The sequence below is a fragment of the Microbacterium sp. NPDC077663 genome (assembly GCF_044542795.1).
Classification (GTDB): Bacteria; Actinomycetota; Actinomycetes; order Actinomycetales; family Microbacteriaceae; genus Microbacterium.
Genome location: NZ_JBITVE010000003.1, coordinates 223492 through 338834, shown reverse-complemented (window position 1 = coordinate 338834; position 115343 = coordinate 223492). Strand labels below are relative to the sequence as shown.

Here is a 115343-nt window from a genome sequence, read left to right as displayed (position 1 = left end):
TGCTCACCCACTTGACCAGCGACGCGGGCAAGCCCGAGCTGAAGACGCTCGGCGGGCTGTCGTCGGCGACGGCCGGGGTCATCCTCCGAGAGCTGATCACCTTCGCCGACGGCGGCGCCGACGTCTTCTTCGGTGAGCCGGAGTTCGACGTCCGCGACTTCCTGCGCACCGCGCCCGACGGACGCGGGATCATCTCGCTCCTCGAAGTTCCGGGCATCGCAGACAAGCCCGAGCTGTTCTCGACCTTCCTCATGTACCTGCTCGCGGAGCTGTTCGAGATCCTTCCCGAGGTGGGGGATGCCGACAAGCCGAAGCTCGTGTTCTTCTTCGACGAGGCGCACCTGCTTTTCCGCGACGCGTCGAAGGCGTTCACCGCGGCGATCGTCCAGACGGTCCGCCTCATCCGCTCCAAGGGGGTCGGTGTCTTCTTCGTCACGCAGACGCCGAAGGACGTACCGGGCGACGTGCTCGGCCAGCTCGGCTCCCGCATTCAGCACGCCCTGCGCGCCTTCACCCCGGACGATGCGAAGGCCCTGCGCGCGACGGTCGGCACGTATCCGACGTCGGGCTACGACCTCGAGCGGGTGTTGCAGGAGCTCGGCACCGGCGAGGCGATCGTCACCGTCATGAACGAGAAGGGTGCGCCGACCCCCGTCGCGTGGACACGCCTGCGCGCGCCGCAGGGGCTCATGTCCCCGACACCGGCCGCCGCCGTGCAGGCCGCCGTCGCGGCGTCACCGCTGTTGGCGACTTACGGCACGCCGGTCGACCGCGAGTCCGCGCGTGAGATCCTCGCCGCCAAGATGGCGGCAGCCGATGCCGAAGCAGATGCCGCCAAGGCCGCCGCCGACAAGGCGAAGGCCGACGCGGAGTACGCGAAGCAGAAGGCCGCGGCGGACAAGGCGCAGCAGAAGGCAGAACGCGATGCGCAGCGGGAGTACGAGCGGATCCTGCGGACGACGGGGGGCCGCACCCGGACCTCGCGTCGCGCCGAGTCGTCCCCGATCGAGCAGATCCTCGGCTCGAAGGCGACGCAGTCGATCATCGGCAGCGTCATCCGCGGCGTGTTCGGGAACGGTCGGCGATGAGCGCGACATCCCGCATCCGGCCGTTCCGTCCCGGCGACGAGCCTGCGCTCGCCGAGATCTGCCTGCGTACCGCGGATGCCGGGGGCGACGCGACCGGGATCTTCGAGGACGACGCGATCTGGGCCCACATCTGGGTGCTGCCCTACGTCGAGCGGCACCCGGACCTGGCCTTCGTCGTCGAGGAAGAGGACGGCGCCGTGTCGGGGTACGTGGTCGCCACCCCCGACACCGACGCGTTCGAGCGGTGGTTCCACGACGACTGGTGGCCGCGCCACATGCACCGGTGGCCGAAGCCCGAGCGCGAGGTGACGAGGCAGGACGGCACCCTGCTCTACGCCTACAGCCGGGGGGAGAAGCCCGAGCGATACGCCGGGGAGTTCCCGGCGCACCTGCACATCGACCTGCTGCCGCGCGCTCAGGGCAAGGGCGCGGGGCGCCGCCTCGTTGCGACCCTCTTCGACGCGCTGCGCGAGCGAGGCGTTCCGGGGCTGCACCTCGTGGCATCGGCGGGGAACACCGGTGCGATGGCGTTCTACACCCGGCTCGGGCTCGCACCGCTGCCGTCGTCGCCCGGGTCCCGGGCGTATGGCGTGACGCTATGAGCGGTGCAGGGGGATCGGCATGGTCGACGTGTCGATGAGCGGGTCGTCGTCCTGACGCTCGACGACCTCGATCGCCTCTTCCCGCGTCTCGACGGTGGGCACCGAGCCCAGAAGCGGCCGCTTCGCGGTCTCCTTCATCGACAGCAGCGCGATGCCGCCGAGCAGGGCGAAGAACATGATGTAGAACGCCGGCATGTAGGTGTTGCCGGTCGCGGTGATGAGCGCCTGGCTGAACAGCGGTGTCGTCCCACCGAAGAGGGACACCGACACGTTGTACGCGATCGCCATCGCGCCGAACCGCGAGGCGGTCGGGAACAGCGCGGGCAGGGTCGAGGCGGACACGGCGACGTAGAAGGCGACCGGGATCGCGACCATGCCGAGCGCCACGAACACGGCCCACTCCTGACCGATCTGCATGATCGCGAAGGCCGGAACCATGAGGACGATCGTGGACCCGGCGGCGATCATGTACACCGGACGGCGCCCGATCCGGTCGCTCAGCTTGCCGATCAACGGCAGGCAGGCCGACATCACGATCAGCACCGGAACCGTCGCGACGGCGGCGGCGAGATTGGACACACCCACCTCCGTCTCGAGGTACGTGGGCATGTAGCTCGTGAGCGCGTACCCCGCGGTGTTGGTCGCGGCGACGATCGCGATACCGATGAGGACCTCGCGCCAGTGGTGGCGCAGGATGCCGCCGATGCCGTGACGGGCGAGGGGGTCGTCGCGGTCGACATCGGCGTCGTGCTCCGCCGCGTTCTCGTAGGCGGGCGTCTCGGGGATCTTGAGGCGGAACCAGATGGCGACGATGCCGAGCGGGATGGCGATGAGGAACGGGATGCGCCAGCCGAAGTCGAGCATCGCCGTCTCGCCCCAGATCGATTCGGTGACGACGGTCGTGAGAGCGACCACGGACGCTCCTGCCGCGAATCCCAGGTAGGAGCCGAGGTCGAGCCACGACGACCAGAACCCGCGCCGCTTGTCGGGGGAGAACTCGGCCACGTACGTCGTGGCGCCGGCGTACTCGCCGCCGGTCGAGAACCCCTGGATCATCTTCAGGACGTACAGGGGCAGGATCGCCCACAGTCCGATCTGCGCGCTCGTGGGCAGGACGCCGATGAGTGCGGTCGCCGCGGCCATCATCGCCATCGTCAGGAACAGCACCTTCTGGCGTCCGATGCGGTCGCCCAGGGGGCCCAGGACGAGGCCGCCGATGGGGCGGACCAGGAACGAGATCGCGAAACCCAGGAGGGTGACGAGCAGGCCCCACGGGTCGGGAACGTCCTCGGCGAACACGACGGTGAGGGTCACGGCGAGGTAGCCGTAGATGCCGAAGTCGAACCACTCCATGAAATTGCCGACGACGGTCCCGCCGATCGCGGTGCGGACGCGCTTCGTGTCGACGACGATCACGTCGTCGACGTCCAGCCGCGGCGGCGGGGACGGGCGGGTGGTGGACGGGGGTACCGGATGACGGGATGACCTGGCCATCTCTCCACGGTACGCAGATGATCGGATGCCCGCATCCGAGGGTGCGTCCCTTGACAAAACCCGTCCGCTGGGCTGGGGCCGCGCCCTCCCGCAGCCGGTCTATCGTGGCGACATGAGCGAGCTCTCCGCCCCCACCGGCCGCGAATCCGTCCTCGTCGCGCAGCCCCGACCCGACGGGACGGCGCCCCGCGCGCTCGTTCTGGGAGCCACCGGATACCTCGGCGGCCGGCTCGTGCCGCGACTGCTGTCGGCCGGGTATCGCGTGCGCGTCCTCGCGCGCACGCCCGCCCGGCTGGCGGCCTTCGTGTGGGGCAGTGAGGTCGAGGTCGTCGAGGGTGCGGCCGAAAACGCGGATGCCGTGGCCCGGGCGGTCGCCGACGTCGATGTGCTTTACTACCTCGTCCACTCGATGGGCGGCGGCGGCGATTTCGAGACGAAGGACCTGCGCGCGGCGGAGACGGTGGCGGATGCGGCGGCCGAGGCATCCGTCGGTCGGATCGTCTATCTGGGAGGTCTGCACCCGACCGGCGTGGAGCTGAGCCCCCATCTGCGCTCGCGTGTCGAGGTGGGCGAGGTGTTGCTGCACAGCGGCGCGCCCACGCTCGTCCTGCAGGCGGGCGTCGTGATCGGATCGGGGTCCGCCTCGTTCGAGATGGTCCGGCACCTCACCGACGTGCTCCCGTACATGCCGGCACCGAAGTGGGTGCGCAACCGCATCCAGCCGATCGCGGTCCGCGACGTGCTGCACTACCTGCTCGCGGCGGCGCGCGTCGCCCCCGACGTGAACCGTGCCGTCGACATCGGCGGACCCGACGTGCTCCGCTACGGACAGATGATGAACGGGTACGCGGTCGAGGCGGGCCTGCGGCAGCGGGCGATCGCCGCGCTCCCCGTCCTCACCCCGGGTCTCGCCTCGCACTGGGTGAATCTGGTCACGCCCGTTCCGCGGGCGATCGCACGGCCGCTGATCGCCTCGCTGCAGAACGAATGCGTCATGGACGATCACACGGTCGACGACCTGCTGCCCCGCCCCGAGGGCGGGCTCACGCCCTACCGCGAGGCGGTCCGACTGGCGTTGCGCAAGGTCGAGGCTGACGCGGTCGAGACGAGCTGGCAGGACGCCGAGATCTCGTCGGTGCCGAGCGATCCGCTTCCGAGCGACCCGGACTGGGCAGGGCGGCTGGTGTTCACCGACACGCAGAGCGCCTCGACCTCGGCCAGCCCCGATCAGCTCTGGCGCGTGATCGTCGGCATCGGAGGCGAGAACGGCTGGTACTCGTCGCCGTTCCTCTGGGCCGTCCGCGGCTGGATGGACCGACTCGTCGGCGGTGTCGGTCTGCAGCGCGGGCGTCGCAGCCGCGGCAAGGTCGCCGCCGGCGACGCGATCGACTTCTGGCGCGTCGAGGCCGTCGAGGAGGGGCGCCTGCTGCGCCTGCGCGCGGAGATGAAGGTGCCGGGACTCGCCTGGCTCGAGCTGCGCGCGAGTCCGCAGGGGTCGGGATCGCGATACGACCAGCGTGCCGTCTTCTTCCCCACGGGACTCGCGGGGCGCCTGTACTGGTTCGCGGTCCTGCCCTTCCACGGCTTCATCTTCAAAGGCATGGCGAACCGCATCGCCGCCGCCGCCGAGCGCGAAGCGCCGACCGGCTGAGGCGCACCTAGGCGGCCGTGAGGCGCCCGCCCTCGATCCGGACGGTCCGATCGATGAGGGATGCCGGCACGTCGGCGTGCGAGATGAGCACCACCGCCTGCGAGGGACCGACGGCGCCCAGGAGATCGGTGAGCAGTGCGTCGGCGGCCGACGGGTCGACCCCGGCGGTCGGCTCGTCGAGGACGAGCACGGGAAAGCCGCGCAGCAGGGCGCGCGCGAGCGAGATGCGCTGCGCCTGCCCTCCCGAGACGAGCGACCCGCGCTCGCCGACCCGCGCGCCCAGTCCGCCGCGAGCGCGCAGCCACTCGCCGAGACCGACCCGGTCGAGGACGGCGAAGAGCTCGTCGTCGGTCGCGGAGTCGCGGGCGAAGAGGAGGTTCTGGCGGATGTCCTCGTCGAAGAGCATCGGATGCTGCTCGCACAGCCCCACGGTCATCCGCAGGTCGTCGGGGGCGATGGCCTCGACGGCGCGACCGCCGATCGAGTAGTCGCCCCTGACCGACAGGAACCGGACGAGCGCATGCGCGAGGGTCGACTTGCCCGCTCCGCTCGGCCCGACGACGTGGATGCGCTCGCCGGGACGCACGTCGAGGTCGATGTCCGAGAGGGCATCGCGGTCGGCGCCCGGCCATCGGACGGTCGCACCGCGCAGCCGGATGCCGTCGCCGAGCCCCGGCGCCTGCCCCGTCGGCGCCCCCGCGACGGGGATCTCCGGCGGCACCGCGGCGGGGACGACGCCCGCCACGCGCGCCGCCGACGCCCGCACCTGCCGCCACGCCGAGGCGGCGAGCGGGACGGCGGTGAACACCTCGAACACCGCCATCGGCACGAGGACGGCGACCGCGAGGCCGGGCCCGGCGAGGAGGCCGTCGGCGGCGGCCGGAGCCGACGCGAGGAGGGCGAGGACCGTCGCCGCGCCCGCCGCGAGCGAGACGACGGCAGCGGTGCCGGCCTGCGCGGTCGTGCGCCGCAGCAGCGCACGACGCAGCGCCGCGTCGGCCTCGTACACGGCCGCCCGGGAGGTCTGCTCCGCGCCGAAGGCGATCAGCACGTCGAGGCGCGAGAGATGGTCGAGGACGGTGTCGCGGAGCCTGGCGCGCAGCGGTGCGATGGCGCGCTCGGCACGCGCCCCGGCCACCCACCCCCACGCCGTCGCCGCGGTCCCGGCGCCGATCAGGCAGAGGGCGAGGGTCACGGCAGCCGGCCACCACACCACCGCGACGAGCACGACCGCTCCCACAGCGACCGTCGCCGAGGAGGTGAGCGGCAGGATCACGCGCAACGGGAGGTTCTGCAGTTCGTCGACGTCGTCGACGAGGGCGGCGGACGTGTCGCCGCGCCCCGTCGAGGCCAGTCCCGCGGGGGCGTGGGGGAGTAGACGCCGCACCAGGTCGGTGCGTGTGCGGGCGAGCTGACGCAGGACGGCGTCGTGGCCGGCGAGACGCTCGGTGTAGCGGAAGGCGGCTCGCGACAGGGCGAAGGCGCGCACGCCGACGACCGCGGTCGTGATGTAGAGGACGAGCGGTTGCTCGGACGCGCGCACGATGAGCCAGGCGCTCACGGCGAGCAGCGCGACCGCCGAGGCCTCCGACAGGAAGCCCGAGGCGAGCGCCGGCCAGAACCGGCGCGGGGGCGGGACGGCCTCCCGCAGCACCTCCCGGGTCGTGGTCACACCGACACCTCCCTGCCCGTCAGTCGCACGACCCGGTCGGCGATCGTGCGGGCGCTCTCGCGGTGCGAGACGAGAAGGATCAGCGCCCCGGCATCCGCGATCGTGCGCAGCGACCGCCACAGGTGCTGCTCGGTGGCGGCGTCCAACGCCGCCGACGGCTCGTCGAGGGCGAGGACGGGGGCGTGTCCGCGTAGGCGGCGGGCGAGGGCGCGGGCGACGGCGACGCGCTGGGCCTGCCCGCCCGAGAGGCCCGCCCCCTGCACGCCGAGCACCTCGTCCGGATCGACGTCGGCGAGGCCCGCGAGGGCCAGCGCCTCGGAGATCGTCGCGGCCGGCATGACGGCATCGCCGAGGGCGATGTTCGAGGCGACGGTGCCGGCGGCGAGTCCGGGTCGCTGGCCCGCCCAGGCGAGCCACGTCGAGGGCGCGAGTGTGCGGACGTCGATGCCGTCGAGCTCGATCCGGCCGGTGGATGCGGCGGTGCCGAGGAGCGCGTGGAGCAGGCTGGACTTGCCCGCACCGCTCGGTCCCTCGATGAGGACGATCTCCCCCGAGCGGGCGTCGAGGTCGACCGGCGGCAGGTCACGCACGCGGACGCCCTCCATCCGCAGCTCGTGCGACGCGTCCTGGAGCGGCGCGGCCGAGGTGACGGCCGGCGAGGCCGCAGCGGCCTCGTCGAGGACCGCGAAGACGTCGCGCGTGGCGGCGACACCCTCGCTCGACGCGTGGAACTGGATGCCGACCTGGCGGAGGGGAAGGAACGTCTCGGGGGCGAGGAGGAGGACGAAGAGACCGACCCCGAGGGCGAGCGACCCGTCGAGCAGGCGGAACCCGATCGTGACCGCGACGATCGCGACCGAGATCGAGGCGAGGAACTCCAGAGCGAACCCCGACAGGAACGACACCCGCAGCACCGTCATCGTCTCGCGGCGGTAGTCGTCGGTGACACGGTCGATCGCGTCGGCCGCGCGGTGCTGTCGCCCGAAGACGGTGAGTGTCGAGAGCCCCTGCACGGTCTCCGAGAATCGGGTGGCGAGACGGCTGAGCGTGTCCCACTGGCGCCGCTGGACGCTGCGGGTCGCGAGACCGATCAGCACCATGAAGATCGGGATGAGCGGCAGCGTGAGGAGCACCGTGAGCCCCGACACCGCGTCGGCGCTCCACATCACGGCGAGCAGCAGCGGGGTGGCGATCACGGTCTGCACGAGCTGCGGCAGATAGCGACCCACGTACGGCTCGAGGGCGTCGAGGCCGCGTCCGGCGACGAGCGCGAGCTGCGCCGTGCTGCGTGTCGCCGTCCATCCGGGGCCGAGTCGGGTGATGCCGTCGAGGACGGCCGTCCGCAGCTGGGACTCCACCCGCGCCGAGGCGCGTGCGGCGACGGCTTCTCGCGCGAAGGAGGTCACCGATCGGAGGAGGACGACGGCCGCCAGCGCGAGGAGCGTCCCCGACAGATCACTCCCCGCGATCGCGTCGACGATCGCCCGCGTCGTGAGGAACGCGAAGCCGATCATCGTCGCCGTCTGCGCCACAGCGAGCACGGCGAGGACGACGAAGAACGACCGGGACGCCGTCGCATACCGCCACAGGCGCGGGTCCACCGGCGGCTGCCGCGGTTCGACCTCGGGTGCCATGGGAAGATCCTCCTCCGATCGCTCAGTGAGCGACCGCGGCATCCGCCTTCTCGATGTGCGTCCGCGAGATGCGCTTGCGGAACACCCAGTAGGTCCAGGCCTGGTAGGCGAGGATGCCGGGCAGGAAGATCACCGCCGCCCACGTCATGACACCGAGGGTGTAGTCGCTGCTCGAGGCGTTCTCGATCGTGAGCGAGAACGCCGGATCGGTCGAGGACGGCATGACGAACGGGAACAGCGCGAACCAGAGCGCGAGGACGGCGGTGACGATCGTGAAGGCCCCCAGACCGAAGGCCCAGCCGTCCCGCCGACGCAGGTTCGCGACCGCGGAGCCCACGAGCGCGAAGGCGGCAGCCGCGCCGCATCCGATCACGGCCCACAGCGCCGGGGCGCCGCGATCCATCGCGATGGCCGCGGTCCAGACGACCGTGCCGGCGGCGAACATGATCGTGGGGATCGCGACGCGACGGGCGAGCGCGTGCGCGTCGTCACGGACGCGGCCGTCAGCCTTGAGCGCGACGAAGTACACGCCGTGCAGGAAGAACAGAAGCAGCGTCGTGACCCCGACCCAGAGGCCGTAGGGGTTGAGGAGGGTGAGGAGCGACCCCGTGAACTCCTTGTCGACGTCGATCGGCACGCCCTGCACGATGTTCCCGAAGGCGACACCCCAGAGCAGGGCGGGGACGACCGACCCGATGACGATCATCCGGTCGAAGCCGCGCTTCCACGCGAGCCCCTCGCGCTGATGGCGGTACTCGAACGAGACACCGCGCAGGATGAGCGCGAGCAGGATCAACAGGAGCGGCAGGTAGAAGCCGCTGAAGAGGGTCGCGTACCACTCCGGGAACGCGGCGAACAGACAGGCTCCGGCGACGATGACCCACGTCTCGTTCAGATCCCAGACCGGACCGATGGTGTTGATGACCTGGCGTCGCGAGACCTCGTCGCGGCCGAGGAAGGGCAGGCTCATCCCGACGCCGAAGTCGAAGCCGTCGAGGACGAAGTAGCCGACGAAGAAGACACCGACGATGAAGAACCAGAGGTAGGCGAGATCCATGGCGTGCTCCTAGTAGACCGTCGAGGGTGTCTGGTCGACCGGCAGGTCCCGGGGGTCGGGATCGTCCGGCCCGGGAAGGGGGTCCGGCCCCTTCTGCGCGGCCTTCAGGATGAGGCGGAACTCGACGACGGCGAGCGACGCGTAGATGGCCGTGAACGCGATGAGGGAGATCAGCACCGTCCAGCCGGGGACGCTGGGTGAGACGCCGTCCTCGGTCAGCATGAGGCTGAACACGATCCAGGGCTGGCGGCCCATCTCGGTGAACACCCAGCCCACGAGGCTGCCCAGCAGGGGGAGCGGTGCGGACCAGATCGCGACGCGCCACATCCAGCCCGCGACGGGACGCGTCGCCTTCTTCCGCGTGACCCAGAGCCCTGCGACGGAAATGAGCGTGGCGAGCCCGCCGAAGCCCATCATCCAGCGGAACGACCAGTAGGTGACCCAGATCTCCGGGCGGTAGTCGACGCCCGCACCGAACTTCTGGGTGTAGAGGTCCTGCAGGTCGTTGAGGCCTTCGACGCAGCCGTCGAGCGTGTGGGTGGACAGGAAGGAGAGCAGGTACGGCACGCGCAGCGACCAGATCTCCTGCGAGCCGTCGGGGGTGCCGATGGAGAAGATCGAGAAGGATGCGTCGGCGCCGCACGCGTTCTCGTACAGCGCCTCGGCGGCGGCCATCTTCATCGGCTGCGTCTGGACCATGACGAGCCCGAGCTGGTCGCCGCTGATGGCCGTGCCGGCGAACGAGAGGATCATGAACCACATGCCGTAGCGCAGGGCCGGCCGCATCGTCTCGACGTGCTGTCCGCGCCGCAGGTGGTAGGCGGCGACGGCGATGATGACCGCCGCGGCGAACATGAATGCCGAGAAGATCGTGTGGGGGAAGGCGGCGAGGGCGACGGGGTTCGTGAGCAGCTCGAAGAAGTTCGTCAGCTCGGCACGGCCCGTTTCGGGGTTGAGCGTGTAGCCGACCGGGTTCTGCATGAACGCGTTCGCGGTGAGGATGAAGTAGGCCGAGAGGATCGACCCGAACGCCGTCGCCCAGATGGTGAGCAGATGGATGCGGCGCGGCAGTTTGTCCCACCCGAAGATCCACAGCCCGATGAAGGTCGCCTCGAAGAAGAAGGCCATGAGCCCCTCGAAGGCGAGCGGCGCGCCGAAGACGTCGCCGACGAACCGCGAGTAGGCGGACCAGTTCATGCCGAACTGGAACTCCTGCACGATGCCGGTCACGACGCCCATCGCGAAGTTGATCAGGAAGATCTTGCCGAACAGACGCGTGAGATGCAGCCACTTCACGTCGCCGGTGCGATGCCAGATCGTCTGGAAGACCGCCACGGTAAGCGCCATGCCGAGCGTCAACGGCACGAAGAGGTAGTGGTAGAGCGTCGTCAGTCCGAACTGCAGACGAGCCAGGATGAGCGGGTCCAGAAAGTCCACGGGCTTGGTCCTTCCACGGTGATGATCCGACGGTACGACGCCGCGTCGACCGCGGTTCCCGAGAGGGCCGTGCAAAATACCCGGATGCCGCCCCGCCGCGCACCCCCGTGGTGAGAGCGGTCTGCGGCGCCTACGGTGGGCACATGACTCGCGGTGATTCGTCCCCGGTCCGTGCGACGGTGCGACGGACCACAGCCCTCACCGCAGCCTGGCTGACCGCGGTGCTCGTCCTGACCGCCGGGCCCGCCGTCGCCGGGACGACGCCGACGCCCGCGCCGTCGGGCTCACCGTCTCCGAGCGCCTCCGCCACCGCCACGCCCAGCCCGACGCCGACGGTGTCACCTGCACCGACCTCGACGCCCACCGCGACCCCCCGTCCGACGCCGACGCCCACCCCCGCGCCGACGCCCACCCCCACTCCGACGCCCACCCCCACGCCCACCCCCACTCCGACGCCGGACGCGAGAGCGCGACTCGCGGCACCGGCCGCCCCCAAGATGCCGTCGGGCAACCGCCTCAGCGCAGCGACGGCGGCGGACCAGACCATCGCGGTCAGTCGGGCGCTCTTCCCCGACGGGAGCGCCGAGGTGATCATCGCGGCGGCGAAGCGTCACGACGCGCAGATCGCCGCGGGGCTCGCCGGAGCCCGCCGGGCTCCGATGCTGTACGTCGCGCCCGATTCGATCCCCGCGGCGATCAAGGCGGAGATCGCCCGCCTGAAGCCGACGCGGATCCTCATCGTCGGCTCGACCGCCTCGGTAAGCAGTACCGTCGCGCGGGTGCTCGGTCAGACGGCGAAGGTCGAGCGGATCTCCGGCGGCGACACCTATGCCCTCTCGCGCGCGGTCCTGCGCTTCCAGGGCGAAGTCGACCGCGTGTACGTCGCTGATGGGCGCACGATGGACACCGCACCCATCGCGGCGGCGGTCGCTGCGGCCACGGGAGGCGGCTTCATGGCGGTCGACGGTCGCGGGACGGCCTCCGACGCCACCATGGCAGCGCTGAAGGCCGTCGGTGCGAAGGAGGTGGTCATGATGAACATCGCCTCGATGATGGGTCAGGGCTTCGTCGACCGCATCCGCTCTGCCGGGATCAGCGTGCGGCGCATGGCCGGCGGCACCAGTGAGGCCGTCGCGATCTCCACCGCCGCCGAGTATCCCAGCTCGACCACGCGGGGCGTCGTGGTCTCGGGCGTCGCGATCCCGAATCACGAGACGGGCACGGCGGCAGCCGTGGCCGGTGCGCTCCGGCAGCCCTTCCTCTACTCCCGCACCGAGTGCGTCTCGGATGCGACGGCTGCGCTTCTAGACACGCGCAAAGACAAAGTCCTCGCCGTCGGACCCACCAGCCGCCTGCAGGCGGCCGTGCTCACCGGCGACGGCTGCACCGTCGTCCGCACGGCGGCGGCCGACACCCTGCGTGACAAGATCACGGCGGCGATGAAGCGGCATCCGTCATCGTCGTACGCCGTCACCGTCCGTCAGATCGGCGGACTCGAGGTCCTGTCGGGCAAGACGGGTGCGACGCGGCGCGAACCGGCGAGCATGATGAAGCTGTTCGTCGCCTGGGCCGCGCTCGCCCGCGTGGAGAAGAAGCAGGCCTCGCTGTCGACGAAGCTCTCGTCCGGGCTGACCGTGAACGAGTGTCTGCGCGAGCTCATCTGGATGTCCGACAACTACTGCCACACCGACCTCGTGCACTGGATCGGCATCTCGAACCTCAACAAGCAGATCGCTGCAGCGGGCTACTCGCAGACGTCGTACGGGCGGGTGCTGAAGGGCCAGGACGTCCTCTACGCCGGCAACCGCACGACCTCGAACGATCTGAGTCTGCTCGTGGCGCGGCTCGAGAAGGGGCAGATCCTCAACAAGACCCACACGACCCTTCTCCGCGACCTCATGCACACGCAGTTGTTCCGCTCGCGCATCCCGAACGGCATCCCCGCGTCGGCGTACCAGGCGTCCAAGCCTGGATCGCTGTGGGTGAAGGGCGGACTGCTGCAGGCCGACACCGCCATCATCCGCGGCCCGAAGGCGACGTTCGTGCTCACGGTCATCGGCGATGCCGGCTCATCGAAGGCCGGCATCCGCGACATCGCGCGCACCGTCTACACCCACTTCAACGGCTCCTTCGGGGCGGCCGCGAACCACTCCGACCTGCACGTGCGGACGACGAAGAACGCCACGTGGCGCAAGACGGCGGGGGGAGCGGTCGGCGGCACGATCCCGAAGGGCACACCCCTGCAGGTCTCCGACTCCAAGCGGCACTGGTACAAGCTCCACTACCGGGGCGGCTACGCCTGGGTCTGGTACTCGTCCCTCCGCAGCAACCTCGCGTACTGAGACCGCGGGGTCAGGCCTCGGGCCGCCGCCGCAGCAGCTGGATGACGCACTGCTGCGGGTCGCAGGACGAGCGCACGCCGTCGACCGCCAGCGGTCCGCCGGCTTCGCGCAGCGCGCCCTGCATGAGTCCGAGGTGCACGTCGCACAGCGTCTCGCGGTTGTCGGCCTGATCGGCGGCGTGGGCGCAGGGGGTGAGGTCGATCGTGAGGTGGTCCTCGTCGATCTCGGGATCGAAGCCGCCGTCGAGGAGCTGCTCCACGAGGGCGTCCAGCTGATGCTGCTCCTCGCCGGTGAGGCTGCCCGCCGTCTCGGGCATGACGCGCCGCATGAGGTCGCCGCGCTCGGCCGCGGCCTGCACCTTGCGGCGGTGCTCGGGGCTCGACACGCTCACGCCGTCGACGGCGCGGTAGAACACCCGCGGCCGGCCGCGGGTCGTGCGCTTCTCGATCTCGGTCGCGACGAAGCCGCGGTCGATGAGGCGCTGCAGGTGCTCTCGCACGGTGTTCGGATGGAGTCCCGTGGCCGCGACGAGCTCGCCGACCGTCTGCTGCGGAGTCGTCTGCAGCAGATGCAGGATCTCCACGCGCGATGACGTGGAGATCGCGTTGTAGGCGGTCGGGCGCCGGGCCGTCATGTCTTCATTATCAGGGGAGGCAGGATGCTGCGGGGCGGCCCCGACGTATGATTCCGCCCCTAATCTGAGACCATGCGCCATCCCACCCCCGACCCTGTCGGACCGGGCCAGGAGAGCGTCTGGGACTATCCCCGGCCTCCTCGCGTCGAACCGGTCGCCGGTACCGTGACGATCACGCTCGGCGGTGAGCGCATCGCCACGACAGACCGTGCGCTGCGAGTGCTCGAGACGAGTCATCCGCCGGTCTACTATCTGCCCGTCGACGACTTCGCCGGCGGTGCGCTGACCCCCGGGCAGCGATCGTCGTTCTGCGAGTTCAAGGGCGCCGCCCGCTACCTCGACGTCCACGGCGGGGGAGTGACGCGCCCCGCGGCGGCGTGGAACTATCCGGATCCTTCGCCCGGCTACGAGGCGCTCGCGGACCGGGTGGCGGTGTACGCGCAGCAGATGGACGAGTGCACGGTCGCGGGTGAGGTCGCCACTGCGCAGCCGGGACGCTTCTACGGCGGCTGGGTCACCTCTCAGGTCGTCGGACCGTTCAAAGGGGTGCCCGGCTCGATGGGCTGGTGACGGCGGGGCCGTCAGAGGCCGAGCGCCGGCTGCACGTCCGGGGAGTCGCTCTCACTCGGCTCGGCGCGGACCAGGTCCGCGACGGAGCCCAGGATCTCGTCGGGACGGAACGGATACCGCTCGATCTCGGTCGCGTCGCTGATGCCGGTGAGCACGAGGACCGTGTGCAGACCCGCCTCGATGCCGGCGACGACATCCGTGTCCATGCGGTCGCCGATCATCCCGGTGTTCTCGGAGTGCGCGCCGATGCGGTTGAGGGCCGACCGGAACATCATCGGGTTGGGCTTGCCGACGACGTAGGGCTCCTTACCGGTCGCCTTCGTGATGAGTGCCGAGATCGCCCCGGTCGCCGGCAGCACGCCCTCAGTCGAGGGTCCGGTCGCATCGGGGTTGGTGGCGATGAAGCGCGATCCGGCACCGATGAAGCGGATCGCCTTCGTGATCGCCTCGAACGAGTAATTGCGCGTCTCGCCCACGACGACGTAGTCGGGCCGGGTCTCGGTCATGATGAAGCCCGCCTCGTGGAGGGCCGTCGTGAGACCGGCCTCACCGATGACGAAGGCGCTGCCGCCGGGCATCTGCGAGGCGAGGAAGTCCGCGGTCGCGAGCGCCGACGTCCAAATCGACTCCTCGGGCACGATGAGTCCCGAGGCCCGCAGACGGGCGCTCAGATCGCGCGGCGTGAAGATCGAGTTGTTCGTGAGCACCAGGAACGGGGTGCCCTCGTCGCGCCACTGCTCGAGGAGCTCCGCAGCCCCCGGGATCGGCGTGTTCTCGTGCACGAGGACGCCGTCCATGTCGGTCAGCCAGCACTCGATGTCCGCGCGGGTCCGCATGCGTACACCCTATGCCCGGCAGGGCGCCGGTCGCCGTTCAGACCCGGCGGCGGAAGGTCGTGTGGACGACCCCGCTCTCGGCGGCCTCCGACGTGACGGTGTAGTCCTTCTCCAGGCCGCGCAGGTCGTCCCAGAGCCGCACGCCGCGACCGAGCAGGATCGGCACGATCGCGACGTGGAGGTCGTCGACCAGCCCGTCACGCAGGAAGGCGCGCACCGTCTCGGCGCCGCCTCCGATCCGGATGTCCTGGTCGCCCGCGAGCTCGCGGGCGCGCGCCAGCGCCTCGCGCGGTGTCGCCGTCAGGAAGTGGAACTCGGTCCCATTCGCGAACGCGATGGGCGGCCGCGACGCGTGCGTGAGAACGAGGACCGGGAAACCGAAGGGCGGCTCGTCGCCCCACCATCCGCGCCAGTCGGGGTCGTCGGGGTTCGCGTGCAGACCGAACATGCCGGCGCCCATGATCTCCGCACCGAGCGCCGCGAAGTACCGCTCCGCGTAGGCGTCGTCGACGCCCGTCGTGCCCTGCCCCGAGGTGTCGTGCAGCACACGCTCCCGGAAGGTCCGGGTCGCCGTGTAGTCGCGCGTGAGTCGGCCCCAGTCGTCGCCGAACGGGTTCTCCGGCGTCTGATCCGTCGTCGTGGCGAAGCCGTCGAGGGAGATGTTGAGGTCGACGCGGACGCGTGTCATGGCGATCCTTCCGGAGGCGGCCGAAGGGGATCGGCGGCTCCAGTGTCCCGCATGTGCGGGTCCGCGTCGACGCTCTGGTTCAGGTCGTCGCGACCGCGTGCGTCGGCGTCCAGCCGAGCGACGGCGCGACGTACCGGGCGAACGACTCGACGAGACGCAGGTTGAACTCCACGCCGAGCTGGCTCGGGATGGTGAGCATGAGGGTGTCGGCCTCGCGGACGGCGGCGTCGTGCTGCAGCTGCTCGACGAGCTCGTCGGGGGTCCCCGCATAGGTCTTGCCGAAGGTCGACCGCATGCCGTCGATGATTCCGATCTGGTCACCGTCGTTGCGGCCGCCGAAGTACATGGCGTCCTCGGCCGTCGTGATCGGGAAGATGCTGCGGCTCACCGAGACGCGCGGCGTGCCCGCGTGTCCCACTTCGCGCCACGCGGCGCGGAACGCGTCGATCTGCTCTGCCTGCAGGATGTCGAACGGGCGACCGTCGGCGGAGGTCAGCAGGGTCGACGACATGAGGTTGACGCCCTTGCGTCCGGCCCACTCCGCGGAGTCGCGATTGCCGGCGCCCCACCAGATGCGGGAGCGGAGCCCGGGGGAGTGCGGTTCGATCCGCTGCAGACCCTGACCGCCGCCGAACGGGCTGTGGGGGTCGCGCTCGGCGAGCCCCTCGCCCTCGACGGCGCGCAGGAACAGATCGAAGTGCTCGCGGGCGAGGTCTGCGCCGCGCGGGTCGGTCGACCCCGTGTACCCGAAGGTCTCGTAGCCCCGGATGACGCTCTCGGGTGACCCGCGGCTCACGCCGAGCGCCAGTCGCCCGTCGCTGATGAGGTCGACGGCAGCCGCCTCCTCGGCGAGGTACAGCGGGTTCTCGTAGCGCATGTCGATCACCCCGGTCCCGACTTCGATCCGGGACGTGCGCGCCGCGATCGCGGCGAGCAGCGGCAGGGGCGAGGCCTGCTGGCGGGCGAAGTGATGCACGCGGAAGTAGGCGCCGTTCACCCCGAGCTCGTCCATGCCCTGGGCGAGGTCGATCGCCTGCAGCATGGAGTCGCCGGCGGTGAGCTCGCGGCCTCCACCGAGGGGGCCGTAGTGGCCGAAGGACAGCGTTCCGAAGCGTTGCATAACCGTCACAACAGCGCGGCCGCGGCATCCATTCCGATGAATATGGATGCCGCGGCCGCGGCCGCGCGGATGTGTCAGCTCGCCGGTGCCAGGGCCCGCAGGGCCTCGGTCCACGAGGTCGTCGGCCGCCCGATGAGGTCGGTCAGATCCGACGAGGCGACGTCGAGCACGCCGCGGGAGATGTCGGTGTCGAGCGTGACGACGAACCCGACGGTGCCCTCGTCGAGACCGAACGACGCAAGGCGTGCCGCGAGGTCGTCCGCTGTCACCGGGGTGTACACGACCTCGCGGCCGAGCACCTCTCCCATCGCGGCGGCGATGTCGCTGTAGGTGGCCCGGGGGCCGCCGAGCTCGTACGTCCGGCCGAGGTGCCCGTCCTCCAGGAGCACCACCGCCGCGGCCTCGGCGTAGTCCGCGCGAGCGGCCGCCGCCACGGCGCCGTCGCCCACGGCTGCCGAGAGCACCCCGGTCTGCGCGGCGGTGGCGAGGTCGCCCGCGTAGTTCTCGATGTACCAGTTGTTGCGGAGGATCACGGCGGGCAGGCCACTGGCGGTGATGGCCTCCTCGGTGGCCTTGTGGTCGGGCGCGAGGATCAGGTCGCTCGTGTCGGCGTGCGTCGCGCTCGTGTACACGAGCTTCGCGACGCCGGCCCGGGCTGCCGCGTCGATCACGTTCCGGTGGCCCTCGAGGCGGCCGCCCGGCTCGGAGCCCGAGACGAGCAGAACGGTGTCGACGCCCTCGAGGGCGGCGTCGATCGACTCGGGGACGGTGTAGTCGAGGGGGACGACACGGACGCCCTTGTCGGCGAGATCGGCCGCCTTCGAGACGGTGCGGGCGCCGGCGACGATCGTGTCGGGTGCGGCGCCGCGAGCCAGCAGTGCGTCGACGACGAGGTGTCCGAGGTGGCCGCCGGCGGCGGTGACGAGGATGGTCATGGCGAGTCCTTTCGATGATCACGCGGTGCGCGCGACAGCCGAGACAACCGCCGGATGGGCCTCATGCATTCCGCTGGGAGGGTACCCACTTTCAGGTAAGCTGCTGACATGTCGGTGAGTTTCGAGCAGATGCGGCAGGAGACGCCCGGGATCTTCAGCGAGGCCTGCCCGTCCCGCGTCGTCCTCGACCACGTCATGAGCAAGTGGGGGGTCCTCGTCCTCCTGGCACTGACCGACGGCACGCTGCGATGGGGGGAGCTCCGACGCAGCGTCGACGGCATCAGCGAGAAGATGCTGGCCACCACGCTCCGCACCCTCGCCGCCGACGGGATCGTCGAACGCACCTCGTACCCGGAGGTTCCGCCGCGCGTCGAGTACTCCCTGACGCCCCGCGGACTCGAGATGATGGAGCGGGTCATGCCCCTCATGACATGGATCCAGGCGAACGCCGACGAGATCGTCGCGCGCTGAGCCCCGGCATCCGGACCCGTGTCAGGATCGAGATCATGACTGTTCTCGGTTCCAGCGATCTGAACGTGTTCCCCCTGTCGCTCGGCGGCAACGTCTTCGGCTGGACGGCCGACCGCGATACGTCCTTCGCCGTCCTCGACGCCTTCACCGCCGCGGGTGGGGACTTCATCGACACCGCCGACGTCTACAGCGCGTGGGTCCCGGGCAACTCGGGAGGCGAGAGCGAGACCATCATCGGCGAGTGGATCGCCTCGCGCCGGCCCGAGGGTGTCGTCGTGGCGACCAAAGTCTCGAAGCACCCGGAGTTCCCCGGGCTGTCGAAGGCCAACATCCGCGCGGCCGCCGAGGCCTCGCTCGCGCGGCTGGGTGTCGACACGATCGACATCTACTACGCGCACGCCGAGGACGAGAAGACCCCGCTCGAAGAGACGGTCGCCGCCTTCGGCGAGCTCGTCGCCGAAGGACTCATCCGCTATCCCGCGGTCTCGAACTTCTCCGCCACGAGCACGCGTGAGTGGGTGCGTCTCGCACACGAGCAGGGCGTCGCCGCGCCCGTCGCGACGCAGCCGGCCTACAACCTCGTCGACCGCGCGGTCGAGCGCGAGGTGGTCCCGGCGGCGGACGAGCTCGGCCTCACCGTGGTTCCCTACTACGCCCTCGCGAGCGGATTCCTCACCGGCAAGTACCGCTCGGCCGACACGTCCGCGCAGTCCTCGCCCCGTGCCGGATCCGCGGCGAAGTACGCGACCCCCGACGGGCTCGCGGTGCTCACCGCCCTCGACGAGGTCGCGGCCGCGCACGGGGTCGCACCGGCATCCGCGGCCCTCGGTTGGCTGCGGGCGATGGGTGCCGTCCCGATCGCCTCCGCCTCGCGCGTCGAGCAGGTCGAAGGGCTGATCGCCGGCGCGACGCTCGAACTGACCGCCGACGAGGTGGCCGCGCTCGACGCCGCCTCGGCGCCGTTCGTCGGCTGACCGCCGAGGACGGATGCCGCCGGTCGCCTAGCCTGTACGGGTGGCATCCGTCCTGAACATCTCCGCCTACCTCTTCACGCCGATCGCCGACCCCGCGTCGCTGCGACCCGTGCTGCGGGAGCGGGCCGTCGCGCGGGGTCTGCGCGGCACGATCCTGCTGGCCGAGGAAGGCATCAACCTGTTCCTGGCGGGGGCGGCCGAGGAGGTCCGCGGTTTCGTCGACGAGCTGCGCACCGACGAACGGTTCGCGTCGCTGACGACGAAGGAGAGCTGGTCGACCGACCAGCCCTTCGGCAAGATGCTCGTCAAGCACAAACGCGAGATCATCCGGATGGACCGTCCCGCCATCCGTCCCGCGGCGGGCCGTGCGCCGGCCGTCGACCCGGTGACGCTTCGTCGGTGGCTCGACACCGGTCGCGACGACGACGGCCGAGAGGTCGTCCTGCTCGACACCCGCAACGCCTTCGAGGTCGATCACGGCACGTTCTCGGGGGCGCTCGATTGGCGCATCCAGAAGTTCACCGAGTTCCCCGATGCCGCCGCGGCGCACCGGGACGAGCTCGTCGGCAAGACCGTCGTCAGCTTCTGTACCGGCGGCATCCGCTGCGAGAAGGCGGCTCTCGTCCTGCGCGAGGACGGGATCGACGCGCGTCAGCTCGAGGGCGGCATCCTCGGTTACTTCGAGCACGTCGGCGGCGACGGGTTCGACGGGGAGTGCTTCGTCTTCGACGGACGACGCACGGTCGACGCAGGTCTGCAGCCCACCGGCTGACCCGCGTCGGAGGCGGGCGCTAGCCTCGAGCCATGCACCGGCTCACGAGAGACGAGGCGCGCCGCATCGCCGTGCGCGCGCAGCTGCTCGACGCGGACCGTCCCGGCGACGTCGTCGAGGTCGCCGAGCAGATCGCGGCGATCAAGATCGACCCGACGGCGGTCCTCGCCCCCAGCGAGCACGCCATCCCCTGGTCGCGCATCGGGTGGGCCTACGAGCCGGGGCAGCTGTCCAAGGCCGTGGAGGGCGACCGGCTGCTGTTCGAGTACGACGGGCACTTCCGGCCGGCATCCCTTCTGCCCGCTCTGCGGGCGATCATGCCCGGCCGCCGGCTCGGGGGGTCGACGCGCCAGTACCTCGAGGCGAATGCGGCGTTCCGCGCCGACATCCTGCGGCGCCTGGGCCGCGAGGGGCCGCTGCAGGCGTCTCAGATCCCCGACACCAGCGTCGTCCAGGCGAAGAACGAGAGCGGCTGGTACGGGGCGAACCAGGTGCCGCGCATGCTCGAGCTGATGTCGTACCTCGGCGATGTCGCCATCAGCGGGCGCGTCGGACGGCAGCGCGTGTGGGACCTTCCCGAGCGGGTCTACGGCGGGATGGCCGCCGAGATGGACCCGGCCGCCGCCGAAGAGGTGCTGGCGGCTCGGCGTCTGCAGGCGCTCGGCATCGCGCGCGAGAAGTCGTCGTGGTCGGGCGTCGGCACGGCCGGCGAGGCGGCCGAGGTCGAGGGCAGTTCGTGGCGCTGGCGGGTCGACCCCGACGCGGTGGCGGGGCTCAAGGACGACCCGGGCGGTCGTGCCGCGCTCCTCAACCCGTACGACCGCATGCTCTTCGACCGGCCGCGCCTGACCGAGCTGTTCGGGTTCACCTACGTCCTCGAGCAGTTCAAGCCGAAGAACCAGCGGGTATACGGCTACTTCGCGCATCCGATCCTCGTCGGCGACCGCTTCGTGGGGCTCCTCGACGCCGCGCTCGACAAGAAGAAGGAGAATCTCGTGGTCACCGCCGTCCACGAACTCGTCTCCTTCGACGACGACGAGCGCGAGATGGTGCACGCCGAGGTCCGGGACCTCGGCGAGTGGCTGGGGGTCCCGGTCCGCGGACTCGACTGAATCAGCGCGCCAGACGCAGCGTGACGAGCTGGAAGGGCGACAGGTCGAGTCGCACGGCGTCGCCGGCGGCCTCCTGCAGCGCCGTCGAGGCGATGGGGCGCTCGAGCAGGTCCGTCTGCACGACACCGCTCGTCGAGAAGCCCGGGGTGAGGTGCGCCGTCCGCGTAGATCCGAGCGCCTCGTACAGGCGGACGATGACGTCGCCGGATCCGTCGTCGGCGAGCTTCACGGCTTCGACGACGACACCGGGGTCGTCGAGCTCGAGGAGCGGGTCGACCTCGTGCGCACCCTGCAGGCGGACGGCGGGCAGGTTCAGGCGCAGCCCCTCGCCGATCGCCGCCGCGACGGTCGCGGCCGGCAGCACCGACAAGTGGAACTCGTGCGCGCCCTGGTCGGCTTCGGGGTCGGGGAACAGCGGTGCCCGCACGAGGGTCACCCGCGCCACCGTCCGCGCGCCGCCGTCGGCGCCGGGGGCGCGCTGGATGTCGTGCCCGTACATGGCATCGTTGGCGATCGCGACGCCGTACTCGCCCTCCGCGACGCGGATCCATCGGTGCGCGACGGTCTCGAACCGGGCGGCATCCCATGTCGTGTTCACGTGGACCGGCCGCGACACGTGACCGAACTGGATCTCGGACTCCGCGCGCTCGGCGCGCACCCGCAGGGGGAACGCGATCTTCAGCATCTTCTGCCGTTCCCGCCAGTCGAGCCGGAGCGACACCTCGAGCGCACCGGAGTGCGGGTCGACGCGGTACCGCTGCTCGGCATGAGATGACCCGAACCGGCGACGGACGACGAGGTCGGCACCGTCGATAGCGATCTCCTCGACTGTGTCGAGGAGGGTGCCGAGCGCACCGTCCTCGACGTCGATGTTCCACGCGTCCCAGTCGCGGGGGGTGTCGCGGAACAGGTGCAGCGCACCGCCCGGATGGGCGGGGTCGATGAGTTCGCGCCCCGTCGCGAGGTCGACCGCGCCGACGACGAGCCCGCGTGCGTCGATCGCCCAGTCGAACCGCGGGTGCCGGAACCGCCATCCTTCGCTCTCCCGTTCGGGCAGGACGGGCAGAGCGGATGCCGCGGCTCCGACTCCGAGCCCCGGCGCTCCCGCCATCGCGACCGGGGCGGCATTCGCCGCGAGCGCCTGGTCGCCGTCGCCGACGAGCGAGCGCAGCGCGGTGTCGATCAGCTCCTGCAGCTCACCCGCGACGCGCGCGTAGGTGGCTTCCGCCTCCTGGTGCACCCATGCGATCGAGGTGCCCGGCAGGATGTCGTGGAACTGGTGCAGCAGGACCGTCTGCCAGATCGCCCGCAGCCGCTCCGCAGGGTACGGCGCGCCGGTGCGGACGCTGTCGAGCGTCGCCCACAGCTCGGCCGCCCGCAGCAGGTGCTCGCTGCGCCGGTTGCCGCGCTTGGTCCGCGCCTGCGCGCTGTACGTGCCGCGGTGGTACTCGAGGTACAGCTCGCCCGACCACACCGGTGGGGTCGTGTACTCGGCCTCGGCGTCGCGGAAGAACTGCGCCGGCGAGCCCAGGCGAACCCTCGGCGACCCCTCGAGGTCGGCCGTGCGGCGCGCAGCTGCGATCATCTCGCGTGTCGGCCCGCCGCCGCCGTCGCCCCAGCCGAACGGGACGAGGGAGTGCGAGGCGTGCGCTTTCTCGGCGAACTGACGTTCGGCGCGAGCGAGCTCGGCCGCCGACAGGTCCGAGTTGTAGGTGTCGACCGGCGGGAAGTGCGTGAACACACGGGTGCCGTCGATGCCCTCCCAGAGGAAGGTGTGGTGCGGCATGCGATTGGTCTCGTTCCACGAGATCTTCTGCGTGAGGAACCAGCGGGAGCCCGCCGCGGTGATGATCTGGGGGAGCGCGGCGGAGTAGCCGAACGAGTCGGGCAGCCACACCTCGAGCGGCTCGATCCCGAACTCCTCGAGGAAGAAGCGCTTGCCCTCGATGAACTGGCGGGCGAGGGCCTCGGACCCCGGCATGTTCGTGTCGGATTCGACCCACATCCCCCCGACGGGGGCGAACCGGCCCTCGGCGACGGCCCGCCGCATCCGCTCGAACAGCTCGGGGTAGTGCTCCTTCATCCAGGCGTACTGCTGCGCCGACGAGGCGGCGAAGACGAAGTCGTCGTCGGTGCGCATGAGATCGAGCACGTTGGAGAAGGTGCGAGCGACCTTGCGGACGGTCTCGCGGACGGGCCACAGCCAGGCCGAGTCGATGTGCGCGTGACCGACGGCGGTGAGCTGGTGGGAAGAGGCGGATGCCGGTGCCGCGAGCACGGCACGCAGCTCGGCACGCCCCGCCGCGGCCGTCCCCGCCACGTCATCGGGGTCGACGGCGTCGACGGCGCGACCGAGGGCCGCCAGCACACGGACGTGGCGGGTGCGATCGGGGTCGAGCTGGTCGACGAGTCCGCGGAGCGTCCAGACGTCCTGCTGCAGCTCCCACACCGTCTCGTCGAGAAGACCGAGCTCGAGGCGGCGCAGCCGGTAGATCGCTTCGGTGCCCGCCGTCCGCTTGTCGCCGAGCGGTGTGGCGGTGTAGGTGAAGGCGCCCGCGACGCTGGGGTTTCCGGCGGCCTCGATCCACAGGTCGATCTCGTCGGCCTCCACGGGAACGGCGGTGTTGCGCGGCTCGACCGCTTTCACGATCGACCCGTCGGGACGGAAGACGAGGGCCTCCGCCTGGAAGCCCGGACCCGATCCGTCGAAACCGAGGTCGACGACGATCTCGGGGCGGGTGCCCGCCGTCTCGCGCCAGGTCGCCGGGACGCGACCCGTGACATGGAACCACACGGTGCCCCACGGCTTTCCCCACTCCCCGCCGACGGGGAACGGGGCATAGTCCTGACCGATCGCCTCGGCGAACGAAACCGGCTCGTCGGAGACCTCCCACGCCTCGATCGTCAGCGGCGCGGTCTCGCGGTAGACGGCGGGGGGCAGCCGGTCGCGCACGAGGCGGTCGATGCGCTGCAGGGCCAGGTGGTCGTTGCGGTGCATGCGGATTCCTTCGGGATGGGGGCGGCGGAGGTCTGCGGGTCAGCCTTTGACGGCGCCCGAGAGGGCGAACGTGCCCCCGAGGCCGCGCGTGACGAGGAGGTAGAGGCCGAGGACCGGGATCGAGTAGAGCAGGGAGTAGGCGGCGAGGCGGCCGTAGGCGACGGTGCCGTACTGCCCGAAGAAGGCGTAGATCGAGACGGCAGCAGGTTGCCAGTCGGGAGTGAGCAGGAGGACGAACGGGACGAAGAAGTTGCCCCACGCCTGCAGGAACACGAAGACGAACACGACGCTGAGAGCGGGGCGCATGAGCGGGACCACGATGGTCCAGAGGGCGCGCATGGCGCTCGCCCCGTCGACCCAGGCCGCCTCCTCGAGGCTCACGGGGACGGAGTCCATGAAGTTCTTGGTCATCCACAGCGCCATCGGCAGTGCGCTCGCCGCGAGGAAGAGGGCCACGGCCCACGGCTGGTTGATGAGCCGCACCTGCACGAACAGGCTGTAGACCGGCACCATGATCGCGGTGATCGGCAGGCAGCTCGCGAAGAGCACCGAGTAGAGGAACGGAGCGTGGAACCGCGACCGGTAGCGCGAAAGCGGATAGGCGGCGAGGACGGATGCGACGACCGTCACCGCAGCCGCCCCGGTGGACAGCAACAGACTGTTCGCGAGGGGGCGCAGCGTCAGTTCGGGCGTGAGGACGTCGGCGAAGTTGTCGAGGGTCGGACGCGTCGGCCACGCCACGCGATACGTCGCCGCGGAGTCGATCGAGGCGAGGACGACCCAGGCGAGCGGGGCCGCGAACAGGATGCCGATGACGATGAGGACGAGGTTCGCCCAGAATCGGGTCGCCCCGCGTCGCGGTGCGGCGACACTCGGCAGACGGAGGGAACGCTGCGCGTCGGTGGTCGTGGCGGCGCTCATCGGAGGCCGCCCCGACGTCGCAGTGACACGACGTACGCGATCGAGAAGGTGGCGCCGAGGGCGAGCATGACGATCGCGATCGCGTTGCCGTAGCCGATGTCCCCGAACGAGAAGGCCTCGCTGTAGGCGAGGACGGGAAGGGTCCGGGACAGGTCGCCGGGGCCGCCCTTGGTCATCACCCAGATGAGGGTGAACACCGAGAGGGTCTGCAGCGTCGTGAGCAGCAGATTGGTGAAGATCGTCCCCGAGATCATGGGGAGGGTGATGTACCGCAGCCGCTGCCACGTGCCGGCACCGTCGATCATGGCCGATTCGGTGACCTCGGGGTCGACGTCGTCGAGCGCCGCCCGGTAGATCATCATCGAGAACGCGGTGCCCCGCCACGTGTTCGCGAGGATGACCGCCAGCAGCGGCAGGGCGTAGAGCCAGTTGGGTCCCTGCACCCCGAACAGTGCCAGCGCGCCGTTGAGGGTGCCGTCCGCGGACAGGAAGGCATAGCCCACGAAGGCCGCCACGATCTCGGGTAGCACCCAGGCCGTGACCACGAGGACCCCCACCGTCCCGGCGACGATCCGGTTCCCCGCCCGGAACAGGACGGCGAGCAGCAGGCCGAGCACGTTCTGTCCGATGATGGCCGAGCCGACGACGAAGACGACGGTCAGCAGGATGGACAGCGGCAGCACCGGGTCGGTGAACAGCCGTGCGTAGTTGTCGAGACCGATGAACTCCGGCTTCGCCGCCCCCACTCCGGTGAGGGCCCGGTCGGTGAACGATCCGACCGTCGCCCACACGATGGGTCCCGCGAGGAAGATCAGCAGCAGACCCACGGCGGGGACGAGGGGGAGTGCGCGCGCCGGCGAGAGGCGCATACCGACCCGACCGGGGGCGCGCCGGCGGGGCGGCGCGCCGTGATCGGGCAGCGGGGCGAGCGTCGCGGTCACAGAGTCATCCGGTGGTGACCCCGTCGTCGCCCACGATCTCCCGCACGGCGTCGTCGTAGGCGGCTGCCGCTTCGGCGGGGGACTGCTGCCCCGTGATGACCGCCTCGGTGGCCTGCTGCGCGGCGACCGAGATCTGCGGGTAGTCGCTGGTGGCCGGCCGGAAGTGCGTGACCGAGACGGCATCCGTCACGGCGCCGACGAACGGGTTCGACTCGAGGTACGACGGATCCTCGGCGACGTCCGTGCGTACGGCGATCTGCGCGTTGTTGATCGCGTACCAGAGCGCATTCTCCTTGTTCAGGACCGTCGTCATGAACTCGAACGCGAGATCGGGCACGTCGGTCTGCGCCGACGCCGCGAGCGTCCACCCACCGGACATGCTGACCCCGCCGGGCTCTTCGCCGTCCTGCGTGGGGAACAGCGCGACGCCCATGGCGTCGGTGTACTCGGGCCACGGATACTGCCCGCCCTCTGCCCAGAACGACGGCGTGTAGGACCCCTCGACGGTCGCTCCCAGCGTGGCCTTCGGGAACCACTCGCCGAACACGGCCTGCCAGACGTTCGGATCCAGGGCGCGGTCGGGGCTCACTGCGTAGCCCTCGTCATAGAGGGTCTGCAAGAAGGTGAGCGAGTCGATGAAGCCCTGCGATCCGACGACCCACTTGCCCGAGGAGTCGTCGTACAGACCTGTTCCCTCGCCGGTGCCGTAGAGCAGCTCATAGAAGCTCTGCATCACGGTGCCCTCACCGGTACCGGTTCCCGCATACATGTTGAACGGGACGACGTCGGGCTGGCTCTCCTTGATCGCGGCGGCGGCGGCCAGGATGTCGTCCCAGCTCTGAGGCTGCCACGGCGTCGCGATGCCCGCCTTCTCGAGGACGTCCTTGCGATACCAGATCACGCGCGTGTCGGTGCCGAGCGGAAGGGCGTAGATGCCGCCGTCCTCACCCGCGCCGGCGCTACGGCCCGCCTCGTCGAACATCGCCCAGTCATCCCACTCGCCGAGCCGGTCGTCGAGCCCCAGCAGGTAGCCCGCCTCGACGTCGCTGCGGACGGTGAAGGTGTCCTCGTAGAAGACGTCGGGTGCGGTGTCCGGCGAGGCGAGCGAGAGCTGCAGCCGGGTCTTGTAGTCGTCGTCGGTCGCGGTGATCGGCTGGAGATCCACGGTGATCCCGTCGTGCGACGCCTCGAACTCCGTCTTCGCCTTCTTCATCAGGGTGTCGAGCACCTCGAACGAATCGGTCTTGGCGTACACCACGGTGACGGTGTCGCCGCCCGTGCCGTCGTCGGCGGAGCAGCCGCCGAGGAGGAGGGCGGCGGCGGATGCCGCTGCGACGGACGTGACGATGGTGCGAGCTCTCACGGTGCCCCCTTGCTCCGGATCGTGGTGGCCGCGCATGTCGACCGGACACGGTAAGTCAAACGGATGGACATAGAGGAGTCAAGACGCCCGGAGGCGGCAGCGGACCGAGGTCACGCAGACGGCACCAGCAGCGATGTCGGGCGAGGGGTGAGGGCCTCGTCGAGGATCAGGCAGGCCGCACCGATGGCGCCGACATCCGACCCCAGGGCGGTGCCCGCGACCGTGAGGGGATGAACGCCGCGGGCCACCCGCATCTCGTCCAGGAGGGCGGGGATCGCCGCGGTGAAGGTCGGGCCGACCCGGTCCCACAGGGGGCCTCCCATGACGATGCGGTCGACGTCGAGGAGGTTCGAGATGACCGCGAGGGCACGGGCGACGTGCACGGTGCAGCGTTGCATCAGCTCCCGCGCGCCGTCGTCGCCGTCGTCGGCGAGTCGGACGAGCCGCGTGAGGGCGGCATCCACCTGCGTCGGCTCGTCGCACTCACGTTCGCGCTCCAGGACGCCGCGGCGTTCGGCCTCCTCGACGAGGGGGAGGGGGGCGCACGTGACGGCGATGCATCCGCGAAGACCGCAGGCGCAGGGTGGGCCGTCGGGATCGACGACGATGTGCCCGATCTCACCCGCGTTGCCCGACCCGCCGCGGACGACCTCATCGCCGACGACGAGGCCCACTCCGAGGCCGGTGCCGAGGTAAAGGAACGCGAAGTTCGGAGCGCCGCCGGGCGCGGCGACCCACTTCTCGGCGACGGCGGCCGCCGTCACGTCCTTGTCGAGCATGACGGGGAGACCGGTGGCCTCGGCGATCGCGTCCCGGAGCGGCACGTTGTCCCAGCCGAGCAGGTTCGGTGGGTCCACCACGATCCCGCGCTCGGCGTCGATCGGACCGGGCGCGGCGATGCCGAGCCCGACGATGCTGCTGCGGTCGATCCCGGACTCGGACAGGACCCCCTCGATGTCCTCGATGAGCACCGCGACGGTGTCGGAGGGGGCCTGCACGCGGGGGGTCGCTCGCGCGTGGCGGGCGACGATCTCGCCGTCGATCGCGAGCACGGCGACCGTGATCAGTCCCGGGTCGAGGTGCACGCCCACCGCGTAGCGGCTGCTCCCGACGAGTCGGAGCGTGGTGCGGGGCTTGCCGCGTCCCGAACTCGTCCGGCCGGCCTCCTGGACGATCCCGGCGTCGAGCAGGCGCTGCACGATGTTCGACACGGTCTGCGCGGACAGACCCGTGGCATCGGCGAGCTCCACGCGGCTATGACCGTGGGACCGGCGGATCTGGTCCAGCACGACAGCCTCGTTGTAACCGCCGACGCTGGGTTGATTGGCGCCGCGTCTGGCCATGGATGAACCTGCTTTGCTCCGGGGGTGCGCTGGCTAGAGCGTAGCGCGCCCCGTGAGGGGCGGCGACGCCGCGTCAGTGGGGGCGCCGCTACATTCGAGTCATGGCATCCTCCTCCACGCTCGCGGCACGCACCCTCGACGACGGCGGCGTCCTCCGGGCCGCTACGCCGGGCGACGAAGCCGGCATCCTCGCGGCCATCCGCGCCCTCGCCGTCTACGAGCGCGAGCCGGATGCCGTGCAGAACACGGTCGGCGATCTCACCGCCACGCTGTTCGGCGACGACCCCAAGGCGTTCGCGCACGTCATCGAGCGCGACGGGGGCATCCGTGCCATCGCGGTGTGGTTCCTCACCTACTCGACGTGGACGGGACGCCACGGCATCTGGCTCGAAGACCTCTTCGTCGACGAGGCGGACCGCGGTCGCGGCTACGGCACGGCGCTGCTCGCCTCGCTCGCCACCATCGCCCTCGAGCGCGGCTACCCGCGACTGGAGTGGACGGTGTTGGACTGGAATGCGCCCGCCGTCGGCTTCTACCGCTCGATCGGTGCAGAGGCCATGGACGAGTGGACGACCCAACGGATGACCGGCGACGCGCTGGCCGCCCTCGCGCAGCGCTGACCGGCAGCCGGCCGGCCGGGTCAGGACAGCGGCGTGATCGAGACCGGCTCGCCGAGGCCCGACAGCTGCTGGGTGAGCGTCGCGGTGCGACCGAGGAATCCCGTGGTCGACTCGGCCGCGACGGGGCGGTAGTCCTCGGTGAGCCACAGGGTGTAGGCGTCCACCGGGATGTCGTACCACGAGTACGCGGCGGTGCTCTCGATCCGGTAGGCGTCCACCGCACCGTCGGGCGTCTCGACCGATTCGGGTGCCGCAGAGACGCGCCAGCTGTCGCTGCCGCCGATGAGGTCGCCGATGAAACCCGGATCGGCGAGGACCCGGTAGATCTCGGCCGTCGCGCCCGCCTCCTGCTGTGCGGGTTCCGACGCATCGACGTCGGCGACGACGGGTCCGTTCCCGTCATCGAGCAGCATGACGCCGTCGACGAAGCTGATGGATGCCGGTCCCGCACCGGTCTCGAGGTCGCCCCGGAACTCGAACATCGGGTCGTAGTGATAGACGACCGTGCCGGCGAGCTCGTCCCCCGAGATCGTCAGCGTGCCGCTGTCGTACCGCACGAGCACGGCCTGGATGCAGGGGCCGAGATCGGAGCCCGCCACCGTCCCGGATGAGAGGTCGACGCTCTCGCATTCGACCGGCGTCTCGACGGCGGGCGCGGCCGTCGCGGGCGTCGGAGCCGGAGCGGCGGATGCCGACGGATCGCCGGGCGCGGACGCTGCTCCCGACGGGCGGACGCTCGGCTCCGGAGCCGGGTCGCCGGAGCAGCCGGCCAGGGCGAGCACGAGAACGGCCGATGCGGCGAGCACGGGAAGAGCAGGGGTCCGCACGGTGGGGCTCCTTGCGTGGACTGGGCGGGAGTCGCGATCGAGCCTAGCCGTCCGTTGTATCGGTCGGATGTCGCCGATGCAAGCCCCTGGAAGCCGCTTGCCGGTGACCCCGATCATTGCGTCACGAGCACGACGAGAGGAAATCCATGGCCAGCATCATCCAGACCGTCGACGTGAGCGTGCCGGTGTCCACCGCCTACAACCAGTGGACGCAGTTCGAGTCCTTCCCGCACTTCCTGAGCTACGTGCAGTCGATCACTCAGCTCGACGACACCACGAACCGCTGGAACGTCAAGATCGGCGGTGTCGAACGAAAGTTCACCGCGCGCATCACCGAGCAGCACCCCGATGAGCGCGTCGCGTGGAAGAGCGACGACGAGGATCACGCCGGCGTGGTCACCTTCCACCGGCTCAGCGACACCGAGACGCGGGTCACCGTGCAACTCGACTGGAAGCCCGAGGGCTTCGTCGAAACCGTCGGTGCCGTGTTCGGCGTGGACGACCACGCCGTGAAGAAGGATCTGCAGAAGTTCAAAGAGTTCATCGAATCCCGCGGCGCTGAGACCGGTGCCTGGCGAGGCGACGTGGGGTGAGCGGACGGCCCGTCCATCCGCTCGCGGCGGCCCGGTGGTGCATTCCACCGGGCCGTCGTGGCACGGTGGGAGGATGACCACCCTCTCCACCCAAGGCCGCGCTCGCCGCCTTCGTGAGCTCCACGCCGCCCCCGAGATCCTCCGAGTCGTCAACGTGTGGGACGTCGTGTCGGCCCGCGCCGTGCTGGCCCTGCCCGAGACCCGCGCGATCGCGACCGCGGGACACTCCATTGCGGCATCCTTCGGCTACGACGACGGCACGATTCCGCTCGAGACGACGCTCGACATGGTGGGGCGCATCGTCGCCGTCGCCGGCGACGTCCCCGTCACGGCAGACCTCGACGACGGATACGCCGACACGGGCGACACCACCCGACGAGCCGTCGGCGTGGGGATCGTCGGGGCGAACATCGAGGATCGCCTGCGCCCGGTGGACGAGTCCGTCTCGCGGGTGGCTGCCGCCGTCGCGGCGGCCGAGTCCGAAGGTGTGCCGTTCGCACTCAACGCCCGCACCGATGCCTTCGTCCGCGCCGCCGGCCGTCCCGTCGAGGAGTCGATCGCCGACGCGATCACGCGCGGACGCGCCTATCTCGACGCCGGAGCGGATGTCGTCTTCGTCCCCGGGGTCCTCGACGCCGAGACCACCTCCCGCCTCGTGGAGGGCATCGGCCGTATCAGCGTCATCGGACTGCCGGGCGCCCTCACCGCCGCCGAGTACGAGAAGCTCGGCGTCGCCCGCATCTCGTACGGCCCGCTGACGCAGCGCGTCGCCCTCACCGCGTTCCAGGACGTCGCGGCCGATCTCTACCGCGACGGGGCGATCCCCGAGGGCACGCGCGCCCTCAACTGACGACGGATGCCGAGGCCCCGGGCGCGGGCCGGGTGGAGCCTGCGTGGTAGGCTCTCCCGTTGGAAGCGTGTCCGAGCGGCCGAAGGAGCATGGCTGGAATCCATGTAGGCGGGGTAACTCGTCTCGCAGGTTCAAATCCTGTCGCTTCCGCCAGATCGAAGCCCCGTACCGAAACGGTGCGGGGCTTCGTCGTTCCGCGCGGGCGGCTCAGCGGGGGAGCGGAGCGTCCTCGGCGAAGGTCGAACCCGGGCGGATGACCAGGGAGCGCGGGAGGAAGCGTGCGATCCGGCGACGCGGCGGCGCGACCGCCGAGTAGAGGCCCGCGCGGACCGCCGCGGCATCCGTCGCCATCGCCGCCCCCTCGTCGCCGAACGAACCCGGCGGGGCGTAGCTCGCGCGTTCGACGGCGTCGACGAGTCGGTCGACGGCGGCGGCGGGAGCGCCGTGGTGGCGACGCAGCCGGAACCCGAAGGCGCGCGGCGACTCGGAGTCGGGGACCGGGATGCCGAGATCGATCGCCGCATCCTGCACGAGTCGCCATGCCGCGACGGGGCTGCCGCTGCGCGCCTGTGCGAGGCGGCGGCGCGTGACCGCGGCGCTCGCGAGGGCGGGCAGGGCGAGCACGGCGAGGATCGCCGCGACGATCCCGACGACGGGGAGTGCCCGCGTGAGGGATGCGGTCGACGTGGGCGTGGTGCCCGCCGTGGGGTCGTCCTCGGGTCGCGGCGCAGCGGACGCGCTCGAGGTCGGCTGCGGGCTCGAGCTCGCCGTCGGCTGCGGTTCGGGCTCATTCGAGCCGTCGTCGCCGGAGGAGAAGCGCTGCGCCGTGCCCAAACTCTTGGTCGGCTCGAAATCGACCCAGCCGATCCCCTCGAAGAAGACCTCCGGCCAGGCGTGCAGCTGCGCTGTCGTCGCCTGGTAGACCCGCTGGTCGTCGACGACGTCGCCCGTCGCGTTGCCCGGGAGGAATCCGACGACGACACGCGAGGGCATGTCGAGGCTGCGCGCCATGAGGGCGAAGGCCGAGGCGAAGTGCACGCAGTAGCCGGAACGCACCTGAAGGAATCGGGAGACGGCCTCGACGCCCGGCCCGTCGAAGCCGTCCTCGACGGGGGCCTCGAGCGAGTACTCGAAGTCGGTGCCCCGGAACCATGTCTGCAGCGCCAGCAGCCGGTCGTAGTCGGTGGTGGCATCCGCGGTCACCTCGGCCGCCAGGGCGGCGATGTCGTCCGGGGTCTCCGCCGGGAGTCCTCTAGCCTCGTCGGGACCGCCGCGCGCCGAGGAGGCCCGGGCCTGCTCGATCGTCGGTTCGGGAGTGCGGGTCACGACCTCGAAGCGCTGGCCGCGGGCTGCCGACGAGGGCGAGACGACCGTGCCGTTGTCGCCCGCGATGCGCCACGCGCCGCTGAGGCCCTCGAACGACACCGCGTCGGCCGGGACGGGAAGCTGCGCCGACGACAGGTCGAGGACCTCGACGGTCCGCGAGGATTCGACGATCTCGATCCCCTGTGCTGCGGAATCCTCGGGCGCCCACTCCTCGACGGGGACGGTGCGGGTCCGGTCGGGCCGCCACGACCCGCCCTCGAGCTCGGTGAGGGTGGCGACCCGCAGGTAGGTGGGCCCCCCGCTCGCGCTCCACTGCCGCACGACGGGCACCTCCGCAGGGCGCCGCAGGTCGTCGCCGAGATTGAGGCTGGGATCGATCCTCGTGCCGCCGCCGAACCCTCCGGCGGGCGCGACGGCCGTGGGCAGGACCGGCGCGACGATAACGGCGATGACGACGGCGGATGCCGCGATCACGGCCGCGACGCCTCCGACCCCGCCCCGGGGCGCGGCGGGCTGCAGAGCGCGGTGCCGCGCGCGTGTCTCGGTCCGCATGAGCCAGAGGAGCGCGAGCGCCAGGAGGGTGAACGCCCACAGGTCGACCGCGCGCGGGACAGCGATGGTGGGGATGAGCCAGACGGCGATCAGTGCGACTCCGCCGAGCAGCGGCATCCGCGCCGTGAGGACGACGTGGTCGAGCGCGATGGTCAACAGGCCGACGGCACCGACGATGAGGAAGGTCAGCGATGCCGAGGCCTGAAGTGGCGCGACGCCGACGGTGATGTCGGAGCTCGCGATCTCGAGCAGCCGCGGCACGCGCGCGAACGCCTCGCCGGACGGGATGACGAGCAGCCAGGCGACGTCGGAGAAGAAGACCGCCGTCATGATCGCCGTCCACAGCGCCAGCAGCACGAGCGTGACGACGCCGGCCACGAGGCGGATGCGACGCAGCAGGTAGCCGGCCGCGAGGAGGAGGCCGGACAGCACGAAGGCGAGAGCCGCCCAGGCGCCGCCCGCGATCACCGAGAACAGCGGGACGAGGGCGGCGGCGATCGCCAAAAGGAGCGCGACCGTCGAGGGGCCGTCATGTCGGGGACGCGCCGCGTCGAGCCGGTCAGCCGACATGACCGCGGCTCTCGCTCAGACCCGCCATGCCCGACCACAGCGCATCCATCTCGTCCTCGGGTTCGAGGCGATGGACGCGCCAGCCGCCCTCCCGGGCTACTCGCAGCGCCTCGGCCGACCCGCCGAGGGTGAAGAGCACGGGGAGGCTGCTGTGCGTGACGATGGGCAGGAGCGCCGCGGCGTCGTCCGCGTCGATCTCCCCGGTCGCGATCACGACGGGGCCGAGGGTCGTGCCGGCGAACAGCGTCGAGAGCGTGCGGAGGTTCCCGTCGCGCCGCGCGGTCAGGGTGGCGAAGCCGGTCGTCAACGCCTCGAGCGCGGTCGAGTCCCCTCCGTCGAGGGGGTCGACGAGTTCGGATCCGTCGACGTCGACGATCGCCACGCTGTACCCCTCGTGCACGAAGCGATGAGCGGCTGAGACCACGATCGAGACCGCCGCTTCGAAGCCCGCGTCCTCGCCGGGGGAGCGCAGGGCGTCACTGCTCCAGCGCGCGACGCTCCGGTCGAAGACGATCACGGCCTCGGGGTTCGACTCCCGTTCCTCCTGGCGCACCATGAGCTCGCCGCGGTGCGCGCTGGCGCGCCAGTGGATCCGCCGCATCGAGTCGCCGGGCGCGTACACGCGGGGGATGAGGTTGTCGGCGCCCTGGCCGAGCTTGTCGGTGACGGACTGCATGGTGCCGCCCGCCGCGCCGGGGAGTTCCTCGAACGCCTCGAGCGGAAGGACGGCGGGCGCGATGGTCAGCGGGACGGTGCCGCCCAGCTGCTGCCGCCGCCGGGTCAGACCGAAGGCGTCGGTCGTTTCGACGACGAGCGGTCCGATGGGACGCACGCCCCGCCGCCGAGCCTGCACCCGGTAGGCGATGTCGACGCTGTGACCGCCCGAGACGAGTCCCGATCGCAGAGCGGGATACACGCCGTTCGGCTCCCCCTCGACCCCTCGCGGCAGACGGTCGTGCCAGGTGCCGACCGCTGTCGGGAGCACTGTGCGCGCCTCGACGCGGGCGCGGACGTCGACCTCACCGCCGACACTCGCCACAGCGGGGGCGAACGATCGCCGCACGCCGTCGTCCCGGTGACCCAGCCACAGCGAGGCGAACGAGACGCCGACGGCCGCCATCAGAAGCATGCCGAAGAAGATCAGCGCGGGCACCGAGAACATCTGCGCCAGCACGAAGCTGGCGAGCGCGATCAGGACCGCTCCGGTGCCTCGAGGGGTCAGGGGCCATCGCGTCATGTCGTCGCGCCGCTCAGTGCGCGGCGACGGGGACGCGCACCGAACGCACCACCGAGTCGAGCACCGACGTCACGAGGTCGGCGCCGCCCCGACCGCGTGCCATGGTGCCGCCGCGGGCGGCGATGAGGCGGTGGGCGAACACGGGTTCGAGCAGGGTCACCAGGTCATCGGGGATCACGTACTCCCGACCTTCGAGCGCCGCCCACACCTTCGCGGCCCGCACGAGCTGCAGCGTCGCGCGGGGGCTCGCCCCCAGGCGCAGGTCACCGTGCTCGCGGGTCGCCCGCGAGAGCGCGACGGCATATTCTTCGACCGCGGGGGAGACGTGCACCGAGCGCGCCCAGGCGATGAGGGCAGCGACGCGTTCGGCCGAGATCACCGGTCGGATCGCGTCGAGCGGGTTGCCGGCGTCGCGCTGGCGGAGCATGAGCGCCTCGTTCGCGGCATCCGGGTACCCCATCGAGATGCGCATCATGAAGCGGTCCCGCTGCGCCTCGGGCAGCGCGTACGTGCCCTCCATCTCGAGCGGGTTCTGCGTCGCGACGACAAGGAACGGATCGGGCAGGCCGCGGCTGGTGCCGTCGACGGTGACCTGGCGCTCCTCCATCGCCTCGAGCAGCGCCGACTGCGTCTTCGGCGAAGACCGGTTGATCTCGTCGGCGATGACGACGTGGGCGAAGATCGCGCCCGGCTTGAACTCGAACCGGCCCTCCGACTGGTCGTAGACGCTGACGCCGGTCACGTCGCTGGGGAGCAGGTCCGGCGTGAACTGGATGCGGCGCACGGTCGCCTGGATCGAGGCACCGAGCGCTCGGGCGAGCATCGTCTTGCCCACGCCGGGGACGTCCTCGATGAGCAGGTGCCCTTCGGCGAGGAGGCACACGAGCGCGGCGCGGACGGCGTCGGGCTTGCCGTCGATGACCTGCGACACCGAGGCGACGAGGGCACCGGTGGTCTCGGCGAAGGCCGCGGCATCCACCCCGTTCGCGGCTCGTGACGCGGCGGCGCCCCCCGGCACCGTCATGGTCGTCTGGTCGTCTGTCATCCGTCCCCCTCACGCGGTCGGCGCCTCAGCGCGCCCGACCCGATGCTAACCCGCCCGTCACGGCCAGGCGCTGGACGTCGGGTAGACTTGCAGCAGCTCTCCGCGAGACGGCATCCAGGCCAACTCCCCCAGGACGGAAACGTAGCAAGGGTAACCAGGCTCTGCCGGGTTCGCGGAGAGTCTTTCTTTTGCCCTGGCCCTCCCAGCCCGCGCATCGCCCGCGAGCCTAGGCTGGGAGCGTGGCGCAGAGCATCTACATCACGTCCGCGGAGGGTCACTCCGGCAAATCGACGATCGCGCTCGGCGTGCTCGACACCTTCAGCCGGCGTTCGCCCCGTATCGGCGTGTTCCGGGCGATCGCGCGGTCGACCGAGGAACGCGACTACGTGCTCGAGATGCTCCTCGACCACGACGGCGTCGACCTCGGCTACGACGAGTGCATCGGGGCCACCTACGACGAGGTCCGCGCCGATCCCGACGCCGCCCTCGGCCGCATCGTCGAGCGCTACAAGGCGGTCGAAGCGCAGTGCGACGCGGTCGTGATCGTCGGCAGCGACTACACCGATGTGGGCAGTCCCGCCGAGCTCGGTTACAACGCGCGGATCGCGGCGAATCTGGGCGCCCCCGTCCTGGTGGTGCTCTCGGGGCAGCCCGCCGACGGTGAGCGGGCGCCGGATGCCGGTGGGCTCGCGCCCGCCCAGGTGGGCAACCTCGCCACCCTCGCCCTCGCCGAGCTCAAGCACGAGCGCGCGGGGATCTTCGCCGTCGTGGTCAACCGGGCCGACCCGGCGCATCTGGACGAGATCGTCGCCGCCGTTCGGGCTGTCCCCGCGGCGGCCGGTGACATCGGCGTCTGGGCGATCCCCGAGGACGCCTACCTCGTCGCCCCCTCCGTCGGCGACGTCGCGCGCTCGCTCGGCGCGACGCTCGTGAAGGGCGACGAGGCGCTCCTCGACCGCGAGGTCCTGCACGTCGTCGTCGCCGGGATGTCGCTCAACAACGTACTGCCGCGGCTCGAGGAGGCCGCGATCCTCGCCGTCGCGGCCGACCGCACCGAGGTGCTGCTCGCTGCCCTCCTCGCCAATGCCTCGGGGACGTTCCCGTCGCTGTCGGGCATCGTGCTCTACGGCCCGTTCGAGCTCCCCGAGCCGGTCGAGAGGCTCATCGACGGCCTCGACTCGAACCTCCCCATCCTCGCGACCGATCAGGGCACGTACGAGACGGTCCGCGGCATCATGAGCGCCCGCGGCCGGCTGGCCGCCCACTCCCAACGGCGCTACGACACGGCGCTCGCCCTCTTCGAGCAGCACGTCGACACGGACGACCTGCTCCGTCGCATCGGCCTCGCGAGCTCCCAGGTCGTCACGCCCCTCATGTTCCAGTACGGGCTCATCGAGCGCGCGCGGCGGGAACGCCGCCGGATCGTGCTGCCCGAGGGCGGCGACGACCGCATCCTGCGTGCCGCCGCGACGGCGCTCGCCCGGGGCATCGCCGACATCACGATCCTCGGTGAGCCGATCGAGGTGCACTCGCGCGCCCTCGAGCTGGGCCTCGACATCCGCGCGGCCGAGGTGCTGAGCCCGTTCGACGCGGTGCACGTCGACAAGTTCGCGCGGGAGTACGAGCGCCTGCGCGCGCACAAGGGCGTCACCTTCCGGCAGGCGGCCGACACCGTCACGGACGTCTCGTACTTCGGCACGCTCATGGTCCACCTCGGCCTCGCCGACGGGATGGTCTCGGGCGCCGCCCACACGACGGCCCACACCATCCGACCGGCGTTCGAGATCATCAAGACGAAGCCCGGTGTGAACGTCGTCTCGAGCGTGTTCCTCATGGCGCTCGCCGACCGGGTGCTGGTCTACGGCGACTGCGCGGTCATCCCCGATCCGACCGCGGCACAGCTCGCCGACATCGCGGTGTCGTCGGCGGCGACCGCGGAGCAGTTCGGCATCTCGCCGCGAGTGGCGATGCTCTCGTACTCGACCGGTGAGTCCGGCTCGGGCGCCGATGTCGAGAAGGTGCGCGAAGCGACCGCCCTCGTGCGGGAGCGCGCGCCGCAGCTGCTCGTCGAGGGGCCCATCCAGTACGACGCCGCGACCGATGCGGCCGTCGCGGCGACGAAGATGCCCGGCTCTGACGTCGCCGGCCGCGCGACCGTCTTCGTCTTCCCCGACCTGAACACCGGCAACAACACCTACAAGGCCGTGCAGCGCTCGGCGGGCGCCGTCGCGATGGGCCCCGTGCTCCAAGGACTGAACAAGCCCATCAACGACCTGTCCCGCGGTGCGCTCGTCGAGGACATCGTCAACACGATCGCCATCACCGCGATCCAGGCACAGAACGCGGCGGATGCCGCGGCTCCGGAGGCCCGCGCATGACCCCCGTCCTCGTCATCAACAGCGGCTCGTCGTCGTTCAAGTACCAGCTCGTCGACGTGGACACGGAGCGGCCGCTCGCGTCGGGACTCGTGGAACGGATCGGGGAGGAGTCGGGCCTCGCCACCCACACCGTCTTCTTCGGGGGCGACGACGCCGTCGTCGCCGCGACGAAGGCGACCTCGCGCATCGAACGCGCGATCCCCGACCACACGGCGGGCTTCGCCCTGATGCTCGAGGCGTTCGCTGCGCAGGGGCCGTCGCTCGAGAGCGCACGCCCGGTCGCCGTCGGCCACCGCGTCGTGCAGGGCGGGGCGCGCTTCTTCGAGCCGACGCTCATCACACCCCTCGTCGAGATCAACATCGACGAACTGTCCGCGCTCGCACCGCTGCACAACCCGGGGGCGCTGCAGGGCATCCGCGCGGCTCGGGCCGCGTTCGCCGAGGTCCCGCACGTCGCGGTGTTCGACACCGCGTTCCATCAGACGATGCCGCCGGCGGCATACACCTACGCGATCGACCGTGAGACGGCGCAGAAGCACCGCATCCGCAAGTACGGCTTCCACGGCACGAGCCACAAATTCGTGAGCGAAGCGGCCGCCGCGTTCCTGGAACGACCGCTGTCGGAGCTGTCGCAGATCGTCCTCCACCTCGGCAACGGCGCGTCGGCGACGGCGATCCGCGGTGGCGCCTCGGTCGACACCTCGATGGGTCTCACGCCCCTGGAAGGGCTCGTCATGGGCACCCGCTCGGGGGACGTCGACCCGTCGGTGCTCGGTGTGCTCGCCCGCCGCGAGGACATGACTCCGGCCGAACTGGACGCCTTCCTCAACAAGCGCAGCGGACTGCTCGGCCTCGCCGGGGCCTCCGACATGCGGGACATCGACTCGCGTCGCCGAGCGGGGGACGCCGACGCCCAGCTCGCGTTCGAGGTCTACATCCATCGGCTGCGCGCTTACATCGGCGCCTACCTCGCCCAGCTCGGCGGCGTCGACGTCATCTCGTTCACGGCAGGTGTCGGCGAGAACTCCGCCGTCGTGCGTGCCGCCGCGCTCGAGACCCTCGGTTTCGCCGGGGTGCGGCTCGACGAGGAGCGCAACACGTCGGAGGAGCGCGGCATCCGCGTCATCTCCACCGACGACTCGGCGGTCACCGTCCTCGTGGTGCCGACCGACGAGGAGTTGGAGATCGCACGTCAGGCCCACACCGTCGCGACGGCGTGACCCTGCTCGGTGTGACAGGCGTGACGGATACGCTGGTGCGGTGACGATGGACGCGCTCCCCGACCTCACCCGTTTCGACGGTGTCCTCTTCGACCTCGACGGTGTGCTGACCCCGACGGCCGAGGTCCACATGCACGCGTGGCAGAGCATGTTCACGGAGCTGTTCACATCGTGGGGTGTCGAGCCGGCGTACACCGAGAGCGACTACTTCGAGCACCTCGACGGCAAGAAGAGGTACGACGGGGTGGCGAGTCTGCTGCGATCCCGCGACATCGAGGTGCCGTGGGGGAATCCGGCCGACGACCCGTCCGTCGACACGGTGTGCGGGATCGGCAACCGCAAGAACGTCGTGTTCGAGCGCGTCCTGCGTGCCGACGGCATCGCGCCGTACCCGGGCTCGCTCGCGCTCGTCGAGAAGCTCCAGGCCGCCGGCGTCCCGATCGCGGTGGTCTCGAGCTCCAAGAACGCCCGCGAAGTGCTCACCGCGGCCGGCATCATCGACCGCTTCCCGGTCATCATGGACGGCGTCGTCGCCGAGGCCGAGCACCTGGCGTCGAAGCCCGCTCCCGACGTGTTCGCCCGGGCCGCCGAGATGCTGGGCGTCGACCCCGCGCGCAGCGCGGCCGTCGAGGACGCGCACTCCGGCGTGCGCTCGGCCGCCTCGGCCGGGTACGGTCTCGTCGTGGGCGTCGACCGCGGCGCCGGCGTCGACGTGCTGCGCGAAGCCGGTGCCCACGTCGTCGTGGACGACCTCGCCGCCTTCGCCTGAGCCCCGGCATCCCTCTCCTTTCCGTCCTGACACCCGTAGAAGGACCCGCATGATCGATCGTCACCGCTTTCCCGTGGACCCGTGGCGTCTCGTCGAGACGTCGTTCTCGCTCGATGACCCCGGCGTCACCGAGACCCTCTTCGCCGAGGGCAACGGGTATCTGGGACTGCGCGGCAACCACCCCGAGGGGCGGCACGCGCACGAGCACGGCACGTTCCTGAACGGCTTCCATGAGGTGTTCCCCATCCGTCACGCCGAGCGCGCCTTCGGTTTCGCGGAGGTCGGGCAGACGATCATCAACGCGCCCGACAGCAAGGTCATGCGCGTGTACGTCGACGACGAGCCGCTCTCGCTCGACATCGCCGACCTGCGCGAGTACGAACGCGCGCTCGACATGCGCCGCGGAGTGCTCACCCGGCACATCCGGTGGATGACGCCGAGCGGCAAGGACGTCGTCATCGACTACGAGCGCATGGTCTCCTTCGAGGAGCGGCACGTCGCGGTCATGCGCATCTCGGTGACGGTGCTGAACGCGGATGCCCCGGTGACGATCAGCTGCCAGATGATCAACCGGCAGGACGGTCAGGACGTGTACGGCGGTCCGGGGCTCGGCAAGCAGGCCGACGCCGGCTTCGACCCGCGCAAGGCCGACGGCTTCGCGAACCGGGTGCTGCAGCCCGAGGACTACTGGCAGGACGGCAACCGCGCCGCACTGTCGTACAAGGTCACCGAGTCGGGTATGACCGTCGCCGTCGTCGCCGACCACCTCGTCGAGACGGAGAACGAGTACTCGTCGCGCACGCTCATCGAGCCGGACGTCGCCAAGAACGTCTTCCGTGTGCAGGCCCGGCAGGGCGTCCCGGTCACGATCACGAAGGCCGTCGCCTACCACACCTCGCGGGGCGTACCCGCGCGCGAGCTCGTCGAGCGCGCGCGCCGGACCCTCGACCGCGTCGAGCACGAGGGCATCCAGCGGCTCTTCGACCGCCAGGAAGCCTGGGTGCAGGCATTCTGGGAGCGGTCGGACGTGATCATCGAGGGGCACGACGACCTCCAGCAGGCGACGCGCTGGTGCCTGTTCCAGCTCGCGCAGGCCGCCGCCCGCGCCGACTCGCTCGGTGTGCCCGCGAAGGGTGTCACGGGGTCGGGGTACAGCGGTCACTACTTCTGGGACACCGAGGTCTACGTCCTGCCGTTCCTCGCGTACACGACCCCGCTCTGGGCGAGGAACGCGCTGCGGATGCGCTATCTGATGCTCCCCGCGGCGCGCAAGCGCGCGGGACAGCTCAACGAGGCGGGCGCGCTGTTCCCCTGGCGCACGATCAACGGCGAGGAGGCGTCGGCGTACTACGCCGCCGGTACCGCGCAGTACCACATCAACGCCGACGTCGCCTTCGCGCTCGGCAAGTACGTGCGGGCCACGGGAGACATCGACTTCCTCCACCGCGAAGGCGTCGACATCCTCGTCGAGACGGCTCGACTCTGGGCCACCCTCGGGTTCTGGCGCTTCACCGAGACGGGGGATCCGGAGAGCTTCCACATCCACGGCGTCACCGGACCCGACGAGTACACGACGGTCGTCAACGACAATCTGTTCACGAACGTCATGGCGCGGTACAACCTGCGGTACGCCGCGCGCGTCGTACGCGAGATGGCGGTCGATCAGCCCGACGCCTACCGTGCGATGGTGGACCGGCTCGACCTCGACGAGGCGGAGCCGGTCGCCTGGCAGAGCGCCGGCGAGGCGATGCACATCCCCTACAGCGAGGCCCTCGGCATCCACCCTCAGGACGCCGTCTTCCTCGAGCGCGAGGTGTGGGACCTCGAGAACACCCCCGCCGAGCAGCGCCCGCTGCTGCTGCACTTCCACCCGCTCGTGATCTACCGGTACCAGGTGCTGAAGCAGGCCGACGTCGTGCTCGCGCTCTTCCTGCAGGGCAACCAGTTCACCCCGGCCGAGAAGCTCGCCGACTTCGAGTACTACGACGCCCTGACGACGGGGGATTCCACGCTGTCGGCCGTCGTCCAGGCGATCCTGGCCGCCGAGGTCGGGTACCAGGACCTCGCGCTGGAGTACTTCCGCGAGTCGGCGTTCGTCGACCTCGGAGACCTGCACAGCAACGCCTCCGACGGCGTGCACGTCGCCTCCGCCGGCGGCGTCTGGACGGCCCTCGTCGCCGGTTTCGGCGGCATGCGCGACCACCGCGGTGCGCTCAGCTTCGACCCCCGTCTGCCTGTGGACTGGCCGTCGCTCTCGTTTGCGCTCCATTGGCACGGCACCCGGCTGCAGGTCACGGTCCGCCCTGACGAGATGACGGTCTCCGCCGGTGAGGGCGACGCCGTGTCGTTCACGGTGCGTGGCGCCGGGTACACGGTCATGGGCGGTGAGAAGGTCACGGTGCCGCTCCGCGGACAGGGGCCGGTGATCCCCGGGCGTCCCACTCTCCGCCAGATCGGTGAACAACTGCGCGAGGACGGTACGCTGCTGTCCGCGTCGGTGCCGGACGCGACCGCGGCGACCTCCGTCCCGGTGCACACCGGCACGATCCCGATCGTGATCGCCGAGGAGCAGCCGACGGATGCCTCGGCGCAGGAGACACGAGAGCCCGACACCCGCACGCAGCAGTTCCCCGCGGTCGACGCGGGAGACGTGACCGCGACGGTCTGAGCTCAGGCCGTCGCGGCGGCACGCTCGCGGACGATGGCGCGCACTGCGTCGCGACCGGCGCGGTTGGCGCCGACCGTCGACTGCGACGGCCCGTACCCGATGAGGAAGAGCCGGGGCTCGTCGACGGCCCGGGTGTCGCGCACGCGCACGCCGCCGGCGGGTGTGCGGAGCCCCAGCGGTGCGAGGTGCGCGATGTCGGCGCGGAAGCCGGTGGCCCAGAGGATGACGTCCGCGGGCTCGACGGTGCCGTCCGGCATCCGTACGCCGGCCGCCTCGATCCCGGTGAACATCGGATGCCACACCAGGGCGCCCCGGTCCTGCGCCGCCTGTGCCCACGGCGACCAGTGCGCACCGGTGACCGAGACGACACTGCCCGGCGGCAGTCCCTGACGGACGCGTTCCTCGACGCCGGCGATCGCCTGGACGCGGGCCGCGGTGTCGAAGGCGGTGGCGTCCCACGGCGGCTCGGCGCGCGAGACCCAGAAGGTCCGCGTCACCTGCGAGATCTCGTCGAGCAGTTGGATCGCCGAGACGCCCGCGCCCACGATGACCACCCGGCGACCGCGGAACTCCTCGGCCGAGCGGTAGTCGTGCACGTGGAGCTGCCGGCCGGCGAACGTCGCCTGCCCGGGGTAGGTGGGCCAGAAGGGCTTCCGCCACGTGCCCGTCGCGTTGATGACGTACCGGGCCGCCCACGCGTGCGTCCCGTCCGCCGCGTCCGTGTCGACGATCAGCCGGCCGTGCGGGTCGTCGCCCTCCCGTCGGACGGCGCGGACCCGCACCGGTCGGCGGACCGCCAGCTCGTATCGCGACTCGTAGTCGGCGAAGTACTCCGGAAGGACCTCCCGGCTCGGCGCCTGCGGGTCCGCCGGCGGCACGGGGTACCCCGGGAGCTCGTGGATCCCGTTGACGGTTCCCATCCGCAGGGTGGGCCAGCGGTGCTGCCACGCGCCGCCCGGGCCCGTCTCGGCATCCAGCACGACGAAGGTGGGCTCGCCTTCCGTCCCGGTCCCGTGCGGGACGAAACCGCGACGACGCAGGTGGTAGGCGGCACTGAGCCCGGCCTGCCCCGCACCGATCACGGCGACGTCGACGGGCTCGGGGGACATGTCCGCTGCAACACGGGGGCGTGGGCGCCTGTTCCCGCGGGGCGCGCACCGGATCGGATGTCGGCACCACGCCGTAGTCTGTTCTGGTGACCACCGCCCTGTACCGCCGCTATCGCCCGGAGACCTTCGGCGAGATGATCGGACAGATCCAGGTGACCGACCCGCTCATGACGGCGCTGCGCAGCGACCGGGTGGGCCACGCATACCTCTTCTCGGGTCCGCGCGGCTGCGGCAAGACGACCTCGGCGCGCATCCTGGCCCGCTGCCTCAACTGCGCGCAGGGGCCGACCGACACCCCGTGCGGCGAGTGCGACTCCTGCACGGAGCTCAGCCGCGGCGGCGGCGGTTCGCTCGACGTCGTCGAGATCGACGCGGCGTCCCACAACGGTGTCGACGATGCCCGTGACCTGCGCGAGCGTGCGGTGTTCGCCCCGGCGCGCGACCGCTTCAAGATCTTCATCCTCGACGAGGCGCACATGGTCACGGCGCAGGGGTTCAACGCCCTGCTCAAGCTCGTCGAGGAGCCGCCCGCGCACGTCAAGTTCATCTTCGCGACGACCGAGCCCGAGAAGGTCATCGGGACGATCCGCTCGCGCACGCACCACTACCCGTTCCGCCTCGTGGCCCCCGCGGCGATGCTCGAGTACGTCGAGCAGCTCTGCCGGAGCGAAGGCGTGACGGTCGAGCCCGGCGTGCTGCCGCTGGTGGTCCGGGCAGGCGGCGGGTCGCCCCGCGACACCCTGTCCCTCCTCGACCAGCTGATCGCCGGCTCCGAGGACGGCGCCGTCGGCTATGAGCGTGCGGTCGCGCTGTTGGGCTACACCCACGCCGAACTCCTCGACGAGGTCGTCGACGCGTTCTCCTCTCACGATGCGGCCGCCGCCTTCGGCGCCGTCGACCGCGTCGTGCAGACCGGTCAGGACCCGCGCCGGTTCGTCGACGACCTGCTCGAACGGCTGCGCGACCTCATCATCGTCGCGGCGACCGGCGAGGGGGCGCGGGCCGTGCTGCGCGGCGTCCCCGCGGACGAGCTCGAGCGCATGGGTCGTCAGGCGGCCGCCTTCGGCACCGACCGGCTCTCGCGGATCGCCGACCTCGTCGTCACCGCCCTCGACGACATGACGGGCACGACCTCGCCGCGCCTCCAACTCGAGCTGCTCGTCGCCCGCGTCCTCGCCGCGACGGATGCTGCGGCTCCAGCGCCCGCGGCCCCCGCGGCGTCCGTCCCCGCGTCGACCGCTCCTGCGGCTGCCGCGTCGGCGTCTGCGCCGCGCACGGTCACCCCGCCCCCGGCATCCGCTTCCGTCCCGGCATCCGCGTCCGTCCCGGCGTCGGCCTCCGCCCCGGCGTCCGCGGGGTCGGCCACGGCGGCGCCGACGCCCGATCCGACACCCGCGGTGGTACCCGACCCGCCCGTCCCGACCGGGCCGGTGACATTCGCGCAGCTCCGGGATTCATGGCCCGAGATCCTCCGGCGGCTCGAGGACATCAGCCGCACGTCGTGGATGATCGCGAGCGCCTCCCGCCCGGTGGCCTATGCGGAGGGCGACATCCTCACGCTGTCGTTCCAGAGCCACGCCGACGTCCAGTCGTTCAAGAAGCTGAACGCGGGCAAGGGGCCGAGCGAGGACCTCCGCACCGCCATCCTGTCGGTGCTGGGCGTGCGGGTGAAGTACCTCACCCGTCACGACACCGACCCCACCCCGCCGCCTCCTGGCGGTGTCGGGCCCGAGGTTCCGCCCGCCCCGAACCCCGACTCCGGCGGAGCGCCTGCTCCTGCGGCATCCCGTCCCGCGACGGCCCCCGCTGCGCGCACCGCGCCTGCGGCCGCGGCTCCCGTGACCGAGTGGGCGGTCGCCCCGATCCCTTCGGACGACGGCGCGCCCTCCGCGCAGTTCGCGGTCGACGACGAACCCGAGGACGCCGCTCCCGCGCCGGTGCGCACGCTCACCGCACCTCGGGAGGGTGACATCCTGCCCGCGGAGGCGCCGGAAGAGGACGAGGACGATGTGCCGCCGCCGGTGGACGCCGACGCCCCCGTCCCGGTGCATACGCCGCCGCCCACCCGGCTCGTCGCGGAGCCGCCGCGTACGCCGCGTCCGGGCGGCATCGAGCGCGTCGGTGAGGCAGCGGTCCGTCAGCTGCTCGGTGCGCGCTTCGTCCGCGAAGAGCCCTACACCCCGCCGACCCGGTTCAACTGACCCATGTACGACGGCATCGTCCAAGACCTGATCGACGAATTCGGTCGCCTCCCCGGCATCGGCCCGAAATCGGCCCAGCGCATCGCGTTCCACATCCTGCAGACTCCGTCCTTCGACGTGTCTCGGCTCGCGCACCTGCTGTCGGAGCTGCGCGAACGCGTGCGGTTCTGTGAGATCTGCGGCAACGTGTCCGAGCAGGCGCAGTGCTCCATCTGCCGCGATCCGCGACGCGACCGCACGTTCATCTGCGTCGTCGAGGACGCGAAGGACGTCGCGGCGATCGAGCGCACCCGCGAGTTCCACGGGCTCTACCACGTGCTGGGCGGCTCGATCAGTCCGATGGCGGGCATCGGCCCCGACGACCTGCGCATCGCGCAGCTCATGCAGCGTCTCGCCGACGGCACCGTCACCGAGGTGATCCTCGCGACCAACCCCAACCTCGAAGGCGAGGCGACGGCCACCTACCTCAGCCGTCTTCTGCGCACCCTCGAGATCAGCGTCACGCGGCTCGCGTCGGGTCTGCCCGTCGGCGGCGATCTCGAGTATGCCGATGAGGTCACCCTCGGGCGTGCGTTCGAGGGACGCCGCGCGGTGTGACTCAGTCCGTCGGCGCGAACAGCGCCGGCTCCTGGGCGAGGGTGCGCTCGATGGCTGCGGTGATGTCCTCGTCCAGGACGCGGTAGTCCTCGTTGACGCGCTCCTCCGCCTCGCCCCATGCCTCGTCGTCGCCGACGCCGGCCGTCTGGTCGTACTCCGCGGCCGCGCGGTCGATCGCCTCCGCCGTGGCCTCCAGTCCGAGCGTGCGATACCCGTCGGCCACCTCGTCGAGCGGGAACTCCTCGTCGGCCGCGTGGGTCTCGACGGCGGACCACAGTCCGCTGTCCTCCACCACGCCGTGGAAGGTGAGGACACGGCGGACGGCGAGGTCGCCGGCATGCGTCGCCGGCACGTCGTACTCCAGTGCGCGGGTCCAGATCTCGTCACTCGGGGAGCTCATGCCGCGAGCCTACTTCTCCGTGCGAAAGTCGTTACGTCCGTTCGCGTGCGCGGGAGCGGATGACGGTGCCGAGGGTCGCGCGCAGCGGCTGACCGACATAGATGCCCAGCGAGGCGCCGACGGCCAGAGCGATGCCCACCGTGGCCGCCGAGGCGAGGGTCGTGAACCCCATGAGCAGGGTGACGGTGCTCTGCCCCGACTCGACGACCCCGAGGAGTCCCCGGAACACCGCCGCCCCCGGCACCATCGGCAGGATGGCGGCCGTCGTGATCGCCACCGACGGCACGTGCAGCTTGTAGGCAGCCAGGATGCCGAGGAGGCTCCCCGCGAACGCTCCGACACCGCTGGCGGCGGCGGACTCGAACCCGAGAGCGGATGCCGCGGTGTACCCCGCCCACGCGACGACGCTCAGCCCGACGCTGACGGCGACGACCCGCAGCCCCGCGCCGTTGTAGATCGTGACGGAGACGGCGATGAGGGCCGCCCCCGCGAACTGCAGCGGGATAGGGCCGAACGGGAGCGGGTCGTTCGGCGCGTCCATCCCTGCGCCGACGACGCGTGCCGTCTCGAGACCGGCGAGGATGCCGAGCACCACCCCGAGGGTCTGCGTCGTGAGTTCGAGGATGCGGCCGGTCGCGGTCAGGGCGAAGCCGTCGATCGCATCCTGTGCCGCCCCCACCACGGTGAGACCCGCGAGCATCAGGACGATGCCCGAGGCGACGATGACCGACGGGCGGATCTCCTGCGCCGCCATCCACCCCGTCGCCTCGAGGCGCGGTGCGACGGCGGCGATGAGGGTCAGGACGAACGCCCCGGCGACCTGACTGAAGAAGAACGGCACACGCGCGCGGCCGAGGAGGAACTGCGTGACCGCCGCGCCGCCGGCGGCGACGAACGAGAGCAGGATCACGAGCCAGTTGGCCCCGAACATGAGGGCGACGCCGACCGCGAGGAGCGCCTGCGCGCCGATGATGACCGGCGGGTGATACGCGAAGGGTGTGCGGCGCACGTCGCGGAACTCAGCGCGTGCGGATTCCAGCGGCATCCCGCCGCGGATCGCTGCGACGAGCGCCTGCAGCCGTTGCAGTCTCGCGTGGTCGGGGGCCTGGCTGCGGACGACCCGCATCAGGGTGATGGGACGGTCGGCACCGCTCCGGTGATGCGCGACGGTGATCGAGTTGTAGCTCACATCGACGTGGACGGGGTCCAGCCCGTAGACGCCCGCGACCCGCACGATGGTGAGTGTCACCTCGCTGGCCGGGGCGCCGGAGGCGAGCATCGACTCGCCGATCCGGATGGCGAGGTCGAGGACGCCGACGGCGAAGGCGTCGTCGATGACAGGCAGCATCTCGGTGTGCGGAGCCGAGTTCTCCGGAGCGCGGACGAGAGCCTGCAGCGACGTGAAGAACTGGCGTCGTCCCATATGCTCCAGCCTAAATCAGCCCTCCCGGCGGTCCGCCCGCGTCACATGGCCGTTGCGGCACGGGCCGCTCCGTAGGATGGTGCGCGGGCGTGAGTCTCCGCCCGCCGGCTGCGCCCGGCATCCACCCGGGAGTATCCGACCATGGCCCTGATCGTCCAGAAGTACGGCGGTTCGTCCGTCGCCGACGCCGAGAGCATCCGCCGCGTCGCGAAGCGGATCGTCGACGCCCGCCGTGCCGGCCACGATGTCGTCGTGGCCGTCAGCGCGATGGGCGACACCACCGACGAGCTGCTCGACCTCGCGTCCCAGGTCTCGCCGCTGCCCGCGCCGCGCGAGCTCGACATGCTGCTCTCCAGCGGTGAGCGCATCTCGATGGCGCTGCTGGCGATGGCCATCAACTCGATGGGCTTCGAGGCGCGCTCGTTCACCGGCAGCCAGGCCGGCATGATCACCGACAGCTCGCACGGCGCCGCCCGCATCGTCGACGTCACCCCGGTGCGGGTGCGCGAGGCGCTCGACGAGGGCGCGATCGTCATCGTCGCCGGCTTCCAGGGCTTCAGCCGCGACACCCGCGACATCACGACACTCGGCCGCGGCGGATCCGACACCACGGCCGTCGCGCTCGCCGCCGCGCTGCGCGCCGACGTCTGCGAGATCTACAGCGACGTCGACGGCATCTTCACCGCCGACCCGCGGGTCGTGCCGAAGGCCCGCAAGCTCGCGACCGTCCAGTCCGAAGAGATGCTGGAGCTCGCCGCGAACGGCGCCAAGGTGCTGTACATCCGTGCCGTCGAATTCGCCCGCCGCCACGGCGTCATGATCCACGCCCGCTCGACTTTCAGCTCGGGCGTCGGCACCTACGTTCTCGGTCCGGGGATGACCGCCCCCGACCACGAAGAGGGAGAAGAGATGGAAGAGCCCATCGTCACCGGTGTCGCCACCGACCTCAGCCAGGCCAAGATCACCGTCGTCGGTGTGCCCGACGTCCCCGGCAAGGCCGCCGAGATCTTCAAGATCGTCGCCAAGTCCGGTGCCAACGTCGACATGATCGTCCAGAACGTCTCGGCGGCGGCGACCGGTCGCACCGACATCTCGTTCACGCTCCCCAAGGCTGAGGCCTCGACGGCGCTGCGGGCGCTGTCGGTGGAGCAGGGGAGTGTCGGCTTCGACAAGCTCGTCCACGACGACCAGATCGGCAAGCTGTCGGTCGTCGGCGCGGGCATGCGGACCCATTCCGGTGTCTCCGCGACCCTGTTCGAGGCGCTGTCGACGACGGGCGTCAACATCGAGATGATCTCGACCTCCGAGATCCGCATCTCGGTCGTCGTCCGCGGTGACGACCTCGCCGAGGCGGCCCGCGTCGTGCACACGGCCTACGGGCTCGACGGCGACACCGAGGCCGTCGTCCACGCCGGTACCGGACGCTGACGACGGCCTCGGGTCGTCGCGGCTCAGCGCTCCGCGGCGAGCCAGTCGTCGAAGGTCGGCCCGGCGAGGGTCGCCCCCGCGCTCGGCAGGTTGGCGCCTGACCGCATCCCGCGCATCTGCCCGCCCGGGAGGCTGACGGGGACGACGAGCCGCCGCGACCCGTCCCGGCGCACCCACTCCCGGATCATCCGGTCGAGGCGCTCCTCGCGCGGCCCTGCGAGGTCGGCGACGCGCCCCTGCGGCCCGGCGAGGGCGAGCTCGACGAGTCGCGCCGCGACCTCCGCCGCGGCGACCGGCTGCACGCGTGCGCGCGGCGCCATCTGCAACGGCCCGAGCCGCGCCTGCGCCGCCACCTGGCCGGCGAACTCATGGAACTGCGTCGCACGCAGGATGCTCCACGGAACCGTGCCCTGTGCGAACAGGCCCTCCTGTGCGACCTTGCCGGCGTAGTAGCCGTGGGGGTTCCTGTCGATCCCCACGATCGACAGCAGCACGGCGTGTCCGACGCCCGCGGCCGCCGCGGCTTCGAGGAGGGTGCCGGATGCCGTCCGGAAGAACTCCTCCGCCGTCGCCGCGATGGTGGTCCCGATGCTCGCCGCGTCGATGACGGCATCGAATCCCGTCACTGCCCGGTCCACCGCGGCCCGGTCGTGGAGGTCGACCCCCGCCGCCCGCGAGAGGACGACCGCATCGTGTCCCTCCCGGTGCACCCGTTCCACCACGAGTCGCCCGACCGTGCCCGTTCCGCCTGCCACTGCGATCTTCATGTCGCCCCTTCCGATGATGTGTCACTGTGGTGACGACGCAGCCTCCGCGAATGTGAGGCGGGGGACGGAGATCGCGATGACGGATGCCGCGACGCGGCCCGGCGCGGGCGCCGAGGTCGACGCGCATCGTCGCGTTCTGGTCGCCGCGGCCCACCGGATGCTCGGGACCCTCGCTGAGGCCGAGGACGCCGTCCAGGAGGCGTACGTCCGGTGGGTCCGCCTGGACCCCGCCGAGCGCGCCGCGATCGCGAACCCCGCGGGCTGGCTCATGCGGGTGACGGGCCGGATCTGCCTCGACGTGCTCGGCTCGGCACGGGCACGACACGAGACGTACGTGGGGGAGTGGCTGCCCGAGCCGGTCCCCGCCGACGGCGGCGACCCGGCCGACGCCGCGGTCGGCGCGGAGAGCGTCTCGACGGCGCTCCTGCTCGTCCTGGAGACGCTCACACCGGCGGAGCGCGTGGCGTTCGTGCTGCACGAGGTCTTCGCGGTGCCGTTCGGCGAGATCGCCGAGGTGCTCGGCCGTTCGCCCGCCGCGTGCCGGCAACTCGCGGCATCCGCCCGTCGCCATGCCGGGCGGCGCAGTGGCGCAGCCGTCCCGCGCACCCGTCACGACGAGGTGGTCGCCGCCTTCGCCGCCGCGAGCGCGACGGGCAGGCTCGACGCCCTCGTGCGGGTGCTCGCGCCCGACGTCGTCCTCGTCTCGGACGGCGGCGGGGCCGTCTCCGCGGCCCGGCGACCTGTTCGCGGAGCCGATCACGTGGCGAGGTTCTTGCTCGGTCTCGCACAGAAGCAGCCGACCGCCGTGTACGAGCCGGCGGTCACCGGCGACGGACTCGGATTCGTGATCAGGCTGGAGGGTGCGGTCGCCGCGGTCGCGACGTTCGCGACGGACGGGGAGCGGATCACCGACGTGTGGATGATGCGCAACCCGCACAAGCTGCGCGCGTGGGTGTGACGCCGGCCGCGACACATGCGGATCGCGGCACGCGCGACGCCGGTAGAATCACCGGAACCCGCTCTTCTGCGCCCTGTCGCGACATCCCGTCGCGCGGCGCCGCACCCCCGAGGAACCGCACCATGACCGTCTTCTCCGAATCGGGATTCTCCGTCGCCGTCGTCGGCGCCACCGGCCAGGTCGGGACGGTGATGCGCGACATCCTCGTCGAGCGCGCGTTCCCCATCCGTGAGCTCCGCCTCTTCGCCACGGCCCGCTCGGCGGGCTCAACCGTCGAGGTGGACGGTCGCGAGATCGTCGTCGAGGACGTCGCGACGGCCGACCCCGCCGGCATCCAGATCGCGCTGTTCTCCGCCGGCGCGACCGGCTCGCGCGCGCACGCCCCGCGGTTCGCCGAAGCCGGCGCGGTCGTCATCGACAACTCGAGCGCCTGGCGGATGGACCCCGAGGTTCCGCTCGTCGTCAGCGAGGTGAACCCGCACGCGATCCGCGACCTCCCCAAGGGGATCATCGCCAACCCGAACTGCACGACGATGGCCGCGATGCCCGTCCTCAAGCCGCTGCACGTCGAGGCGGGACTCGTGCGTCTGACGGTGAGCACCTACCAGGCCGTGTCGGGCTCGGGGCTCGCGGGCGCGGAGGAGCTGCTCGGCCAGGTCGAGTCCGTCGTCGCGCAGGGCGGTGCGATCGGCCTCGTCCACGACGGCGCCGCCGTCGACTTCCCCGCGCCGCAGAAGTACGTCGCGCCCATCGCCTTCAACGTCATCCCGTTCGCGGGCAACCTCGTCGACGACGGTGAAGACGAGACCGACGAGGAGAAGAAGCTCCGCAACGAGAGCCGCAAGATCCTCGAACTGCCGGAGTTGCGGGTCGCGGGCACGTGCGTCCGCGTGCCGGTCTTCACGGGCCACTCGCTCTCCATCCACGCCGAGTTCGACCGCGACATCACGCCCGCCCGCGCGCGCGAGGTGCTCGCGGATGCCGCGGGCGTCGCCCTCGCCGACGTGCCGACGCCGTTGCAGGCCGCCGGCGCCGACCCGAGCCTCGTCGGACGCATCCGCGCCGACCAGTCCGCGCCCGAGGGCAAGGGGCTCGTCCTCTTCATCAGCAACGACAACCTCCGCAAGGGTGCCGCGCTGAACGCGGTGCAGATCGCCGAGCTCGTCGGCGCAGACCTGGCCGCCCGCGTCTGAGAGCGGATGCCGGGTCCCGGCGCTCGGGCCGGATCGCCCGGCATCCGTGTTTCACCTGGGGAAAGAACCGTCATTCCTGCGCCGACGGTCCCGGTCCGACGGCGATCCCCGGCGGCCTGGCGACGTAGACTGGATGACCGTGACTGACAAACCCGGAGCAGACGATCACGCCGCAGAGAACGCCGCAGCGAGCAGCCCCGCCGCAGTGAGTCCGACGGAGAGCTACGACGCGCTGCTGATCGGCGGCGGCATCATGAACGCCACCCTCGGCACCCTCCTGCAGCAGCTCGAGCCGGGCTGGAAGATCGGCGTCTTCGAGCGTCTCTCCGAGGTCGCCCAGGAGTCGTCGAACGCGTGGAACAACGCCGGCACGGGGCACGCCGCCCTGTGCGAGCTGAACTACACGCCCGAGGGGCCCGACGGCACGATCGACCCGGCGAAGGCGATCGGCATCAACGAGCAGTTCCAGCAGTCGCGGCAGCTGTGGAGCGCCCTCGTCGAGCGCGGCGTGCTCGACGAGCCCTCGACGTTCATCAACGCGACCCCGCACATGACCTTCGTCCGCGGCGAGAAGGATGTCGCCTTCCTCAAGAAGCGGTACGAGGTGCTCAAGGAGCAGCCGCTGTTCGCCGGCATCGAGTACTCCGAGGACTCCCGCGTCATCAACCAGTGGGCTCCGCTGCTGATGCAGCAGCGCCGCAAGGGCGAGCCCTTCGCAGCGACACGGGTGCCTGCGGGCACCGACGTCGACTTCGGCTCCCTCACCCGTCAGCTGTTCGACCACCTCGCCGCGCAGGGCGTCGACGTCGAGACGAACCGCGAGGTCCGCGACCTGAAGCGTCAGAAGGACGGCATGTGGGAGGTCACCTACCGCCAGACGGTCGGTCGCACCCCGGGCAAGGTTCGTGCGCGGTTCGTGTTCGTCGGCGCGGGCGGCTGGGCCATCAAGCTCCTGCAGCGCTCCGGCATCCCCGAGATCTCGGGGTACGGGGTGTTCCCGATCGGTGGCCAGTGGCTGAAGACCTCGAAGCCCGAGCTCGTCGCTCAGCACAAGGCGAAGGTGTACTCGCAGGCGTCGGTCGGTGCGCCGCCCATGTCGGTGCCACACCTCGACACGCGTGTCGTCGACGGAGAGGCCTCGCTGCTGTTCGGCCCCTTCGCGACCTTCAGCCCGAAGTTCCTCAAGAACGGGCGCATGACCGACATCATCGCCCAGGTGCGCCCCGGCAACATCCTGCCGATGCTCAAGGTGGCGATCGACAACCCCGGCCTCATCAAGTACCTCGTCGGCGAGCTGCTGAAGGGGCACAGCAAGAAGGTGGACTCCCTCCGCGACTTCATGCCGAGCGCGCGCGACGAGGACTGGGAGCTCCTGCAGGCCGGCCAGCGGGCGCAGGTCATGAAGAAGGACCCGAAGAAGGGCGGCGTGCTGCAGTTCGGCACCGAGGTCGTCAGCTCCGCCGACGGCTCGATCGCGGGCCTGCTGGGAGCGTCCCCGGGAGCGTCGACGGGTGCGTCGATCATGCTGGGCCTGCTGAAGACCTGCTTCGCGGACCGCCTGCCGGCGTGGGAGCCTACGCTGAAGGAGCTCATCCCGACGTACGGGCAGACCCTGAACGATGCGCCGGAGACGGCGCGCGAGGTCCTGCAGACGACGGCCGCAGCACTCAAGATCAACGCCTGAGGCGCATCCGTGGCGAAGCTCTACTTCCGCTACGGCGCGATGAACTCGGGCAAGTCGACGGCGCTGCTGCAGGCCGCGTTCAACTACGAGGAGCGCGGCCAGCACGTCCTGCTCGCCAAGCCCGAGATCGACACGAAGGGTGCCGACCAGATTTCCAGCCGCCTCGGCGTGGAGCGCAAGGTCGACTTCCTCATCGGGCCTCGCGACGACGCGCGTGCCCTGTTCGCCGAGCACCGTCGGCGGGTGCAGATCGAGGCCGAGGCGGCGCTCGTCCCCGACACCCGCGCGGACGTCGCGTGCCTGTTGATCGATGAGGCGCAGTTCCTCGTGCCCGATCAGATCGACGATCTGCTGCGCGTCGCGGTGAACGACGGCATCCCGGTCCTGGCCTACGGCATCCGCACCGATTTTCAGACGCGCGCGTTCCCCGGTTCGGCGCGGCTCATGGAGCTCGCCCACAGCCTCGAAGAGCTCAAGACCATCTGTCGCTGCGGCAGCAAGGCGCTCTTCAACGCCCGGCTCGTCGGCGGCCGGTTCGTCTTCGACGGCGATCAGGTCGCGATCGACGAGCTGTCGGCCGACCGCGTCACGTACGAGTCGATGTGCGCGCGCTGCTACCTGCGGGAGTCCGGCGGACGGCTGCGCTGACCCCGATCAGCGGGCGGGCAGCGTGGGGATGAGCTCGTCGAGGTAGGCCGCGGTGTCCTCCCAGCCCTCGACGGCGTGGCAGGTCACCCCCATCGCGAGGACGGGGTAGTCGTTGCCGTGCTCGTCGAGACGATCGCCGACGAAGAGCATGTCGTCGAGGGGGATGCCGGTCTGCTCGGCGAGTTTGCGCATGCCGTACGCCTTGTCGATCCCGCGGTGGGTGATGTCGACCGACGTCGAGCCGCCGGAACGGACCTCCAGATCCGGGATGCGGGCGGCCACCGCGTCGCGCAGCGCGTTCTTCTTCTCGCCGGTCGGGTCCCACGCGGTCTTGGCGTCGAGCGGCGCGGACTGTCCGAGCGCGGAGAAGGTGATCTGCGATCCACGGTCCTCGAGGATCGGGCCCCACGTCTGCTCGGCCCACAGGCCCAGCCGCTTCGCCTCCTCCTCGACCGCCGTCAGGGCGCGGTGCTTCTCGTCGTCGGTGAGCGAGAGCGCGTAGACCGTTTCGATGCCGTCCGCGGTGAGGCGGTAGTACTGCGTGCCGCACGTCGGCATGAGGTGGACGTGCGCGAGGAGTCCGGCATCCGCTTCGGGGAGGCGCTCGACGACCTGGGAGCGGAACTGCTGCAGCTGGCCGCCGGAGATGATCGCGACCTCGACGCGCTCCGCGAGACGCAGCAGCTGCTCGCCGATCCGAGGGTCGATCGCGCTCTTGGAGGGCGCGAGGGTGTCGTCGAGGTCGAAGGCGACGAGGCGGGGAGAGGTCACGGTGCTCCGTTCGGCGGGAGATGCGATGGCCCCTCCGAGGAGGGATGAGAAAGGCCCCGCCGGTGTCGGCGGAGCCTCTCTGCTGTCGGGGTGACAGGATTTGAACCTGCGGCCTCGTCGTCCCGAACGACGCGCGCTACCAAGCTGCGCCACACCCCGTGGCAACCCTCCGAGTCTACCCTGCCGGGGGCCCGTCCGGCGAATCGAGGGCGCGTCGTGCACGCAGGATCAGCACCGACGCCTCGGGGCGGCACGCGAAGCGCACCGGGGCGTAGATCGAGTGGCCGAGACCCGCGCTGACGTTCAACGGCACCGTGCGACCGGCGTGCGTCCAGGAGCTCAGACCCCGCGCCTTCTCGAGCGGGATGTCGCAGTTGGACACCAGCGCCTTCTTCGCGAAGGGGATGCGGACCTGGCCGCCGTGCGTGTGACCGCCGATGAGCAGGTCGGCACCGGCATCCGTGAACGCGTCCAGGACCCGACGGTACGGTGCGTGGGTCACGCCCAGGCGCACGTGGGCGCCGTCCCCGAGGGAGCGGAGGGCCTCCTCGGCGGCTCCGAGGTCGTCGAAGTCGCGGTGTGCGTCGTCGACACCGAAGCCGTCGATGCGGATGCCGCCGACGCGCACGCTCGCCGCGGTGTTGTCGATCAGCGTCTCACCGAGGCCGGTCAGGTACTCGTCGAGCGCATCGGTGTCGAGGGACGGGGTGAACGACTCGTGGCTCTGCGGCCCCGACGGGCCGAAGAGGTACTTGATCGGGTTGCGGGCGCTGGGGGCGACCTTGTCATTGGATCCGTGCACAAAGAAGCCGGGTACGCCCCGCAGGGGGGCGAACGCCGCCCGGACGCCGCGCAGGCCGTCCGGGTGGCCGAGGTTGTCGCCCGTGTTCACCACGAGGTCCGGTTGGACGCGGTCGGCGATGTCGGCGATCCAGCGCTGCTTGCGGTGCTGCCAGGGCGCCATGTGCGCATCGGAGAGGTGCAGGACGGTCAACGACGGGCTGCCCGGGGGCAGGACCTCGAGCTCATGCTGTCGGAGCGTGAAGAGGTAGCGTTCGATCCCGATTCCCCAGATCCCGGCGGCGACGCCGACCGCCCCCAGCGCGCCGAGCGCGCTGAGGGCGGTCTGTGCGGCCGGCCTCACGGACCGTTGCCGTTGCCGGGACCGTTGCCGCGGCCGTTGTTGCCGCCGCCGTCACCGTTGCCATCGCCGTTGCAGTCGGAGGACTGGTACTCGATGGTGATGGTGGTGTCGCGGCCGACCGTCTCGCCCGCGGCGGGATCGGTGCCGGTGACCACGCCCTCGGCGGGCGCGCCATCGCTGTCCTCACAGCTCTGCTCGACGTTGCGGAAGCCGGCGTCGGACAGTGCCCTCGCCGCCTGCTCCGGGGTGCCGCTCACACCGGGGACGACCACGCCCTCGCCGTCGCTGGGGTTGATGGTCACGGTCGTACCCGAGACGACACGTCCGGCACCCGGGGTCTGCGACACGATCGTGCCCTCGGACTCCGGCGACGCCACGGGCTCGCCGACGGTGACGCTGAATCCGGCGTCCTCGATCGTCTGCGTGGCCTGGTCGACGGTCATGCCCACGACGTTCGGGAGCTGCGCGTAGCTGCGCTTGGTGAGCTCCGCCGACGGCTGGGGGAAGGCCGAGCCACCGAACTCCGCGTTCGCGGCGCGCTGCATGTCGGGCCAGATCGAGTTGCGGATGCGCGAGAGACGGTAGCCGCTCTCGTAGTGGTTCTCGAGGCGTTCCTGTCCCTTGACGTTGCCGACCCACACCGCCGTCGTGACCTCGGTGCTCGAGCCGATCATCCACGTGTGGAGGAACTGGTGGATGCCGGTCTTGCCGAACACCGGCACGCCGTCGAACGTGCGGGCACCGCTACCGGTGCCGCTCGCGCTCATGACGCTCTCCAGCACGAAGGCCGCGGTCGCAGCGACGTCCTCGCTGAGCTTGCGCTCGCACTTCGTGTCGGGGATGGGCTGTTCTTCGCCATCCGCGTTCACCACGCGGTCGATGGCCTTGGCGGCGCACAGGGTGCCGTTCGACGCGATCGCGGCGTACGCGTTGGCCATGTCGATGGGCGCGACATCCTGGGATCCGAGGACGTCGTACGGGTTGTTGAACTGGTCGAGAGGCTGCCCGTTGCCGAGCGTCACACCGAGGTCACCGGCCACCCGGTTCGTGGTGCACACCGGGATCTTCTCGGCCATCGTGAGGAAGCCGGAGTTCAGCGAGTCCTTGGTGAAGCGTGCGACGGTGCCGGTGTACCCGCGGTTGCTCTCGAAGTTGCCGATACGGGGCTGGCCGTCGGGACCGGTGCCCTCACCGGTGTAGACGGTCTGCGTCGCGCCATCGCAGGTCTGGACGGTTTTCGTGCCGACACGCCCGTTGAGCATCTCGTTGACGGAGTGCCCCTGCTGCATCCAGTTGATGAGGCTGAAGACCTTGTAGGTCGAGCCGGCCGAGTGGCCGCCGCCGCCGTTCTTCACGGGAACGTTGTAGTTGACCTGTGTGGTCGTCTTGTCGTCGGCCTGATCGGCCCACGGGCGGTTCTGCACCATGGAGAGCACACGACCCGTGCCGACCTCGACCTGCACGCCGGAGGCGCCGAGATCCATGTAGTCGACGCTCGCCGGAACGACGGAGATCGCCTCGTTCGCGTTCGCCTGCAGCGAGGTGTCGAGAGTCGTGTAGACGCTGAGGCCACCCCGACGAAGTGCGGCGATGCGGTCGTTCGGCTCGGCGCCGAAGGCCGGGTCGCTGCGGATGATCGACGTCACGTAGGCGCAGAAGAACTCGGCACCCTTCGCCACGGAGCAGCCCTGCGGGCGAGTGGTGATCTTCGGCTCGATCGGAGCCGCGACGGCCTCGTCGTGCTCCGCCTGCGTGATCTTCTTGTCCTCGAGCAGTCGGTTCAGGACGTAGACCTGGCGTGTCTTGGACAGCTTGTAGCCATCGTCCGCGCCGTTCAGGGGGGTGCCGTCCTTGGTCGTCGTCGAGCCACCCGGCATGTCGATCCGCAGCGTGTTGGGCTCCTGCACCATGCCGGCGATGACCGCGGCCTGTCCGACCGTCAGTTTGTCGGGTGTGGTGTCGAAATAGTGACGCGCGGCGGCACCGATGCCGTAGACCGTGCCTCCGAAATGCGCGATGTTGAGGTACCCGAGGAGGATCTCGTCCTTCGAGTACTCCTTCTCGAGCTGGATGGCGTAGCGCATTTCCTGGATCTTGCGCTGGTAGCCCTCCGTGCCCGTGTTGGCCGTCGACTCCTTGAAGCAGGCCTGGACCTCTTCGGTGCTGACGGCCTTCGCCTCGCACGTCTGCTGCAGGACGTTCTTCACGTACTGCTGCGTGATCGAGGAGCCACCGCGGTTGGAGCCGGAGCTGGCGTTGCGGGCCAGCGCGCTCAGCGTGCCGAGCAGGTCGATGCCGCCGTGCGTGTAGAAGTTCTTGTCCTCACTCGAGAGGATCGCGTCGTACATCACCGGGTTCACCTGGTCGAACGTGACCGGGATGCGGTTCTGGTCGTAGAACTCGGTGAGCTTGACGTCCTTGCCCTCGTCGTCCTTCGCGTAGATCGTCGTCGGGAGCATGAGCTTCTCGATCTTGAGGTAGCTCGGCATGTTCTCGAACATCTTGATCGCGCTCGTCGCGGCGTAGCCGGAGACGGCGATCGCGGGAGTGATGGTCGCCGTGACGAGAAGGGCGGCCACAGTGCTCAGGCCGACGAGGCCCAACAGGCCTCCGAGCACACCGGTGGCCGTGCGTTTCGAGTGGGGCATAGGCTGATCGTAAGGGAGATAGCTGGGTGACGCCTCGGTGACGCTCCCGTCGTCGCGCCCTTCGGGGCCGCCCCACCACGACCTCCGGGAGCACCGCATGACCACGTGGGAGTACATGACCACGCCCCTGCTCATCCACAACACCGCTGCGATCCTCAACAACTGGGGCAAGCAGGGGTGGGAGCTCGTCCAGGTGGTGACCGGTCCCGAGGGCGGCCTCGTCGGCTACTTCAAGCGCCCCTCGGGCGGCGATGGCTCCGCCAACGCGGGACTGGATGCCGCGGCTCAGGCCGCTCGTCAGTTCGGGCAGGGTTGATGTCGGTCTCGGCGCGGCTCGCCGAACTCGGTATCGAACTGGGTGCGGTCGTCCCGCCCCTCGCGGCGTACATCCCCGCGAAGGTGCACGGCGACCTCGTCTACACGTCGGGCCAGCTCCCGATGGTCGATGGCGCGCTCCCGGCCACCGGCAAGGTCGGGGAGGATGACGGACTGGTCTCCGCAGACGACGCCGCCGCGCTCGCGCGTCAGTGCGCGCTCAACGCCGTCGCCGCGGCAGCGGCTGCGGTGGGCGGTGTCGACCGACTGACCGGCGTTCTGAAGGTGACCGGATTCGTGGCATCCGTCCCCGACTTCACCGGGCAGCCCGCCGTGATCAACGGCGCGAGCAGCGTGCTCGGCGAGATCTTCGGCGATGCCGGCCGTCACGCGCGCTCCGCCGTCGGCGTCCCCGTCCTGCCGCTGGACAGCCCGGTCGAGGTCGAGGTCGTCTTCTCGCACGCGTGAGCGGCCGCCCCGCCGGCATCGCTACTTCTGGGTGACCTGGCCCTTGATCGTCGACATGACCATCGTGTCAGCGAGGGTCGTGGTGTCGCCGACTTCGCGACCCTCCGCGACGTCGCGGAGCAGGCGGCGCATGATCTTGCCGCTACGGGTCTTCGGGAGCTCGGTGACGATGTAGACGTCGCGCGGCCGGGCGATGGGGCCGATCTGCTCGCCGACCCACGCGCGGAGCTTGTCGACGAGACCGTCGAGCGAGTTCGCCTTCATGTACGACTCCTTGATGACGCAGAACGCCACCACGGCCTGGCCGGTCGTCTCGTCCGACGCGCCCACGACGGCGGCCTCGGCGACCGCCTCGTTCCCGACGAGGGCGGATTCGATCTCGGTCGTCGACAGTCGGTGCCCCGAGACGTTCATGACGTCGTCGACGCGCCCGAGGAACCAGACGTCGCCGTCCTCGTCCAGTCGGGCGCCGTCACCGGCGAAGTAGTACCCGAGGTCGGCGAACTTGTCCCAGTAGGTCTCCTTGAAGCGCTCCGGGTCACCCCAGATGCCGCGCAGCATGCTCGGCCACGGTTCGGTCAGAACGAGCAGACCGCCGTTGCCGTTGCCGACGACCTGACCCCTCTCGTCGACGACGTCGAGGCTGACGCCGGGGAGGGGCACCTGGGCGCTTCCCGGCTTGGTCTCGGTCACGCCGGGGAGCGCCGAGACCATGATCGCGCCCGTCTCGGTCTGCCACCACGTGTCGACGATGGGGGCGGTGTCGCCTCCGATGACATGGCGGTACCACATCCACGCTTCGGGGTTGATGGGTTCGCCGACGCTCCCGAGCAGACGGAGCGACGACAGGTCGTGCTGCTCCGGGATGCTTCGGCCGAGCTTCATGAACGACCGGATGGCCGTGGGGGCCGTGTAGAGGATCGTGACGCCGTACTTTGCGACGATCTCCCACCATCGTCCCGGGTGCGGGGTGTCGGGCGTGCCCTCGTAGATCACCTGGGTCGCACCGTTGGCGAGCGGACCGTAGGTGACGTAGCTGTGGCCCGTGATCCAGCCGATGTCGGCGGTGCACCAGTACACGTCGGTCTCGGGGTGGAGGTCGTGCACGACCTTGTTCGTGAACGCGGCCTGGGTGAGGTATCCGCCGCTCGTGTGCAGGATGCCCTTCGGCTTCCCCGTCGTCCCCGACGTGTAGAGGATGAACAGCGGGTTCTCCGCCGGGAACGGCTGCGCGACGTGATCAGCGGATGCCGCGGGCACGAGGTCGTGCCACCACAGGTCGCGCCCGTCCTGCCAGCCCACCTCGTTGTCGGTGCGCTTGACGACGAGGACGTGCTCGACGGTCTCCTGCGGGCCGTGGCCGCGGTCGGCGAGCGCTTGGTCGACGGCGGGCTTGAGGGGGGACACCTTGCCCTTGCGGTAGCCGCCGTCGCTCGTGATGACGAGCTTCGCGCCGGCGTCGTCGATGCGCGAGCGCAGGCTGTCGGCGGAGAACCCGCCGAAGACGACCGAGTGGATCGCGCCGATGCGGGCGACGGCGAGCATCGAGGCGACGGCCTCGGGGATCATCGGCAGGTAGATGGCGACGCGGTCCCCGGCTTCGACGCCGAGATCGGTGAGGACGTTGGCCAGGCGCTTCACCTCGTCGGTGAGCTCGGCGTACGTCACGCGCCGCTCGTCCCCGGGCTCACCCTCCCACAGGAGCGCGACCCGGTCGCCGAGGCCCGCCTCGACGTGACGGTCGAGGCAGTTGTAGGCGACGTTCAGTTCGCCGTCCTCGAACCAGGTCGCGAACGGCGGGTTCGACCAGTCGAGGTTCTTGGTGAACGGCGTGTGCCAGTGCAGCGCCCGCGCCTGCTCGGCCCAGAACGCCTCCCGATCCGCGGCGGCCGCGTCGTAGAGGTCGACGTGAGCGTTGGCCTGAGCCGCGAACTCCGCGGTGGGCGCGAAGCGGCGGGTCTCGGTGAGGAGGTGATCGATCTGGCTGCTCATGCGGCGCTCCTTTGCGTCGGGCCGTCGTGGCCTCGTCCTGCGATGCCGTCACTCTAGGATCGCCGACCGCGCTCTACTACCGCCGATAGTGGGTGAGAGGCAACCATCCGGAGCCTGTGAACGTGCACGCCGGCGATGAGCGTAAGATACTTACCGCCCGAACATCGATTCGGCTTCGCGGCCCGCTGATCCCCCCTGAAGCGCGGCCGCGTGGGCGGCACCCTTTCCCCCAGAGGGTGCCGCCCTCCTTCTTTTCCCGGGTCCTTAGAGCGGGGGTCCGTCGCCTCCTGCACACATGCGCGCCCCGCGCCGCCGTCCACCGGCAGAGGCGCTCCGCGGCGGTGGGCCCGGTGCCCCGCCTAGCGTCTCGGGCATGCCGCATCCGTTCATCGTCGCTCCGCGGGGTGGAAGTGCGCCCACGGAGCCGCGACCGGTGCCTCGGCATCCCGTCGTCGCGCCGCTCCGGCAGTACCTCGCCGACCCGGATGTGACCGATGTGTTCGTCAACGGCACGCAGGGGCTGTATGTCGATCGCGGCGCCGGGGCGGAGCGTGTTCCCGGGTGGAGCCTCGACGAGGGGGCCGTCCGTGAGCTCGCCGTCGGGCTCATCGCGCTGGGAGGGCGACATCTCGATGATGCGACACCGTGTGCGGACGTGCGGTGGGAGCACGGGGTGCGGGTGCACGCGGTCCTGCCGCCGATCGCCTGCACGGGCGCGACGATCTCTATCCGGCTGCCGGGTGCCGGTGTGGCGGACCTCGACGAACTGGGGCGGCGCGGCACCTTCGATGCGGAGACGGGGTCGCGTCTGGAAAGACTCGTCGACGCGCGTGCGAACATCCTCGTGACCGGCGCCACCGGCGCCGGCAATACCACATGGAATCTTTGACCCCACTTCGGGCACCTCCGAGGCGTCGGTAGAGTCAGGCCATCGAGCTATCGGCGCCGAACTGGTGGCATTGCGGGCGAGATTGGGGGTGAGTGCAGTTGAGCTTTGACGCGCACTTCGAGGAGGCCATCGCTCGGGGCAAGGAAAACGCTCAGGTGATCCTGCTCGCACGCAACCATTGCCTCCACATGGAGTTCGTCCCGTTCGGCGGGCAAGGCATGCTCGAACCTGCCGTGGGCCTTCCGATTAACATGCGCAAGATTAGGTGCATCAAAGCCCACGGGACGACGGCTGGGTTTCAACTCGGTTCGGTAGCCCGCCAGTTCTACACGGAGAACTGCGTCGGCTGCGAGCTCCGCCGCCCGTCGGGTCAGGTGCCGACGCTCGCCGGGCTGGTGGAGGCCGAGGAAAGTCGGGAGGCGGAGGCCGCGCTAATCGCTGATGCCGAGAAGGCCGAAGCAGAAGCACTTCGCGAACAGCGTGTCCGCAGGCGTGGTGCTCTCCGCGTCTCGGCTGATCCAGCCATGGAACGCGCTCTGCAGGACCTAGATGTCCTGGATGCAACCGATGACGAGAGCGCCGCCGCAGCGCTGCGACGGCTGACCGCTCTCGCACAGAAGGCGCCTGACACGTTCTCTGAAGTCGTGGTGGCAGAGATGCTGATACTTGTCAGCCTTGGCCGACCCACCATGCTCAAGCCACTGCGAATCCTCGCTCGCACCCAGACGCGCTGGCAGCGAGACGTCGTGGATGCCGCGCTCGCCGTGCTCGAGACCTGGGCAGCAGAGGATGCCGCGCGGGTGCTTGTGCAGTTTCAGAACGTCACGCGACCCGATGATTTCACGGCGTCCGTTGTTCGGTCCCTCCTGTACGTCGCATACGGTCCTCTAGAGGACGACTTCCGGTATCCGGGCGAGAGCCGCTCCACCGATCCCGCCACGCTGAAGCTCCTTGCAGACCGGGCGAGCGACACGCTGATGGAACTTCTTGAAGATATGCTGCCTGGCCCGCCTTCCTTGTCTGGTCTGGAGCTTCCGCCTGGCAACAGGTTGCCAACGGCGACCGTGCACTCGAGCCGCAGTCGTGCCACCGCGGCAGGCGCGATTGCTCAGCTGCTGATCTTGGACGAGCCCATCGCTCCACGATTCGTTCCCGCTCTCGTCCGCAATCTGCTCACAGCTGATGACGAGATGGAGGGGCATTCTCATGCAGCCGTCCAGCGGGCGCTGGGCCTGTTCATCGTGCGTGGTGTGGGTGACGCGGAGGGGGCTTGGGCGGCAGCGGGCGAGAGTGCTTCGGACGAGCAACGGGGAACCCTTTTCAAGGTGTGGTGGTTTCTCTCGCAGCTTGTCGACCCCGACCGTGGTTGGCAGGGCGAGGAACCCAAACTGTCCGATGAGGACCGTCAGCAACTGCGCGCGCGGATCTTCGAAACGTCGATGCTGCGACTTGCCGGAGGATGGGGGTACGACGTGGCGGGGCAGGCCGCGGACATCATTCTCGATCTCGCCAGGGATGCCCCCGATTGGGCCGCAAGCCAGATCGACGTGCTCCTGGGAGGGTTCATCACCGCAAACAGCGCGGCTGACCAGCCCAGATCGCAGGTGCTCGTACCAACAAACGACCTACCCGACTCGCTTGCGCAGATGGAGTGGGCGACACGGCAGATGGTTCTGAGGTCCGCCGCCTCCCGCTGCCTCGATGCGGTCGAGTATGCGGCACAGGCCGATCCAAACGTCGCACTGGATGCTGTCGTGAAGTTCCTCAGCCACGAACGCGATGAGGAGAAGGACTGGGGCGTTAGCGCGCGCCTCTTGCGGGTACTAGGCAACATCGGACGCAATGCCGGCCAGAGGCCAGGAGTGCTGACAGCTGTCGTACCCGTTCTCTATACGAACCTCATGAGCTCGTCCCCTGCCCTTGTGGCTACAGCTATCCGCGCCTGGGCCGAGGTCGCCTCGAAGAACCCCCTGCCCAGCCTGTTCGAGGACCTTCTGCCGGTCCTCATGGAAAGCCAGTACATCGCCGTGATTACCGCGTTGCTGGAGAGCCTTCCTCGGCTCAGCTTGACCGAGGATGCGATGCGGTCGGGATTGCGATTCGCTATGACGTGCTTCGCATCCAGCAAGGTCGGCGGCCCGAACTCTTCCCTCGTTGAACCATCGGTGGAGTGCGCCGGCCGTCTCCTCCAGCGGCTTCCCGAAGACAACGTCGCGCCGGAGCGAACGCTACTGAAGGTCTCTGCGGCGCTGCCAGCCCACGAGATCAACGAGGTTCTCCGGGTGAACTGGTCTGCTAGCGCACGGAAGAGTGTTGAGTACGCCCAGATCCGACTCGGTCGAGTGGGCGACCCAACCTACAACTCACCGTTCAACCGGCGACACGACACGGAAGAGGTCGCACTCCTCGAGTGCGGGCAGGGTCTGCTCGGATTGGGAGTAGCGGATCTGGAAGCCGCCGCGCAGGCACCCGGCCCCGAGCGAATCCTCGCAGGCTTGCACATCGTCGAAGTGGCTTGGCGCGCCAACCGAGCCGACGACGCTCTCGCAATCTGCGAGCGGCTTGAGGCGTCGATCTCAAAGACGCCGGCATTTGACCGGCAGCGCACTCTGACCACGCTCGTCAACGCGGCCATTTCGGGAGACGACCCACCCCACGTCGACGAAGAGCCGACCGACAAGAACGGCTTCCCGTCGTTGGTATTCAACCTGCATGCGCAGAGTGCGCTGCGGTTGTCAATCCGCAGGCTGTTGACCGGGACTGTGGGCCTGTCTTCCGTCAGCAGTATTGACGCCGCTGCCGTGTCGCTGGAAGAAGAAGCGACGAAGTTGGCTGAGTGGTCGCAGCGCGCGACGCCCACCGCCGCTTATCTCAGGTTGGTCGCAGAGCTGTGTGTCCTCGCCGCCCACCTTCTAAGGCTCGAAGCGGCGGAGTTGGACCGCGACGACGCTGCAGCTCGAGCTGGGCGGCGAACGGTGAAACGAACCGCCAGCTCCCTCGCCCAGCGCGTCGAAAGCGAACTGGGCGCCGATGACCCGTTGGGTGCATTGCTATCAGCTGAGCTAATCCGGGTGCTGCGCGAAGAGGCGGACGTAGACCCGATCTCGCTTGTTGCTGAGTGGGCGTCGTTGCCGCTCCCGCTCATCATCATCGAGGGTGCCCCCCTTGAGACGGAACGTCTGACCGAGCGAGATGAAGTACTAGTGCCCGAGACGGTCGCGGTCGCGATCATCTCCGTGGACGACCGACAGCTGATGGGCCCCGCAGTGCTCCAGCCGGACACCGTGTACTCCTTAGGCGTGAAGCTTCAGGTCGACGAGTGGCCCGAATGGGCCGACCGCCTCGACCTGGAACTCGTTGGCGGTTTGTCAGCGAAGGACATCCAGCTCCCGGCGATGACCTGGAAGAGGAGCGACAGCTTCGACGGTGTCCTGATAGGGGAGGGAACCTTGGTCTTGCGGTTCGCTCTGCCTGCCGGTCGTCCTGCGCCTCCGTTCGTCATTGCCGCCAGCTGGTCAGGCTCCGTAGAGGGCAAACCGCGGATAGAACGGCTGGACATCGCAGGCCACGCACAGATCCGCCTTCGCCCCTTCGACGCGTCACGCGACGCCCTGACGACCTACGACATCGTAGATGAGCATCTGCTCGCCCTCTACGCATCGCTTGCCGGCGACTTCCCGGATGACGAGGTGCAGGCGTTCTGTCGGCTGTTCACCGCGGTGTGCCGATCCGGGTTCCGATTCACATGGGAGAAGAAGTATCGTCGCGGCGCGCGTGTCACGGAGCGCCAATTCCATGACGATCTTTTCGCCGATCTGCTTGTGGACCCGGAGCTGGAGGGACGGGTCGAGCGTGGCAACCCTCTGGCACTCGGCTACCTCGATATCCGCCATGACCGCATCACCGCTGAACTCAAAGTCGAACGCTTCGTCCCCGTGACCAAAGCCTCTGCCCCCAAGTACATGGGGCAAGCTACCCAGTACGCCTCGGCGGACGGTCGGCACCTATCGATCCTTGCGATCCTAGACATGAGCCCGAAAGAGCTGACAGTCGGGACACCCGAGAACTATGTATTCACCCTCGTGCCCGCGCTGCACGGTCTCGACAGTCCCGAGAAACCATCCTTGGTCGCAGTGGTTGTCGTCAACGGCAACATGCCCGTCCCCAGCTCGTGGTCGCGGCGCAAACCGACGCGCATGGGCGAATACCCTGCGAATCCGTGATCCGGGTGCCCGCATTCCCCAGCGAATGCTGCTGAAGACGGTCTCTCCGGGCGTTCCACCGCTCGATCGCCCGATTCCCTGGCTGGCATGCTGTCCGGGGCAGCTGCCAATGCTCAGCCTGGATACTGGTGCCCTTGACCATGATTCATGACTAAGGCGTCGAGCGGCGCGAATACGTTGCGGTCAGCCTGTACTGACCAAGTCCCGTCAGCGGTCCCGGCAACGTCGTCAGCATCGCGCGGGCGAGGAGCGCCAGAGCATGCCCCCGGTTGGTCGAACGCCAGCAGCGCGCAGACCACTGCTCGGCGAAACGACAAGGAGGCCCAGCGGCGGCCGAGCTCCGCCGCCGAGAGTGCGAGGATCCGAGCTCGGTTGTGCAGCATGAGGTCACGGCCCGCTTGGTGGAGGTCGTCTGCGAAATGGTGGCGTTCCGTCAGAAACTCGTCGTGGTCGAGATCCCCGCTGCCGAAGCTGGCGGCCAGGGCGGCGAGTTGGAGGCGCGCGTCGCGGACACGCTCGAGCAAGCGGCCGGGGCGCACTGGGTTCGGGCGAGCGGCGGCCGCGAGCCCGGCCAGCGCGGCCGCTTCGACCTCGGCGTCGAGCCCATCGGCTGCGAGGCGTGGATTCTGGCATCGCAGAGTCGCGGTCAGGCAGTGGTAGACGCGTTTGCTGTTGCTGGTGACGCCGGCGACCATGCGTTCCCCGCACCGCTGGCAGCGGAGTATCCCGCCGAGAAGGCTGCTGGAAGAGCGAGCGGCGTCTTGGCGCGGCATGAGCAAGCTGACCTGGACGAGCGCGGACTCGTCTGGGGTGAGGAGGCGTTCCCAGGACCTGGTGACCTGTTGGGTCTCCGCGTGGTCCTGCCGTCGTTGGTGGAGTCGTTCGCTGTCGAGCATGTTCCGGACGGTTGTCGCGTGCCACCGGTTGGTGCGAGGCGCCGAAACGCCCTCGATGGTGAGGGCTCGGGCAATGACGGTGGGGGACAGGCCGATGAGGTAGTCGTTGACCATCCGGCGGACGACCGTGGATTCGACAGGGTGGAGGGCGCCGTCGCCGCGGTATCCGTAGTGGCTTCCACCGTGCAGGAGCCCGTCGCGAGCGCGATGTTGTTGGGCGCGTGCGACGCGTGCGCCTCGGTGTCCGGATTCGTAGTTCGCGAACGCGACGAGTTGTCGAGCGAACAGTCGCCCTTCGTGGCGGTTGAGGTCGAAGGAGCCGCCTTGCACCGACTCCACACGGATCGGACGCACATCGAGCAAGTCGAGAAGCTGTTCGAGTTCTCGTGACTTGCGGTAGAGCCGGTCAAGGTGCCACACGACCACGGTGGTGTGCGGAGACTTCTCGAGATGCCGAAGGAGTCGTTGGTAGGCGGGTCGTGCCCGATCTTGGTAGGCGGAGACGGATTCGTCGACGAACTCGATCGTCTGCACGTATCCGAGCTGGCGGGCGAGGGAGGTACAGTCGACTCGTTGCCGCTCGATAGACCCGTGCTCGCTGGTGCGGTTAGCGGAGATCCTCAGATAGATCAGGGCAGTCGTCGTCGCGATGGGGCACTCCGGGTTGGCGCAGTCCGTACATCGGCTTCTCGCGGGCGCGAAAGGACCGGACTGGACCGCGGTATGGCGGTCAGGGGCGGTATGTGATCCCGACCCGGCGTGGGTCGAAGCCTCGTCCCGGTCGACCGGGCGCGATCCGGAGCTTGGTGATCAGCGTGGTCATCACGGCGCGTCGGTCGGTGACGTCGAGAGCGTCCCACCAGCTCTCCAGCGCTTTCCGGTCCCCGATCGGTGCCGCGTATAGAGCGATCGCCCCGCTGGTGGTGACGAGACGCCGCTCAGTGTCCCAGAGCGCTGCGGTCGCGGCCTCGACCCCGATGCGGTACTCGCGAGCGGTGATGACATGGTCCTGGTAGTCCTTATCGAGTTGACCGATCCGGGTGTTGATCTCCGCGACTTGCCGCAGCAGACCGTTCGTCGAAGCGCCGTCCATCCCAGGTCGAGGGTGGGCCAGGCGGTGCAGGACGCGTCCGCTGACGTAGTCGTCCAGGTGGGAGGCGTTGATGCTCAGCCCGCCCCGTTCCGGGCGTGAGGGATCGCTCTGGCACACATACCGGAGGGTGTTGCCGGTGGGGGAGTGCGTGCCGGTGATGGTGAGCCCCGCGCCGCACCGTCCGCAGCACGCGATCCCACCCAGCAGCGTCGGCCGCGCCGGCGTAGCGCGGCGGCGGGAAGGGTCGGCGAGAATCGCCCGAATCTGCGTTGTCTCGTCCGGGCTGATGATCGGTTCCCAATCACCCGGTCCGAGGATCTCTCGCCCGCCGGCCGGGTCCGCGCGCGTGTCGGGCGCGTAGGCGCGTTGCCCGGAGATCCTCGCGGAGGACAGGACACTGCGCACCGTGTGCGGGTGCCATAGCCCGGACGTTCCGGAGCCAGCTCGCAACGGTGGGATCTGAGAGCGGTTGAGCCATGCGGCGATGGAGCGGAGTGATTCGCCGGCGAGGAACCGGTCCACCATCTGCCGGATCACCGCAGCCTGCTCCGGGATGAGCACCCCGCCGGGCCCGTACCCGTAGCGGGCGGGGCCGTGCCAGCGGCCTTGTTCTGCGAGGGCACGGTTGGCGCGTTTCACCCGGTCGGACTTGTGCCCGGATTCGTACGCGGCGATCGCGACCAGCTGCCTAGCCATGAGCCGGCCCTCAGTGACGTTCAGGTCAAACCCGCCACCACGGACTGCCTCGATCCGCACCGGGTGCTGCTCGACCAGATCGATGAGGTCTTCCAGCTCGCGCGGCTGCCGGTAGAGGCGGTCGACATGCCACACAATGACGAGGGATGCTCCGCCCCGTGCCTGGGTGACCATCGCGTCGTACCCGGGGCGGCGGCCGCCGTCGAACGCGGACACGTCGTTGTCGATGAAAACCAACGGGTCAGTGATGCCCAGTTGCGCGGCCAGGGCGAGGCAGTCCTCCTGTTGACGTTGGATGCCCGCCTGCTGGCCCGTGCGGTCCTGCGAGATCCGCAGATAGACCACCGCACCGGACATCCGCTTCGCCTCCCGACCTTCCTAGGCTATGGCCAACCTCCTCCCTACTGACACGGAGAGAGGTGAGGTCGCGTTTCGCGAGCAGCATCTACCAAAGCAGCTTGCCTCGCTGGGCTTATGTCGAAGAATTCACGAGCACGGGGTCTTCGCGGCTCCGCCACGATCACGGTTGCTGGGGCGACGCAGGACCTCGCAATCCTCAACGGGTTCACGTTAGGGTAGGCGGGCAGCGTGCTACAGCTGCCGCCTTGACGCTCGAGTGTTCAAGGCACGCGATTCCCGTTCCTCCGACATCGCCGGGGGGTCTAGTGACGGCGGCCGATTCCGGCCGCTTTCGGGTTTCTGGGATCCTGTCGGGTTCTTAGCTGCTCGTTCGGCTGGACCTAGGCAAGAAGGGGAATCATGAGCGGCAACGGCCTTAGTTCGCTCTCTGGGATACTCGCCCGCGCCGAGAGTCGGATGTGGACAGAGTTCAGCGACGCGGGGGCGTTTGATAACACCGGCGATATCGGAGAGGCGCGGGAGCGAGCGCTTGCTCGTTTTCTGTCGGAAAGGCTGCCTTCGCGATACAAGGTCGCTCGCGGCGAAGTAGTCGACGCATCCGGACTGCAAAGCGGACAGACAGACATCTTGATCTATGACGGAAGCTCTGTGACGCCACTCTTGACTCGGGACGACGGCCTCGTATTGCTGCCGGCTGAGGCCCTGCTCGCTACCGTCGAAGTCAAGAGCAACCTAACTGCTGAGGAGATTCGCCGCTCGGTCCGGGGACTGGTGAACTTGCGCAAGCTCCGCCCTTACGCCTCTCCATGGGGGTTAGCACGTCAGGGCGGTAAGCATGCCGACGATGGATTGCCCACCTTCTTCGCCACCGTTTTCGCCTATTCGACCACGATCGTTGCCGAGAACTGGCGGGCAGGGGAGATCAAGCGTGTTCGCGAGGAATGTGCTGGCCTCCAGGCTCCTACACAATGGGTAGACAGGGTGGTGGTCCTGTCGCGCGGCATTGTGCTGCCCTCAGCAGGAAGAGTCGCGACCTTCTCTGCTGAGCAGCAGGTCCTGGGTCTTTGGTTCTACCAGCTCATGAACTTCTTGGCTCGCGAGACTGCCCGCAGGGCACCCTTTCCATGGTCACTATACGAACGCAGCTTGTCGCCCGAGTGGAGCCACCAACTCCCGGCGCTCGAAGACGCTCCACGACCTAAGAAGGCCTCTTCGAGTGCCCAACGACGCTACTTGAGGCGACGAAAGTAGAGCTACGAGAATCAGACCCCAACCCCGCACGTACGGCAATGCAGATGGTGCCGGCCGGACCTCGTGAGGCGCTACGCTCCATGAGGTGCTCGTGAACTCGCGAGCGGTGGTGGATCCTGACGCAAGATGCGAGCTGGATCCTGACCGACAAGGCGACGCAGCGATCACCCAGCTCTGAGAAATCTTGATTACTGTCGACTGGCTCGCGTGTCCCGCCTTCGCGGCTGGCTGCTGGCTGCTGTTGAATAATCCTGTGGCCAACCCGACGCGTTCGGACGGAATTCCCCGGGCGCGTCAGACGAGGAACCAAGGAACCTGGTAGTGCTTGTGGCCGCTCGTTGGTGTGGGTGCGGAATTGTGGAGGCATCGCGTGACATTTCAGGAGCGCCTTGAGTCGTTCGGGTCATCGGCGATCACGACGCTGCGGCCCGCTCAAGTTCGGGCACTGGACGAGTATGACCGTCTGCGGACGGACCATGCAGACATCGGTGTCGAGCTTCCTACCGGGGCCGGCAAGACGCTAATTGCTCTGCTGATCGCTGACCAGGCGCTCGAAGAGGGGCGATCTGTTGCATACCTCACCGGCACAAAGCAACTAGCGGAGCAGGCCGTCGCGCAGGCGGCGCTCCTTCCCGGGCTGGACGCCGCTCACTTCTCGGGTCGCAACTACCCGGCCGCCCAGCTGCGTGCATACAACGAAGCCGCAGCGGTCGGCATCATGAACTACTGGACTTACTTCAACACCCGACCCAGGGTGAACCCCGCGGATGTCATCATTTTCGACGACGCGCATCTTGCTGAGCAGGCGCTTTCGGGCCTGTTCACGATCCAGATCCCGCGGGGCCCGGGCGGTGGATCGGCGTTGTATCAAGCGATCGCGGACCTCGTCCTCCAGCAAGGACGCGACTCATACCCCTCGCTTCAAGCGTTGCGAGACGGCACAGCTCCCTGGAGCACCCCGCCCGAGCTCGTATCTTTCGTTGACTGGGACGCCGTCGCTTCCAGCGTCATCGAGGTCGTCGAGGAATCCGAGTACTACGCGCAAAGTGACATCAGCTATCCGTGGCGGGCGGTCAGGCCCAATCTGCGTCGATGTGGCGTCCTGGTCGGTCCTAACGCGATAGAAATACGTCCGTATCACGTACCCGCACAAGCTGTGCCCGGCTACGCGCAGTCGAGACTGCGCGTCTATCTGTCGGCGACGCTCGGCCAGACCGGCGATATCCAGCGGAGGCTTGGCGTCCGTCCCGTCGTGACTGCAGTTACCGATGCTGACGCCGCGCTCACCGAGCTCGGCCGACGGACCTTTGTCATCAACCCCACACAGGATGCTGCTGACTCCGAAGCGGCCTGGAGCTTCGCGCTCTCTCAGGTCGAAGCGGCTCGTGCAGACAGAGGCGGTCGAGCCGCATGGCTGTGCGCCAGTAACACGGAAGCAGACCAAGTCCAGACAAAGTTGGAGAGCGAGGGCTACACGGTTTATCGGTTGACTTCGGGTGACGACGCTGCCGTCGATCGCTGGCGCAACGAGCCAGAGGCCCAGCTAGTCACAGCGGGCCGGTTCGACGGGCTGGACTTCCCCGACGAAGTCTGCCGGTTGGTCATCATTCCAAGCGTTCCCGCTGCTTCGACAGAGTTCGAGCGCTTCGTCGTCGCATACCTCGGTGACGCTTCCTTCATGCGGTACCGCATTGGCCAACGTGTGACGCAAGCTCTAGGTCGCGCCAACCGGACGCCTACTGACTCAGCACTGTACGTCGGCCTGGATCCGGCATTCGGCCCTGCGCTTGCCGACGCGTCGGTCCAGCAGGCGCTGGGCCGTGACGTACGTGCTGCTGTCAACCGGGCGCTAGAGACGCATGGTGACACATGGGACGTCGTGAAGAACGTTGCTGACGACTTCTGGAGAACGCACCGCGCGCCCGCTCCGGTCGTGCTCGAGGAACCCATAGCGGCGGCTCCCGGTAGACATCGACCCGGCCGGTCGACGGCGATAGGTGCACGGGGAGAGAGTGCTCCGAGCGAGGTCAATGCCGCGACACGTCTGTGGTTCGCCGACGGACCAAGAGCGGCGGTGAGCGCGAACGATGCAGCTGAGACTCTTCAAACGGCCGGCGAGGTCGAACACGCTGCGTTCTGGAAGTACGTCGAGGCGCATGCTCTCTTCGGTGCAGGTCGACCTGCGGACCTTGCAGCCGCGCGGACCGCGCTTGAGGTGGCGGTTGACGCTGCGCCAGAGACGGCATGGTTCGTGCGACTTCGGCGAACGATCGATGCTTTGAGCGGGAATGCGGTCCGGGGTACTTTTCACGACGCGCTGTTCCTGAGTTGGGACGAGTGGATTCGCGAAGGCGGCGGCCGGATTCAGGCGCGGCTAGCGCGCACCCGGCCGCTACTAGAGGGAACGCATGATCAGCGCTGCGAAGCCCTGGAGATGCTCGCGCGTCTCTGTGGAGCAACCGGCGATCGCCCCTCCGGCCCGAGTGCGACCGATGCACGATGGGTTTGGACGACGCCCCGGAAGGGACAGCGGCGAATATGGGAGGTGAAAACGGGCGGCAGCGAGCGCGTGCCGCGCGACGACATCAATCAGCTGCTTGGTCAGGTCCAAGTGGAGGAACAGGCACATCCGCGCTCCCGCGTTGTGGGCTGCCTCTATACGGCGCTTGACGATATTGAGGACGACGCAGGGCGTGCGGCGCAAGACAAGATCGTCTTGTTCACCGTGCCCGCGGCGCTGTCCCTTTGGGATGAGATGGCACAACGGTTCGTGCAGTATCAGTCGGCGTCGGGCTCAGGGTCAGCGACGGAACGCGGTGAGGCGCGGTCGCTCGTCGAGCCGAGGCTGCCCGCAGGGGACTGGACTACGGAACTTCTAACTGCCAGGGGGCTTGCCTTCATTGGACGCGCTGAGGTCGAGAGTCTCTTTGCTCGCTAGCCACCGATCATCGTTATGCCGGGAGCCAATGGGATTCCGTCAGCTGGTACCCAGGCAACACCGGCGCCGCGGTTCGCACCAGCTTCCCTCACTGCGGATCGGACTGGGTACGACGAACTTCCCAGGTAACGCCGAGACGGCGCCGAGCCCTCGCGAGTTGTGTTCGGTGCGTCGGTTTGGCCTGTGCGTCGTCGGCAGCGATCTGCGCCAGAAGCAACATGAGGGCTTGTACCCGCATCCACGTTGCGCCTTGGTCCCAATCCGCGTTCAGCAGCATCGCCACGCCTAGCGGGGCGTCTTCGGACTCGCGCACCGTTTCCAGATAGACGTCAGCCACGCTGGACGTGGCATGCGAATACAGACTCAACGTTCGCCACATCGCATAGATATGGCGACCACCAGATACGGCGCGACACCGCTCTTCGAAGCTGCGCGTGCGCGTAACCGTCTCGGCGTCACGTGCTTCTTCCTGCTCTACCCGTCGAAGAATCTCCGACAGATCGGCGAGCCCTAGCTCGGTGACCTCCCGATACATTACCCGGCGACTCTTGGTATCGACCGCGCTCAACGCTGCGCCTCCGCTATCAGTGACGAGAAGCCATGCCGCGTTCATCGCGCACTCGAGCGTCTGCCGGATCAGCGGCATCGCTTCAAGGTCGTGTCCTGCTTCGTGGAGCGTGAGCACAGCCCGGGAGAGTCTCGCGGCGTGATGGGCGAACGTCCATATCTGGATCGCATTGGAGGGGTGAAGACCGCTGCGCGGAGTGAATCGCCGCGACATGTGCTGTTCCCAAAGGTTGACGAGGCGAGCAGTCTCGTCAGCGCCATCCGGCCACGCATCACCCATAACGAGAACCTACCGAGCGCTTCGGACAGTGGCGTCGCGCTCCCGCTTGCCCGAGTGCTTCGATGTCCTGTGCCCGGTTGGCTGGCTTGCCGGTCTAGCCGACGTCGAGTCACGGTAGCCGGCGATGACGCCGCGGCGCTCAACGACGGCTGCGTGCGCACTGTATCGTCCGGTCGATTCCGAGCGATGCGAATTGGGGGTCCTGGATGTCCGCCGACGCCGAGCGGCGTCGGATCCGACAAAGCGCGTCACGCCGGTCTTCAATGGCTCGACGAAGCCCATAAATTTACCTGGTCAGGGGCTTTTGTCGGTTGGAAACATAGGGGATATTGCAGCGAACACCACATGGAATCTATGACGCCACCGCTGGCCGTGTAACCAGGGACCTTGACTCCAGGGGAACTCACCCGTCCGTGCCCAGCAAGGGAAGGGAAGATTCGTTTCGCGCTGTTGGTCCGCGTTATCCTCCATCAGCGTGAGTATGCTGCGAGAGTCTTGTTGCCTGCGTACACCAGACGGTCGACGAGGTTGAGCCAGTTCCCTCCGGCTCCGCATGCGTCGGCCTCGGGTTTGATCTCGACCAGCCACTCGTCCATGGGCGCATAGGAGACGAGCTGACGGTCGGTTCGCGAAAGGCACAGCGTGTCGAGCCAGCCCAAGCCTTCGGTCACTTGTGTCTCGAGGGGTAGCTGGCGCAGGAATCGGATGAGTTCGAGAAGACATGAGGATCTACCGGCTGCGTATGGGAGCCACCGCGGAAGAAACTCCACAAGTTCGTCGGGATGCACCCACTTGAAGATGGTGCGACCGAACTCGTCGTGCAGCGACTGGGTAGTCTCAGGATGGTTCGGGAGCAGGTAGCCCAGCGCGTAGCCGTTGAAGCTGTCTGACCGGTCATAGCCGGCCTTGTTCGCGTCCACCTGATCCAGGACGTGTGCGAACACGGTCGGCCACACTTCTCTCGCCGCGTGAGCGAGCTCCTCAGTCTCTGCCCCAACGGCTGCAAGGTCGCGGAGGAATGCGCTGAACACATGGCTCGAGGGAGCGAGGGCTGTGATGTATTCAAGCAGCAGGCCCTCGTCTGTGTTCACGCGAGACCGGGTCTGCAGCAGTGCGCGTGCAGCGCTGATGGTCTCGGCGCCGTCGTCATCAATGAAGTAGATGTTCTCGGACTGCTCCTGAGTGACCATGGCGTGAGCCTGTACACGGAGAAGCGTCTCCAGGTCGCGTCGGGCGAGCTGCGCGACACACGCGTTCGACGAGGCGGCGCGCCCGAGCGCCCGGATGGTCGCGCTGAGGCGAGATGTGTCCAGACGATCCGGCCGGACTTCCGGAATCCGGGCCATGACGTCGCCGGTGAGGACGACCTCGGGGGCTTGCTGTAGGTCGTCGTCGAACTCGCCGATTTCGCAGAGTCGCGCGAGGTCGAGCGCCCACTGGTAAGCGATCAGATGGATGCATGGGTGGCCTGAGCACGGATGAGCCCAAATGTCGTCACACCCACGCGCGAACTTCAGGCACGTGGCTGTCGCCGCGAGCGGCCCGAGAGCGGCGGCGGCCGCGGCGATGTCGTCGGGGGTTGCGCCGGCCGCCGCGAGTTGTTCGGTCAGTTCAGGAAGAAGCAGGCGCGGAAGGGCTTCGGCGGCGGCTCCGCGCGTTCCGATGTCTTGCTCGTACCGGAGTGCGTCGTCGTTGTTCGCGGCGGCGTCCGCGGCCTGTTGGAGGATCTCGAGTATCGAGGTGATCGCGAATGAGGCGTTGTTACCGAATGCTTCGGGGTGTCCTGCGGCAGCGCTGCGGACTGCGGCCGCTGCGACGTAGGCGAGCGCGAGATACGGATCGGACGCCGCGAACTCGGGTGGGTTGTCGTGCAGGTCTTTCACCTGTGCGAGGTCTTCCGCGATCTCGACCGGGGTTGGTGGCGTCCATCCTTGCTTCTGCTGTCGCGCCGGAATCCAATACTTGTTCTGGAGCCCTAGAAGGAGGTTGCTGCGGTCCATGTCGGCTCGCATCGGAGCGAGCTCTTCTTCAATGTCCTCGGGCTCCTTGACCGAGACGAGCACTCCGCCCTCCACGCGCTCGGTTGTCATGTTGTCCGCGTCCAGTGTGGCTGCCCAGCGCCGGACGGTGGACTCGCCGGCGTCGAAACGGGCAGCGTTCGCGATGAGTTGCGCGCCGAGATCCTTGAGCTCTGCCCGGCGCTGCGTGTCAGCATTCAGGACGAGGAGCCCGACGATGTCGCGCAGGTACCATTTACGGCGTTCGGGGTTTGTGATGTCGTCATCGGCAGCGCGCATGAAGCCGATGGCCTCGTGGGTGACGCGGAAGTGCTCGAACTGCCAGACGAGCGGCTCGACGAGGTACCGGTCGAGCACCTTCGGGTCGTCACCAAGGTGACGGATGATGGCACCGACGACGAGCGCAGGCATGGCTAGGTTTTCGCACCCCTTCAAGAGAGTCGCCGCCACGTCTTCAATCGCTGCTCCGCCGGCCACCATCCGGTCGACCCACCGTTCGACGGCCTGGAGCGAGCTCATGCATGGGTACGGCCCATTGGTGTTGCCGCGGTACCAACCCCATACGTTGCCGTCTCCGACATAGGTTCGCTCGGAGCCATCGATCGCGAGCGTGAACTTCGAGCTGGACGCGGGAGAGCCTGAGCCGTTCTCAGCAAGGCATCGGATGTTCGCTGCGTGGTTGAGGATTCGGTTCATGACGGGAACCCAGTCGTTGGGCTGGCACGTCCTGGTCAGGATCCAGAATGGCCCATAGCCATGGCTGGTGAGGCCGCGGAAGCCGCGTGGCTGGTGATCGCGGATGCCGTTCCAGTGTCTCCGGTCGCCACGGTTCTGGGTGTCGATGTAGTAGGCCTCGGTGAGCTGCAGAAGGAACTTCGGGTCGTACGAACCAAGGCCCCACGCGCTCCAGTCGAGGTCGACTGCCGGCTGGAGACGGGACGGCGAGTCTGCCGCGACTTCGGACAGGCAGGCGCGCACATCATCGTTGATGTCGGGGCCGAGAAGTGCGAACAGCTGGATGTACCGCTCCTGGGTGATCTCCCAACTCAGAGTCCTTCGGCGTTGCCTCTTCGTGTGGCCGTCGAAGACGTTGCATACGAATTCTCCTTCGGGCTGTGTGGGAGCGTCGCCGGGAGCCGCCGGGGGGTGGTGGGTCCGCCAATGGCCAAGTAGGAGCTCTCGCAGAGCCACCCGAGTCGAGTTACCCGCGGGCAATCCGACCAGCAGAGCGGAGTTCAGCCACTCGCACACCAATCCGAATTTCTCGTCGTCCTGGCGCCACAGCTTGTCAACCTCCTCGACCAGGAGGCGCACGACCGGCTCACCGCGCGACACGTCGATCATGTTCTCGTGTCGTTGGTGGAGTGAAACCACTCTGACGAACGTCGCAAGAATGTCGTCGGAGTCGGCGGTGTTCGCGTCAAACGTGTGCCGGAGAAGGTCGTATGCGTTCGGCATCTCGAGCACAGCTTCGAGCGGCACGTCCTTCCAGCGGACCGTGGACACGTCGCCGAGAGTGTCGAAGTGGACCAACAGTGCCGCGAGCTCAGCATCAGGGTCGTCCGCGCCGGTGAGTTTGCCTTCGCAGGCGAGCTTGGCGGCAGACATGGCCCATCGCTTCGGGCCGGACGCTTTCAAGGTCTCGGTGACGGAATCGGCTCGTGCTAGGCGCACGGCCGTCGCGAAGCGACGGACTTCCTCGTGCGCGAACTCGGGCTCGATCTTGCGCAGGTTCTCTGGCGAGACCAAGAGGTCGGCTCGTAGAGCGTCGAGCGCGGCGTGCTCCGGGCGGGGGTAGACCTTCTCTGACGGAGGCAGTTCGAGCGCCGCCTCACTCATGGCCAGGAGTGCTGCGGTTCGTGCGGCCGCTGAACTCCCGCCTGTCGCGCGGCCGATGAGGTCTGACCAGACCAATTCAAGGCAACCCCAGTCGTCTAGCGGCGTGGTGACCGTGGTGCCGGTCCGAGCCAGAAGGTCGACGACTGACAATCGTCGATACAGCGACCTGGTAGGCAAGTTCCGGAGGGTGCCGGCGATCGCCGGCACCCCTTCTCGTACGATTCGCAGCTCGTCGTCGTCGAGTCCGGGAACCTGAAAGTCCCGCGGTGTCGGGTAGATGCCGACGATGGTGTCCGCGGCGTCCCTGAATGCGGTGTCCGCCACGACAAGTGCCAGACCGACTTCGGCCGCATGTGCGGCCGCCGCGAGCTCGCGCAGCAGCGGACCCCGTCCTTCGGCTGCTGCGTCCGCTGCATCGACAACGAGCACACGCGATGGCGCCGTCATCTCGCCCAATACGTCGGAGAGTGCCATTCCGAGATCCGAAGACAAGGCCGCCACGCTGTCGCGGGTCCTTCGCAAGTTCAGGACTGCGTATTGAAAGTCGCTGTCGGCGGCGGCGAGTGCCGCGACCGCCGACAACGTCAGAGCGCTCTTGCCGGTGCCTGACTCACCGGTGACCAGGACGGCCCCGTGAATTGTCCCGGCGACGACGAGCTCAGCCTGGACAGCTGTCCGCAGCTTCGCGCGGGGCAGGTCGACCCGGCCAGCCAACTCGTGGCGGACGGCGATCATCGCAGAGCTCTGCTCGACATCCAGCTGCGCCCATGCTGCTCTGGACCTTCCGGCATCGGATGACAAGACGGAATGGATCTTGCGTCGAAGCAGCGGAAGATCGACCACCGTGCCCTTCTGGTCGAACTGGGTCGCCCGGGCAGAGTGGAGATCGTTGCGGACATCAGCGCCGCTCTTCCCTGCCCGCGCGAGGGGGCTCAGCCGGTTGCCGATCTCGACCCAATCCGTTTCGTCGTCGGACTCGACGAGGAAGTTCAGGATCCAGAGTCGGTTGAGAAGGGACCAGACAAGGCGCCTGAGTTCGTCCTGGGATGCCATCGGGCGGGCCCGCTCCACCAGCCCGCTCAGGTGGGTGTAGCGGTTGGCGGAGCCAGCGTGACGCTTCGGCTCGTGCACCTGAGCGTGGAAGTCGGCCTCGGTAGCGTTGTCCCGTGCGAGGGAAGCAAGAAGCTGGACCTCTCTCTGGGCAGCTGTCATACCTGCGACGGCTACCGCGACATATGCACGCTCGTCATCGCTGAAGGTGTCGATCTGATCCAGCAGGGTTCCAACGAGCTCCGCGGTCTTCGGGTGGCTCTTGATGAACTGCGGGGCGCGTCGAGCGGCGACGTGGACAACAACCCGATCTTCACCCCTTTCCGCCTCTACGCGCAGGTCGTCAACGGGTTCCTTCGGGTTGGTCTGGAAAGCAAGCCTGACCACCGGCAGCTCATCGGTCTCCGGTCGTCCGGCGCCGAGAAGCATGTCAGCGAGGTAGCTGGTCGCGACTCGATGACCGAGAGTGCTGCCTCCACCCCCACCGGCGTAAGGATTCACAACCGGAACCTCGTCGTCCCGGCCGCAACCGCACTCAGGGTCAGGTCTTGCCGTCATCTTGCAAGTATCGCAACCTGCCGAAGACATACAGCCTGAGCGCCCCGAGATGCGGAGGACGCCTACTGGTGTCACATCTGACAGCTCCACTTCCGAGCGTCGCGGCTCATAGCGCTCGGCTGCACGAAATCCCCGGTCAAGAGTCTTTTATGCGAAAGGAAATGTAGGGGGACTGCAGCGAATACCACATGGAATCTCTGACGCCTCTACGGCGTGTTCTGGCGAGCGCGCGACGCCGGCGTCGACGGAGCATCCGGTGGGCTTAGCGGGACATGATGATGACGTCCTGCGTTGCGGTGGCCACGGCTACTCCGTCCTTCACAATCCATGCCTGAACCCAGTGTGCGCCAGGGAAGTCGCTTGTCTCCTGGATCTGGTTGCCGCGCTTCAAGATCTCTCCTCGGAATGCCTTCCGACTTGCCGCTTCAGGCCCAGCGTTCCGGACCTTCCAGTACACGTCGTACGGTTCCGGCACGGTGCAGCCCTCGATTTCGAACTGGAGGGAGCGCCCGATGGGGACCAGATTGCCGTTCGCGCTTAGCGGGCGGTAACGCCCGCGGCCCTTCTTAGTTGGCGACATCCGGCCGACGATGCGGAAAGTGTCAGCGGCTGAACGACGCTCGGGGTAACCGAATTTCTCCGTGATGGTGAGCTCTCCGGGGACCATTTGGTGCTCATAGGTCGGCGTAGCCGGTGCGGCAGATGCGGAGAGAGCCAGTGTGGAGTTGGCGCTGCTCGCGCCGAACGAGTCGCCGAATAGCTTCTTCCACTTGTCGACACTCTCGGAGGCCGTGGCGTCGAGCGCTTCGCGGGCCAGCCGCGCCCAGCGCTTCAGCTGGCTCTTGAGGTTATCGAATCCCGTCTGAGTGAGACGGTCCGCGAGGTTCTGACCGATGCGGTCATCCACCCACGGCGGCACCGAGTGCAGCTCGAGGTAGTCGCGGAGGTCTTCGAGCAGTGCCGTGAAGGTTGTCGCGACGTTGCCGTAGTCGTCGATGCCGGCAAAGCTCTTGACCCGTTCGGCGAGCAGGGCAGCCAGCACGACGGAAGGGCAGTCGATGGAACTGCGATCGCGCAGCCACTTGACGAGTCGGATGACGCGGACGAGATGGCCGTTGGTGGTGCTGTTCTGTTCGTTGAACCAGTCCGTGAATGCGGTTGGATCCTGCCGGATGAACTCGTTACGGGTGCGGTGCGTGATGTAGGTCTTGCCATCGGCGCGTTCGATGAAGGGGACGACATCGATGTGGAAGTCGTTGGCGAACTGGATAGTTACGCATCGCTTCCCGAGCACCGTTTTGTCGGCGTATCGGGGCACCGCGTCGAGCGTCTTCTTCAGCTCGAGGGTGTACTTCTTCGGTTCCCACTCGTCCTGTTCCGCCATGGGCAGTAGGACGTCCGCATCGAAGTCGTTGCCGGACAACGGCTTGATGATGGTCCTATGTGCGAAGGATCCCTGGGGGATCAGGCTGCCTTCGAGCTTGTCCTCGAGGATGGTGCTCTCTTCGAGCGCGGTGTCGAGGGATGAGACCCGTGAATGCAGCGTGTCGAGCCGCGACTGGTTCAGGTTGACGCGGTCGCGGAGGAAGAGGTTGAACTCCCTGATGCGTGCGGTCATTCGGTGACCTCCATCGCGGCCTCGTAGCCTTCGTCGGTGAGCTGATACACGACCATCGTCGGCTGAGCGGTACGCATCCTATAGCGACCCATGGCGATGGCGGCGGGAGCCGGCACCGATGCGATCAGGTGCAGCGTGCGGACGTCGGGGAGATCGTTCTCGATGCGTGCAAGTGCCTCGCGCCACGCGCGCCCGAACTCCTCCAGCGCTGCCCGGGTGCTGATGAGCTCGGGGTGAGGCATTTGCCCTGTGGGCGAGATGATGACGCGTGGGAGGGATGTCAGACCCGAGGGAAGGCGGGATTCCTTTATCGGCGAGGTTAGCTCGACGATGACTGTTGCTTCGTTCGCGGGAGTGGGTGATGAGATGAGGGCGACGTCGAACCTCGGCGTCTGGGTTTCGTCATCCCACGCCCACGCGGTCACGTCGTCGACGCGCTTGCGTCTGAATAGCCGGGTCTCGGTCTTGTCGTCGAGATTCGATCCCAGGTAGACCAGCGAGGGGATTGGGGCGAGGGCGAAGACGCTGATGGTCTCTATGTCGCCGGCTGTGACAGCTTCCGCGACGCGGGCTGTGAGGCGGTTGAGTTCTGTCCGATGCGCGTCCCATGCCCATCCGTCGTTCGAGTTGCCGGGCAGGTGGAGTGTGAACGCGCCGTTGCGGGTGTCGTCACCCATGCCTGTGTAGCCCTCGGGACGCAGCGCTTCGGCGACCTGTGAGAGCGAGACCGGTGCGGCTGTCCCGCGGATGTCAGCGCTCACGGTCACCACTGACGTGGGCCGCAGGATTGCAAAGTCGGTAACCTCGCGGACGCGGCGCTCGTGCAGCTGCTTCCTCTGGGTCAGGAACTCCACTGTGTACTTATCGCGATATACCTTGTCGTCGATGCGCTTGTGGCACCGGTAGCAGAGCAACAGAAGATTCTCTTCGAACGACCGCTCGCTCGCGTCCAGGTCCGATTCGCCGCGTGGCGCGTTCTTGCCTGAGCCGGCGCCGACGATGTGCGCAATCTGTCCGACCGGGATGGCGTGCCAGAATGAGTCGGCTCCGTCGAGTATATAGGTAGCGCACAGCACGCACCGTCCGGCGGCCTTCGCCCATACTCGAATCCGCGTGCTGTCTGGTACGTCCTTACGCTGGACCTCTGTGTCGCGTGTCGCGACCTCGCTCAACGTTTCGGTCTTCATGATGCGCATCTCCGGGGTGCCTCAACCCGACCCGCTCGCCCCGATGTCGGGGCTGTCGTGCTTCGGGGGGACCCAATCGTACATACGGGCACCGACATTCGACGGCAGCGGCCAATGCTGCGGGCTCAAGCCGTCGGCGGGAGGTCGCCGTCCTTCGTGCCCCTTGCCGTTCCGCCCGTTCTATCGGCGTTGAGCGAACGACAGGAGTGCGCACACGGCGGCGCGCCGAAACGGTAGCCACTCCCAGCGTCGGCGCAGTTCCGCGGGGTGGAGTGCGAGGATTCGTGCCTGGTTGTGCAGGGTGAGTTCACGCGCGCCTCGCGTGAGTGCGTCGGCGAGCGGAACGCGCTGGCTGAGGTAGTCGTGGTGGTCGAGGTCACCGGCACCGAAGTTGGTTGCGAGGACGGTGAGCCGAAGGCGTGCGGTATGGATTGCTTGGAGGAGTTCGTGTGGACGCTGCGCGACAGGTGGCGCAGTCGTGGCGAGCATGTCGAGGATGGTGGCTTCGGTGTGGGCGTCGACCTGGGCGGCGTCGATGCTCGCGCTTGGGCATCTGGTCGTGGCGGTGCGGCATGTGTAGATGCGGGTGCCGTGCCTGGTAACTCCCGATACCAGTCGTGCCTCACATCGTGGGCAGACGAGGATCCCGCCGAGGAGCGTTCTGGATGAGCGGGCGGCATCTTGGCGCGGCAGGAGCAGAGTGACCTGGACAAGGGCGGACTCGGCGGGGGTGAGGACAGACTGCCATGTGCCTGGGATCGCGCGTTGATCGGCGCGGTCCCAACGGCGGAGGTGGAGGCGATCGCTATGGAGGATCGCGCGGATGGTGGTGGTGTGCCATTTGTTCGCGCGTGGCGCGGGGATGTGCTCGATGGTGAGCGCTCGGGCGATGACGGTTGGGGAAAGTCCGAGGAGGTAGTCGTCGACGATCCTGCGTACGACGGTGGACTCGACGGGGTGCAACGTCCCGTCGCTGTTGTACCCGTAGTGTCGTCCTCCGTGTAGGAGCCCGGCGCGAGCGCGATGTTGTTGCGCGCGGGCTACGCGGGCGCCCTTGTGAGCAGATTCGTAGTTCGCGAACGCGACGAGTTGCCGGGCGAACAGGCGCCCCTCGTGCCGATTCAAGTCGAAGGACCCGCCCTGAGCGGACTCGACGCGGATGGGGCGGAGGTCGAGCAGGTCGAGGAGCTGCTCGAGTTCTCGCGGCTTGCGGTAGAGGCGATCGAGATGCCACACGATCACCGTTCCCGCCTCGGACTCTTGGATCTGATGGAGTAGCTGCTGGTATCCGGGTCGGGCGCGGTCTTGGTACACGGAGATGGCTTCATCGAGGAACTCGATCGCTCGCGTATAGCCGAGTTGGCCTGCGAGTGCGGTGCAGTCGGCTCGTGGGACTGCTGAAGGTTCCGGTGACTCCTGACCTGTGGTGACGATGGTCGCCGCTGGAAGGATGGCAGTCATGCCGAGGCCGTATCCGAAGGAGTTCCGGGACGATGTCGTCGCGATCGCGAGACGTAGGGATGCGTCGTTCGCGCAGATCGCGAAAGACTTCGGGATCTCAGAGTCCTGTGTTCAGAACTGGGTCAAGAAGGCCGAGATCGAAGACGGTGCTCGCCCGGGTGTGAAGCAGGCTGAGGCCGACGAGACCCGTGAGCTGCGCAAGCGGGTGCGGCTCCTCGAGCAGGAGAACGAGGTCCTGCGCCGGGCTGCGGCGTATCTGTCGCAAGGGGTGTTGAAGAGCCCAAAATGATCTACCCGCTCGTCCGCGAGCTGGCCGCTGCGGGCGCCCCGGTGAGGGTGCCGGTGGCGGTGACGTGCCGGGTGCTGAAGATCGCGAAGCAACCGTTCTATCGGTGGCTCGCCCGCCCGTTCCCCGACCGGGACTGGGACGAGGCGCAACTGACCGATGCGGCCTTCGACGCGCATCGGGAGGCGCCGACGTTCGGGTATCGGCTCATCGCGGACGAGCTCGCCGATGTCGGCTTCGAGGCGTCCGAGCGGCGGGTATGGCGGATCTGCCGCGACAACGGGATCGTCAGCGCGACCAAGCGGCGCCGACGGGGCAAGAGCACGAAGGCGGGCGTGCCGGTGCATGACGACCTCGTGCAGCGCCGCTTCACCGCCGACCGGCGCGACCGGTTGTGGTTGACCGACATCACCGAGCACTGGACGGGTGAGGGCAAGCTCTACTGCTGCGCGATCAAGGACGTCTTCTCCGGCCGCATCGTCGGCTACTCGATGAGCGACCGGATGAGCGCCGACCTCGCGGTCGCCGCGCTGCGCATGGCGGTGCAGCAGCGCAGGCCGGTCGGGACGACGGTCCACTCGGATCGCGGGAGCCAGTTCCGGTCACGCCGTTTCGTCCATGCGCTCAGCAGTGCAGGGCTCGTCGGGTCGATGGGTCGGGTGGGTGCTGCAGGTGACAATGCGGCGATGGAGTCGTTCTTCGCGCTGTTGCAGAAGAACGTCCTCGATCAGCGCTCGTGGGCGAGTCGGCAGGAGTTGCGGCTCGAGATTGTGCACTGGATCGAGGCGGTCTATCACCGGAGACGACGTCAACGTCGGTTGGGTCGTTTGACGCCGGTCGAGTTCGAGACGATGATGACCGGACAGGCCGCGTCCGCGGCCTAAGACGAAGAGTCACCGGAACCTTCAGCAGTCCCGTCGGCACCAAGGGTTCGGTTGGCGCATTAGATCTCCACGCATCTGCAACCAATAGGTTTCGTGCCATCGCCGAGGCAGAATGCGCCCTGGACATCCACCTATAGGGCGAGACCCGTTCGCTGAGTCGAGTAGCGCTGAAAGCACGACGCAGCGGGCAGGCGCGGACCAACGCTGAGTTCTTGGTTGGGCGGCATGAGAGCTCGATGACGACCACTTGCGCGTCGACCACGGGAGCGATCGCCTGTAGCCCCGGCAGGGTCTCGCGGGCCGACACGGGCTGACCGAGCTAATCGCGGCGAGCCATCGTCTCGCGCGCGGGAGGGGCCGGGCTAGTTCATTCTCCGATGCCGAGGTGCTTGCCAAGCTCCGCGTACAGCTCCAGCACTCGGCCGGCGTCGATCTCGTATCGGGTGCGCTGCCCGCGCCGGGCTTGCTCAGGGGGCGGGTCGGGGATGACGACGCCGAGCGCGGTCAGCCCGGTGAGATGGAACTGCACGGTCTTGGGCACTAGGCCGAGCCCTGTCGCGAGCTGCCCGCGTGTGGCGGGTCCGTGCTCGTGGATGTAGCCGATGATGGCGACCCGGACGCCGTAGCCGAACGCGCTCACGGCGTCACCGACCGCCGGCGGCAGGTCGGGGCGAACGTGTTCAGGCACCCGTCCATTCTGCCGGAGTCGCCTTGTCGTCTCACCTCGCACACAAGGGGATAATACCGTTATCCACTAGTCGAGGGGCTGCCAGAGATCGAGGTCGGAGCGTCCTGGTCAGGCGACGGCGTAGCGGGCCTGCGCGCGGCGGGCGCGGGCCTCGTGCAGGCGGGTCCGGGCCAGCAGGATCAGGCCGACCGGGCCGATGAACGCGAACTTCGCGGCGTTCCAGAGGAACAGCACGACCAGGATGTTCAGCCAGCCGGGGCCGCCGTCGGCGACCGCGGCGGCGAGGGCCGAGGCGATGAGCAGGTAGGGGACGGCGATGAGCATCGCCGGGACGCCCCATTTCAGACCGCGACGCGTGTGGATCTTGTCGAGCAGGATGTTGGTCGGCATGTAGCGGCGCAGGAAGGCGCGGGTACAGACGCTGAAGGTCCAGAGCAGCCGGATCATGAGGGCGGTCCTCTCCTAGTGACTCGGCAGCGAGTAACTAGAAGGACCGGCCGGCTGGCGGTGCGGTCATGCCTTCGCAACAAGCGACGGCGCCGAATGGAACTGCCTACACCCACGATACGCCGACAGGTGTGACATCGGAAGCGCATCGCCGATCACAGGCCGGGTCCGGTGCGCTCGGCGCGCGGGTCCGGCGGCGTCCAAGGGTCGCGCTCGCCCGTGTCGGCGAGCGTGCGGGCACGCTCCAGAGCGGCGCGCGCCCGTGCGGCGTCGAGTCGTTGAGCGGCCGGGTCGGGGGCCGGCCCGAGCGGAGTGTCCGCCGTGACCTCGTACCGATCCCGGTAGGCGGCTATGGTGGCGGCGGCCTGCCACCATCGGGCGCGCGGCGCCGGCCGGGCCGGCGGCTGCCCGAGGTGCCCGACCCAGGCCCGGTGCTCAGCCACCGCGGCGCGGGCGAGCGCCTGGGCGCGGTCCTCGATGAGCTGTCGGCGCTCATCGAGCGCGCACCGCATCTTCGCGTCCATCGGCCCGGCCGCTTCGGGGATGAGCCCAGCGATCAGCCGCGGCGCACGGCGGGCGCGGCCCGCGCCGGCTGGCCTGGATGTCACGGCGGACAGGCGCGCGTGCAGGACCGCCGCGACGTCCTCGGCGTCGTGGAGGCTGCGGGAGGCGACCAGCCGCGGCAGCAGGGTAGCGACGTCGTGATGGTTGGCCTCGGCGTAGCGCAGCTCGGCGGCGAGCGCACCGAAAGAGTCGGAAGCGATGGCGTCCTCGGCCTCGCGCTCGTTGAGGCCGCTGGCGCGGGTCAGGGCGACCCACCGGTCCTGCTGCGCGGCGGTGGCGATCGTGTCGTACTCCGCCGCGATCTGCCGGATGGACGACCATGCCTCCTGCTCGGAGGTGATCGTCTCGTGCGCGGACAGCTCGGCGCCGGAGTGCTGCACGACGCCGAACAGCACTGTGCGTGCGCTGGCCGCGGTGTTGTCGCCGGGATGCGGGCCGGCATGCACGCCGTCCGGTCGGTCGGTGGCGACGTAGGCGTGGTTCGCGTCGCGTCCGCGCGTCATCGCGACGTAGAGGTTCTCCCGCGTAGTCGTCGCCTCGATCAGGGCGTGCGCGGTATCGGTGGTGAGTCCTTGCGCCCGGTGCGCGGTGACCGCGTAGCCGAGATCGAGGTGTTCGCGGACGTAGCCCGCCGGCAGCACCAGGGACGCGCCGCGGCGGCGGTCGGCGCGGCGAACGGTGACCGAGCCATCGATGCGCACGGAGGTCATCGTCCAGCGGTCGCCGTTGCGGACCCAGCCGCGCCCGGCCCGCAAGCGCCGGTCGTTGTGACGGGAGATGACCGCATCGCCCGGTGAGGCGAGGGCGCCGTCGTGCAGCTGGACCGAGCCGCGCAGCGGCGTCACGGCGCCGTCGAGGATCAGGTCCGCGCGTGCTCGCTGGTTCAGCGCGGAGACCGACTCGTGGGTCTCAGCGATCAGCACCGACTCGCGCCCGGCGAGCATGTCGCTGCGCCACCCCGTGTAGGCGGCGTCTGTCATGGCGTCGGTATCGCCGTCGTGGACGCGACCGTGGGCGTCGTACTCGTCGATCACGGAGGCGGCGCCGTGGCGCAGCCCGAGGGATGCGGCCTTCTCCCAGCGGTGCGTGAAGCGGTGGATGTCGACCAGCTCGGGGGCGTCGTCGCGGTCGTGGACGAGCATCGAGAACGCCCCGCCGGCGTCGACGGACTGCAACTGCGCCCAGTCGCCCACGAGCAGCGCCTTCGCGCCGGCCTGTGCCACGAGCGCGGTGATCCGATCCAGGGTGAGCGTTCCGGCGAGGGATGCCTCGTCGATGATGACCAGTTGCCCGGCGGCGAACGTCGTGCCATGCACGAGGTGGTCCTGCCACCACTTCGCCGTGTTCTCGGTGACGATCCCGAGGTCGCCGGCAAGCACCTGCGCCGCCGCGGCGGACGGGGCAAGGCCCACCACCGACCCGTGCCCGTGCTGGATCTCCCAAGCCCGCCGCAGGGCGCTCATCGCTGTCGTCTTCCCGGCGCCGGCCGGGCCGACCAGCACGTCGAGGACGCGACCGGAGACCGCGACCGTCGCCAAGGCGCCGGCCTGGTCGTCGCCGAGCACGTGACCACGACGGTCGGGCTTGCGGGTGACGCGCTCGAGCTGGGTCAAGTCGAGCGTGGGCGCGGTCAGCATCCGGGACCGCTCGATCAGCCGATCCTCGGCCGCGAGCAACTGCGCGGAGGAGTAGACCGTGGCGTGCTTCGGCCGGAACACGCTCGTCCCGTCCGAGCGCCGGAAGATCGCCGGGCTGCTCGCCAGCTCCGGCGGGGTCAGCCGCAGCGACCCCGCCTCGGCGGCATCGGCAACCATGCCGACGATCGCCTCGCGATCTGTCGTGCTGGCGAACCGCCAGCCCATCGTCTGCCGCGCGGCCTCCGCGTAGAGGTTCCACCGTCGCCACGTCGCCCGCTTCTCGCCCACGACCTCGACCACGCTCTGCCCGAACTCGCGGATCACGTCCAGGGGAATGTCATCGGCGCGCAACAGCGGCGGCGACGAGGCTTCGGTGACCCGACGCGCCCACTCGGTCGCGTCCTCGCCCAGGGTCGTGCTCGCGCGCTGACGCCATTGCGCCGTCAGCGCCGCGAGCGACTGCACCTGCTTTTCCGGTCTCGTCGTCAACGTCGCCTGCGCGCGCAGCTTCACGATCGTCGCCGGCGACGGGCGCCGCCCGTGCTCGCCGATGTACCGCTCGATCAGCCGGTCGGCTTCCTCGTCGATGTGCCGTGACCGGCTGGAGAACAGGGCAATCAGCGACTCCGGGACGGTCGTGATCGCCCATGCCGGGTTCCGATCTCGGCCACGAGACCGCGCCTCCCACTCAACGCCAAGGACGCGGGTGAGGTGGTCGGCGAACACCGCCTTGTGCAGCTCCGACAGGGCGACGACCGCCGCGTGCAGCGGCCGGCCATCCAGCGACCGCCACTTGCTGTCGAGCAACGTCTGCACCTTGTTTGAGATGACGACGTGCGTGTGCAAGTGGGGATCGCCGGCCCTGCTGTCGTAGTGATCGAACGCGGTTGCGATGAGTCCACCGACCCCGACCTGTGCAACAGCGCCGTCGCGTCCGGTTGCACCGACGCGCGTGGCCGCAATCTCCCGCTCCATGAACGCAACCACCTCCGCAACGGCTGCATGGTGTGCGTCGGCGATGATTGCCTGCGTGCCGGCGTCCGCAACCGCCCACACGACCGATGCAGCCTTCGGGATCGAGAACGTGAAGTCGAACCCGGCAACCGCGCGCCGCGTCCCGCGCACGGCTTCCTCGACCTCGATCTGCGCGATCGCCCCCGCCCGAGCGACCACACCCAGGCTCGGGTCCAGCGCAGCGATCCGCGCCTCGACGCGAACGGCAGCAGTCGAGAAGTCCTGGTAGGCGCGGCCGAGCGGATCGCCCGTGACCGGATCACGGCCCATGCCGACGAGCAGCTGGAGCTGAGCCTCGGAGGCCTGATCCCCGGAGTCGATCCTTCCGCCGCCGAGCGCCGCCACGCCGCTGCCCACCCAACGACCGGGCGGGGTTCCCTCCTCGAGATAATACCGCGTCAGCGGGGTCGACAAGGCACGGTTCCCGTCGCCTGCAGCGACCGTCTTGAGCAGGTACTTGTAACCCTCGCCCGCGCTCATCACCCGCATCGAGACCGTCATGCCAGTCAGGTGCGAACGCGACCACCGCCGTCGGACCCGGCGCCCGCGCCCGGTCCGAACCTCGTCTGCAAGAGGCGTGGTGGAACATGAAGGTGTCTGTGGTGGAACATGAAGGTGTCTGTGGTGGAACATGAAGGTGTCTGTGGGAGACGAAAGCGAGGGTGAAGAATCTGGCCGGTTCGAACGGTTCGGCCGCTGGCGCGGTGCCGGTCGCGGTGCTGCTTCGTAGCCTTCGTGATGAAACTCGTGCGGCTGGTGGATGACCTATTTCAGCGTGACGAGTCCGTAGCGGACGGAATGGCATGCCAACATCCCAGGACGTCCTCGGCAGTGACGTGGTTGAGGCCCCGGTGTCGTAGCCCAAGAGTCGACGCCTCGGGTTGCGTGGCACGGACTAAGAGTCCTTTGAGGTCACTGGACTACTCGTCACTCGTTCCCGCACCGGAGCCGCCAGGCGAAGTCGTACTTTGATCACAGCGAACGCGGTGGTCCCAGCCGTGGTCGGTCCTGCCGTGCGAGGGAGGCTGTGAGCGTTTTCGTGGGCACACCCTCCGGTGCGGGGAATCCTGAAGTGGGGCTATCTGGCTGGATGCCGCGGAGGAACAAGTCCACATGGCGTCGCCAGATCTCGCTGCCGACAGAGGCACTCAGCTCGTAGGTCGTTCCCAGCGTGGCGAACAATGCGATGACATCGCTCGGGTGGACATCAGGTCGAACCCGTCCGGCCTTCGTGGCGCGAGAGAGCAGCTCGGTGAGCACTGTGGCGAGCCTGTTCCACTCGAAGTACTGCGCAACCCCCGAGTCCCCCTTGAAGATCTGGTGAAGGCTGCGGTCGCGAGACTGGATTTCACCCGTCATCTCCATGAAGCCCACCAGAGCGCTCCAAGGGTCCTGGATCTGCAGCGTCAGTTCGAGCTGCGTGAAGAAAGAACGGGTTGCCTCGCGGAACGTGGCCTCGAGAAGGTCCTGCTTGCTCCGAAAGTGCCGGTATGCGGTCCCGGTACCCAGTCCGGCCTCGCGAGCAATATCGCTCATTGACGCGTCCAGCCCGCGGGCTGCAAATATGACCCGGGCCGCTGCGAGCAGTCGTTGCCGGTTCCGCTCGGCGTCCTTTCGGACTGTCACGGTCTCGCTCGATGTCATGAGTCCCAAGAAAGTAGAGTGCAGAGTCTCATTTCACGATACGCTAGAGAAATGGTAGATGGCACTCTCACTTCTCCCCCGGGCCGGCGTCGATGAGTCTCTCGATGCGCGCCGCTCAGTATTCGGCCTACGGGTCCGCTGACGTCATCGAGATACGTCACGTTCCCGTGCCCTCTCCCGGGACAGGCGAGGTGCTGGTGCGAGTCGGTGCCACTAGCATCACAGGCGCAGAGGTCGCGTTGCGTGCCGGGAAGCTCCGTCTTCTCTCCGGCAAGCGGTTCCCCAAAGGTCTAGGGATGGACTTCTCCGGCGAGATCGCAACAGTCGGCAACGGCGTCGAGGGACTCAGCACTGGCCAACGAGTATGGGGCGTCCTAGACCGGTCGACGATCATCCGCCAGCCGTCGCTCGCTGCTGCGGCGGAATATGTCGTCGTCGATGCCCGATTCGTTTCGCCCACACCCGTCGGCCTGACAGATGATGAAGCGGTCGCTCTCATCGGAGGAACCACCGCGCTCACCGCCCTTCGGGACAAGGCTCGTCTCCAAAGCGGCGAACGCCTCCTCGTCCGCGGTGGCACGGGAGGTGTCGGCTACATTGCCGTCCAGCTCGGACGGGCGATGGGCGCCTCCGTCACCGCACTGGTGAGCGAAGCCAGCATCGCGGAAGCTCGACGCCTGGGCGCCCACGAAGCCCTCGATTATCGATCCGTCCGGCCCGAGGACCTCGGGGAGTTTGACGTGATCTTCGATACTGTCGGCTCGCAGATGGCCCGCTACCGACAACGACTCACGCCCCACGGACGTATGGTCACCATCAGCTTCGCTCCGATTGTTACGGGGCTCATCGCGATCGCGGTCTCAACGATCCATGGACGACGCCGCATCCGCACGTTCAGTGGAAACCCGGATCGGACCCTCCTCGACGACTACGCAAGCTACGTCACATCCATCCCACTGCGCGCACTCATTTCAGGCTCCTTCGACCTCGAGAACCTCGCCGACGCTCACCGTGCTTCAGAAGCGGGAGGCCGACCCGGTAAACACGTCGTCATCGTGCGAGCGGCCACCCTCTAATGCCGATGGCTCCGTGCGGACAATCCGTTAGGGAGTTGGCGCTCTCAGATCGAGTCTGGTTCGTTCGCTACCCTGCTGCATCCTCAAGGCGATAGCTACAGGTGTGGGGAAATTGATGCCGGGGTGCAGTATTCGCGTCGACCGCGTCGAAGTTCCCGGTCCAGTTCTTGCTCAACTCGGCCCGATCAAAGTCCGCGAGGGTGATGGTGCGCCAGTTATGCGATTGCCCGCATCCACTCGGTCTTTCGCCTCGGAGTCAGGCGGCGCCCGGCAAACGTGTCTCCCGGATCGTATCCCTCGTCGGCTTTGGTCAAGAGACCTGATCCCAGGGGCGGCCCAGTGGGGGCGCGACTGATGCGACCGCTTGTATCGGCGGCTGAGAGCGTTCGTACCGGACGTACGTGCCGTGTGGTGTTTGGGAACGCGGAAATTTTTCATGTCCTGGAGGGAGCCGCATTCGTGGAGACCGCGACGGGTTCCCTGAAACTAACGCAGGGCTCAGCGATGTTTCTTGGCAGTGGCAGGTGGTACTCCATACGTCCGGCTCCATTGGCGCGGGTATGGATACTTTATGTCGACGAGTTCTTTCTTCGTTCCCACATGCGATGGGTGCTCGCCGCCGCCAGCCGTGCTCGCTCAGGTGTGGATCCTGATGACTGGGACGGCTCCGCAGTCCTTATTCACCCTGGTCTCGAGATCTTGCACCGCATCGAACCGCTCTGGCGCCGGATGAGCTTCGTGAACGAAACCGCCCCGCCGGAAGTCGCGACCACGCGGTTGATCGCCTTGTTCTCGAGTGCTGTCGAAATCGCTCTTGCCAACATGCTCGTAGATAACAGCGGCGAGTCGGATAGATTCGCGTTTCCGGTGCGGGGACGGTTAGCGCAGCCGGTGCTTTCAAGGTCGGTGCGTCGATCGATCGAACTTCTCCGTTCTCGCATGGCCGAGCCGTGGACCGTGAGCCAGCTGTCGTCCGAGATCGCGGTCTCGCGAGCCCACCTCACTCGTGTGTTCACTCGTCAGGTGGGGGTCGCCCCAATGCGGTTCCTTATCGAGGCTCGGCTGACGGAGTTTACGCGGCTCATTGAGGAGACCGATCTACCCGTCTCGGACGCATCCCGGCAAGTCGGATGGAAAGACGCGCGGGTTGCGGCAGTATGGTTCCGCAAGCGCTTCGGAATCACCCCCACGCAGTACCGTCGGCATCCGCACCCTCCGTGCACCGGCGCGATGCCGTGCGAGCTGTGCCGTCGCGTGTGCGCCCTTGATCCGGTGCTCGAGCCTGTGACTCGTGCGGTGTCGCGTGATTCGCGCCGCGACGCTCACATTTGGCGCTCTTCCTAGACGACGTCTGCGCCCTCCCGGTAGGCCGGGCTGATACGTCAGGTTCACCGCTGGACCTGATTGGCGCACCTGCCGATCGTCCGTCTGCCTGCGGCGTGGTGAACCTCGCGCACCTCATGGTCGCAAGCCATGAAGCGAGCCTCGGATCGGGGGCGCAGGGAGGAGGCCGGCGATGGATATCGGCACCGTGTTGCGCGCCGTTGCCGTGATGCCGCTGCCGGATGCGGCACGGACGCTCGCCGAGGCTGGCGTTCCCGTCTTCCCGTGCCGGCACCGGGGCAAAGAGCCACGCACCGAGCACGGATTCCGCGACGCCAGCGCCGAGCCGCGCCAGGTGTCCGCATGGTGGCGGCGATGGCCGACCGCGAACATCGGTGTCCCGACCGGCGCAGTCTCCGGCTTCGAGGTGGTCGACGTCGACGTCCACCCGGCCGGGACCGGGTACGCTGCATTCGGTCGAGCGCAGCGCGCCGGTCTGATCGACGGATGGGCCGCGCTCGTGCGCTCCCCGTCCGGCGGACTGCACGCCTACTACTCGGCGACCCCAAGCGCCCCGCACCGCTCCTGGCAGGCACCGGCCGCGCACGTCGACTTCCGAGGCGACGGCGGCTACATCGTCGTGCCGCCCTCGACGGTGATCGGCCCCAACGGGGAGCGCTCCTACTGCGTGATCGCCACCGCGAGCTCCCACGCGCTCCTGGTAGACGCGACGGCCCTGCGCGAGCTGCTGGACCCGCGCCCAGCACCGGCGCCTTGGACGGGGCCGCGGGATCGTGTCGTCGACCTGGACCCCGAGCGGTTGGCTCGGTGGGTCGCCGCGCGCGGCGAAGGCGAGCGCAACCGTGCCCTGTTCTGGGCCGCGTGCCGCGCCGCCGAGGCCGGCGTCTCGCCCTCCGACGCGCACGCCGTCCTCGGCCCGGCCGCCGAACGCGCTGGCCTGCCGGTGCCGGAGATCACCACGACGATCCGATCCGCGTACCGGACCGCGCTGCCGCACGCACCGGCCCGGCCTGCGCTCGCCGGGGCATCGTCGGCGGCAGCTTCGCAGCCCCCGATCCGGGCGGCCTTGTGAACGGTCAGCCCCAGGTGCGGCGATTCGTCGTCGGCACCGCCATCGCGGGAACCGTGTTCATCGCGATCGGCGCGTTCTGGCTGTCCTTCACCGCGCTGGCGGATCTGGCGCGACGCTCCGGGATCGACGACGCGCAGGCATGGGCTTGGCCCCTCATCGTGGACGGCATCATCGTCGTCGCCACGGTCGCGGTCGTCGCACTCGCCGGGCAGCGCACGGCCTGGTATCCGTGGCTGCTGCTGATGGCCGGCGCCCTCGTGTCCGTCACCGCGAACGCGATCCACGCGATCGTCGCTGCCGACGCGGACGTGCCGGCGGTGCTCGCCGCCTCGGTCGCCGCCGTGCCGCCGCTGGTGCTGCTGGCGATCACCCATCTCACCGTTGTCCTGACCCGCGCCCGCCCGCCCGTTCCGCCGGTTCCCGGGCCGGCCCCCATGCCGCACTTCAGCGTGGAGTCGGACGAAGCGCCGGAGCCGGAGGTGTCCGGGCGGGGGCTCGCCGTGGTGCTGCGCGACGAGGGATGGTCGAACAAGCGGATCGCCCGGCACGTCGGCGTGCATCCCTCGACCGTGGGCCGGTGGCTCGGGGCGCGCACGTCTCCGATAGCGATCACCACGACCGCCGACACGGAAGGAACGCCCTCATGAGCGACGCGATCCACGACGGGCAGCTGTCCCACGATGACCCGCGCGAGGCCGGCCCGCAGCCGGTTCGCCCGCCCGCCGAGCGGCCAGAGCCGGAGGTCTCCGAGCTCGCGGTGCATGGCGACCCGTCCCGCAAGGCCACAGCAAGCACGTCGTCGGCCGCGACGTCGGGCCGCCGCACGGTGGCGTGGGTGCGTCCGACCGACCTGTTCGTCAGCCTGAGCGGGCGCGCATCGGGGCGGGGCATCGACTTCCAGGCGGAGCTGGCCCGCCGCACCCGGCACCTGCCGTTCAACGCGGTCGCGGTGTCCCGTCGCGGGATCGCACGCCGCTCGCACCGGCTCGCCCCGGTGACCGCGTTCGGTGTGAACACCCCGGCCGCGCAGACCTCGCTCGAACCCCTCGGGCTGAAGTAGGCCGGAGCCCAGCATGCGCACCTACCCCAGCGTCCGGCCGGCAGCTGGGGAGCGCCCGCGCACCTCCCTGTCACACAGGAGGTGCCCGATCATGCTGCAATCCACTCTGCCCGCGTTCGCCACGAGCGAGGGACTTCGCGTTCTGCTCGTCCGCCTGCACGACGCCGGCCCTGGTGCCTGGCGAACCGACCCGGATGCGGCAGCGCTGATGCAGTACACGATCCGCAAGTACGCGGGCCTGGCCCGCAAGCACCGGCAGGAGCCCGAGGACGCCGCCCCGGCCGCGTTCGACGCGATGCGCTCGTCCTCGGTGCGCGGCGCCGACGACCCCTGGGCGGTCGTCACCCGCGCGGTGGACATCACCCTGAAGGCCGACGAGCAGGCCGCCGGGATGCTGTGCTCCACCCATCAGGCGCGCCGCGCTGAATACTCCGGCTTCCACGAGGCCGAGCGCTTCTCCGACCGGGAGACTTCGATCACCGAGTACCACCCGGCGTTCCGCGTCGAGGCGCCCGAGGACACGGAGGACGAGAGCGACGACCGCTCCGAGCAGGCGCGCCGCGCCCTCGAGGAGACCATCGCGCTGTTCGTCGCGCTGGACTGGCCCGAGGATGTCACCCGCGTCGCGATCGAGTACATCAGTGGACGGCTGATCGAGACCGGATCGCGGCGGGCCGCCTACGAGTCGCTGCGACGCGACAAGCATGCCCGTGCCCTGCTGGACATGCCGCGTGTGTCGTGGACGGCGCTGCTGCGGGTCGTGCTCGGCAGCCCGGACCCGACGCTGGCGGCGACCAACATCGGCCGTGGGGTGCTGCTGCGGCTGACCCGCGGGTATCCGGTCGCCGAGATCGCCGCCGATGACGACCTGGCGCTGACGATCATCCTCGCCAACCCGATCACCGTGCGCGGCGGCGAGCTGTCATGAGCGAGAGCGACCCGACCGCGGGGCACATCGAGTTGGAGTGGTCTCTCGATGCGATCCGCATGGGCTATCGGCACCGGCGGGAGCAGGGCAACATCTCGGAGCTGGCGGAGTCGATCCGTCGTCAGGGGTTCCTGCATCCGCTGACGATCGCTCCCGACGGGCTGCTGATCTGCGGTGGTCGCCGCCTCCTGGCCGCGCAGCACCTCGGGCTGAAGACCGTGAACGTGTGGGTGCGCACCGGGATCTCCGACAAGCTCTCCCTGCTGCTCGCCGAGCAAGACGAGAACCAGCTGCGCCTGGACTACACCGACCTGGAGAAGGCATCCCTGTACCGGGAGCTGCGCGCCGAGCTCGCTGCGGACGCCGCCCGCCGCCAGGAGGCCACCAGATTTACCGCCGAAGGAAGAAACCCCAGGTCAGAAGGTGCCGCCGATTCGGCGGCACCGCAGATCGAAGCCGGTGACACCCGCGAGCAGGCGGCGCTGATCGTCACTGGCAAGAAGGGATACACGAAGCTGGAGCAGATCGGCCGGCTGGAGGAGCTCGCCGCCGACGCCGCGCAGCCGGCGTCCGTGCGCGAACGCGCGCAGGCAGGCTTGGACGCGATTGGCCAGGGCGGACCCGTCAGCCCCGCCTACCGGCGCGCGCAGGCCGAGCAGTCCCTCGCCGAGCTGGAGCGCCTGGCCGAGGACGAGACCGAGCCCGGCGGGGTCCGCGACGCCGCGGCCCGCGCGCTGGCGCGGCTTCGCGGCCAGCAGGCCACAACCCGTGCGGCCGAGCTGGAGCGCGTCGCCGCCGAGACGCTCGCCCGCGTTCGCGCCGCGACGAAGCGCCGCCCGGCCCGGACGCTGACGGCCGCCGGGCCGGATGAGCCGGCCCGCTACCCGGTGCGCGTGTTCGTCGCCACCGTGGACGACCTGCAGGGCTTCACGTCCCACTTCGATCCGGTCGAGCTCGCCGCCGCGCTCGACGAGGAACAGTGGCTCGCATTCGAGGCCGTGCTCGACGCGCTGAACGAGATGGCCGAGCAGATGCGCTCGGCACGCGCCCACCGCCTGATCGCCCTATGAGCAGGCGCGGGGACGCCCCGCGCACCTGGACAGCATGGAGCCGAACCCTCGCCCACGCCGCACCCGCCTGATCCTCGCGCTGATCGCCGCCGGCCTGCTGCTGATCCTGGTCGGCGTCGGCGTGTACGGGCTGCTGGCCGCCCCCCGCCGGGATGCCCTGCCCGCCCCGGCGCCGAGCACCTCGTCCACGCCGCGCCCCTCCGAGGCGCCCCCGGCTTCGGACGAGCCGCCTGCGGTGCGGCTTACGCACAACCCGGAGCAGTTCGCCCGCTCGGTCGCGGCCACGCTGTTCACCTGGGATGCCGGCGCCGGCTACGGGCCGCTGGATATCGCCGATGTTCTGCTCGAGGTCGCAGAGACCATCACCGGCGAGCAGAACGGCCTCGCCTCCGATATCGCCGGCTACCTGCCGACGAGTTCCGCGTGGGCGCAGCTGCGCGGCTATGCCACCCGGCAGAGCCTGACCATCGACAGCATCGGCGTGCCGGACGGGTGGGCGGACGCGCTCGCGCAGGCCCGGCCCGGCCAACTGCTGCCCGGCACGACCGCGTTCACGATCGACGCGACCCGGCACCGCACCGGCGTCTGGAACGGGCAGCAGATCACCTCCGAGCATCCCGTGGCGTTCACCGTGTTCATCGTGTGCTCCCCGCCGGCGCCGGAGTTCTCCACCGGGCCGTGCCGCCTGCTGCGGCTCTCCCAGCTCGACAACCCGCTGCGGTGATCGGCGTGAAGAAGCTCGCCCTCGCGCTCGCCCTGCTGGTCTTCCTCGGCCCGACCCCGGCGCTGCTGGCGGTCGGCTTGCTCGTCAACCCGGCCACGCAGGCGGCCGCGTGCCTGCCCGGTTCCCTGACGGTCGGAGCCATTCCCGACGAGCTGACCGCCACAGCGGCGGACGGCACCTCGATCACCCTGACACGGACGCAGCTCACCCATGCGGCGACGATCATCAAGGTCGGCGGGCGCACCAGAGGCGTCGGCGCGCCGGGCGTCGTCGTCGCCCTGATGGCGGCCCTGACCGAGTCGCGGCTGCGGATGCTCGCCAACACCGGCGCCTATCCCGAGTCCGGCGACTTCCCGAACGACGGCAACGGCGCCGACCACGACAGCCTCGGACTGTTCCAGATGCGACCCGCGTCCGGCTGGGGGACCGTCGCGGAGCTGATGGACCCCGACTACCAGGCGCGGGCGTTCTACGGCGGACCCGACGGCCCCAATTATCCGAGCCCCAGGGGGCTGCTCGACATCCCCGACTGGCAGCAGATGGACCCCGGCGAGGCGGCGCAAACGGTCGAGGTCAGCGCATACCCGGACCGCTATCAGAACTACCGGCCGGTCGCCGAGACCATCCTGCGCGTTCTGACCGCCCCGCCGCGTGCAGGAGGAGGCTCGGCGAGCCCGGTCGTGCCGGAGACCACGAGGATCGTGTTCCCGCTGCCGGCCGGAACCTGGGTGCGCACCGACCCGTTCGGGATGCGCGTCCACCCGATCACCGGCGTGTGGTCGATGCACTACGGCACCGACTTCGCCGCCGCGGACGGCACCCCGATCTTCGCGATCGCCGACGGCGTGGTCACCCACGCCGGACCATCCGGCGGTTACGGCGGGCTCATCGTCATCGAGCACACCGTCGGCAGCCAGCGGGTCGCCTCCGCCTACGCGCACATGTGGGAGCACGGCATCTACGTCGCCGATGGGCAGACCGTGACTGCCGGGCAGCACATCGGTGACGTTGGCTCCTCGGGGCAGTCCACGGGAGCCCACTTGCACTTCGAGATCCGCGAAGGCGGGTCGAACGGCACCGCCGTCGACTCCGAGCCGTGGCTCGCCGAGCACGGCGCGCTCGACCTGGACGCCGCCAGCACCTCCGCGTGCCGGCCGAGCCCGGCGGCGGCCTGATGGACGTGTTCCCCGACTTCGGTGCCACCGGCGGCGCGACCGAGCTGCGCCAAGTCATCGGCGCCCTGCTGATGTTCGTGCTCGTCATCGCCGTGCTCATGCTCGTCGTCTGCGCGATTACCTGGGCGCTGGCGTCCTCGCACGGCAACTACCAGACGGCCACACGAGCACGCACCGGCCTGCTGGTCGCGCTGGGCACGGCCGTGCTCGCCGGCGCCGGCGTCGCCTGGCTGAACTGGCTCATCACCCTCGGCTCCGGTCTCTGAGACCCCGGCGGGACGGCCCGCGCACCTGACTCGCGAGAACCCATCCTCTCGCGAACGTCAAGGAGTCCCACCGTGATCGACATCGACCCCAACGGCACCGGCCTGCCCGGTATCGAGCAGCTGCGCACCATCGTCGGCGCGATCATGACCGTGGGCCTCATCCTGAGCGTCCTGGCCCTGATCGTCTCGGCTATCATCTGGGGCTTCGGCGCGAACAGCAGCAACCCCCACCTCGCCAGCCGCGGCAAGGTCGGCGTCCTGGTCAGCTGCGGCGCCGCGATCATCTGCGGCGCGAGCGTCACCCTCATCAACTTCTTCTGGAACGTCGGCCAGAGCGTATGACCGGCCGCGGAAGCGTGCACCGGGAGCGCCGCCCATGAGCGTGTGCGATGTCCCCGTCATCTCCTCCGTCTGCGACGCGGTAGGCGAAGGCGTCGCCTCCCTGGTCGCGGCCCCGTTCGACTGGCTCGCGCAGGCGATGGGCGCCGCCGCGGGGTGGCTGTTCGAGGCCGTGTGGTCCGTGTTCGACACGACCACGCTCGTCGACGTCACCGGCGCCGAGTACATCGGCGTCTACAACCTGCTGTTCGGCGTCGCCATCTTCGTGATGCTGATCTTCTTCTGCCTCCAGCTCATCACCGGCCTGATCCGACGCGACCCCGGCGCGTTGCCCCGTGCCGCCCTCGGACTGGCGAAATCCGTCCTCGGCTCCTTCGTCGTCCTCACCCTGACCGGGACGCTGCTGGAGATCACCGACCAGCTGTGCATCGGCATCGTCCAAGCCACCGGCAACTCGATGGAAGACATGGGCGACAAGATCGCCCTACTCGGCGGCGCGCTGGCCGGCATCAACATCGCCGCCCCCGGCGTCGGCGCGATCATCACGATCTTCCTGGCAGGGCTTGCGATCTCCGCCGCCGCGATCGTGTGGTTCTCCCTGCTCGTGCGCAAGGCGCTGCTGCTGGTCGCGATCGTGTTTGCCCCGGTCGCCTTGGCCGGCGCGTCGTGGGATGCGACCCGCGGCTGGTTCGGTAAGTGGGCGACGTTCGTGATCGCGCTGATCCTGTCCAAGCTCGTGCTCGTCGTCGTCTTCCTCGTCGCCGTCGCCCAGGTCTCCCAACCGGTCGACTTCGACCTCGCCTCGATCAGCGACCCGATCGCCGGCGTCGTCCTCATGCTCGTCGCAGCCTTCGCGCCGTACATGACCTACAAGTTCATCTCCTTCGTCGGCTTCGACATGTACCACGCGATGTCCGCCGAGCAGGAAGCCAAGTCGGCGATGAACCGGCCGGTCCCGGTCACCACCGGCGGCGGCAGCGGGGCGTCCCCGAAGAAGATCCTCGACGGCGGCGACGCTTCGTCCGGTGGTGGCAAGCCTCCCGCGCCCACCGCGCCACCGTCCGCCGGAGGCGGCGGTGCCTCGCCGGCCGGCGCCGCGCCCGCGGGCGGTGCGGCGCCCGCCGGAGGAGGGGGTGCCGCCGCGGGCGGAGGCGCTGCTGCAGGTGGTGGTGCTGCCGCTGCGGGTGGCGGGGCCGCGGCCGCGGGACCGATCGGCGCGGCGGTCGTCGTCGGCGCGAAGGTCGCCGGAGCCGCCGCGACCGCAGGACCGAAAGCCGGCAACGCTGTCGCCGCCTGGGCCGGCGGACACGCAGATGCCGCAGAACCGACCGCACCGTCGTCCGCTCCGCCCCCCGCGGCGCCGAGCGGACGGCCAGCACCGAGCGGGCCGCCTGCCTCGAGCGCGCCGACACGGCCCGCCGCCCCGGAGTCGCCTCCGCCTCGCCGCCCCGATCCGCCGGCGCGCCCGCAGCCCCCGGCGAAGAAGGAGTAGGTCATGGCATCCCGTACCCGTGCCGGTCATCGCGACGAGCCCGAGCTGCATCCCGTCAAGTTCAGCCGCCTCACCCGTCGCGGCGTGCTGCTGGGCCTGTCGCTGTCGCAACTGCTCGTCCTTGCCGTCGCGGCACTGTCGATCGTCGTCGCCCTCTACATGGGCGGCGGCATGCTGCTGGCCTACGCCGCCCCGATCTGCCTGCTCAGTGCCGTGCTGGCCTGGGTGCCGGCCGGGGGCCGGAAGCTCATCGAATGGGTGCCGATCGCGCTGCGCTGGGTCTGGCGCGTCACGGGCGGGCAGCTGCTGTTCCGCGCCCGGATCGTCAAGCCGCGCCCGGCTGGCACGCTCGCGCTGCCTGGCGACGCCGCGGCGCTGCGCGAATATCTCGACCCGGTGACCGACGCCGCGATGATCCACGACCCGCACGGCCAGACCCTCACCGCGGTGCTGACCGTCACGCATCCCGCGTTCGTGCTGCTGGACCCCAGCGAGCAGGAGCGCCGCGTCTCCGGCTGGGGCCGGGTGCTGGCGACCTGCTGCCGCTCCGGGCGACTCGCCCGCGTGCAGGTGCTGGAGCGCACGCTTCCGGACTCCGGCAGCGGCCTGGCCGAGTGGTGGTCAGAGCACGGCCGCGCCGACGGCTCCTGGACCTCGACCGTCTACGCCGAGCTCATCGACCGCGCCGGCCCCGCTGGAGAGCGGCACGCCACGACCCTCTCGGTCGCGCTCGACATGCGCGCCGCGGCCCGTGCGATCCGCACCGCCGGCGGCGGGATGAAGGGCGCCGCCGCCGTGCTGCGCCAGGAGATGACCACCCTGTCCGCTGCGCTGCGCGCCGCGGACCTGACCCCGTCGGAGTGGGCCGGCCCCGGCGAGGTCGCCGTGATGCTGCGTTCGGCGTATGACCCCGCTGTCGCGGCGACCCTGGAACGGCACCGCGACCTTGGCCGCAACCTCGCCACCGCCGGCCCCGTGACGCTCACCGAGAGCTGGCAGCACCTACACTCGGACTCTGCCTTCCACGCGGTGCTGTGGATCACCGAGTGGCCCCGGTCGCTGGTGTATCCGGGGTTCCTCGCGCCGATCCTGCTGTCCTCGGGCGTGCGGCGTGCGTTCTCGCTGATCGCCACTCCAATCCGCTCCGATCAGGCCGCCCGCGACATCCGCAAGAAGAAGACCGAGTACATCAGCGACGCGCACCAGCGTCAGCGGATCGGTCAGATCGAGGATGCCCAGCAGTCCGCCGAGTTCGAGGACGTCCTCCAGCAGGAAGCGGACCTGACCAGCGGCCACGGCATCCTGCGCTACACGGGCTTGATCGCCGTGTCCGCGCCGACGCTCGACGAGCTGGAGGGCGCGGTGTCTGCCCTCGAGCAGGCCGCGATCCAGGCGTCGTGCGAGACGCGCCGCCTGGTCGGGCAGCAGGCGGCCGCGTTCGCCGCCGCCGCGCTGCCGCTGTGCCGCACCGTCTGACCGGCCCCGCGCACCTGTCCTCCGACAGCCCATCCATCGGAGGACAACGCCATGCCGACTCTGACCGACCCGCTCGCGGACGCCGCGGAGAGCGCCGCCGCGCTGCGCGGCCTCGCCCATGCCACACGCGACATGCCGCCGACCAGCACCTACCCGGTCCTCGGCGAGCTGATCGCCGGCACCCGGTCGCTGCGGCAGGTACTCGACCAGCTCGCCCGCAGCCACGTCGACGCGCACGAGGTCGCCCGCACCGACGACGGCGACCCCTTCCTCGGCCGGGTCTACGCGCTCGCCGCGGCCGATGCGCTGGGCCTCGCCGCGAACGCGCTCGACGAGGTGCAGGTGCGACTCGACCTGGCCTCGCAGCACGCCTCCCGGATCGCCTGGCAGCCCGCCGGCGTCGACCTGGCCGGCCTCGACGTCGACGGGCCGACCCGCGCCCCCGAGGCGACGCCGCGGTGGGTGAGCGTCGTGTTCCTCCAGGGCGAGGAGGCCGACGAGGTGCTGACCCTCATCGACCGCGATGGCCCCGACGCGGCCGTCGCGCACCTGGCCCAGTGGGACTACGGGCAGGAGACGACCGACGCCGCCCAGGTCAATGGCTATGTGTACGACACCCCGCCGGTCGGGGCGCTCGACCGCACGGTCGCGGTCGCCGAGTACACGCTGACCTACAACCCGACCCTCGGGCACGTGAGCCTGCTGCGGGCGCACGACGCCCCGTCGGACCCGGCGCTCGCTGAGCCAGCCCCGGTCGTGCCGGCCGGTCGGACGCGGCCCGCTGACCCGCGCTTGTTCGGCGCCGCCTCGGCGAGCACCCGGCCCGGTCAGGGCCTCGCGCTGTGAGCGGCCCGGACGACGGCCGCCTGCACACCAGTGTGCTCGTCTCGCCGCAGAACGAGCGCCGCAAGCACCGCAAGGCCCGTGCGCGGGTCGCGGCGGAGCTGATCGCCGAGCAGCAGCGCGCCCGCAAGCTGCAGGCGCAGCAACGGTGGCAGGACGAGCGTGCCGAACGCCGACGCACCACCTACCTCCCGCCTGCCGGGGAGGCCGGACCGGCGGCGCTGCGCACGCCCGGCCGGCTGCGGTTGCCGCGCCATCAGGACACCTCGGCGACCCTCGCCGGGGCATACCCGTTCCTCGCCGAAGGCGGGCTCGGCTCTGCCGGGGTCTTCGTCGGGCAGGATCTCTACTCCGGCGGCAGCTTCGTCTACGACCCGTGGGTCTTGTACGCGCGCGGCGTCATCACCGCCCCGAACATCGTCGTGGCCGGCATCGTCGGCTCCGGGAAGTCCTCCCTCGTGAAGTCCCTCTACACGAGGTCGATCGCGTTCGGACGTCGCGTGTATGTGCCGGGCGACCCCAAAGGGGAGCACACGGCGGTCGCCGAGGCCGTCGGCGGCAAAGCGATCGTGCTCGGGCACGGGCTGCGCAACCGGCTCAATCCGCTCGACGAGGGTCACCGGCCCTCGGACGTGTCCGACAGCGAATGGGCGACCCAGGTCGCCGCCCGCCGCCGTGACCTGATCGGTGCGCTGACGGAGACGGTGCTGGACCGGCGACTGACCCCGCTGGAGCACACCGCGATCGACATCGCCCTGGCCGACGCGGTGCGCTCGGCGCAGGTGCCGATCCTGCCGATGGTCGTGGACCGCATCCTCAGCCCGGCCGCCGCCGACGACCCGGACGGTCGTCTCGCCGAGGACGGCCGTCTCGCCGGGCATGCGCTACGCCGGCTGGTCGCCGGTGACTTGGCCGGGTTGTTCGACGGTCCCTCGACGGTCAGCTTCGATCCCTCGCTGCCGATGGTCAGCCTCGATCTGTCTCGCGTCGCGGAGAACAGCACTCTCATCAGTGTCCTGATGACCTGTTCCTCGGCGTGGATGGAGGCGGCGCTGCTGGACCCGAACGGCGGGCAGCGGTGGGTGATCTACGACGAGGCGTGGCGGCTCATGTCCCATGCGCCGCTGCTGCGCCGTATGGACGCGCAATGGCGGCTCGCGCGCCACTACGGCATCGCGAACGCGCTCGTGTTCCACAAGCTCACCGACCTGGACAACGTGGGCGACAGCGGCTCGGCGATGCGCGCCCTGGCGTCATCGCTGCTGGCGAACGCCGAGACCCGGATCATCTACCGCCAGGAGAGCGACCAACTCGGCGTCACCGGCGAGATCCTCGGGCTGACCGGCACCGAGCAGAAGCTGCTGCCCACGCTGGGAACCGGGCAAGGGCTGTGGCGTGTCAAGGATCACTCCTACGTCACGCAGCATCAGCTGCACCCGGCCGAGCTCGACCTGTTCAACACGGCCACCCGCATGACCGGGGGCGTGGTGTGAAGCCCCGCTACCGGCGCGGCAGCGACCCGGCCGACAGGCCCGACGAGCCAGCCGCGGCCGCCCAGCCGATTATCCACGTCCCGCACGTCCGAGTCGACGTCGCACCCGACGGCGCCCTGTCCGTCTCGGTCGACGGCGCCCCGTTCACCCCACCGGAGGAGCTGCTCCCGCTGCGACGCGACACCTTCGGGGCGCTCGCCGATCATCTCACCGCCGCCCTGAACGGCCCGATCCGCGTCGAGGTGCGTGAGGCGGACGGCTCGACCTTCACCGACATCCTCACGCCACCGCGCCGTCGGAGCCGCTTCGCCCCTCCCGAGCCTGCCTTCCCCCAGCAGGCGTCGGTTCCGGCGGCTGCGGTCCCTGCGCTGATCGAGGTGAGCGCGGACGGGTTCGTGCCTGGCGAGGACGTCGCCCTGGCCGTCATCGTCGCCCATTCCGACGCCAGCCCGACCGGGCACGGACGCGCCCTGCTGCAACGGCATTTGCTCGAGCTGGCACCGACTCGCGAGGTGCTGCTGCTGGGCCGTATCTCCGGCACCCTGTCCGTCCACCATCCCGACCGGGACCGCCAGTGAGCACGACGACGGGCCGCGGCCCCGAAGACCTGCTCGCGAACTTCGGCATCGGCCTGCTGATCGCCGTCGCCGGATTTGCCGGGGTGCTGCGAGTCGCTGGGACGATCGCCGCGTTCCTGACCGGGGCGCCGCAGCCGGCCGGCGGCATCGACACCGGCCTCGGCGTGCTCCTGCGCCCTGGCGATCCCGGCGGTCCGCTGGGCGCACCGGGGCTGAACCCGGTCGTCTACTGGATCGTGACGGCCCTGCTGCTCGCCGTTCTCGGCGTCGCAGGATGGTGGGGCTGGTCGCTGTTGCGCCGGCACTCGACCGCGACCCGCCGCGACCCGCACCGCATCCAGGGCACCGCGACCGGCGCCGAGGTCGCCCAGGCCGCCTCCAGTCGGGCGCTGCTGCGCCGCGCCTCCACGCTGCGCCCGTCGACGGCGGACCCGAAGCCGGCCGACGTCGGCTACCTGCTAGGCCGCTCGCACGGGCGCCACGTTTGGGCGTCGGTGGAGGACAGCATGCTGCTGATCGGGCCGCCTCGTGCGGGCAAAGGCATGTTCGTCGCGATCAACGCCATCCTGGACGCGCCAGGCGCGGTCGTGACCACCTCGACCCGACCCGACAACCTCACAGCCACGCTCCGCGCGCGCCGGCGCCGCGGCCCTGTGGCGGTGTTCGACCCGCAGCATCTGGCCGAAGGCGTGCCGGCCGGGCTGCGCTGGTCGCCGGTGCGCGGTTGCGAGACGCCGCTGACGGCGATGATCCGCGCGACGGGCCTGGCCGCCGGGACCGGGCTTTCCTCGGGCGGCGTGGAGGGCGGCGGATTCTGGGAGGGCAAGACCCGTACCGCGCTGCAAGCGCTGCTGCACGCCGCGGCCCTCGACGGGCGTGGCGCCGCCGAACTGTTCCGCTGGACCCTGGACCCGACGGCTGCCGCCGAGGCCGTCGCGATCCTCACCGCCCACCCGCTGGCGGCGACTGGCTGGGCCGAGTCGCTGGAGGCGATGATCCACGCCGACCCCCGCACCCGCGACTCGATCTGGCAGGGTGTGTCCCTCGCCCTGAGCTGCCTGGCCGACCCGCGCGTGCTGGAAGCGGTCACCCCGCGCCCCGGTGAAGACTTCGACCCCGCCGCGTTCCTCACACAGCGCGGGACGCTCTACCTGCTGGCGACTTCGGCCGGCGCCGGCGGCTCCTCGGCGCTGGTCTCCGCCTTCGTGGAAGACCTCGTGGAGACCGCACGACACCTCGCAGCCGTCTCGCCGGGCGCACGCCTGGACCCGCCGCTGCTGCTCGCGTTGGACGAGATCGGCAACCTCGCACCCCTGCCGAGCCTGCCCACGCTGATGGCCGAGGGTGGCGGCACGGGGATCACGACCATGCCCGTGCTGCAGTCCCTCGCCCAGGCGCGGGAGAAGTGGGGTGAGAACGCCGCCGCAGCGATCTGGGACGCCTCCATCGTCAAGATCGTCCTCGGTGGCGCGTCCGGTTCACGCGACCTGCAAGACCTCTCGACCCTCATCGGGGAGCGGGACGAGACCACCCACTCGGACACGTTCGGCGACCGCGGCTCGCGGTCGTCGCAGCGGTCGGTGCGTCGGGTGGCGGTGATGCCGCCCGAGACGATCCGAACCCTGCCGTTCGGCACCGGGATCACGCTGCTGCGCGCGGCCCCGCCGATCGTCACCGATCTGCGCGCGTGGACCAGCCGCGAGGACGCCGCGACGCTGAAAGCCGACCGCGCCGAGATCGAGGCGCTGCTGCGGCGTCCCGCCTGACTGGCAGCGGACGCGCACCTGCCTGACGGGAACGGCCGTATCTGGCGGCTGTCACGACAGGCAAGGAGCACTACGTGAGCATCCAGACCCAGCAGTCGCTGACCGGGTTCATCGCGACCGAGCCGCAGCTGACCACCACCTCCAAGGGGCAGGCCCGGTTCTACGCCAGGGTCGGCGTGCGGCATCAGCGCGAGGAACCGGACGGCACCATGACCGACCTCGAGCCGACGTTCCACCACCTCGTCCTGTTCCGCGCTGCCGCCAAGCGCGCCCACGCCCTCCTGGCGAAGGACGACAGCTTCGTCGCCAGCGGGCGCGTCCACCCCTTCATCTACGAGCGCGACGGGAAGACGATCCGCGACGAGGAGTTCATCGCGACCGCGATCGGCCACGACAGCCTGCGCACGCGCTACAGCGTCGACCGCAGCCGGCGCGCCGGGCAGGCGGTCGAGGCGGACACCGCCGAGCGCACCACACCGCGCCCGCGCCGCAAGCCGGCGCCGATCTCGGACGCACCGCAGCGCGCGGCCGCCGAGTCCACTGCGGTCGCCCTCTGAACGGCGGCTCTCCGATGAGCACCAAGGACGAGACCCTGCACGAGCCCGCTTCCGATGCCGGGCCGGAACTGCTGCCGGAGCCGCCGCATCCGGTGAACTGGAACATCGTGACCGCCGACGAGGCCGAGACCGAGTGGCTGGAGCTCAACGCCTGGGTGAACTGGCTGCGCCGCACCTACGGGCTGCCCGCCGCCGTGATCCCGCCGCTGTGGCACCGGCACCCCGAGCTCGTCTGGGAACTGAGCGCGCTGCATCTGCACTGGCTGGGCGCCTACGACCCCGAACAGAACGGGTCGGCCCCGCTCGGGTGGCACCGGGACTTCGCTGACGCGCGGCACCGGCTGCGCGAGTGGGTCGCCGCGTGCGGTACCCGCCTGGACCGTGACCGCCCGACCCGGCAGACCGTGTGGCCCGGCGAAGAGCCTGGCGAGCCTGTCGAGGAAACCCCGATCACCGACCGGGACGCGGACTTCGTGCAGCACGTCCTCGACGACGTTGCCCGCCGTCGGGCAGCCGAGGACGAGTTCTACCGGAATCTCGACCCGGACACGGGCGAGATCCGCTCCTGAGCATCGGCGTCCGATCACGGGAGCATCCATGCGAGTCTCGCCGCGCACTCCTGACGCGGAGGCGACCTGATGGCCGCGCGCCGCAACCGCGACCCGCATCCGGGTCAGCTCGCGTTCGACCTGTGGGGGCTGGACGAGCAGACCGCCGACGAGTCGCTGGCCGCCGCACTCGTATCCGAGATGCCGGACGAGGCGACCGGGGAGGAACACGCCGATGAACAAGTACGCGGCAGCAGCCCGAGCCCATTGGGAGAGGACGGCCCCGAGCCGGCTGAAGACGCTGGAGAATCCGGAGGAGTTCTTCACGAACCTGGGCCTGGAAGTGCAGGCGCAAGTGTCGGACCTGACGGCAATGCTGGCTGGGACGCGCTCTTCGGCGCAGAATTACTTGCAGGAGGTCGCCCGCCTGGTGACGGCCCGGCGGATCGCGGAGGAGGTCGTGATGGCACAGCTGGTGTGGATCGGCGACCCGGAGCTGCCGCTGGAGCAGGCCCGCGAGGAATGGGAGCAGACCCGGCGCTCGGACGAGAACCTCGTGATTTGGGCCGAGCGGATGCAGGACTCGCCGGACTTGATGCCCTCGACGGTCGAGCTGGAGCAGATGGCGAACGACTGGGCGGTGCCGGTGGCCTTCCTCAAGGGACTGGTGGCGACCGAGCCGCCGCGGGACTACCTGCGGGAGAACCAGGCCGTGCTGCAGGAGGCGGCGACGATCCGCTTTCTGCGCGAACTGAGCTAGCGGCCCCACCCAGGTTCGTCCCCGCCTCGCAAGACGACCTGGCGCCCTCCGGGCAAAAGGCCAGGTTCCAGGCGAACACCGCCGCGATCCGGCTCGCGCGCACGCTGGTCGCCGAAGACCGTGCCGCGACCGCCGAGGAGCAGAAAGTGCTCGCCCGCTGGTCGAGCTGGGGGGCTCTGCCCGATGTGTTCGACGCGGCCAAGGACGGCTGGGACGCCGAACGCGCCGAGCTGCGCGGTCTGCTGTACGAGGCGGAGTGGGACGCCGCGGCGCGCACGACGATCAACGCCCACTACACCGACCCGTTGATCGTCCGGCAGATGTGGCGGGCGATGAGCGCGCTCGGCTTCACCGGCGGCGCCGTGCTGGAACCCGGCTCCGGGGCAGGGACCTTCATCGGCCTCGCACCGACGACGGCGCAGATGACCGGGGTGGAGCTGGACCCGGTGACCGCCGCGATCAGCCAGGGCATCTACCCGCACGCCACGATCCGCGCCGAGTCGTTCGCCGACACCCGCCTGCCCGAAGCGCACTTCGACGCGGCGATCGGCAACGTGCCGTTCGCCGGCGTCGTCCTGCACGATCCGGTCCACAACAGCACCAAGCAGACGATGCACAACCACTTCATCCTCAAGTCGCTGCGCCTGACCAGGCCGGCCGGCCTCGTCGCGGTGCTGACCTCGCACTACACGATGGACGCGCAGAACCCCGGCGCACGCCGGGAGATGAACGCCCTGGCGGACCTCGTCGGGGCGATCCGCCTGCCCACCGGCGCGCACCGCCGCGCCGCCGGCACCGAGGTGCTCACCGACCTGCTCATCTTCCGCCGCCGCGAGGACGACCAGCCGCCGGCCGACGACCTGTGGGAGACCGTCACACCGGTCAGCATCGACGGGCGGCTGGTGAAGATCAACACCTACTTCGACCACCGCCCCGAGCGGATGCTCGGCACCGTCGGCGTGCAGCAGGGCATGTACGGCGCGGACACGCTCACGGTCAGCGGAGACCTCGCCGAGCTGGAGAGCACCCTGGCGCTCGCCGTGGACGAGATCGTGTTCTCCGGCCGCCGGCTCGGCCTGACGATGAGCGAACGCACCGCGGCGCAGCAGTCCCGCCGTGCCGCGTTCACCCCGTCCGCGCCGGCCGCGTGGGACGGCAGCATCGTCCCCGTCGACGTCGGCGAGTTCGCGACCGTCGCCTCCGGCGCGCTCGAACCGTTCGCCGTGCCGAAGTCGGCCGCGACCGAACTGCGCGCCCTGCTCGGGCTGCGCGACCGCGCCACGACTCTGCTGACCCTGGAGTCGGCGACCGTGGACGACACGGCCGAGGTCACCGAGGCACGCGCCGCGCTGCGCCACGACTACCAGAAGTACCTCGGCAAGTACGGCCCTCTCAACCGGTACACGCTGCGGCCGACCGGCCGGCAGAACCCGGCCGGCGAGGACACCTACGCGCGGATCGTGCCGACCCCGATCCGGCTGCTGCGCTCGGACCCGTTCGGGCCGCTCGTGATCGCGCTGGAGCAGTTCGACGACACCGAGCAGACGGCCACGCCGGCGGCGATCATGACCCGCCGCGTCGTCGCGCCCCGCCCGGAGGTGCAGGGCGTGGAGACCCCCGCCGACGCGATCGCGGTCAGTCTGGACCGCACCGGCGGCATCGACCTGACCCTCATCGCCGATCTGCTCGGGATGCCCGAGCATGAGGCCCGCCCGGCCCTGGCCGGGATGGTGTTCACCGACCCCGTCGGCGGCGAGCTCGTCCACGCCCCCGCCTACCTGTCCGGCGACGTGCGGGGGAAGCTGGAGGCCGCCAAAGAGCGCGCCGCCGACCAACCGGCGTTCCAGGCGAACGTCGACGCGCTGACCGCCGTGATGCCCGCCGCCCTGGGCGTGGAGGACATCACCGCGCGCCTGGGCGCCGTGTGGATCAGCGAACGCATCCACGAGGACTTCCTCAACGCGATCCTGAAGACCTCCGACGTGCGGGTGGAGAACTCGCTACCGGGCATGTGGGAGGTCAGAGGCGGCCGAGCGGGCGTGCTGTCCACGAGCGAATGGGGCACCGAGCGGCGCCCCGCACCGGACATCGCGCAAGCCGTCATGGAGCAGAAGACCCTGCTCGTCTACGACGAGGTGGAAGACGTCGGCGGGAAGGTCCGCCGCGTCCTGAACCCGATCGAGACGACGGCAGCGCAGGAAAAGGCCGACCTCATCCAGGAACGGTTCGGCGAGTGGGTGTGGGAAGACCCCGCCCGCGCCGCCGCGCTCGTGGACGAGTACAACCGACGCTTCAACTCGATCGTGCTGCGCGACTACAGCGAGGCCGGCGACTACCTGTCGCTGCCCGGCATGGTGGCCAGCTTCGAGCCGCGCACGCACCAGCGCGCCGCGGTCGCCCGCATGATCGCCGAGCCCTCCGCCGGTTTGTTCCACGAGGTCGGCGCGGGCAAGACCGCCGAGATGGTGATGGGTGCGATGGAGATGCGCCGCATGGGTCTGATCGCCAAGCCGGTCGTCGTCGTACCGAATCACATGCTGGAACAGGTGGGGAGGGAGTGGCTGCAGATCTACCCGCAGGCTCGCATCCTCGCCGCCTCCAGCGGCGAGCTCACCGCGGACAAGCGCCGCACCTTCGTCGCCCGCGCCGCCGCGAACGAGTGGGACGCCGTCATCCTGACGCAGGGAGCGTTCGCGAAGATCCCGCTGCGCACCGAGACCCAGCAGGCATACATCCGCTCGCAGGTCGATGACGTCAAGCAAGTGCTCGACCAGGCCGAGGGCGAGGACCGGATGAGCGTCAAACGCATCCAACGCAAGCTCCTCGCTTTGGAGAACAAACTCAAGGACCGCACCGACACCTCCCGCGACGTCGGCGTCTGCTTCGAAGACACCGGCATCGACTACGTGATCGTCGACGAGATGCACATGTACAAGAACCTCGCCACGGAGTCCAACATCCGTGACGCATCGATCGAGGGCTCCGACCGGGCGACAGACCTGCACATGAAGCTCGAGTACCTGCGCTCCCAGGGCCGGGAGCGCGTCGTCACCGGGGCGACCGCGACCCCGATCTCCAACAGCGTGACCGAGGCATACGTGATGCAGCGCTACCTGCGTCCCGACCTGCTCGACGCGGCCGGCATCGGAGCGTTCGACGCCTGGGCGGCGACGTTCGGACAGACCGTCACGCAGATGGAGATGGCCCCAACCGGCAACAACACGTTCCGCATGAAGACCCGCTTCGCCAAGTTCTCCAACGTGCCGGAGATGCTCAAGATGTGGTCGATCTTCGCCGACGTGAAGACCGCCGAAGACCTGCAACTGCCCACCCCCGACCTCGTCGCCCGCGACGACGGCCAGCGCGTCCCGGCGACCATTCCAGTGCAGCCCACCGTCGAGCTCAAACGGTTCATCGAGCACCTGGGCGCGCGGGCGGAGAAGATCGCCGCCAAGGCGGTCCCGCCCAACGAGGACAACATGCTCAACGTGTCCACCGACGGCCGCATGGCCGCGCTGGACATTCGCATGATCGTCCCCAACCGACCCTCCGGCCCGACGAAGATCGACGCCGCCGCCGACGCGATTCACCGGATCTGGGAGCGCACGCGCGACAACGAGTATCTCGACGTC

Annotated in this window: 88 protein-coding genes, 2 tRNA genes, 1 other RNA gene and 1 pseudogene (2 of these 92 only partly in view); 53 read left to right on the top strand and 39 right to left on the bottom strand. The window is 69.5% G+C overall.

The window, feature by feature from the left end:
- Both ACIGEP_RS14270 and ACIGEP_RS14265 read left to right on the top strand, forming a co-directional pair.
- Nucleotides 1-1088, top strand: the 3' portion of a protein-coding gene (locus ACIGEP_RS14270) for a helicase HerA-like domain-containing protein (protein ID WP_396662294.1). 799 nt of this gene lie to the left of the window's left edge; 1088 of the gene's 1887 nt are visible here — the last part of the coding sequence; its start codon lies off the left edge, out of view; its stop codon occupies nucleotides 1086-1088.
- On the top strand, nucleotides 1085-1690 hold the full coding sequence (locus ACIGEP_RS14265) for a GNAT family N-acetyltransferase (RefSeq protein WP_396662293.1): 606 nt from the start codon (nucleotides 1085-1087) through the stop codon (nucleotides 1688-1690). Before ACIGEP_RS14270 ends, ACIGEP_RS14265 begins: the two co-directional genes overlap by 4 nt.
- Here ACIGEP_RS14265 and ACIGEP_RS14260 read toward each other — a convergent pair.
- Nucleotides 1685-3184: an MFS transporter gene (locus ACIGEP_RS14260; RefSeq protein ID WP_396662292.1), complete on the bottom strand. Its 1500-nt coding sequence runs from the start codon at nucleotides 3182-3184 to the stop codon at nucleotides 1685-1687. The genes ACIGEP_RS14265 and ACIGEP_RS14260 overlap by 6 nt on opposite strands.
- A 112-nt stretch (nucleotides 3185-3296) precedes the next feature.
- Between ACIGEP_RS14260 and ACIGEP_RS14255 the strand changes: the two genes are divergently transcribed.
- Entirely contained in the window at nucleotides 3297-4835 is a 1539-nt protein-coding gene (locus ACIGEP_RS14255; protein ID WP_396662291.1) for an SDR family oxidoreductase, read from the top strand.
- A gap of 7 nt (nucleotides 4836-4842) precedes the next feature.
- On the opposite strand, the gene cydC is transcribed toward ACIGEP_RS14255, so the two are convergent.
- Genes cydC through ACIGEP_RS14235 form a run of 4 tightly spaced genes read right to left on the bottom strand, consistent with a single transcriptional unit; the run spans nucleotide 4843 to nucleotide 10635 of the window.
- The gene (cydC, locus tag ACIGEP_RS14250) at nucleotides 4843-6507 is read right to left on the bottom strand and encodes a thiol reductant ABC exporter subunit CydC (RefSeq protein WP_396662290.1); all 1665 of its coding nucleotides are present in this window, start codon (nucleotides 6505-6507) and stop codon (nucleotides 4843-4845) included.
- Nucleotides 6504-8141, bottom strand: a complete 1638-nt coding sequence (gene cydD / locus ACIGEP_RS14245) for a thiol reductant ABC exporter subunit CydD (protein ID WP_396662288.1) — start codon at nucleotides 8139-8141, stop codon at nucleotides 6504-6506. The genes cydC and cydD overlap by 4 nt, the downstream gene beginning before the upstream one ends.
- A gap of 22 nt (nucleotides 8142-8163) precedes the next feature.
- Nucleotides 8164-9198 carry a cytochrome d ubiquinol oxidase subunit II gene (gene cydB / locus ACIGEP_RS14240; RefSeq protein WP_396662287.1) on the bottom strand — a complete coding sequence of 345 codons (1035 nt, stop codon included), beginning with the start codon at nucleotides 9196-9198 and terminating at the stop codon, nucleotides 8164-8166.
- 9 nt (nucleotides 9199-9207) lie between these two features.
- On the bottom strand, nucleotides 9208-10635 hold the full coding sequence (locus tag ACIGEP_RS14235) for a cytochrome ubiquinol oxidase subunit I (RefSeq protein WP_396662286.1): 1428 nt from the start codon (nucleotides 10633-10635) through the stop codon (nucleotides 9208-9210).
- Nucleotides 10636-10778: 143 nt separating this feature from the next.
- Between ACIGEP_RS14235 and ACIGEP_RS14230 the strand changes: the two genes are divergently transcribed.
- A complete protein-coding gene (locus ACIGEP_RS14230) occupies nucleotides 10779-12977 on the top strand; it encodes a serine hydrolase (protein ID WP_396662285.1) in 2199 nt (732 codons plus the stop codon).
- Nucleotides 12978-12987: 10 nt separating this feature from the next.
- Here ACIGEP_RS14230 and ACIGEP_RS14225 read toward each other — a convergent pair whose 3' ends face one another.
- Nucleotides 12988-13611 (bottom strand): helix-turn-helix transcriptional regulator, encoded by a 624-nt coding sequence (locus tag ACIGEP_RS14225; RefSeq protein WP_396662284.1) that lies wholly within the window; start codon nucleotides 13609-13611, stop codon nucleotides 12988-12990.
- Between the two features lie 72 nt (nucleotides 13612-13683).
- On the opposite strand from ACIGEP_RS14225, the gene ACIGEP_RS14220 reads away from it, so the two are divergent.
- The gene (locus ACIGEP_RS14220) at nucleotides 13684-14181 is read left to right on the top strand and encodes a DUF427 domain-containing protein (protein ID WP_396662283.1); all 498 of its coding nucleotides are present in this window, start codon (nucleotides 13684-13686) and stop codon (nucleotides 14179-14181) included.
- A gap of 11 nt (nucleotides 14182-14192) precedes the next feature.
- Here ACIGEP_RS14220 and ACIGEP_RS14215 read toward each other — a convergent pair whose 3' ends face one another.
- From ACIGEP_RS14215 to ACIGEP_RS14200, 4 genes are all read right to left on the bottom strand, one after another.
- A complete protein-coding gene (locus tag ACIGEP_RS14215) occupies nucleotides 14193-15017 on the bottom strand; it encodes an HAD-IIA family hydrolase (RefSeq protein WP_396662281.1) in 825 nt (274 codons plus the stop codon).
- Nucleotides 15018-15054: 37 nt separating this feature from the next.
- Entirely contained in the window at nucleotides 15055-15705 is a 651-nt protein-coding gene (locus ACIGEP_RS14210) for a dihydrofolate reductase family protein (RefSeq protein WP_396662280.1), read from the bottom strand.
- A 79-nt stretch (nucleotides 15706-15784) separates the two neighbouring features.
- Nucleotides 15785-16825, bottom strand: coding sequence for an LLM class flavin-dependent oxidoreductase (locus ACIGEP_RS14205; protein ID WP_396662279.1), 1041 nt, complete (start codon nucleotides 16823-16825; stop codon nucleotides 15785-15787).
- A gap of 74 nt (nucleotides 16826-16899) precedes the next feature.
- Nucleotides 16900-17760 (bottom strand): SDR family oxidoreductase, encoded by an 861-nt coding sequence (locus ACIGEP_RS14200; RefSeq protein ID WP_396662278.1) that lies wholly within the window; start codon nucleotides 17758-17760, stop codon nucleotides 16900-16902.
- Between the two features lie 108 nt (nucleotides 17761-17868).
- Here ACIGEP_RS14200 and ACIGEP_RS14195 point away from each other — a divergent pair, with 108 nt between their 5' ends.
- Genes ACIGEP_RS14195 through ACIGEP_RS14180 form a run of 4 tightly spaced genes read left to right on the top strand, consistent with a single transcriptional unit; the run spans nucleotide 17869 to nucleotide 21089 of the window.
- Nucleotides 17869-18231 carry a winged helix-turn-helix transcriptional regulator gene (locus tag ACIGEP_RS14195; protein WP_396662277.1) on the top strand — a complete coding sequence of 121 codons (363 nt, stop codon included), beginning with the start codon at nucleotides 17869-17871 and terminating at the stop codon, nucleotides 18229-18231.
- Nucleotides 18232-18266: 35 nt separating this feature from the next.
- Nucleotides 18267-19205 (top strand): aldo/keto reductase, encoded by a 939-nt coding sequence (locus tag ACIGEP_RS14190; protein WP_396662276.1) that lies wholly within the window; start codon nucleotides 18267-18269, stop codon nucleotides 19203-19205.
- 40 nt (nucleotides 19206-19245) lie between these two features.
- A complete protein-coding gene (locus ACIGEP_RS14185; protein ID WP_396662275.1) occupies nucleotides 19246-19977 on the top strand; it encodes a sulfurtransferase in 732 nt (243 codons plus the stop codon).
- Nucleotides 19978-20009: 32 nt separating this feature from the next.
- On the top strand, nucleotides 20010-21089 hold the full coding sequence (locus ACIGEP_RS14180) for a DNA glycosylase AlkZ-like family protein (protein ID WP_396662274.1): 1080 nt from the start codon (nucleotides 20010-20012) through the stop codon (nucleotides 21087-21089).
- Between the two features lies 1 nt (nucleotide 21090).
- Here ACIGEP_RS14180 and ACIGEP_RS14175 read toward each other — a convergent pair whose 3' ends face one another.
- From ACIGEP_RS14175 to ACIGEP_RS14155, 5 genes are all read right to left on the bottom strand, one after another.
- Nucleotides 21091-24087 (bottom strand): alpha-mannosidase, encoded by a 2997-nt coding sequence (locus tag ACIGEP_RS14175; RefSeq protein WP_396662273.1) that lies wholly within the window; start codon nucleotides 24085-24087, stop codon nucleotides 21091-21093.
- 39 nt (nucleotides 24088-24126) lie between these two features.
- Nucleotides 24127-25008, bottom strand: a complete 882-nt coding sequence (locus ACIGEP_RS14170; protein WP_396662272.1) for a carbohydrate ABC transporter permease — start codon at nucleotides 25006-25008, stop codon at nucleotides 24127-24129.
- Entirely contained in the window at nucleotides 25005-25949 is a 945-nt protein-coding gene (locus ACIGEP_RS14165; RefSeq protein WP_396662271.1) for a carbohydrate ABC transporter permease, read from the bottom strand. Before ACIGEP_RS14165 ends, ACIGEP_RS14170 begins: the two co-directional genes overlap by 4 nt.
- 4 nt (nucleotides 25950-25953) lie before the next feature.
- Nucleotides 25954-27312: an extracellular solute-binding protein gene (locus tag ACIGEP_RS14160; RefSeq protein ID WP_396662270.1), complete on the bottom strand. Its 1359-nt coding sequence runs from the start codon at nucleotides 27310-27312 to the stop codon at nucleotides 25954-25956.
- A 110-nt stretch (nucleotides 27313-27422) separates the two neighbouring features.
- A complete protein-coding gene (locus tag ACIGEP_RS14155) occupies nucleotides 27423-28655 on the bottom strand; it encodes an ROK family transcriptional regulator (RefSeq protein ID WP_396662269.1) in 1233 nt (410 codons plus the stop codon).
- 101 nt (nucleotides 28656-28756) lie between these two features.
- Here ACIGEP_RS14155 and ACIGEP_RS14150 point away from each other — a divergent pair, with 101 nt between their 5' ends.
- Entirely contained in the window at nucleotides 28757-29275 is a 519-nt protein-coding gene (locus ACIGEP_RS14150; RefSeq protein WP_396662268.1) for a GNAT family N-acetyltransferase, read from the top strand.
- A 20-nt stretch (nucleotides 29276-29295) separates the two neighbouring features.
- Here ACIGEP_RS14150 and ACIGEP_RS14145 read toward each other — a convergent pair whose 3' ends face one another.
- Nucleotides 29296-30102 (bottom strand): hypothetical protein, encoded by an 807-nt coding sequence (locus ACIGEP_RS14145; RefSeq protein ID WP_396662267.1) that lies wholly within the window; start codon nucleotides 30100-30102, stop codon nucleotides 29296-29298.
- Between the two features lie 146 nt (nucleotides 30103-30248).
- Between ACIGEP_RS14145 and ACIGEP_RS14140 the strand changes: the two genes are divergently transcribed.
- The 3 genes from ACIGEP_RS14140 to ACIGEP_RS14130 all read left to right on the top strand — a co-directional run bounded on the left by ACIGEP_RS14140 (nucleotide 30249) and on the right by ACIGEP_RS14130 (nucleotide 31698).
- The gene (locus tag ACIGEP_RS14140; RefSeq protein ID WP_396662266.1) at nucleotides 30249-30695 is read left to right on the top strand and encodes an SRPBCC family protein; all 447 of its coding nucleotides are present in this window, start codon (nucleotides 30249-30251) and stop codon (nucleotides 30693-30695) included.
- A gap of 73 nt (nucleotides 30696-30768) precedes the next feature.
- Nucleotides 30769-31545, top strand: a complete 777-nt coding sequence (locus tag ACIGEP_RS14135) for an isocitrate lyase/phosphoenolpyruvate mutase family protein (protein ID WP_396662265.1) — start codon at nucleotides 30769-30771, stop codon at nucleotides 31543-31545.
- A 61-nt stretch (nucleotides 31546-31606) separates the two neighbouring features.
- Nucleotides 31607-31698 (top strand) — tRNA-Ser (locus ACIGEP_RS14130).
- 54 nt (nucleotides 31699-31752) lie between these two features.
- Here the strand turns inward: ACIGEP_RS14130 and ACIGEP_RS14125 are convergent.
- From ACIGEP_RS14125 to ACIGEP_RS14115, 3 genes are read right to left on the bottom strand one after another with little or no spacing between them, the layout of a single operon-like run.
- Complete coding sequence (locus ACIGEP_RS14125; protein WP_396662264.1) at nucleotides 31753-33993, bottom strand: DUF3488 and DUF4129 domain-containing transglutaminase family protein; 2241 nt, start codon at nucleotides 33991-33993, stop codon at nucleotides 31753-31755.
- On the bottom strand, nucleotides 33983-35230 hold the full coding sequence (locus ACIGEP_RS14120; protein WP_396662263.1) for a DUF58 domain-containing protein: 1248 nt from the start codon (nucleotides 35228-35230) through the stop codon (nucleotides 33983-33985). The genes ACIGEP_RS14125 and ACIGEP_RS14120 overlap by 11 nt, the downstream gene beginning before the upstream one ends.
- 13 nt (nucleotides 35231-35243) lie before the next feature.
- Nucleotides 35244-36275 carry an AAA family ATPase gene (locus ACIGEP_RS14115; RefSeq protein ID WP_396662262.1) on the bottom strand — a complete coding sequence of 344 codons (1032 nt, stop codon included), beginning with the start codon at nucleotides 36273-36275 and terminating at the stop codon, nucleotides 35244-35246.
- 91 nt (nucleotides 36276-36366) lie between these two features.
- Between ACIGEP_RS14115 and ffs the strand changes: the two genes are divergently transcribed.
- From ffs to ACIGEP_RS14090, 5 genes are all read left to right on the top strand, one after another.
- An RNA gene (gene ffs / locus ACIGEP_RS14110) (signal recognition particle sRNA small type) lies at nucleotides 36367-36463 on the top strand.
- Nucleotides 36464-36514: 51 nt separating this feature from the next.
- Nucleotides 36515-38653, top strand: coding sequence for a phosphate acetyltransferase (gene pta, locus ACIGEP_RS14105; RefSeq protein ID WP_396662261.1), 2139 nt, complete (start codon nucleotides 36515-36517; stop codon nucleotides 38651-38653).
- Nucleotides 38650-39873 carry an acetate/propionate family kinase gene (locus ACIGEP_RS14100; protein WP_396662260.1) on the top strand — a complete coding sequence of 408 codons (1224 nt, stop codon included), beginning with the start codon at nucleotides 38650-38652 and terminating at the stop codon, nucleotides 39871-39873. The genes pta and ACIGEP_RS14100 overlap by 4 nt, the downstream gene beginning before the upstream one ends.
- 46 nt (nucleotides 39874-39919) lie before the next feature.
- Nucleotides 39920-40642: an HAD family hydrolase gene (locus ACIGEP_RS14095; protein WP_396662612.1), complete on the top strand. Its 723-nt coding sequence runs from the start codon at nucleotides 39920-39922 to the stop codon at nucleotides 40640-40642.
- Between the two features lie 49 nt (nucleotides 40643-40691).
- Nucleotides 40692-43310: a glycoside hydrolase family 65 protein gene (locus ACIGEP_RS14090; RefSeq protein WP_396662259.1), complete on the top strand. Its 2619-nt coding sequence runs from the start codon at nucleotides 40692-40694 to the stop codon at nucleotides 43308-43310.
- 2 nt (nucleotides 43311-43312) lie between these two features.
- Here the strand turns inward: ACIGEP_RS14090 and ACIGEP_RS14085 are convergent, their stop codons facing one another.
- Entirely contained in the window at nucleotides 43313-44419 is a 1107-nt protein-coding gene (locus ACIGEP_RS14085; RefSeq protein WP_396662258.1) for an FAD-dependent oxidoreductase, read from the bottom strand.
- Between the two features lie 86 nt (nucleotides 44420-44505).
- Here ACIGEP_RS14085 and ACIGEP_RS14080 point away from each other — a divergent pair, with 86 nt between their 5' ends.
- The gene (locus ACIGEP_RS14080) at nucleotides 44506-46620 is read left to right on the top strand and encodes a DNA polymerase III subunit gamma and tau (protein ID WP_396662257.1); all 2115 of its coding nucleotides are present in this window, start codon (nucleotides 44506-44508) and stop codon (nucleotides 46618-46620) included.
- A gap of 3 nt (nucleotides 46621-46623) precedes the next feature.
- Entirely contained in the window at nucleotides 46624-47217 is a 594-nt protein-coding gene (gene recR, locus ACIGEP_RS14075) for a recombination mediator RecR (protein ID WP_396662256.1), read from the top strand.
- Nucleotide 47218: 1 nt separating this feature from the next.
- Here recR and ACIGEP_RS14070 read toward each other — a convergent pair whose 3' ends face one another.
- The gene (locus tag ACIGEP_RS14070; RefSeq protein WP_396662255.1) at nucleotides 47219-47617 is read right to left on the bottom strand and encodes a hypothetical protein; all 399 of its coding nucleotides are present in this window, start codon (nucleotides 47615-47617) and stop codon (nucleotides 47219-47221) included.
- Between the two features lie 31 nt (nucleotides 47618-47648).
- Nucleotides 47649-49040 (bottom strand): threonine/serine exporter ThrE family protein, encoded by a 1392-nt coding sequence (locus tag ACIGEP_RS14065; protein ID WP_396662254.1) that lies wholly within the window; start codon nucleotides 49038-49040, stop codon nucleotides 47649-47651.
- 141 nt (nucleotides 49041-49181) lie between these two features.
- Between ACIGEP_RS14065 and ACIGEP_RS14060 the strand changes: the two genes are divergently transcribed.
- Complete coding sequence (locus ACIGEP_RS14060; RefSeq protein WP_396662253.1) at nucleotides 49182-50468, top strand: aspartate kinase; 1287 nt, start codon at nucleotides 49182-49184, stop codon at nucleotides 50466-50468.
- A gap of 23 nt (nucleotides 50469-50491) precedes the next feature.
- Here ACIGEP_RS14060 and ACIGEP_RS14055 read toward each other — a convergent pair whose 3' ends face one another.
- Nucleotides 50492-51235 (bottom strand): SDR family oxidoreductase, encoded by a 744-nt coding sequence (locus tag ACIGEP_RS14055; protein WP_396662252.1) that lies wholly within the window; start codon nucleotides 51233-51235, stop codon nucleotides 50492-50494.
- 52 nt (nucleotides 51236-51287) lie between these two features.
- Here ACIGEP_RS14055 and sigJ point away from each other — a divergent pair, with 52 nt between their 5' ends.
- The 4 genes from sigJ to ACIGEP_RS14035 all read left to right on the top strand — a co-directional run bounded on the left by sigJ (nucleotide 51288) and on the right by ACIGEP_RS14035 (nucleotide 55718).
- Entirely contained in the window at nucleotides 51288-52193 is a 906-nt protein-coding gene (gene sigJ, locus ACIGEP_RS14050; protein ID WP_396662251.1) for an RNA polymerase sigma factor SigJ, read from the top strand.
- A gap of 122 nt (nucleotides 52194-52315) precedes the next feature.
- Nucleotides 52316-53386 carry an aspartate-semialdehyde dehydrogenase gene (locus tag ACIGEP_RS14045; RefSeq protein WP_396662250.1) on the top strand — a complete coding sequence of 357 codons (1071 nt, stop codon included), beginning with the start codon at nucleotides 52316-52318 and terminating at the stop codon, nucleotides 53384-53386.
- Nucleotides 53387-53519: 133 nt separating this feature from the next.
- Nucleotides 53520-55070, top strand: a complete 1551-nt coding sequence (locus ACIGEP_RS14040) for a malate:quinone oxidoreductase (RefSeq protein WP_396662249.1) — start codon at nucleotides 53520-53522, stop codon at nucleotides 55068-55070.
- 9 nt (nucleotides 55071-55079) lie between these two features.
- Nucleotides 55080-55718 (top strand): thymidine kinase, encoded by a 639-nt coding sequence (locus tag ACIGEP_RS14035; RefSeq protein ID WP_396662248.1) that lies wholly within the window; start codon nucleotides 55080-55082, stop codon nucleotides 55716-55718.
- A gap of 6 nt (nucleotides 55719-55724) precedes the next feature.
- Here the strand turns inward: ACIGEP_RS14035 and ACIGEP_RS14030 are convergent, their stop codons facing one another.
- The 4 genes from ACIGEP_RS14030 to ACIGEP_RS14015 all read right to left on the bottom strand — a co-directional run bounded on the left by ACIGEP_RS14030 (nucleotide 55725) and on the right by ACIGEP_RS14015 (nucleotide 60281).
- Nucleotides 55725-56489 carry an HAD-IIB family hydrolase gene (locus ACIGEP_RS14030; RefSeq protein WP_396662247.1) on the bottom strand — a complete coding sequence of 255 codons (765 nt, stop codon included), beginning with the start codon at nucleotides 56487-56489 and terminating at the stop codon, nucleotides 55725-55727.
- An 85-nt stretch (nucleotides 56490-56574) separates the two neighbouring features.
- Nucleotides 56575-56648, bottom strand: a tRNA-Pro gene (locus tag ACIGEP_RS14025).
- A gap of 16 nt (nucleotides 56649-56664) precedes the next feature.
- Nucleotides 56665-57633 (bottom strand): metallophosphoesterase, encoded by a 969-nt coding sequence (locus ACIGEP_RS14020; protein WP_396662246.1) that lies wholly within the window; start codon nucleotides 57631-57633, stop codon nucleotides 56665-56667.
- Nucleotides 57630-60281, bottom strand: a complete 2652-nt coding sequence (locus tag ACIGEP_RS14015; protein ID WP_396662245.1) for a transglycosylase domain-containing protein — start codon at nucleotides 60279-60281, stop codon at nucleotides 57630-57632. Before ACIGEP_RS14015 ends, ACIGEP_RS14020 begins: the two co-directional genes overlap by 4 nt.
- Nucleotides 60282-60378: 97 nt before the next feature.
- Here ACIGEP_RS14015 and ACIGEP_RS14010 point away from each other — a divergent pair, with 97 nt between their 5' ends.
- Both ACIGEP_RS14010 and ACIGEP_RS14005 read left to right on the top strand, forming a co-directional pair.
- Complete coding sequence (locus ACIGEP_RS14010) at nucleotides 60379-60597, top strand: DUF4177 domain-containing protein (protein WP_064003053.1); 219 nt, start codon at nucleotides 60379-60381, stop codon at nucleotides 60595-60597.
- The gene (locus tag ACIGEP_RS14005) at nucleotides 60597-61064 is read left to right on the top strand and encodes a RidA family protein (protein ID WP_396662244.1); all 468 of its coding nucleotides are present in this window, start codon (nucleotides 60597-60599) and stop codon (nucleotides 61062-61064) included. Before ACIGEP_RS14010 ends, ACIGEP_RS14005 begins: the two co-directional genes overlap by 1 nt.
- Before the next feature lie 21 nt (nucleotides 61065-61085).
- Here ACIGEP_RS14005 and acs read toward each other — a convergent pair whose 3' ends face one another.
- On the bottom strand, nucleotides 61086-63056 hold the full coding sequence (gene acs, locus ACIGEP_RS14000) for an acetate--CoA ligase (protein WP_396662243.1): 1971 nt from the start codon (nucleotides 63054-63056) through the stop codon (nucleotides 61086-61088).
- Between the two features lie 373 nt (nucleotides 63057-63429).
- Between acs and ACIGEP_RS13995 the strand changes: the two genes are divergently transcribed.
- Entirely contained in the window at nucleotides 63430-63945 is a 516-nt protein-coding gene (locus ACIGEP_RS13995; RefSeq protein ID WP_396662242.1) for an ATPase, T2SS/T4P/T4SS family, read from the top strand.
- Between the two features lie 92 nt (nucleotides 63946-64037).
- Nucleotides 64038-68168, top strand: coding sequence for a hypothetical protein (locus ACIGEP_RS13990; protein WP_396662241.1), 4131 nt, complete (start codon nucleotides 64038-64040; stop codon nucleotides 68166-68168).
- 113 nt (nucleotides 68169-68281) lie between these two features.
- Here the strand turns inward: ACIGEP_RS13990 and ACIGEP_RS13985 are convergent, their stop codons facing one another.
- Both ACIGEP_RS13985 and ACIGEP_RS13980 read right to left on the bottom strand, forming a co-directional pair.
- Nucleotides 68282-69688 (bottom strand): recombinase family protein, encoded by a 1407-nt coding sequence (locus ACIGEP_RS13985; RefSeq protein ID WP_396662611.1) that lies wholly within the window; start codon nucleotides 69686-69688, stop codon nucleotides 68282-68284.
- Between the two features lie 106 nt (nucleotides 69689-69794).
- Complete coding sequence (locus tag ACIGEP_RS13980; protein WP_396662240.1) at nucleotides 69795-71210, bottom strand: recombinase family protein; 1416 nt, start codon at nucleotides 71208-71210, stop codon at nucleotides 69795-69797.
- A gap of 402 nt (nucleotides 71211-71612) precedes the next feature.
- Here ACIGEP_RS13980 and ACIGEP_RS13975 point away from each other — a divergent pair, with 402 nt between their 5' ends.
- On the top strand, nucleotides 71613-72464 hold the full coding sequence (locus tag ACIGEP_RS13975; RefSeq protein WP_396662239.1) for a DUF6602 domain-containing protein: 852 nt from the start codon (nucleotides 71613-71615) through the stop codon (nucleotides 72462-72464).
- Nucleotides 72465-72834: 370 nt separating this feature from the next.
- Nucleotides 72835-75402, top strand: a complete 2568-nt coding sequence (locus tag ACIGEP_RS13970; RefSeq protein ID WP_396662238.1) for a DEAD/DEAH box helicase family protein — start codon at nucleotides 72835-72837, stop codon at nucleotides 75400-75402.
- 88 nt (nucleotides 75403-75490) lie between these two features.
- Here the strand turns inward: ACIGEP_RS13970 and ACIGEP_RS13965 are convergent, their stop codons facing one another.
- From ACIGEP_RS13965 to ACIGEP_RS13945, 5 genes are all read right to left on the bottom strand, one after another.
- Complete coding sequence (locus ACIGEP_RS13965; RefSeq protein WP_396662237.1) at nucleotides 75491-76249, bottom strand: DUF5677 domain-containing protein; 759 nt, start codon at nucleotides 76247-76249, stop codon at nucleotides 75491-75493.
- A 470-nt stretch (nucleotides 76250-76719) separates the two neighbouring features.
- Nucleotides 76720-81714, bottom strand: a complete 4995-nt coding sequence (locus ACIGEP_RS13960) for a hypothetical protein (RefSeq protein ID WP_396662236.1) — start codon at nucleotides 81712-81714, stop codon at nucleotides 76720-76722.
- 262 nt (nucleotides 81715-81976) lie between these two features.
- The gene (locus tag ACIGEP_RS13955; protein ID WP_396662235.1) at nucleotides 81977-83332 is read right to left on the bottom strand and encodes a cyclic GMP-AMP synthase DncV-like nucleotidyltransferase; all 1356 of its coding nucleotides are present in this window, start codon (nucleotides 83330-83332) and stop codon (nucleotides 81977-81979) included.
- Entirely contained in the window at nucleotides 83329-84519 is a 1191-nt protein-coding gene (locus tag ACIGEP_RS13950; RefSeq protein ID WP_396662234.1) for an SAVED domain-containing protein, read from the bottom strand. Before ACIGEP_RS13950 ends, ACIGEP_RS13955 begins: the two co-directional genes overlap by 4 nt.
- A 180-nt stretch (nucleotides 84520-84699) precedes the next feature.
- Nucleotides 84700-85980, bottom strand: a complete 1281-nt coding sequence (locus tag ACIGEP_RS13945; RefSeq protein ID WP_396662233.1) for a recombinase family protein — start codon at nucleotides 85978-85980, stop codon at nucleotides 84700-84702.
- Between ACIGEP_RS13945 and ACIGEP_RS13940 the strand changes: the two are divergent.
- Nucleotides 85979-87150: pseudogene (locus ACIGEP_RS13940) on the top strand (IS3 family transposase). The gene ACIGEP_RS13945 and the pseudogene ACIGEP_RS13940 sit on opposite strands and share 2 nt — an antisense overlap.
- Nucleotides 87151-87517: 367 nt before the next feature.
- On the opposite strand, the gene ACIGEP_RS13935 reads toward ACIGEP_RS13940, so the two are convergent.
- The 4 genes from ACIGEP_RS13935 to ACIGEP_RS13920 all read right to left on the bottom strand — a co-directional run bounded on the left by ACIGEP_RS13935 (nucleotide 87518) and on the right by ACIGEP_RS13920 (nucleotide 93144).
- Entirely contained in the window at nucleotides 87518-87838 is a 321-nt protein-coding gene (locus tag ACIGEP_RS13935) for an ArsR/SmtB family transcription factor (protein WP_396662232.1), read from the bottom strand.
- Nucleotides 87839-87946: 108 nt separating this feature from the next.
- Entirely contained in the window at nucleotides 87947-88285 is a 339-nt protein-coding gene (locus ACIGEP_RS13930) for a sulfate permease (protein WP_396662231.1), read from the bottom strand.
- 155 nt (nucleotides 88286-88440) lie between these two features.
- A complete protein-coding gene (gene mobF / locus ACIGEP_RS13925; protein ID WP_396662230.1) occupies nucleotides 88441-92001 on the bottom strand; it encodes a MobF family relaxase in 3561 nt (1186 codons plus the stop codon).
- Nucleotides 92002-92472: 471 nt separating this feature from the next.
- Entirely contained in the window at nucleotides 92473-93144 is a 672-nt protein-coding gene (locus ACIGEP_RS13920; protein WP_396662229.1) for a TetR/AcrR family transcriptional regulator, read from the bottom strand.
- Between the two features lie 92 nt (nucleotides 93145-93236).
- On the opposite strand from ACIGEP_RS13920, the gene ACIGEP_RS13915 reads away from it, so the two are divergent.
- The 21 genes from ACIGEP_RS13915 to ACIGEP_RS13815 all read left to right on the top strand — a co-directional run.
- Nucleotides 93237-94220 (top strand): NAD(P)-dependent alcohol dehydrogenase, encoded by a 984-nt coding sequence (locus tag ACIGEP_RS13915; RefSeq protein WP_396662228.1) that lies wholly within the window; start codon nucleotides 93237-93239, stop codon nucleotides 94218-94220.
- A gap of 939 nt (nucleotides 94221-95159) precedes the next feature.
- A complete protein-coding gene (locus tag ACIGEP_RS13910; RefSeq protein ID WP_396662227.1) occupies nucleotides 95160-95564 on the top strand; it encodes a helix-turn-helix transcriptional regulator in 405 nt (134 codons plus the stop codon).
- 172 nt (nucleotides 95565-95736) lie between these two features.
- A complete protein-coding gene (locus ACIGEP_RS13905) occupies nucleotides 95737-96636 on the top strand; it encodes a bifunctional DNA primase/polymerase (protein WP_396662226.1) in 900 nt (299 codons plus the stop codon).
- Nucleotides 96633-97283, top strand: a complete 651-nt coding sequence (locus tag ACIGEP_RS13900) for a DUF2637 domain-containing protein (RefSeq protein WP_396662225.1) — start codon at nucleotides 96633-96635, stop codon at nucleotides 97281-97283. Before ACIGEP_RS13905 ends, ACIGEP_RS13900 begins: the two co-directional genes overlap by 4 nt.
- Nucleotides 97280-97696 (top strand): hypothetical protein, encoded by a 417-nt coding sequence (locus tag ACIGEP_RS13895; protein ID WP_396662224.1) that lies wholly within the window; start codon nucleotides 97280-97282, stop codon nucleotides 97694-97696. Before ACIGEP_RS13900 ends, ACIGEP_RS13895 begins: the two co-directional genes overlap by 4 nt.
- Before the next feature lie 91 nt (nucleotides 97697-97787).
- The gene (locus tag ACIGEP_RS13890) at nucleotides 97788-98624 is read left to right on the top strand and encodes a hypothetical protein (RefSeq protein ID WP_396662223.1); all 837 of its coding nucleotides are present in this window, start codon (nucleotides 97788-97790) and stop codon (nucleotides 98622-98624) included.
- The gene (locus ACIGEP_RS13885) at nucleotides 98621-99694 is read left to right on the top strand and encodes a ParB N-terminal domain-containing protein (protein ID WP_396662222.1); all 1074 of its coding nucleotides are present in this window, start codon (nucleotides 98621-98623) and stop codon (nucleotides 99692-99694) included. Before ACIGEP_RS13890 ends, ACIGEP_RS13885 begins: the two co-directional genes overlap by 4 nt.
- Nucleotides 99695-99728: 34 nt before the next feature.
- On the top strand, nucleotides 99729-100418 hold the full coding sequence (locus ACIGEP_RS13880) for a hypothetical protein (RefSeq protein ID WP_396662221.1): 690 nt from the start codon (nucleotides 99729-99731) through the stop codon (nucleotides 100416-100418).
- 5 nt (nucleotides 100419-100423) lie between these two features.
- Nucleotides 100424-101593 (top strand): M23 family metallopeptidase, encoded by a 1170-nt coding sequence (locus tag ACIGEP_RS13875; protein WP_396662220.1) that lies wholly within the window; start codon nucleotides 100424-100426, stop codon nucleotides 101591-101593.
- The gene (locus ACIGEP_RS13870; RefSeq protein ID WP_396662610.1) at nucleotides 101593-101859 is read left to right on the top strand and encodes a DUF6112 family protein; all 267 of its coding nucleotides are present in this window, start codon (nucleotides 101593-101595) and stop codon (nucleotides 101857-101859) included. Before ACIGEP_RS13875 ends, ACIGEP_RS13870 begins: the two co-directional genes overlap by 1 nt.
- A 72-nt stretch (nucleotides 101860-101931) precedes the next feature.
- Complete coding sequence (locus tag ACIGEP_RS13865) at nucleotides 101932-102201, top strand: DUF6112 family protein (protein WP_045249057.1); 270 nt, start codon at nucleotides 101932-101934, stop codon at nucleotides 102199-102201.
- A 34-nt stretch (nucleotides 102202-102235) separates the two neighbouring features.
- The gene (locus ACIGEP_RS13860; RefSeq protein ID WP_396662219.1) at nucleotides 102236-103690 is read left to right on the top strand and encodes a conjugal transfer protein TrbL; all 1455 of its coding nucleotides are present in this window, start codon (nucleotides 102236-102238) and stop codon (nucleotides 103688-103690) included.
- A 3-nt stretch (nucleotides 103691-103693) separates the two neighbouring features.
- Nucleotides 103694-105166, top strand: coding sequence for an SCO6880 family protein (locus ACIGEP_RS13855; protein ID WP_396662218.1), 1473 nt, complete (start codon nucleotides 103694-103696; stop codon nucleotides 105164-105166).
- A gap of 51 nt (nucleotides 105167-105217) precedes the next feature.
- Entirely contained in the window at nucleotides 105218-106012 is a 795-nt protein-coding gene (locus ACIGEP_RS13850) for a hypothetical protein (RefSeq protein ID WP_396662217.1), read from the top strand.
- A complete protein-coding gene (locus ACIGEP_RS13845) occupies nucleotides 106009-107502 on the top strand; it encodes an ATP-binding protein (RefSeq protein WP_396662216.1) in 1494 nt (497 codons plus the stop codon). The genes ACIGEP_RS13850 and ACIGEP_RS13845 overlap by 4 nt, the downstream gene beginning before the upstream one ends.
- Complete coding sequence (locus ACIGEP_RS13840; RefSeq protein ID WP_396662215.1) at nucleotides 107499-108080, top strand: hypothetical protein; 582 nt, start codon at nucleotides 107499-107501, stop codon at nucleotides 108078-108080. The genes ACIGEP_RS13845 and ACIGEP_RS13840 overlap by 4 nt, the downstream gene beginning before the upstream one ends.
- Nucleotides 108077-109846, top strand: coding sequence for a type IV secretory system conjugative DNA transfer family protein (locus ACIGEP_RS13835; protein ID WP_396662214.1), 1770 nt, complete (start codon nucleotides 108077-108079; stop codon nucleotides 109844-109846). Before ACIGEP_RS13840 ends, ACIGEP_RS13835 begins: the two co-directional genes overlap by 4 nt.
- Before the next feature lie 74 nt (nucleotides 109847-109920).
- Nucleotides 109921-110403, top strand: coding sequence for a single-stranded DNA-binding protein (locus ACIGEP_RS13830; protein WP_396662213.1), 483 nt, complete (start codon nucleotides 109921-109923; stop codon nucleotides 110401-110403).
- Nucleotides 110404-110417: 14 nt separating this feature from the next.
- Nucleotides 110418-110972, top strand: a complete 555-nt coding sequence (locus ACIGEP_RS13825; protein ID WP_396662212.1) for a hypothetical protein — start codon at nucleotides 110418-110420, stop codon at nucleotides 110970-110972.
- A 214-nt stretch (nucleotides 110973-111186) separates the two neighbouring features.
- Nucleotides 111187-111711: a hypothetical protein gene (locus ACIGEP_RS13820; RefSeq protein ID WP_396662211.1), complete on the top strand. Its 525-nt coding sequence runs from the start codon at nucleotides 111187-111189 to the stop codon at nucleotides 111709-111711.
- A 146-nt stretch (nucleotides 111712-111857) separates the two neighbouring features.
- A protein-coding gene (locus ACIGEP_RS13815; protein ID WP_396662210.1) for a helicase-related protein crosses the window boundary here: on the top strand, nucleotides 111858-115343 show its 5' portion. The gene runs 1380 nt beyond the window's last position; the window shows 3486 of its 4866 coding nt (coding positions 1-3486); its start codon is at nucleotides 111858-111860; the stop codon falls past the right edge of the window.

Excerpts from the sequence above, each read along its gene's own strand:
- ACIGEP_RS14265 (WP_396662293.1), top strand. The coding sequence starts at position 1,085 with ATGAGCGCGACATCCCGCATCCGGCCGTTCCGTCCCGGCGACGAGCCT.
- ACIGEP_RS14260 (WP_396662292.1), bottom strand. The coding sequence starts at position 3,184 with ATGGCCAGGTCATCCCGTCATCCGGTACCCCCGTCCACCACCCGCCCG.
- ACIGEP_RS14255 (WP_396662291.1), top strand. The coding sequence starts at position 3,297 with ATGAGCGAGCTCTCCGCCCCCACCGGCCGCGAATCCGTCCTCGTCGCG.
- cydD (WP_396662288.1), bottom strand. The coding sequence starts at position 8,141 with ATGGCACCCGAGGTCGAACCGCGGCAGCCGCCGGTGGACCCGCGCCTG.
- cydB (WP_396662287.1), bottom strand. The coding sequence starts at position 9,198 with ATGGATCTCGCCTACCTCTGGTTCTTCATCGTCGGTGTCTTCTTCGTC.
- ACIGEP_RS14230 (WP_396662285.1), top strand. The coding sequence starts at position 10,779 with ATGACTCGCGGTGATTCGTCCCCGGTCCGTGCGACGGTGCGACGGACC.
- ACIGEP_RS14225 (WP_396662284.1), bottom strand. The coding sequence starts at position 13,611 with ATGACGGCCCGGCGCCCGACCGCCTACAACGCGATCTCCACGTCATCG.
- ACIGEP_RS14220 (WP_396662283.1), top strand. The coding sequence starts at position 13,684 with ATGCGCCATCCCACCCCCGACCCTGTCGGACCGGGCCAGGAGAGCGTC.
- ACIGEP_RS14215 (WP_396662281.1), bottom strand. The coding sequence starts at position 15,017 with ATGCGGACCCGCGCGGACATCGAGTGCTGGCTGACCGACATGGACGGC.
- ACIGEP_RS14210 (WP_396662280.1), bottom strand. The coding sequence starts at position 15,705 with ATGACACGCGTCCGCGTCGACCTCAACATCTCCCTCGACGGCTTCGCC.
- ACIGEP_RS14205 (WP_396662279.1), bottom strand. The coding sequence starts at position 16,825 with ATGCAACGCTTCGGAACGCTGTCCTTCGGCCACTACGGCCCCCTCGGT.
- ACIGEP_RS14200 (WP_396662278.1), bottom strand. The coding sequence starts at position 17,760 with ATGACCATCCTCGTCACCGCCGCCGGCGGCCACCTCGGACACCTCGTC.
- ACIGEP_RS14195 (WP_396662277.1), top strand. The coding sequence starts at position 17,869 with ATGTCGGTGAGTTTCGAGCAGATGCGGCAGGAGACGCCCGGGATCTTC.
- ACIGEP_RS14190 (WP_396662276.1), top strand. The coding sequence starts at position 18,267 with ATGACTGTTCTCGGTTCCAGCGATCTGAACGTGTTCCCCCTGTCGCTC.
- ACIGEP_RS14180 (WP_396662274.1), top strand. The coding sequence starts at position 20,010 with ATGCACCGGCTCACGAGAGACGAGGCGCGCCGCATCGCCGTGCGCGCG.
- ACIGEP_RS14175 (WP_396662273.1), bottom strand. The coding sequence starts at position 24,087 with ATGCACCGCAACGACCACCTGGCCCTGCAGCGCATCGACCGCCTCGTG.
- ACIGEP_RS14170 (WP_396662272.1), bottom strand. The coding sequence starts at position 25,008 with ATGAGCGCCGCCACGACCACCGACGCGCAGCGTTCCCTCCGTCTGCCG.
- ACIGEP_RS14155 (WP_396662269.1), bottom strand. The coding sequence starts at position 28,655 with ATGGCCAGACGCGGCGCCAATCAACCCAGCGTCGGCGGTTACAACGAG.
- ACIGEP_RS14150 (WP_396662268.1), top strand. The coding sequence starts at position 28,757 with ATGGCATCCTCCTCCACGCTCGCGGCACGCACCCTCGACGACGGCGGC.
- ACIGEP_RS14140 (WP_396662266.1), top strand. The coding sequence starts at position 30,249 with ATGGCCAGCATCATCCAGACCGTCGACGTGAGCGTGCCGGTGTCCACC.
- ACIGEP_RS14135 (WP_396662265.1), top strand. The coding sequence starts at position 30,769 with ATGACCACCCTCTCCACCCAAGGCCGCGCTCGCCGCCTTCGTGAGCTC.
- ACIGEP_RS14125 (WP_396662264.1), bottom strand. The coding sequence starts at position 33,993 with ATGTCGGCTGACCGGCTCGACGCGGCGCGTCCCCGACATGACGGCCCC.
- ACIGEP_RS14120 (WP_396662263.1), bottom strand. The coding sequence starts at position 35,230 with ATGACGCGATGGCCCCTGACCCCTCGAGGCACCGGAGCGGTCCTGATC.
- ACIGEP_RS14115 (WP_396662262.1), bottom strand. The coding sequence starts at position 36,275 with ATGACAGACGACCAGACGACCATGACGGTGCCGGGGGGCGCCGCCGCG.
- ACIGEP_RS14100 (WP_396662260.1), top strand. The coding sequence starts at position 38,650 with ATGACCCCCGTCCTCGTCATCAACAGCGGCTCGTCGTCGTTCAAGTAC.
- ACIGEP_RS14095 (WP_396662612.1), top strand. The coding sequence starts at position 39,920 with ATGGACGCGCTCCCCGACCTCACCCGTTTCGACGGTGTCCTCTTCGAC.
- ACIGEP_RS14090 (WP_396662259.1), top strand. The coding sequence starts at position 40,692 with ATGATCGATCGTCACCGCTTTCCCGTGGACCCGTGGCGTCTCGTCGAG.
- ACIGEP_RS14085 (WP_396662258.1), bottom strand. The coding sequence starts at position 44,419 with ATGTCCCCCGAGCCCGTCGACGTCGCCGTGATCGGTGCGGGGCAGGCC.
- recR (WP_396662256.1), top strand. The coding sequence starts at position 46,624 with ATGTACGACGGCATCGTCCAAGACCTGATCGACGAATTCGGTCGCCTC.
- ACIGEP_RS14070 (WP_396662255.1), bottom strand. The coding sequence starts at position 47,617 with ATGAGCTCCCCGAGTGACGAGATCTGGACCCGCGCACTGGAGTACGAC.
- ACIGEP_RS14065 (WP_396662254.1), bottom strand. The coding sequence starts at position 49,040 with ATGGGACGACGCCAGTTCTTCACGTCGCTGCAGGCTCTCGTCCGCGCT.
- ACIGEP_RS14060 (WP_396662253.1), top strand. The coding sequence starts at position 49,182 with ATGGCCCTGATCGTCCAGAAGTACGGCGGTTCGTCCGTCGCCGACGCC.
- ACIGEP_RS14055 (WP_396662252.1), bottom strand. The coding sequence starts at position 51,235 with ATGAAGATCGCAGTGGCAGGCGGAACGGGCACGGTCGGGCGACTCGTG.
- ACIGEP_RS14045 (WP_396662250.1), top strand. The coding sequence starts at position 52,316 with ATGACCGTCTTCTCCGAATCGGGATTCTCCGTCGCCGTCGTCGGCGCC.
- ACIGEP_RS14040 (WP_396662249.1), top strand. The coding sequence starts at position 53,520 with ATGACCGTGACTGACAAACCCGGAGCAGACGATCACGCCGCAGAGAAC.
- ACIGEP_RS14015 (WP_396662245.1), bottom strand. The coding sequence starts at position 60,281 with ATGCCCCACTCGAAACGCACGGCCACCGGTGTGCTCGGAGGCCTGTTG.
- ACIGEP_RS14010 (WP_064003053.1), top strand. The coding sequence starts at position 60,379 with ATGACCACGTGGGAGTACATGACCACGCCCCTGCTCATCCACAACACC.
- ACIGEP_RS14005 (WP_396662244.1), top strand. The coding sequence starts at position 60,597 with ATGTCGGTCTCGGCGCGGCTCGCCGAACTCGGTATCGAACTGGGTGCG.
- acs (WP_396662243.1), bottom strand. The coding sequence starts at position 63,056 with ATGAGCAGCCAGATCGATCACCTCCTCACCGAGACCCGCCGCTTCGCG.
- ACIGEP_RS13995 (WP_396662242.1), top strand. The coding sequence starts at position 63,430 with ATGCCGCATCCGTTCATCGTCGCTCCGCGGGGTGGAAGTGCGCCCACG.
- ACIGEP_RS13980 (WP_396662240.1), bottom strand. The coding sequence starts at position 71,210 with ATGTCCGGTGCGGTGGTCTATCTGCGGATCTCGCAGGACCGCACGGGC.
- ACIGEP_RS13975 (WP_396662239.1), top strand. The coding sequence starts at position 71,613 with ATGAGCGGCAACGGCCTTAGTTCGCTCTCTGGGATACTCGCCCGCGCC.
- ACIGEP_RS13965 (WP_396662237.1), bottom strand. The coding sequence starts at position 76,249 with ATGGGTGATGCGTGGCCGGATGGCGCTGACGAGACTGCTCGCCTCGTC.
- ACIGEP_RS13960 (WP_396662236.1), bottom strand. The coding sequence starts at position 81,714 with ATGACGGCAAGACCTGACCCTGAGTGCGGTTGCGGCCGGGACGACGAG.
- ACIGEP_RS13955 (WP_396662235.1), bottom strand. The coding sequence starts at position 83,332 with ATGACCGCACGCATCAGGGAGTTCAACCTCTTCCTCCGCGACCGCGTC.
- ACIGEP_RS13950 (WP_396662234.1), bottom strand. The coding sequence starts at position 84,519 with ATGAAGACCGAAACGTTGAGCGAGGTCGCGACACGCGACACAGAGGTC.
- ACIGEP_RS13945 (WP_396662233.1), bottom strand. The coding sequence starts at position 85,980 with ATGACTGCCATCCTTCCAGCGGCGACCATCGTCACCACAGGTCAGGAG.
- ACIGEP_RS13930 (WP_396662231.1), bottom strand. The coding sequence starts at position 88,285 with ATGATCCGGCTGCTCTGGACCTTCAGCGTCTGTACCCGCGCCTTCCTG.
- mobF (WP_396662230.1), bottom strand. The coding sequence starts at position 92,001 with ATGACGGTCTCGATGCGGGTGATGAGCGCGGGCGAGGGTTACAAGTAC.
- ACIGEP_RS13920 (WP_396662229.1), bottom strand. The coding sequence starts at position 93,144 with ATGACATCGAGCGAGACCGTGACAGTCCGAAAGGACGCCGAGCGGAAC.
- ACIGEP_RS13915 (WP_396662228.1), top strand. The coding sequence starts at position 93,237 with ATGAGTCTCTCGATGCGCGCCGCTCAGTATTCGGCCTACGGGTCCGCT.
- ACIGEP_RS13910 (WP_396662227.1), top strand. The coding sequence starts at position 95,160 with ATGGCCGAGCCGTGGACCGTGAGCCAGCTGTCGTCCGAGATCGCGGTC.
- ACIGEP_RS13905 (WP_396662226.1), top strand. The coding sequence starts at position 95,737 with ATGGATATCGGCACCGTGTTGCGCGCCGTTGCCGTGATGCCGCTGCCG.
- ACIGEP_RS13895 (WP_396662224.1), top strand. The coding sequence starts at position 97,280 with ATGAGCGACGCGATCCACGACGGGCAGCTGTCCCACGATGACCCGCGC.
- ACIGEP_RS13890 (WP_396662223.1), top strand. The coding sequence starts at position 97,788 with ATGCTGCAATCCACTCTGCCCGCGTTCGCCACGAGCGAGGGACTTCGC.
- ACIGEP_RS13885 (WP_396662222.1), top strand. The coding sequence starts at position 98,621 with ATGAGCGAGAGCGACCCGACCGCGGGGCACATCGAGTTGGAGTGGTCT.
- ACIGEP_RS13880 (WP_396662221.1), top strand. The coding sequence starts at position 99,729 with ATGGAGCCGAACCCTCGCCCACGCCGCACCCGCCTGATCCTCGCGCTG.
- ACIGEP_RS13870 (WP_396662610.1), top strand. The coding sequence starts at position 101,593 with ATGGACGTGTTCCCCGACTTCGGTGCCACCGGCGGCGCGACCGAGCTG.
- ACIGEP_RS13860 (WP_396662219.1), top strand. The coding sequence starts at position 102,236 with ATGAGCGTGTGCGATGTCCCCGTCATCTCCTCCGTCTGCGACGCGGTA.
- ACIGEP_RS13855 (WP_396662218.1), top strand. The coding sequence starts at position 103,694 with ATGGCATCCCGTACCCGTGCCGGTCATCGCGACGAGCCCGAGCTGCAT.
- ACIGEP_RS13850 (WP_396662217.1), top strand. The coding sequence starts at position 105,218 with ATGCCGACTCTGACCGACCCGCTCGCGGACGCCGCGGAGAGCGCCGCC.
- ACIGEP_RS13825 (WP_396662212.1), top strand. The coding sequence starts at position 110,418 with ATGAGCACCAAGGACGAGACCCTGCACGAGCCCGCTTCCGATGCCGGG.
- ACIGEP_RS13820 (WP_396662211.1), top strand. The coding sequence starts at position 111,187 with ATGAACAAGTACGCGGCAGCAGCCCGAGCCCATTGGGAGAGGACGGCC.